Source organism: Streptococcus panodentis (assembly GCF_017884005.1).
GTDB lineage: Bacteria > Bacillota > Bacilli > Lactobacillales > Streptococcaceae > Streptococcus > Streptococcus panodentis.
This window is the reverse complement of sequence record NZ_QFAY01000002.1, coordinates 57,672-163,124: the sequence shown is the minus strand read 5'-3', so window position 1 is coordinate 163,124 and position 105,453 is coordinate 57,672. Positions and strand designations below refer to the sequence as shown.

Genomic DNA, 105,453 nt, shown 5'->3' with positions numbered 1-105,453 from the left:
AGACTATCTCTTTAAAGCAAAAGGCAACGGCTGTTTTCTAGTCGTTGCTTTTTTTGAAGCCTTTTTGTCCCAGCCTCTATAATCTGTGTTACAGTCAAAAGCTGCCCTCCCTTTATTCCCAATCACCAACGGTCCTCCAGACTTAGCCAAGGTTCGCTTTGATGTTTGAAGAGCCTCAGCTGGCAATAAATAGGAAAGCCTAGTCTCCCTTGGTCTCGTCATCCAAGGCCAAAGTCCGCCGGTAGGCCTGAATCTGCCGGTCCAGCTCTTCTTTGATGGCTCTTTCCGGTGCATAGTTTTCTTCCCAGTCATCTGGCTTGAGAATCTTGTGGGTAACGGGGTCAAAGTGCGCCTTGCCGTCGGGGAAGATTTTGCCCATATTGGCCCGATGGACAATATCAAAAATCTGCTCAGGATCTACCCCCATGAGCACAAAGCTGCCATAGGTAAAGTAGAGAGTGTCAATGAGAGCATCAGCCTGACCGACCAGCGATACCTCAGCCGGACTCTTGGAGCGAACCTTAGCTGCTGCCTGATCCAGCGCCTCATGAAGATAAGCCATTGAGTGCTCAAACTCTTCTTCCGACGGACTGGCTGCGCGGAGAAATTCCACCAATTCTTCCAGCTTAAAGCCAGCCCGGTGGCGGGCATCTTCCGGCGACCAGACAATTGGCTCCTCCTGGGTCCCATTGTCCATAACGCTGTGAAATTCCTTGACTTTGTTGAAATGATGATCGCTGCTGGTAAAGACTTTTTCACTGGCCAGAATACCGAAGTGCTCCAAAGCCTTGTGAATGCCGTCCTGACTGTTGCTGCTGGTCGTGTGCTTGGCCACCTCTTTGACCGAGCTGGTCCCATTCCCCATAGCAATGGACAGGCCGACACCGGACAGCATTTCCAAATCATTGTCCGAGTCTCCGAAAGCCATGACCTGGCCGATATCAAAGCCGTATTCCCTGCCGACCCGGCGAATCCCCTCCAGTTTAGACATGTTCTTGTTGATAATATCCACTGCATAGGGGCTGCTGCGGGTAAATTTCAAATCCGGAAACTCCCTTTCAATCTTATGGCTTTCTTCCGGACTGGCCAAAATCAAGGCCTGATAAATGGGTTCCTGAATCAGCTGCAGGAGCTCTTTTTCATGCTGGGGCAGGGCTTTGCTGATAATTTTGTTAAAACTGTGACTGACGGTGCGGGCCATTTTCTTGGGAATGAACTGGCTGGTCCACTGGGAGAAAGGACTCATGCCAAAGGACATAATCTTGGACCCCAGCATGGCATCTGCTGTCCCCAGAGAAATCTCTTTTCTGTGTTTTTGGGCATAAGCAATCAAGTCCCGCAGACTCTGCTTGTCAATGGGGCTGGCGGAAATCACCCTGTCCTTTGAAAAGATATACTGACCGTTGTAGGTCACGGCAAAGTCCAAATCCAGCTGCTCCATAAAAGGTTTGACAAAGAAAGGACCGCGGCCGGTTGCCAGACCGACTAATATCCCCTGCTCTTTTAAGCTTTTAATGGCTGTTTCTGTAGATTTCAAAACCGTTCGACTGTCATTCACCAGCGTTCCATCAATATCGAAAAAGACGGCTTTTACTTCCATTGATTTTCTCATTCTTTCCTTTTATGATACAATAAATTATAACACAAAAATGACATACTATCACACGAATTGTAAAAAAGATAAACCCGGGTAATCCCAGTGACATACGAATGAAAAAGAAAGCAATAACCAAGGAAAATACTTAGCAGATTTCCTGCTTCAGAACGTAGACAAATTCCATTTTCTTTGAAAAAGCTCATTGCTATAATTTAAACAAAGATCAACCAAGTCTTTCCGCTGTGAGAAAAGCGCCTGAAACTCTTTAGTTTCAGGCGCTCGGAAGATTTGAGACTTTAGGCTCAAATCTTAGGTATGGAATTCCGAAGGAAGTCGCTACCGTCCGCACTCACTTAAGGAAAGACTTTGGATAACTTTGTCTTCAGTCTCTAGCAGATTTCCTGCTTTTTTCCTTTCGTGGTGATAGAGGGCTAAAGGAGAAAAAATGGTAAAAAACATCTTGGTCCTGCACACCGGAGGGACCATTTCCATGCAGGCAGACGGTTCAGGAGCCGTCGTAACCAACAAGGACAATCCAATGAACCATGTGCGGGTGCCGCTGGAGGGGATTGAGGTTGAGGCGGTGGATTTTTTCAACATTCCCAGCCCCCACATCACCCCCCAGCACATGCTGACCTTGTACCAAGCCATTAAGGAGCGGGCCCGGTACTTTGACGGTGTGGTCATTACCCACGGAACGGATACCTTGGAGGAAACAGCCTACTTTCTGGATACTATGGAACTGCCGGATATTCCGGTGGTCCTGACCGGAGCTATGCGCAGCTCCAATGAACTGGGCAGCGACGGCGTTTACAACTACCTGTCAGCTCTCAGAGTGGCCAGCGACGACAAGGCCAAAGGCAAGGGTGTCTTGGTCGTTATGAATGACGAAGCACATGCAGCCAAGTATGTGACCAAAACCCACACGACCAATGTCAGCACCTTCCAGACACCGACTCACGGACCGCTGGGGCTGGTGATGAAGCAGGAAATTCTTTATTTTAAAACAGCAGAACCGCGTGTGCGCTTTGATCTGGACAAGATCTCAGGGCTGGTGCCCATCATTCCAGCTTATGCGGGGATGAAGACAGAGTTGCTGGATATGCTGGATTTGAGCAAGATTGACGGTCTGATTATCGAAGCTTTCGGAGCCGGCAATCTGCCACAAGAAACATCCGACAGACTGGGCCAGATGGCAGCAGCCGGGCTCCCCATCGCTTTGGTGTCCCGCTGCTTCAACGGCATTGCCGAGCCAGTCTATGCTTACGAAGGCGGCGGTGTCAAACTGCATCAGGCCGGCATTATGTTTGTCAAGGAGCTCAATGCCCCAAAAGCCCGACTCAAGCTCCTCATCGCTCTCAACGCCGGTCTGCAAGACCAGGAACTGCAGAACTATATGGAAGGATGATTGGTCAGGCTGGCGATGAGAATTCGAAAAGGGCAGCCAGACTATTTCACTACTATAGTCTTTTAGACTCCAAAAAGTTCCTACATTGAGGAAAACGCTGTTTTCCTCATCCCCAACCTCTCACAGTCCTCCGGGCTGGGACTGAAAAGGTTTGGGGAACCTTTTCAGTCTGAGCTTAGAAACAAAAGAGCGAAGGGAACTAAATTTTTAAAAATTTAGTTCTGTCCCACCGCCAGAGCCGACATCCTTCATCACATCGAAAACCTCAAAAGGTTGAGCTTGAAACACATATCGTATTAGCAGCGAATCCCGAGTATCAGCTCTTCAGCATCGAAAATGAAGAACCTGTGTTTATAGATGGCAAAGTCATCTATAAACACAGGTTCTAATATTCTTGAAAATAAGAAGGAATAGGAAAGGCGGTGGGGGCCTCACTTCTGTTAGGGAAAGAACTGAACATCTTTGATTTTTCCTTTCCTAAAACAGGGATTGAAGGAAAGCTTCCAGCATTTTGAATAGATAATCACCGACCATAGCTCACCTCCGCTTTCCCGCCTTTTTTAAAAAAGGTTTTCTGATAGCTTACTTTAATAGTGACTGTCATCTGCACTGCCTCCTTAGGGTTGATAGGATTATCATAAGCTGCCAAACTTAAGGCAGACTTACAGATAGCTTGCAGAAAGCTAAAAGTCAGACTTTTTCTAATCCAGATAATCCTGTCGGTCCAGATGCAGAGAAAGCAAATGCCAGTCGGCTTGCTGCCGCCAGTTGGGATCAGCTGTAATCTGACTGGCAACCCTTCTGGCTTCTTCTAAAATCGGATAATCCTCAACGATGTCCGCCACCCGAAATTCTGGAAGGCCGGATTGGCGGCTGCCAAAAATTTCACCGGAGCCCCGCATTTTCAGATCTTCCTCGGCCAAAACAAAGCCATCGGTCGTCTCCGTCATGATTTTCATGCGCTGCTTGCCGGACTCAGTCTTAGGATTAGCCACCAAAACTGCATAGGACTGCTTCTGTCCCCGGCCGACCCGGCCCCGCAGCTGGTGAAGCTGGCTCAGCCCGAAGCGGTCCGCATCCATAATAACCATAATCGTTGCATTGGGAACATTGACTCCGACTTCGATGACCGTTGTGGATACCAAAATATCCGTCTTGCCGTCCTTAAACCCCTGCATCACAGACTCTTTGTCATCGCTCTTCATTTTGCCGTGCAGCAGAGCCACTTGAGCAGACCGACCGAAATAAGCCTTCAGCTCTTCTTCCAGGGCAAGGGCATTTTTCAAATCCAGAGCCTCTGACTCCTCAATCAGGGGAGAAATAAAGTAGACCTGAGCCCCTTTTTGCAGCTCCTTGGCCATCCAGTCCAGCACCACTGGCAGCTGCTCATGCTGGACCCAGCGGGTGATAATAGGCTTGCGCCCAGCCGGCAGCTGATCGATAATGGACACATCCATATCACCAAAAGCGGTGATAGCCAGCGTTCTGGGAATGGGAGTTGCTGTCATCATCAGCACATCGGGATTCAGCCCCTTCTCCCGCAGAAGCCGGCGCTGCCCAACTCCAAAGCGATGCTGCTCGTCAATAATCACCAGCCCCAAACGATGATAGGACACCCCTTCCTGAATCAGGGCATGGGTCCCGACAATCAGGTCGACCTGTCCGGTCTCAATAGCAGCCAGTGCTGCTCTGCGCTCAGCCGTTTTCATACTGCCGGTCAAAAGGACCAGTTTCAGCTCTGGAAAAAGCTGAGACAGGCTGGCAACATGCTGCTCAGCCAGAATTTCAGTCGGCACCATAAGGGCAGACTGCAGGCCGGCAGCGGCAGCGGCATACATAGCCAGACCGGCAACGACGGTCTTGCCGCTTCCCACATCTCCCTGCAGCAGGCGGTTCATATGAGCCGGCGACTGCAAGTCCTGCAGAATCTCTCTCAGACTGCGCTCCTGTGCTTCTGTCAGTTCAAAAGGCAGGCTGGCTTTCTTGGCAGTCAGGACCTCTTGATCCCAGTTCATTGCAAGACCATTCCTGACATTTTTCTGTTCCGTTTTGAGGACCTGCAGCTGCATTTGAAAATAAAAGAGCTCTTCAAACTTGACCCGCCGCAGAGCCTGCCGGTAGTCAGCCAAATCTTGAGGAAAGTGCATGGCCCGTACAGCCTGTGCCCGTCCCGCCAGCTGGTAGCGGTCCAGCAGTACCTGGGGCAGATTTTCTTCCAGCAGCAGGTCAAGCCCTTGGTCAAAGGCTGTCTTAATCAGCTTGACCAGACTAGCCTGACTGACTCCCTGAGTCAGCCGGTAAACCGGCTGCAGATCGTCCTCCGTTTGGGCCAAAATTTTCAGGCCGGTCAGACTGGCCTTGGTCTTATCCCATTTGCCAAAGACTGCCAGAGCAGCTCCCAGCTCGATTTTGTCTGCCAGATAGGGCTGATTGAAAAAGTTAACCGCCAGAGCCACCTCTCCCTGCTTGAGAGTAAAGCGCAGGCGGTTGCGTTTATAACCATAGTAGCTGACATTGGCTGGAGTAACCACCCTGCCGGAAATCACCGCTTTTTCGCCGTCTTCCAGCTCCAGAACATTCTTGCTTTTGAAATCTTCATAGCGAAAGGGAAAATAAAGCAGTAAATCCTGCAGGCTTTCCAGTCCCAGCTGTTTGAATTTTTCTGCTGATTTCGGTCCTACACCGGGCAGAACCGTCAAGGGTTGATGTAAATTCATAATGCCTCTTTCAGTTCTGTTATCGTCATTCTCATTTCGTTTATCTTTTATCCCGTCGTTCGCGCAGTTTGCTCTCACAGTCTGGAAGACTGTGAGAGCCTCGCGGGCTGGGAGTGAAAAGGTCCCCCGGACCTTCCCTGCTTTTCAATTTCCAGGCAGGGGCTAAAAAGGTCCCCCGGACCTTCCCTGCTTCTCAATTTCCAGGCAGGGGCTAAAAAGGTCCCCCGGACCTTTTTACTCCCCCAGATTATTTCACTGCTAAAAGCAAACGAACAGTCTTTACCAACTGCTCTGGTGATTTTTTGTCAGAAACTGCAGTTTGGGTGCTCGCTGCGGCTACTCCCGATAAACCCTTGGCACACGGTCGCTGAGCAGACAGACCACCTCATAGTTAATGGTGCCGCGCTGCACTGCTACATCTGTAGCTGTAATCATCTCTGCACCGCTCTGGCCAATCAGCACCACCGGCGTACCGAGGGGATAAGAGCGAGGCAGGCGCACGGTTAGCTGATCCATAGAAACCCGGCCGACAATGGGACAGCGCTGCCCGTCAATCAGCACATCAAATCCCTGCATATCCCGAGTCCAGCCATCAGCATAGCCCAGAGGAATGGTACCAATAAACTGCCGGCTGGCACTGGTGTAAGTCGCACCATAGCCGACATCTGCTCCCGCTTCCAGCTCCTTGACATGGGCCAGCTGAGAGTGCAGGGACAAAGCCGGTTTGATGTCATAGGGCAGCTCCAGAACGGTCCCGCTGGGATTAAGACCATAGATGATGTCTCCCAGACGGACTGCATTCATAACGGTCTGGCTGTGCCAGAGAACCGTAGCCGAATTGCTGGCATGGACCAGTGGCGGCACTGTCTCCAGCTGCTGCAGGATGGCCTCAAAGCGAGCCAGCTGGCGGTCAAATTTGCTGTCATCCGCTTCATCAGCTGTAGCAAAGTGGGTGAAAATCCCTTCTACAAGAGCTCCAGCTGCCTGCAGACGGCGGATAGCTTCCTCTGCTTCCTGACCTGAGCGAAAACCAATGCGCCCCATCCCAGAATCAATTTTGATATGGAAGCTTAAGCCAGTCAGGTCGGCCTGTCTGGCTAAAAGCAAGTCCAGCCATTCCAGACTGGCCACGGTCAGGCTGATTTCATTTCCAAGAGCCAGCGAAACAGCATCCGTTTCAGAAATGCCTAGAATCAGGATTTTCTTCGTCAAGCCAGCTGTGCGCAGCTCCAGAGCTTCATCGATATTGGAGACACAAAAGCCGTCCACAAGCGGCTCTATATGGCGAGATACGGCAACTGCACCGTGACCGTAGGCATCGGCTTTGACGACAGCCCATTTTTCTGCCGAATCCGGCAAATGAGCTGCAACTTGCTGTATATTAAAAGCAATGGCCGACAGATCAACGACGGCTTTGCTGGGTCTGTGCAGACTAGCTTTCATCTTCTTCCTCCAAAATCACACTGGCTATGACCATATTCCCGGTGTGACTGAGCGAAACCCAGATCCGGCCGGCAAAGGGGGACTGACTGAAATAGGGTGCCCCCTTGGAATCATTTAAAATCTCCAAATCCTGAAAAGACACTGGCCCAATGCCGGTCCCCCAAGCCTTGGAAAAGGCCTCTTTGGCCGACCAGCGGCCGGCCAGATATTCTAGCCTGCGCTTGCCTTTCAGCTCCTCAAAGCGCCTCAGCTCCGCCGGTGTCAGCACCTTGCGGGCAAAGCGGGGATTCTTCTGATAGGCCCGTTCAATCGATGACAGCTCCTCTGCATCGATTCCATGTCCTTTGATCATCTCTCTCATTGGGAATGCGGTAAAACTCAGCCGGACAGCCTGCTGACACTCAAAGAAAACTGAAGATAGCAAGGGATAAGAGTCAGGCCGATAGGCCATCAATCGTCTCATTGACTTACAGAGACTGAAGCACTTTTGTTCCGGCCTCCTTGCAGATAAAGCATCCGTTAGGATGCAGCAGCAGGTTCGTCTGTTAGACTCCAAAAAGCCCCTATACTGAGGAAAACTCGGTGTTCCTTATCTGCACCTTCAAACAGTCCCCCAGACTTAAGATAACGAAAGCCGGAAACTGCCTGCCCTTTATCTCCAGCCTCTAACAGTCCCGCGGCTGGGAGTAAAAAGGTCCGGGGGACCTTTTTAGCCCCTGCTCAGAAATGCAAAAGCTGGGAAGGTCCGGGGGACCTTTTTAGCCCCTGCCCAGAAATGCAAAAGCTGGGAAGGTCCGGGGGACCTTTTTAGTCCCTGCCTGGAAATAGAAAAGCTGGGAAGGTTCGGGGAAGCTTTTCAGCCCGAGCCTGGAAGCAAAAGAGTGAAGGGAACCAAACTCTTCAAGAATTGGTTCTTATGCACTATCTTCCAAAAAGTACATCCCTCTGTGGGTGAGGACACAGCCATCATGGGAGACTGTCCCACCACCATCTTCGATTTTCAAAAAGTATAAAGTTTAAAAGCTGTCTTCTTAGCATTCCCTGACAGTTGGGCTTCCGGAGGAAACACACTGTCCCTTTCTTTTTTTATTTCTTCAAGCTGGCATAGATTTCCTCGACCAGCTGCACCGTATTGTCCCAGCCCAGGCAGGGATCCGTAATGGACTTACCGAAAACCTCCGCTTCATCCTGACGGCCGTCTTCCAGATAAGACTCAATCATAAAGCCGCGGACGGCCTGCCGGATTCGCGGATTCCAGGCCCGGTTAATCAAGGTCTGGCGGACAATCCGCACCTGCTCCAGATACCGTTTGCCAGAATTGTCATGGTTGGTATCAATGATGACAAAGGGATTGGCCAGCTTCATTGCTTCATAAGCATCCAGCAGCTCTAAGATGTTTTCATAGTAAAAATTAGGCTGATTCTTGCCATAGGCATCAACCGCCCCCCGCAGAATGATATGTGCCAAGGGATTGCCCGATGTTTCTGTTTCCAGACCGCGAAACAGGAAATGCTGAGGACTTTGAGCGGCATAAACAGCATTGAGCATGACTGACAGATTGCCGGAAGTCGGATTTTTCATGCCGACCGGTGCATCAATACCCGAAGCCGTGAAACGGTGCTCCTGATTTTCCACAGAACGGGCTCCGACAGCATGGTAGCTGACCAGATCGTCAACCAAAAAGAGATTGGAAGGATAAAGCATTTCATCAGCTGTTGTCAGTCCCGTCTCCGCAATGACCCGGTAATGCAGCTGGCGGACGGCCTGCAGGCCGTTGATAAGGCTGGGCTCCTTTGCCGTATCCGGCTGATGGACCAGCCCCTTGTAGCCGTCACCGTTGGTCCGCGGTTTGGCCGTATAGACCCGTATAACGATGAATAGCCTGTCAGCCACCCTTTCCTGAAGGGCAGACAGACGGCGGGCATATTCCAGCACCGCCTCTTCATGATCAGATGAGCAGGGGCCCATCACCAGCAGCAGGCGGTCATCCTGACCGCGGAAGATAGCCGCCAGCTCCTGATCCCGCTCTTTTTTGCGGGCCAGCGCCCCAGCAGAAAGCTGTGTCTTGGCCTTAATCAGACCAAGATCAATTTCCTGACTTTTTTCGATAAATGCCATTTTAGTTTCCTAATGTTTCATAAATTTCACGGACCAGCTGCTCTGTATTGTCCCAGCCCAGGCAAGGGTCGGTAATGGACTTGCCGAAAATCTCCGGCTCATCCTGCCGGCCGTCTTCCAGATAAGACTCAATCATAAAGCCGCGGACAGTTGACTTAATTTTCTCATTCCAGTCCCGGTTGATCAAGGTCTGACGGACAATACGGACCTGTTCTAAATATTGCTTGCCGGAATTGTCGTGGTTGGTATCAATGATAATGAAGGGATTTTCCAGCCCCATCTCCTCGTACTGCTGGATGGTATCCAGCAAATTGTCATAATAGTAGTTGGGGAGGTTTTTACCGTACTCATTGACTGCTCCGCGCAGAATGGCATGGGCCAAAGGATTGCCGGAAGTTTCTACTTCCTTGCCGGAAAAGAGAAAACTCTGCTTATTCTGGGCAGCATAAATCCCGTTGAACATCACATTGAGGTTGCCGGAAGTCGGATTTTTAAGGCCGGTCGGCAAATCCGCTCCGCTGGCCACAAAACGGTGCTGCTGGTCTTCAACAGAACGGGCACCGACAGCCATATAGGAAATCAAATCGTCTACCAGAGGCAGATTTTCCGGATAGAGCATCTCATCAGCCGTTGTCATGCCAGTTTCAGAAATGACCCGATAGTGCAGGTTGCGGACCGCTTTAATACCGTTAATCAGGCTGGGCGCCGCCGTGGCATTAGGCTGGTGAATCAGGCCCTTGTAGCCGTCGCCATTGGTCCGCGGCTTGGCTGTGTAGACCCGCATGACCATAAAGATGCGGTCTTTTACCTCTTCTTGGAGGGCAGACAGACGCTTGGCGTATTCCAGCACGGCTTCTTCATTATCAGACGAGCAGGGGCCGATGACCAAGAGAATACGGTCATCCTGGCCGCGCAGAATGGCTTCTAACTCGCGGTCGCGCTCTTTCTTATGAGCCAACATCTCTCCTTCCAGCTTAGCCAGCTGGCGGACTTCTGCTACATCAATAGGTTGGCTGCTTGCTTTAAAGGTCATCTGTTCTCCTTTGGTATCTTCGTTATCTGCGGCCGTGGCAGTTTTTGAACTTCTTGCCGGAGCCGCATGGACAAGGGTCATTGCGCTTAACAGAAGACAGGTCCACACCAGCAGGGATGTTCGGTGACTGAGCCGAAATATTGCGCGTAGCGCTGGTGCTGATATTGTGCTCAGCCCGCGGACGCTCCTGCTCGTGAATCTGCGCCTTCATCATGAGACGGGTCACGTCAAATTCAATAGCTCCGATCATATCGTTAAACATGCGGAAGCTTTCAGATTGGTATTCAACAACTGGATTGTTCTGAGCGTAGCCGCGCAGACCAACAGCATTACGCAGCTGATCCAGTGCATCAATATGGTCTGTCCATTTGCTGTCTACAACACGCAGAATCAGCACTTTTTGGAATTCGCGGACTGCTTCTTCATCACGCAGTTTGGCAATCTGACTGTCATAAACCTGAGAGGCCCGCTCAAAGAGATCGTCTTTGATTTCCTGATCAGACTTGCCTTCTAAATCGCTGGCTGAGATAGAGTCTTCGGCCACCAGATTGTACTTAGCAAAATTCAGAATTGCTTCGGTCTTTTCATCCTGCTCTGAATGGCTGCTGCCGTCCACGATGCGATTGATGGTCCGCTTGATCATGGCATGGATTTCAGGGCTGAGATCGCGGTCAGCCGTGATAACATCGTGGCGTTCCGCATAGATAATCTCCCGCTGCTCCCGCATGACATCATCGTACTGCAGGACCTGCTTCCGCGTATCGTAGTTGTTTCCTTCCACGCGCTTCTGCGCACTTTCGACCTGACGGGTCAGCATGCCGGACTTGATAACAGAGTCTTCCTCACTGAGATTCATGCGGTCCAGAATGGCCTTGATCCGCTCTGAGCCAAAGCGGCGCATGAGCTCGTCTTCCAGCGACAGGTAAAACTGGGATTCACCGGGATCGCCCTGACGGCCTGAACGTCCGCGGAGCTGATTGTCAATCCGGCGGCTTTCATGGCGCTCTGTACCGATAACACAGAGACCGCCCAGCTCACGGACACCTTCGCCCAGCTTGATGTCGGTTCCCCGTCCGGCCATATTGGTCGCGATGGTCACGGCTCCGCGCTGGCCGGCATTCATGATAATCTGCGCTTCCTTGTAGTGGTTTTTGGCATTGAGGACCTCATGGGGCACACCGGCTTCGACCAATTTTTTGGAAATAAAATCACTGGTTTCAACCGCAACTGTACCGACCAGCACGGGCTGGCCTTTTTCATGACGCTCTTTAACATCCTGAACGACGGCCTTAAACTTAGAATCAATACTTGGATAGAGCAGGTCTGAGTGGTCTACCCGGGCAATGGGACGGTTGGTCGGAATCGGAATGACCCGGATATTGTAAATCTCACGGAATTCCTCTTCCTCTGTCTTACCGGTACCGGTCATGCCGGCCAGTTTCTTGTACATACGGAAGAGATTCTGATAGGTGATGGAAGCAGACGTCTTGGTTTCATCCTGAATCGGCACACCTTCTTTGGCTTCAATGGCTTGGTGCAGGCCGTCTGAATAGCGGCGGCCTTCCATGGTCCGGCCGGTAAATTGATCGACAATCAGGATTTCCTGCTCCTGACTGACCACATAGTCAATGTCCAGCAGCATGATATAGTTGGCCCGCAAAGCATTGTCAATAAAGTGCGTCAGGGCAACGTTTTCGATATCATAGAGATTGTCCAGCTTGAAGTAGCTCTCTGCCTTGTCAATCCCAGAGTCAGACAGACCGATTGTCTTGGACTGCACATCGATGATATAGTCATCCTTGTCAAGGGATTTGACATAGTGGTCAGCCATATGATAGAGCTGGTTGGTGTCAGAAGAAGTCGGACCTGAGACAATCAGCGGCGTCCGGGCTTCGTCGATCAGAATGGAGTCTACCTCATCGACCAAGGCATAGTTGAGCGGGCGCTGAACCATATTTTCAGCGCGGACCACCATGTTGTCCCGCAGATAGTCAAAGCCGATTTCGGCATTGGTCGAGTAGGTGATGTCACAGGCATAGGCTTCTTTTTTCTCAGCCGGTGATTTTGCTGCCAGATTGATTCCGACAGACAGACCCAGCCAAGAGTAAAGCTCTCCCATTTCTGTTGCGTCACGCTCCGTCAGGTACTCATTGACCGTGACAACATGCACACCCTTTCCGGCTAAGGCATTGAGATAGACCGGCATGGTCGCAGTCAGGGTCTTGCCTTCTCCGGTACGCATCTCTGGAACGTCACCGTGGTGAAGGACAATCCCACCCATGACCTGAACCTTGTAAGGGAAGAGGCCCAGTACGCGCTTTGCTCCCTCGCGGACAACCGCAAAGGCCTCAAAGAGAAGCTGATCCAGGGTTTCGCCGTCTGCATAGCGTTTCTTAAACTCCTCTGTCTTTGCCTGCAGATCTTCATCGGATAGGGCTGCCATTGTGTCTTCGTAGGACAGCACCTTGTCCGCCATCTTTTCTAACTTTCTTAATTCACCTTTATCATTTTCAATGATTGTCTTTAAAATATTTGCCATTGTTTTCCTTACTATAATAATCCTTTTGATTTTTAGAATGTTCTTTTCATTATAGCATGTTTCCCGCTATCTTTCAAGAAAGAAAAGACCTGAAAAGCACAGTCCTTCTTGTCTGGACTGTGCTCTGTCAAGGGTCTTCTCTTTTCGTTTCAAACCCAGCTGTTTTAGCTTCTGCTCTGAAAAAAGCTGGCCGGGGTCATTCTTTCAAGTGATAGGAATAGCTGGAAATCACGACATTCTCCCGCCATTTGAGATAGTATTTCATTTTCAGGCTCATCTGATTGTGGAGGATATTCTGCCACTGATGATTGGGGATAAACTGCGGCACCAAGACCGTGACTGTATAGCCTTTCTTTTCAGCTTCGCGGGCAATACGGTCCACATAGCGCAGGGTTGGCCGGATAATATTGCGGTAGCTGGTTTCGATATTGGTAAACTGAATATCTGGAAAATACTCCTGAAATTCCCGAGCAACTTCTCGGTCCTTCTCCTGTGTCTCCTTGGTCGAAACATGCATGACAATGATGTCATTTCCGATGCTGCGGGCATAGTTCATCGCTCCGACACTGACACGGGTGACATTGCCGACCAGCACCAGCACGGTATTGCCTGCAAAGTCTATCCGCTCGATATCCTCGTCCAGCCGCAGCTGCAGAGCCACCTTGTTGTAATGATTCTTAATGGATAAAAAGAGCCACATCAGCGCTGCAATAATAGGGAAGAACGGCCAGATGGCCCCCAGACGGAAGAGCAGCAGAATACCGACAATCGTATAGCAGATGGCTGCTCCGAGAATATTGGCCAGAGAATGCTTGAGAAACTGCTTGCCATACTGCTTTTTCCAATGAATGACCATCCCCGTCTGAGAGAGGGCAAAGGGAACAAACACCCCAATCGTATAAAGGGGAATCAGACTTTCTGTGCTGCCTTCAAAGATCAGCAGCAGAACAATCGCTCCAAAAGCCAAGGTCAAAATCCCATTGGAGTAGCCCAGTCGGTCGCCTTTTTCCATATACATATGCGGCATGTACTTGTTTTTGGCCATATTATAAGACAGCATAGGGAAGGCAGAAAAGCCAGTATTGGCCGCAACTGCCAGAATAAGGGCAGTAGACAGCTGAAAAATGTAAAAAAGCAGACGGCCAATCGGTGACGAGCCCAGAATAGCCTGAGCCATCTGAGCCAGAGTCGTCATTCCCTTAACAGGGACAATCCCTGTCCAGTAGTTCAAAAAGGTAATTCCGGCAAACAGAAAGCCCAGAATAGCAGCCATAATGGCCAGCGTTTTAGCCGCATTTGCCGCCTTGGGCGCCTTAAAGAAAGGCACAGCATTGGAAATAGCCTCAACCCCTGTCAGAGATGCCGAACCGCTGGTAAAGGCCCGAAGGAGCAGCACCACCGTCACACCGGGGATTGTTTGACCGATATGGGAAGTGGCATGATAAGGGAGATGGCCGGTCAAAAGCTGAAAGAGGCCAAAACCGATCAGAAAAATTGTGCTGGCAATGAAGAGATAGACCGGAATCATCAGCGAAGTCGCAGACTCCCGCAGACCGCGCAGATTCATGAGCATCAGCCCCAAAACCAGAAAGACGGCAATGTGCAGATTGTAGGGGTGCAGGGCCGGAATCGCTGAGGTAATGGCATCGGCTCCTGAAGCGACCGATACGGCTACTGTCAGCATATAGTCAACCAAAAGGCTGCCGCCGGAAACCAGACCCAGATTGGGAGAGAGATTCTCCGTCGTCACCATATAAGCCCCGCCGCCCTGCGGATAAGCATGAATCACCTGCCGGTAGGAAATCGTCAGACTGGTCAGGAGAACCAGCACCACCAATCCAATAGGCAGGGACCACCAAATCGCTCCGGCTGAGACAGAGACCAGAACCAGCACCACCTGCTCAGGTCCATAGGCGATAGAGGACAGGGCGTCACTGGAAAGCATAGCCAAAGCCTGCAGCTTGCTCAGAAGATGGCCCTCATCGCCTTCATCACCAGACTTCAAGGGCTGGCCGATAAAGATTTTTTTCAATTTTGAAAACATATTTTTCTCCTAGAAAATCAATATGGGCCATTATACTCCTTTTCTGAACAGATGACAAGGATTTCTTCAAAAAAATGTCTGATGGAGCGCTTATGCTAAACTGATCGTAACTGATGCCGTTTCAATAGATTTGTTCGGAAACTGTATGCTGAGTCCCTTCGCCTTAAGCGGTCGGCCCGCAAGCAAACGACTCGGTCCTTTCCATACCAAAAGAGACTGAGACAGACTCCCATGATGGCTGTGTCCTCACCCGCAGAGGGATGGATCTTTGGGAAGATACCGTATAAGACTCCCATGATGGCTGCACTCTCACCCGCAGAGAGATTAATCTTTGGGAAGATACCGTATAAAAAGCGCTTCAGTCTCGCTTGGTTCTGCTAACAAACTTTTAATGCGGGAGCTGATGTAGTTTGAAGAGGTGTTCAAAGAGCATGGGATTCTGCCGTCTGCTATCATCATCCATTTCTTCGTCACCTGTTCATCATTAGACTTTTCCAGCAGTCTCTGAACATCACTTCTCTTTTTTCTTCTTTTTCAGAAGGAAACCGGCCCCGGAGAGGAGGACGGCTCCTCCCAAGCCCGCCAGGCCAAGCTGTGCCTTCTCACCTGTATTGGGCAGACTGCTGGCGATGCCGGAACTCTTGCGGCTGGTCCCTGTTTGACCTGAGGCAGCGGCTGCCTGAGCGGACTGCCTGCTGGCAGATTGGCGGGTATTGCTGCTGCCAACATCCAGCCTTTGAATTCTGGCAGGATCAGAACTGCCTTTTGCTGCAGAGCGGCGGTCCGCCCCGACTGAGTCCGTCTGGCTGCTGGCAGAAGCCTGCCCCTCAGCAGCTTCTGCTTCTATGCTTGGCAGAGCAGCACTGGCCGACAGAACTGCGCTTTGTGCTGCGGCATCCTGCTGAGGCAAATCTGCTGAATCCGCCAAGCCGGCAGCTGAGTGTTCCCCATCAGCCGCTGCTGTGTCATCCGGGTCAGTCACTGCAGCGCTTGCTGCCGCTGGCTGGACTTCTGTCGAAAGAGTTGACCCTGCTGGGCTGCTGGTACTGCCGCTGCCGGTCGGGTCAAAGCCGGTCATTCCGGCCGGAGGGGTCGGAGGGGTACCGCTGCCATCCCAATCCGGCGGTGTCGGCTGGCTGCCATCCGCATTGGTCAGCCCCGGAAAGCCCCCAAAACCACTCATATCGCCCATCGGTCCGCCCATGCCAAAACCGTTAGTTGTCCCTTCATCTGTAGCGGTTGCTGTAGCTGTGCTGCCGCTGGAAGTTGTAATGGTATAGCTTTCTCCTTCAGCCAAGGCTTCTGTACTGAAGACAACATTGCCGAAGGAAGCAGCTGCGACAGTTGTGGCAATCACATTGCTGCTGCTGTCCGTCACCGTAATCGTATCGCCGGCATTGCCGCTGACATTGGCTATAATATAGGATTGGCTAGACCCAGTAGTGAACGCCTGCGCCATCCCCTGATTTCCAATGGCCCAAACCGTTCCGCCGGAAATGATGCCGGTACCGTCATAGTCAATGGCCGCATTATCAGCACTGGTCTGGGTCACATAAAGGCTGCCGCTTTTAACGGTCACATTGCCGTTACTGTCAATCCCGTCACCGCCGGCAACGATTATGACATTGGCTCCGTCAATGTTAATCGCAATATCATTGTCCGCAGTCGCATTGGTCAGCTGACTGGTATCAGCGCTGGTCTTGGTCGTCCAATCAGTCGCATTAAGGCCGTCATCTCCAGCATTGACCGTGATGTCGCCGCCAGTCAGATTGATATAGCGGCCTTCAATCCCCTCGTCGCCGGCTGTAATATGAACCGTTGAGCTGCCGCTGACAGCGACCTCATCTGCAGCCGTAATTCCCTTGTCCGAGGCTGTAATACTGACTGCCGAGTCCTTAATTGTCACGTCACCGCTGTTGACATCTGTCTCATCCTCAGCCTGAATGCCATCGTCGCCAGCAGCAATGGTGACCGTCGCCTTATCAACCGTCACACTCTTGCCGGCATTGATACCGTCTTTAGCCTCTGAAGTCAGATCAAGAGTGACATTGCTGATCGTCACACTGTCGGCAGAAACTGCATGCTTTTCACTGCTGCTCAGGGTCAGACTGCTGCCAGTCGAGCTGGTGATTGTCAGGGCTCCGGCCGCCTCAACTGCAGTATCAGCAGTCGAGCTGACCGAGCTGTCAGACAGCACATTGATGGTCAAATCTGCGCTGGAAGCTGAGCTAATGGCCGAGTCCGTCAAGGTCAGGGCGTCCAGATTGAGCGTGACAGGTTCCGTCACGCTGGCATCCACTGTAATCGTATAGCTGCTGCCGTTGCCGGTCAGGGTATAGGTGCCGGCAGAGGTAATCGTAATGGTGCTGCCGTCAATCACCACTCCGCTGGCTGTGCTAGTCACGGTCGAACCGTCAAAGCTAATCGTTCCTTCACTGCTACTGCTGCTGGCAGTGCTGTCCGCTGCCGTGCTGGAAGCTGCAGCCGTTGACGAAGCATCGCTGGCAGTTCCGGTTTCCTCGCTGCCGCTATTGGCAGACTCTGTGTCAGCCGAGCTTACTTGGGAGCTGTCGGCCGCAGCTGCAGCTTCTGCAGAAGTCCCAAGCGCTGCCGCCGTTTCTGTACTTGCAGTCTCTGACTCTTGGAGTGCAGCTGCAGCTGTCTCTGCACCGTCTGCCGATGTGCTGTCAGTCGCACTGCTGTCGGCCGCCGCAGCCACTGCTGTATCGCTGCCGGTCTCATCTGCCGACACAGTGCTGCCGCCTGCTAAAACTGCGGCGCCCATAGCAATGGTTGCAAGCAGCACCGAACCTGCGGTTTTCCATTTTGATGATTTTTTAAGTCCATAGCGTTTCTGATCTTGATTTTTAGAGAAAAATAGTTTTTTCATATCTGTCTATTCCTTTCATGAATATACTGATATTAAAACTCACTTTTCCTTTACAAAACTTAAAAATAGCTTGCAGAAAACTTAAATAACATACTGCAGCCTTCCCTGCCTCGTTTTTGGATTTCTAGACTGTATCGTCATTTCGTTTATCTTTATATAGTCTTTTAGCAGTGAATCTGTCCGGGGGACAGTTTCAGCCTATCGCTTAAAATACAGGATGATAGGGCAACGAGCCCCTCAAAAGCTCGCAGCCTATCACTTTCTTATTTCAAGATGATAGGCTGATACTTTCCCTGCTTTTCATTTTCTGGGCAGGGGCTAAAAAAGGAAACAGCATCCACAGCCATCTGCCGGGCAAGCGTTTTTTGCCAAAATGCAGTAAGGAGGCTGGGACACTCTTGTCCCAGCCTCCTGTCAATTCTTTTCCAGCTGCTAAGGGTGGCTGGCAATGATTTCCAACCCCTGCCCCTGCAGCTTCCATGCCGCTGCATCGCTGGGCAGAATAAAGTGGTCCCCCTTGGCCAGCGGATAGCTTTCCCCGTCCAGCTCAAGAGCGCCCTGACCTGCCAGAATGCTGACCAGCAGGTAATCTGCTGTCTTCTCAAAAACGGCCTGACCTGTCAGTTCCCATTTATAAACGGCAAAGAAATCATTGGCAACCAGCAAAGTGGAGCGCAAGTCATCCACTTGCAGACTCACTGGCCGGCTGTTAGCTGGCTTTCCAATATTCAGGACATCAATTGATTTGTCCAAATGCAGTTCCCGCAGGCTGCCTTCTTCATCCTTCCGGTCGAAATCATAGACCCGATAGGTGGTATCGCTGGACTGCTGGGTTTCCAGTATTAAAATTCCTGAGCCAATCGCATGCATGGTGCCGCTGGGTACATAGAAAAAGTCTCCAGCTTTGACCTTCACTTTTGTCAGCAGCTGGTCCCAGTTTTGGGCTTCAATTTGCCGGCGCAGTTCTTCTTTTGACGAGGCATTGTGCCCATAGATAATCTCTGCTCCCGGCTCAGCCGCAATCACATACCAGCACTCTGTCTTGCCTAGCTCGCCTTCATGCTTGAGACCGTATGCATCATCCGGATGAACCTGCACACTGAGCCAGTCGTTGGCATCAAGAATTTTTGTCAAGAGCGGAAAGACTGGTAAGCTGCTGTTCCCAAACAGTTCACGATGGTCGGCATAGAGCCTATCCAGACCCAGACCGGCGAAACGTCCGTTCTTAATAGTGGAGACACCGTTTGGATGCGCTGAGATGGCCCAGTATTCCCCAACTTTGTCGCTGGGAATCTCATAGCCAAATTCATCGCGCAGCCTGGTCCCGCCCCAGATTTTTTCCTGCATAACGGATTGTAAAAAGAGTGGTTCTGCCATTGTTCACCTCCAAATATTCCTGCCTTTATTATACCAAAAAAGGAGCTTAATGACGGCTCCTTTCTATACTAAAATTTACAGTAAATTTAGGATTTTTTCTTCTGGTAAATCCAGATATTGTTCTAAGAAGATTTAGAAGCGTAAGACTGAGAATGTCAAGAAACTGCGGCCGTCCTTTAATAAAAGCGGTGGGACAGAACTCCCATGATAGCTGCGCCCTCATCCCCAGAGGAATCAATTTTTTTGGAAGATACCGTATAAAAAATCGGTCAGACGGCGCCTTCGATTTAAAAAAAAAAAAAAACGGCAATTTATTATAGTATAGTTGCTATGAAACACAAAGGAAAGCAAGCAGCCAGCAGTTCCTTGTCAGATCATCCTGACCGATTCGTTCTATCTCGCAAAATAATCAGATTTCCGCTATAATAAAAGCAATGAATATCAAAGAAGAAATTATCCGTTTAGCAAAAGAAATCGGAATCTCCAAGATTGGCTTCACAACAGCAGACGATTTTGATTATTTGGAAAAATCGCTGCGCCTAGCTGTGGAAGAGGGGCGAAATTCTGGTTTTGAGCATAAAAACATCGAAGAGCGGATCAAGCCCAAGCTGAGTCTGGCTTCAGCCAAGACCATCATCTCTATCGCAGTGGCCTATCCCCACAAGCTCAAGCAGCAGCCCCAGAAAACAGCCTACAAACGGGGAAAATTCACCCCTAACAGCTGGGGGCTGGACTACCACTATGTCCTGCAGGACAAGCTGGACCGGCTGGCACAGGGGATTGAGGAGCTGACAGCCGACTTTGAATACAAGGGTATGGTGGACACGGGCGCCCTGGTCGATACAGCAGTCGCCCAGCGGGCCGGGATTGGCTTTATCGGCAAGAATGGTCTGGTCATCTCCAAGGAATTTGGCTCCTATATGTTTTTGGGGGAGCTGATTACCAATCTGGATATCGAGCCGGATCAGCCGGTGGACTATGGCTGCGGCGACTGCAACCGCTGTGTCGCTGCCTGTCCAACCTCCTGCTTAATCGGCGACGGAACCATGAATGCCCGGCGCTGCCTATCCTTTCAGACTCAAGATAAGGGCATGATGGATTTGGAATTTCGCAAGAAAATCAAAACCGTCATCTATGGCTGCGACATCTGCCAAATCTGCTGCCCTTACAACAAGGGTCTGGACAATCCGCTGGCAACCGAGATTGATCCCGAGCTGGCCCAGCCCGAGCTGATTCCTTTTCTGGAGCTTTCTAACGGCCAGTTCAAGGAAAAATTCGGTCATGTGGCCGGCAGCTGGCGCGGCAAAAACATCCTGCAGCGCAATGCCATTATCGCTTTGGCCAATGCCCACGACCGCTCTGCTATTCCCAAAATCCTGCAAATCATCGACCAATCGCCCAATCAAATCCATGTGGCAACTGCCATCTGGGCCTTGGGAGAACTGGTCCGCGAACCCAATCCAGACATGATAGAGCTGGTCCTGAGCGTGAAAAACCCAACTCCGCAAATCCAAGAAGAGCAGAGCCGCTTTTTAGAAAAGTTTGGACTGCAGGAACAAATACTGATAGAAAACTAAACCGCTGAGTTGCAAGACCTCAGCGGTTTCTTTATTTTTCTTCTTGTTCACGGATTTGTTTGATGATGGAGCCCATCTTGACGGCTTCATCGCTGAAATAGCGATAGAGCCGGCCGTCTCCGTCTCCCATATAGCTGATAGGAGAAAAGCGGTCGCTTCTGAAAGCATCGTGCTCATCAATCAAAGTCTCATCTACCACGCGCCGCGTAACGCGGGCGATGACATTGGTCAGGGCACCGCATTCGACCATGTCCAGCACCTGACACTCGATAGATACGGGGCATTGGTCCACCAGCGGAGCATCCACGGTCTCGCCGACGGTGTAGCTGAGGCCAGTCAGGGCAAACTTGTCCTTGCGGCTGTTGAAGCCGGCGATTTCAGACTCCTTGGTCAAGTCCTTCTCTGGGACATTAACAGTAAACTGCCGATGCTTGCTGATTTCTGTGATAGCATTTCCCTTGGTGCGCATAGCCATGACCAGCATGCTGCCGAGGGAATAGACCGAGCTGGAGGTCGAAATGTTGTAGCCGTGCACATCGTCCTTGTAGCCTAAAAAGAAGACTGGAAAGCCAAAGTAGAGTTTACGCGTTTCAAAAGTACGTTTCATATATACTCCTTTATTTTATAGTTTTTTAGTTTGCTTTTAGCAGTGAGAGTGGGACAGACTCCCATGATGGCTGCGCTCTCACCCGCAGAGGGAACTATCATTTGGAAGATACTGTATAAAAGTCCTTCAGTCTCCTTATCCACAACCTTTCTATCTCACTATCTTGTTTCTAGGTTCGGGCTGTTTTGACACAAACTACGTTTGTTTTATCTCCAATCTCCAACAGTCCTTCTGGACTGTTGGAGCAAGGCGAGCTGACAAAGTAATAAAAGATCAACTAAATGACGGTAATTTAAAAAAATAGAATAGCTAGTCAGGATACTCGTCAGCCGAAATTTCCCTTATCGCCTATCAACATTTTTGTCGCGGGGTGGTGGGCCTGGAGAGGTCGTTCAAAATCCCTAATCTCATCAACGATTTCTCCGTTTGCCATGACCAAAATGCGATGGCAGATAGCATAGCTCAGCTTGAAATCATGAGAGATGAAAAGATAAGTCAGCTGGTATTTCTCCCGCAAACCATATAGGAGGCTTAAGAGCTTGCCTTGAACAATGGGATCCAGGCCGCTCAGAGCTTCATCAAAAATAAGAATAGCCGGCTTTAAGAGCAGCGCTCGAGCGATACAGACTCGCTGCAGCTGGCCGCCGCTAAGCTGGCGTGCCGGCCGATTCAGGTAACTTTTATCTAAGCCGACATCTTCCAGAATAGCTTCTATCTCTTCACTCGCGATATTTTTGGGCAGGGCTTCTGTCAAAACCTGCTCCACTGTGAAGCGGGGATTGACCGAATGAAGCGCGTCCTGAAAAACCAGCAGGATTCTCACCCCAGACTTTTTGACTGAGTAGGGCTGGCCATCCAGTAAGACCTGACCTTGACTAGGCTTTTCCAGACCGAGCAGCAATTTAGCCAGTGTGCTCTTACCACTGCCGCTCTCGCCCATCAAGCCGATTATGTCCCCTTTCTGGACGGCAAAGTTACAGTCTTTAATAACCGCTTTTCCATCGAATTTTTTAAAAACATGTCTACATTCCAGCATCGTGTTTCACCAACCGTTCGTATGGATTTCCTAAGAGAAGATCTTGGGTCTGATCATCAGCTCATGCGATTGTACTTGCTGTTCAGAGCGTCTCCGAACTTGGTAAAGAGGAGAATGGTCAAAATCAGTAAGATGCAAGGGAAGACCACAATCCAAGGGGCTTCCTGAATGTAAATCCGGCCGTCATTGATCATGGCCCCCCACTCCGGCGACGGCGCCTGAGCTCCCAGTCCGACAAAGCTGAGGCCAGCGATTTCCATGATAATGGTGCTGATGTCAAAGCTCATGGTCGTCAGAATCTGAGGAAAAAGACTGGGGAAATAATAGTTTTTCAGGCTTGTCCAAAAATGATTGCCATACATTTTTGAGGACTGGATATAGGGTTCATTTTTCAGCTGCAGGGTCATAGAGCGCATCAGATAAGCATACTTGGTCCAGGCTGTCAGGCAGATAGCGATAAGGGTCTGCTGGAGACCGATGCCCAATATACCGACGATGGCAATAACCAGAATGATAGATGGAAAAGACTGGAAAACCGTGATAAGCAGCAAGATAAACTGGTCGAATTTCCCGCCGATGAAGGCACTGGTCACTCCGACAAAAGACCCCACCGCCGCAATCAGCACCAAAATCATAAGGGCTGGCAAGACCGTCTCTGCACCCCCGCTGACTGCACGCGCAAAGACAGACCGTCCCAGCGCGTCTGTTCCGAACCACTCACTGCTGCTCGGTCCTTGCAAGGCTTGACCCAGATTGACCTTGGTCAGACTGTCCCCCAAGAGATGGGGAGCCAAGGACGATAGGGCCAAGGCCAGAACGATGAAAGCGCCCAAGAGCAAGAGTTTTCGATTGATTTTCTTATCCATACGTGCCCTCCTTGCTTGCTTTTAGTTTTTTCATGCGCGGCAGCAGTTTGGGATTTTCCTGAGCCAGACGGACTCGAGGATTGAGCCAAACCATGAGCAGCTGAAAGACTAGATTGACCGTCAGGACTCCCGCTGTGATAAAGAGAACCGCCCCCTGAATGAGGGGATAATCCCGTTTGGCAACTACTCCGATCAGCATCTTACCGATGCCCGGCCAGGAAAAAAGGTGCTCGATAATAGCCACCCCGCCTAGGAGCGACCCCAGAGAGAGACTGACTAGAGTCAGAAGAAAGGGCAGGACATTATAAACCACATCATGCAGCAGGATATGGCCCTCTCGAATCCCCCGGCCCCGCGCACCTTCGACTTCTGGCGAATGCAGCACTTCTATCAAAGCCGTTCTCAGCTGCGGAATATAACGAGTGGACATGATTATAGCCAGTGTCAGGACTGGCAGGACCAGGCCCAGCTCATTGGCCGTCGCCTGAATGGGAAACCAGTGCAGCTGAACGGAAAAGATCAGAATGAGGATAATCCCCATCACAAAGCTGGGAATAGCATTCAGGAAAGCCAAAGCAGCCATCAGAAAACGGTCGACCGGCCGACCGGAATGATAGGCTGTATAGAGAGCCGTCGGCAGGGAAATTCCCAGAGTCGCCAGCAAGGTATAAAAAGCCAGATAGACTGTATTGGGAAAATAGAAAACCAGCTGTTCCCAGACCGAAGCCCCGGAATTATAGGTCACTCCAAAGTCACCATGGACAATCCTGCTCAGCCAGGCCAAATACTGCTCCATAAAACTGCCATTCAGGCCCATTTCCATCCGCTTGATCTCCAGCAATTCCTTGGTATAAGGAATGCCCTGAGCATTGAGAATGCTCTCAGCCGGATCTCCCGGTGCCAGATAAACCAGCAAAAAGGAGAGAAAACTGACGCAGAGCAGGATGAGGATGAATTGCAGAATAGTTTTAATAAAGAATTTAATCATACGCCTCCCTTTCAGATGTCTGGTAGCTTTCAGGCTTCTTGCTGGCTACAGCCAGCAGCACTTCGCCCTGGCGGACGACCAAGGTCGCTTTCTGGTAGAGGACCAGGCCGTCTTGCTTGGCTGTCACCTTTTCTAAAATATTGCCGTAAATATCACAGATTTCGCCAATGACCTGACCAGCCTGGACTGTTTGATTGGGCCGGACAAAGCACATCCAGCAGCCCGACCTCTGGCAGGTCAGATAATAGCTGGTATCAAAGAGCAACGGAGTCTGCTTATAATAAGGCAGGACACCTTCAAAAAGATAGCGGGCGACTTGCTTAACCGACTCTTTCATAGCCAGAACATCCTCTGGCAGGCAGGTGCCGTTTTCTCCCTGCTCCAGCAGGATACTGGGCAGGCCATAGTCCACTGAGGCGGCATGATAAAGATTGCCACGATCCTGAGACTGATAGATAATCGGCGTCCCAGAAGCCTGCAGCATCTGATAGGACTTTTCAACCACTTCCGGATCCGCCAGAAGCGAGTAGTACCCATGCGGTGTCAGCAGTTCTTCCCGATTGCCGCTGTGCAGGTCAATCAGGAAATCACTGACAGGAAAGATCTGACTCTCTATCACAGCCTTGATCTGATAGCTGAGACTGGAAACCGGCTCTTGATTCTGAAAAATCCGGTTCAGATTGAGACCGTCCTCAGGCACAAGCGTCGTCTCCCGGGCCCAGAAGCCGCTGACATTGACCGCATGCAGGAGGAGGACAGAGCCCTGATAGCCAAAGTCCCACTCATGCGCCAAGTCCATCAGCGCCTTGACCCCGACATACTCGCAGCCGTGAACTGCCGCACTGATGGTCAGCAAGGGCTGGGAGGCCTGTCCTTTGAGCAGAGTATACTGGATTGCCAGCTCATCCCTGATAGGCAGACTGCCCTGATAGCTGCTGCAGGGAGGCAGAGAGGCTAGTTGCTGCTTAATGCTCATCTTTCTCCTCCCTGTACTGACTCAGCAGGAGCTTGGTATAGTCACTCTTGGCAGCAGAGACGACCTCTTGCATGCTGCCTTGCTCCTGGACGATTCCGTCCTTAAGGACGATCAAGTCTTCTGCAAAATTGCTGACCAGAGCAATGTCATGTGAAATGAAGAGAAAGGCGGTCTGGGAATGCTCCTTGATATTTGCCAGCAGCTGCATGACCTCGTACTGAACGGTCACATCCAAGGCACTGGTGATTTCATCGCAGATAAGCACATCGGGATGGATCAACAGGGCACGGGCAATGGCCGCCCGCTGGCATTCTCCGCCGCTCAGCTGATGCGGCAGCCGCTGGGCAAGCTCAGATGTCAGACCGACCGAGGTCAGCAAGTCATGGATGGCCTGCTTTCTATCCGACGGCTGCTGATAGAGAGAGAAGTTACGGCAGACCTCTTCTAGGCTCTGCTCAATGCTGCGCTTGGGATGAAAGGTCGACTGGGGCTGCTGGGCGATATACTGGACGCGGGCATAGTAGTCTCTGTCCTTGTAGTCAGAGACGGACTTGCCCAGCAAGGTCAGCTGGCCTTGATCTGGCTTTAAAAAGCGGCAGATAAGCTTGGCAATGGTACTCTTTCCAGAGCCGGACTCTCCAACCAGCCCCAGTGCCCGTCCCTTTTCCAAGCTAACATTTATGTCAAAGACGCCGACCTTCCGATCGCCAATCTGACCGTACTCGTAAGTCAGCTGCCGGCCGATTAAGACTTGATTCATCGCTGCCCTCCTTCTCTAAACTCTGCCAGTTTGGGCACAGCCCTCAGCAGTTTCTGGGTATAGGCTTGCTCAGGATGGTGGAGGACTTGATGGGCTGGTCCGCTTTCGACAATCCGTCCTTCCTTCATGACTGCTACTCTCTGAGCCAGATGCTCGGCTACGCTGATATCGTGGGTGACAAATAGAATGGCCATTTTTTCCTCCTGATGAAGCCTGCTTAAGAGACCAAGCAGCTTCCTTTTCGACAGGACATCCAGTGCGCTGGTCGGCTCATCAGCCAGCAGCAGCTTGGGTCTGCTCGCTAGAGCCAGCGCCACGCCAACCAGCTGCATCATACCGCCGCTGAGCTCCATAGGATACTTATTGACGATTTTTTCAGGCAGCAGTCCCACCATCTCCAGACATTCTTCCAAGGGACGGAGATTTACAGCTTGCTGACCCTGGTTTTTCACCAAGTCCTGATAATGCTTTTTAATCTTGCGGCGGTTGTTAAAACTGAGACTGGCATGTTGGCTAATCCAGGCCACTTCTCGGCCAACAAAAGGCAGATAAATGCGATGGTTTTGGGGCTGCAGTTCCTGCCCTTCAAAGACAATACTGCCCTCCGTCACTGTCAGCCCCCTGAGAGGGAGACCCAGCAGCAGCTTGAGCAGGGTGGACTTGCCGCTGCCGCTCTCACCTACAATCGAAAGGGCCTCCCCTTCTGCAAGAGAGAGGGAAACCCGATCAAGAATGACTTTATCTGCTGACTGCACCAGCAGATTTTTCATTTCCAGCATATTTTATTCCTTTGATAGTTTGTTGCTGACGTGATAGTAGTCTGTCGGATGGGATTCCAGACCAGAGACGGACTTGTCCATAACCAGAGCTACCTTGTAGAAGCCGATAATGGTAAAGCCGTAGTCCTTGTCCATGATTTCCTGGATTTCCTTGCTGAGCTGATTGCGCTTAGCCGGATCAGTTTCAGTTGCCAGCTCTTCAATTTTCTTGTCTGCTTCCGGATTGCTGTAGTGACCGATATTGGCTGTACCGTTTGTTTTGACAGCACTGTTAAAGAAGGCATAGGGATCACCGATAGGAGCTGCTACCACAGCGTAAGGTGTGAAGGCATAGTCTTTTTCACTGGCAACGGCGCTGACTTCAACTTTCTTAATGGTCGCTTCGATTCCGACTTCCTTGAGCTGCTGCTGAGTGGCTTCTACAGCCAGCGGCATTTCAGGCAGACGGGTAAAGGACAGCAGCTCAATGCTGACTTTTTGGCCGTCTTTTTCACGGTAGCCATCGCCGTCGGTATCCTTATAGCCCGCTTCGTCCAAGAGTTTCTTAGCCTTGTCAACATTGAACTCATGAACGCTCTTTTGCAGGGCAAAGGCAAAGCCTGTAGGGAACGGTCCAACAGCTGGCACAGCAGCTCCCTTAAAGAGGGATTCTGAATAGGTCTTCTTGTCTACCAAGGTATCTAACGCCTGACGGAATTTGTCATCTGCTACATAAGGATTGTCAAAGTTATAGTAGTAAGCTAGGTAGCGAGAGCCTTCTACCTCAGAAATTTTGTAGTTCTTATCAGAAGCGTAGGTAGCTAGATTTGCATAAGGCAGACCATAGACGGCATCCACTTCCTTGGACTGCAGGGCTGCAGAAATAGCTGTTGGATCAGAGAAATATTTAATCTTCAGATTGCTGACTTTAGGCTTGCCATCCCAGTAGTCATCATAAGCCTTGAGCTCTGCCCCGCTCTCAGGAGTGTACTTGGTCACCATGTAAGGTCCTGTTCCGACAGGAGCTTTTTCAGATGCGCTCTTGCCCGTCGTATCCACAATAGCTGAGTACGGTTCTGCCAGAAGATTGGCCATGATTGGCTGCACAGCCTTGGTCTTGATAGTCACAGTCTGGCCATCTGCAGAAATGCTGTCAATCCCCATATCTGATGCTGCCCGCTCACTTGTCTTCACCAAGCGATCCAGAGAGGCTTTGACCTTTTCACCGGTCATCTTTTCGCCATTTTGGAAGGTTACCTTATCCTTGAGCGTGATTTTCCACTCTAGGTCTGAGACAGCTTCGATTTTCTCAGCCAGCCAAGGTTTTACTTCGAGTTTGTCGTCCATCTTAAAGAGGGTTTCTCCCACTCCGTAACGAACCGTGAACCAGCCGTTGTATTCCGCTGCCGGATCGACATTTGCTGGAAACTGGGTATAGCCGATGGTCACAGTCTTGCTGTCACTATCTCCCGCAGACTCGCTGGTTTTGCTCGGGTTTACACAGGAGGCTAGGGCTAAGCCTGCCAAGGCTGCAACCATTATTTTTGTAAAATATTTCATAAACGATTCAAATTCCTTTTCTATTTTTGCAAACTGCTTGAAGACGGTCTGTCCTAGTCAAATCTAGATACGCTTTGCTCTCTGTCTAGGGTGGTTCAATGTCCTGCAGATGGGAGAGCAAAGGAGCGAAAAACAAGCGATTGCTCATTCTCTTTCCTCCTTGGGAATTTGCCTGTCTTAGTCTTTTCCTTCCAGATAGCTTCGAGCATCTTCGACAAAGGCCGCTGGCAGGGCCAAGTCAGCCTGCAGCTCATCGCGATAAGCTCGGATGACTGCCGCCTCCCGGCCGGAGACAACTTTTTCCGTCCAGTCTGGGTCTAAGAGCAGGGCCTTTCCGAGGGCAAAGAGCGGAATCCCCGCATCCAAAACACGCTGGGCATCCTGCTTGGTCTCAATCTGACCGACAGCAATCAGGGGCACTCTATCATTGATTTTTCTGATAATTTTCTGAATCACCGGCTCCGAGTCCTGAGAATCTCTGATAGACGGGCGCCAAATATCAGAGGTCGAAATATGCAGGTAATCTACCTGATGATAGATGAGCTGCTCCAACAACTGCAGGGTATCATAAAGCTGGATACCCGGTTCTTCAATCTCCTCCGGAGAAAAGCGGTAGCCGATCAGGAAGGGGCGGTCAGCCTCTTCTTTGACCAGCTGCTTGGCTCTTTTCAGCAAGGTCTTTGGGAAACGCAGGCGGTTATTGAGACTGCCGCCCCATTTGTCCTGACGGATATTTGAATGGGGAGAGACAAACTGCTGGATGAGGTAGGTATTGGCTCCGTGGAGCTCGACTCCGTCAAAGCCAGCCTCCATCGCCCGTCTGATAGCTGACAGAAAGTCCCCTATCACCTGCTCCACCTCAGCGTTTTTGAGCGCCCTCGGCTCTGCCAGATAGTCGCGCGGAGCCTTGACGGCACTTGGCGCTGCTGGCTGACCGTCAATCAAGTCCGGCAGAACCATACGGCCGCCATGATAAAGCTGCACAATAGCCAGAGCCCCTTGGTCTTTGATGGCCTTGGCCAGCCGGCTAAGCCCCTCTATCTTATCGTCTTCCGCTGCACTAAAGCTCTCCGCAAAGGCCTTGCCCAGAGGATGAACATAGGCGCTGCCCGTGATAACCATGCCAACCGACCTCGACCGGCGGGCAAAAAAGTCAATATCAGCCTGAGACACATAGCCACCGGGCTCACTGGCACAAATAGTCATGGGCGCCAAAACAACGCGATTGCGCATGGTCTGGCCATTTTTAAAAGCAAATGGATCCTGAATCTGTGTAGTCATCTGGTCACCTCTTTTCCAAGATAAATCATGTTGTCTGTTCTTAAATAAGAACCCTTAGAGCAGGGTTGCCTGCCAGGTCTGGTCCTGCTCTTCTAATAGCAGCACTCGTCCTTGGGGGACATCAATGTTCCAAAAAACAGCCTCTCGGTCAACCAAATGCTGGTAAATCAAGCGAAGCACTCCCAAATGAGCCACTAGCGCGATGGACTCCTCAGCATTATCCAGCAAGCGGTCCGTTGCTGCCCAGACTCTGGTCTGAAAGTCTGAGAAAACTTCTGCCTCAGGAGGCGTGACCTCAAAGGGGGCTTCCAGCCAAGCCTGCCAAACTTCTGGAAAAGCCACTTCAATCTCATCAGCTGTCAGGCCTTCCCATTGTCCAAAGTCCCGTTCATCAAAGTCAGCTATCGGCTGAAGGTGCCGGCTCGGAAAAGCCAGCCGGGCTGTTTCCTGAGTCCGCTTAAGCCGGCTGGTGTAGACGGCCTCGACTGCTCGCTCCTGCATCAGAAGGCGCAGCTGCTTAGCCTCTGCTTGACCCTGCTCATTGATAGAAACGTCTTGGCTGCCGTAGAAACAGCGCCTGCGGTTGTAGTCCGTCTGACCGTGCCGCATCAGATACCATCTTTTCATCCCAGCACCGCCAATCCTAAGAGATAGAGGAGCTGGGCGATTTCGACAGAGGCTCCCAGCGTATCGCCTGTATGGCCGTCAATTTTATCATAAACAAAACGGCGATAGCCGATTGCTCCCAGAAGGACCAAGCTGTAAGCCAAGAGACCTTTCCAGCCAAAGACCAGCAGGGACAGGGCCAAGGGAAGAAGCTGAGCCAGCAGGATGTGATGGGTCTTGCTGCCGCGGAAGAAATCTCCCGATCCGCCGCCTTCTCTGGCATAGACCATCCGGTAGAGCTGCAGGCTGAGACCGGCCTTGCCCACCATGGTCAGACTGGCCACGATAAACCAGCGGGGCTCCGGCAGATAGGGATAGAGGACCAGCATCAGCGCATAGTAGAGAATGAGGGCCAGCACGCCATTGCTGCCAATCCGGCTGTCCTTCATAATCTCCAGCATCCGCTCCTTCTTGCGTGAGGAAAAGAGACCGTCCGCTGTATCTGCCAGAGCATCCAGATGAAAGCCGCCTGTCAGCAGGACATCAAAAGCAAGGGTCAGGACCCAAGCGACCATTCCCGGCAAGACCAGACTGGCTAGGTAGTAAAAGGCGCCTGAGATGAGCCCCAGCAAGAGGCCAAAGAGGGTCAGAAAAGGCAGACCGCGGCGCAGATAGGACATATCCACTGCCTTTGGAATGACAATCCGGCTGAAAAATTGGGTGTAGATAATCAAAGCCTTTATCATTTTAACCGCTGAGCGAGGCCGCAGATAACCAGATAAACCTCACTCGCCTCCTTTGCAATCAGTTGGTTGATTCGGCCCTGTACATCGCGGAAGAAGCGGCCTAGTCTGGTATCTGGCACAATGCCCAGACCGACCTCATCCGTGACAATCCAGCACTCGGCATCTGTCTGACGGACAGCAGATAAGAGCTCCCGCCACTCCTCTTCCAGCAATTGCAGCAGAAAAGACTGCTCCTGCCGGCTGAGAAAGTGCTCTTCGGTCAGCTCCAGCTTGTCTGGAAAATGCTGGGCAATCAAATCAAAGAGGCGATTGCTGGTCAGAAGAGTAGCACAGTCCAGCAGATAAACTGGATGGGCCTGCTCTCGCAGCCAGTCCGCCAACCCAGCATACTGCTCCTGAGTCGTCCAGGAAGCGGGCCGCCGCTCTTGGTGCAGCCGAATCCGCTCCTGCCATTCTGGATCTTCTCCTCGGGGCAGGCCGGTCGCAATGTAGCAGACCTGCTCTCGGGCCTCCAGCCTCTCCTCCGCAAATGCTGACTTGCCGCTTCTGGCACCGCCTGTCACTAACACAATCTTAGCCATTTGCTTCTTCTTTCATTTTTTGAAATGCTTGCTCAAAGGCTGCCAAGGTCTGGTCTAGGTCTGCCTGAGTATGGGCACTGGACATAAAGTTGGTTTCATACTGAGACGGAGCCAGATAAATGCCCTGTTCCAGCAAGAGACCGTGCAGTCGTGCAAACTGAGCATGGTCAGCAGCCTTAGCATCCGCAAAGTTGCGAACTGGCTTCTGGCTGAAGAAGAAGCCAAACATGGTCCCCTTGGACACAACTTGCAGACTGATGCTGTATTTGCCTGCCAGATTTCGTAAGCCATCACAGAGATAGTCTGTTTTTTCTTCAATCTGGGCAAAGAGCTCAGCTGTCAGCTTTTTCAGCGTTTCATAACCGGCCGTCATAGCAACTGGATTGCCCGACAGGGTACCGGCCTGATAAATATCGCCAAGCGGCGCCACCTGATCCATATAAACGGCCCTGCCGCCAAAGGCTGCAACAGGAAAGCCGCCGCCGATAACCTTGCCCAGACAGACCAGATCCGGCTCTGTCTGGTAGAGGCCGACAGCCCCCTGATAATGCGCACGAAAGCCACTCATGACCTCATCCACGATGAAGAGAGCCCCATGTTCCCGAGTGAGGGAGCGAATGCTGCTGATAAAGTCTGCATCCGCAGGAATCAAGCCCATATTGCCCGCGACGGCTTCTAAAATGACACAGGCAATATCATCGCCATGCTTTTCAAAGCAAGCCCTGAAAGCCTCTGTGTCATTGTAAGGCAAAGCCAAGGTCTCCCCAGCTACCTGAGCAATGACTCCGGCCGAATCGGCAATCCCAAAGCTGGCCAGGCCTGAACCAGCCTGAACCAAAAAGGAATCGCTGTGGCCATGATAGCAGCCGATAAATTTGACAATTTTGGAGCGCTTGGTCACTCCGCGTGCCACCCGTATGGCGCTCATGGTCGCCTCCGTTCCTGAATTGACCATCCGCATTCTTTCCATGAAAGGCAGACGCTCCTGTACCAGCTGACCGAGAGCAATCTCTCTGGGACTAGGAGCACCAAAGCTGGTCCCTTCCCAAATGGCTTCCTCGACAGCCGGCAAAATAGCCTTTGGCGCATGCCCCAAAATCATCGGCCCCCAAGACAGGACATAGTCAATATAGCGGTTGCCATCCACATCGTAGAGATAGGCTCCGCTGGCTTTTTCGATAAAGAGGGGGTGGCCGCCCACGGCTTTAAAAGCCCGAACAGGACTGTTGACCCCACCGGGAAAGAGCTTCTGAGCCTCTTTAAAATATTGGTTGGAATGTTCTCTCTTCAAGTTCGTCCTCCTTCTGTAGAAAACTGTCGATTCTCTGCCGCCTCTATCCTTCTCTCAGATAGCCGGCTGCATCCTTGGCAAAGTAGCTGATAATCAAATCTGCTCCAGCCCGCTTCATAGCAGTCAACACTTCCATGACAATGGCTTTTTCATTGATCCAGCCCTGCTGCGCTGCTGCTTTAATCATGGCATATTCCCCACTGACATTATAGGTCACCAGCGGCAGCTTAGTCTCCTGACGCAGCTCTCTGAGAATATCCAGAAAGGCCAAAGCCGGCTTGACCATGAGAAAGTCTGCTCCCTGCTCCTCATCGCTCTTGGCCTCTCTCAGAGCCTCCAAGCGATTGGCCGGATCCATCTGATAGGTCTTGCGGTCGCCAAAGGCCGGCGCACTCTCACCAGCATCACGGAACGGCCCGTAAAAGCTCGAGGCAAACTTGATGGCATAGGACATAATCGGAATAGCTTCAAATCCGGCCGCATCCAGTCCCTGACGGATAGCTGCAACAAAACCATCCATGGCATTGGAAGGCGCAATGATATCCGCACCTGCTCGAGCCTGACTGACCGCAACCTCTGTCAGTCTGGTCAGAGACAGATCATTGTCCACTTCCTCTCCTCGCAAAATACCGCAGTGGCCATGACTGGTAAACTCACAGAGACAAGTGTCTGCAATGACGACCGTATCCGGAAAATGCTGCTTGATTAGGCGGATGGCTTCCTGCACAATGCCCTTCTCAGCGGAGGCCTGACTGCCTGTCTCATCCTTTTCTGACGGGATGCCAAAGACGATAAAAGCCCGAATGCCCAAGTCTGCACATTCCTGCACTTCTGGCAGCAGATCCCCAAGGGAGAACTGATAAACTCCCGGCATGGAGGCCACCTCCTGCTTTTCAGCCAACCCTTCCTTGATAAATAAGGGCTGGATAAAATCATCCACAGACAGCTGGGTTTCCCTGACCAGCTGCCGCAGAACGCTGCTTCTCCTCAGCCTGCGATGTCTATAAAATTCCATGCTTGTCCTCTTCTTTCTTGATTATTTCCTTGACCATCTCTTCAACAGAAGGACGCTGGGGCTGGCAGTCGACCCTATAGCCCGACTCCTTGACTGCCTGAGCCGTTGTCTGACCAATCACTGCAATCTGATGGCTGGATGGCAGCTGGGGCTTAAGGGCACAAAAACTCTGCCAAGCCGACGGACTGGCAAAGGTCCATATCACATCCTCTTGGGACAGATAGTTCTCCAGCTGTTTCTGGCCTGTGAGATTTGAGGTCGTTTGGTACATAGGCCAAGCCCAGACCTCATGGCCCGCTTCCTTTAATGCCTCAGCCAGACTGGGATTGGATAAGCTGCTCTGAGGCAGCAAAATCTTCTGAGCCGGCAGGGCCAAGGCCAGCCATTCCTGGACAAAGTCCGCACCATAGTGGCTGCTGGCCTGAAAATCACAGGCTCGGTCCAGCTCGTCCAATGCCCGACTGGTCCGAGGCCCAATTGTCGCAATTTGGCAGTCGGCTCTCAGATAGGGACTGAAAGCTTCTACTGCTACAGCGCTGGTAAAAAAGACCCAGTCAGCTGCCGGCAGCACCGCTTTGATGCTTTCTGGCAGGGCCAGCGTCTGGCAGCGAATGAGAGGGACATGGTACGTCTCAAACCCGGCCTGTTTGATCTTTTCTAGCCAGGCAGAGTCTGGCGCCTGCTCTCTGGTAAAGATTAGTTTTTTAACCATGGCATTCCTACTGCCCCCTTATCGGCTAACTGGCGCACAGCCTGCTCTGCTAATTGCTGACCATCCTGCCCCTGAAGACTGACAAAGATACATTGGCCGTCCTCCTTAGCCAGCATAGCCTCTAGCTGGAAGTCCTGACCTTTTTTCTGGGCCAAAGCAGCGATAGGGAAGCTGCAGTCTGCATTCATCTGAGCCAAAACAGCCCGCTCAACTGCCACTTCAGCAGCTGTCTTCTCATCCTCAACAGCTGCCAGCAGGCTCCGCAGCTCCTCATCCTCTGCCCGGCATTCCACCGCCAAAGCTCCTTGGGAAATAGCTGGCAGGCAAAGACGGGTCTCTAAAGGCTGAATGGGAAGATGGCTTTGGTCCAGCCAGCCCAAGCGTTTCAGGCCTGCCATAGCTAAGACAATCGCGTCGTATGCGCCTTCTTCCAGCTTCTTGATACGGGTATCAATGTTGCCCCTGAGCGGCTGGAAGACCAGATCCGGTCTCTGAGCCTGCAGCTGCACCTGACGGCGGATGCTGCTGGTCCCGACTATCGCCCCCGCAGGCAGGTCAGCCAGCGTCTGGTCAGCCTGACGGAAAATCAAGCAATCCCGCACATCCTCTCTCCGGCTGATAGCACCGAGCACGCAGCCGGCTGCCAGTTTAGCCGGCATATCCTTGAGACTGTGGACCGCCATATCAATCTCCCCAGCCAGCAAAGCCCGCTCGATTTCCTTGACAAAGACCCCCTTGCCGCCAATTTCCTGCAGGCTGACATGGGTCAGGCGGTCTCCCTTTGTGGTATAGGGCACGAGCTCAAAATTCCGCTCGGGATAGAGGGCCTTCAGCTGGCTGACGATCTGCTGGGTCTGGGTCATGGCCAGCTTACTCTTGCGCGTTCCTACCTTAATGACCTTCATCGTTTCCCCTTTCTCTATGCAGGCCGAAAATCTTGGCAATCAAAGCAATATCATACTCCGAATGCTCTCCGACCGACCGCTCCTTGAGCTGCAGGATTGGCTCCTTCAGCACTTGGTTGATAATGCTCTTCATATGCTTGGAAATCTGCTTTTGCTCCCGCTCTGTCAGATCCGGCAGCTTGCGCTTGAGGCTTTCCATAGCCGTAGCTTGCGCTTCCAAAGCCTTGTCCCTGATTTCTTGGATCAAGGGCACAATCCCCAGCTGCTGGCGCCAGTCCGCAAACTTGACCAGCTCCTCCTCAATCTCCAGCGCAATCTGACCGGCAATCTCCTGCCGCTCGGCCTGATACTGCTCCAGCTGATTGGTCAGATTTTCAATATTATAGAGTCTGTGCGGCACGCTCGGATGGCAGGAGCGAGGCAGGCAGAGGTCAAATACGACCGCATCTGCCTTGAGCATGGCCGGGTAGATAATATAGCCTTCTGTTTTGACGGCTGAGAAGACCACATCTGCCTCCGCCAGCACCGCTTCCAGCTCCGCCCAGGCATGGGCAGACACCCGCTCCTCTTCCAGAAAGGGCTGAGCCTTGCTGACCGTCCGATTGAGCAGCATGACAGAGTCAAAAGGCCGCTGCAGGACATACTTGGTCACCAGCTGGCCAATCTCACCCAAGCCGATAACGGCAGCTTTTTTTGAACTGTAGTCCAGACCCAGCCGGTCCAGCTCTTGGAGGGCTGTCAGGCCGATGGAGATGGGCCGGTCATTGATCCGGTAGGTATCGTGCATGCGCTTGGCAAAGGTCAGGGCCTGCTTAAAGGCTTGATTGAGCACAATGCCTGTCGTACCGGCATCTTGCGCTGCCAGGAAGGCCTGCTTGAGCTGGCCCAAGACCTGACTTTCCCCGACAATCTTTGACTCCAGGCCGATGGAGACCCGCAGCAGATGCCGCAAGGCCTCATCCCCCTCACGAAAGACCAGATAGTCTTCCAGCTCCTTGACAGGAATCTGAAACCAATCTGCCAAAAAATGCTTGGAATAGTAACGGCCAGTATGCAGCTGATCCACCACCAGATAAAGCTCTGTCCGATTGCAGGTTGACAGAATGAGATTTTCCAAGATACTTTTTTCTCTTTTCAGCAGATTCAGGGCCTTGGGTCCCTCCTGATCTGAAAAATGCGCTCTTTCCAAAATAGGCAGCGGTGTTTCCCGATGGGTCAAGCCCACATATAATAGGTGCATGTTTTTGTCCTTCTGTTAAAGTTGATCTAAAATCGCTTCGATCTTCCTGCGAATCTCCTTAGAACGGCTGGGCGAGAGACCGTTGGTTGAGATCATGACAGAGACATCCTTCTTTCGAGCAATGGCTACATTGTAGAAGTCAGAAAAGGTCTTGTCGCCCGTATTGTTTACCAGCTGACTGGGGGCCGCATCCTCCATAATCTGACGGTTGACTTCCGCCTGATCTGTACAGGCAAAGACTAGCTTTGCGCCTTCCAAATCGCCTGTCTGGTAGGGTCTAGCTAGCCATTGGATCTCCGCCTGCGGAATGTCAGCATGCAGAGTCGGACTGACCACTGTCACGGCCGCTGCCTCCGCCAGCAGGGTCTTGACTTTTCTGGCCGCGACCTTGCCGCCTCCCACTACCACGACTTTCTTCTCTCTGATATTGATCATGACTGGATACATGCTGCCTTCTCCTATTTCTTGTCCCGAAAGATCTTTGCGCTGCGCTTGTAGATGGTATCGGGCTCTTTCAGCCGATCATTGACCAGTCTAGCCAGCACAAAAAAGTAATCGGACAGGCGGTTGATATAGATCAGCCCTGTCTCATTGACGGCTTCTTCTGCCTCGATGACAGCCACCATCCGGCGCTCTAAGCGCCTGGTCATGGTGCGGGCCACATGCAGAAGACTCGCAATCCGATGCCCGCCCGGAATGATAAAGCGGTCAATCTTGGGCGGGATGTGCATATAAGCATCCATCCGCTCTTCCAGCCAGCTGACATTGGCCGGCTCCTGCTTGTAAGGGCGCAGCTCTCTCGGTGTGGCCAAGTCGCTGCCGCAGTCAAAGAGATGCTGCTGGATTTCCTCGCATTCCAAGCGCAGGTCATCTAAGATTGGATAGTCGCGCATCTCCGATACGACATAGCCCAGATGGGAGCAGAGCTCATCCATGGTCCCATAGGCTTCGACCCGAATATGGGTCTTGGATACTCGGTCTCCGCCGTAGAGGCGGGTAAAGCCCTTGTCTCCGTATTTGGTGTAAATTCTCATTTTTCTTCTCGATTCATGATCTGATAGATCTGCTCCATGTCCAAGGACTGGCGCAGCAAGTCAGCCAGCTTGTCATACTCTCTGTCTTTAAAGTCTTGGATGCTGATCGGCTCGTCCCTCAGTTCCTCTAAGCCCTTGGCCAGACGAAGCTCATTTAAGAACTGTCTGGTCCAGTCCGGATTGTCAAAGACACCATGGAGATAGGTGCCCTGCACCTGACCGCCGTAAGCCACTGCTCCATCAGGACGCTGGGTCGCTTCACCATTTTGCTCCTTGATGATAGAGAAGGGCTGAAGATGGCCGGCCAGCTGGGTCTCTCCCATATGGATCTCATAGCCTTCCAGCTCCTGGCCCTCATGCAGGGCGCGGACCTGAGTCGTCCGCTTGACTGACCGGAGCACCGTCTCGGTCTCTAAAATGCCCAAGCCGCGAATCTCCTCCCGGTCAGACTCTAAGTGCTGAGGATCGCTGATTTTCTGTCCCAGCAGCTGATAGCCGCCGCAGATACCAAAGATCCGCACACCTTGCTTCAGGCACTCCAAGATCTCAGCTTCAAGCCCAGACTCCCGCAGGTAGTCCATATCCTCGATGGTATTCTTGCTGCCCGGCAAGATCAGGAGGTCCGGCCGGCCGATGGCATCCCCCGGCTGGACATAGCGGACAGAGACGTCCGGCTGGATTTCCAAACTGTGAAAATCCGTAAAATTAGACAGGCGTTTGAGGCTGATGACAGCAATGTCCAGACTTTTTCTTGTATCAAAGCGCCGGCTCTTCTGCACCAGTGCGACACTGTCTTCGCTGTCTATATCCAGCTGGGCATAGGGCACTACTCCGATGACCGGCACCCGAGTCAGCTCCTCAATCATGTCAATGCCGGACTGGAGCAAAGCCACGTCGCCGCGGAATTTATTGATAATAACCCCCTTGATTCGCTGGCGGTCCTCAGGCGGCATAAGCTCAATCGTTCCATAAATAGAAGCAAATACTCCGCCCTTGTCAATATCGGCCACCAAAATCACCGGAGCATCCACCAGTTTGGCCATGCCCATATTGACAATGTCTCGGTCATTGAGATTGATTTCAGCGGGACTGCCAGCACCCTCGATGACAATGACATCATTCTCAGCCCCCAGCTCCTCATAGACTTCCTTGATCTTGGGCAGGAGCTGCTGCTTGTAGTCATGGTATTCGACAGCATCCATATCCCGCAGTACCCGGCCTAGAAAGACGACCTGGGATTTGCGGTCCGATGTGGGCTTGAGCAGGACGGGATTCATGCGGACATCTGGCTCCTTGCCGGCTGCCTCTGCCTGCACGACCTGAGCCCGGCCCATTTCATCTCCTTTTTTGGTGATAAAGGAATTCAGCGCCATATTCTGCGACTTAAAAGGGACTGTTTCTAGGCCATCCTGCTTGAAAATCCGGCAGAGCCCTGCCGCAATGATGCTCTTCCCCGCATCTGAGGCCGTTCCCTGTATCATCAGTGATTTGACCATCTTACACTTCCTCCTAGCTGCTCAAAGAAGGCAGCTTCATTTTCTGCCAGCGGCGTCTGGATAGTCTGATGGAGCTTGACGATCCAAGGCACAGACACGCCCGCTTCCGCCAAGAGCTCTCCCTGCTGAAAGAGCTCAAACTTGCTGCCCTGCGCAATCAAATTCCCCTTCTGCAGCAGATAGGCATAGTCACAGCAGTCATACATCAGATCCATGTCATGGCTGGATACGATGATGTTGGTTCCGGCCTGAACCAGCTTTTTCATGGTCTGGGCCATCTGATCCCGTCCTTTGGGATCCAGTCCTGCCGTGGGCTCATCCAGCAGCAGATACTTGGGCTGCAGGGCCAGCATCCCTGCGATGGCCACCCGCTTTTTCTGGCCGTAGCTCAGATACTGCAGCGGCCTGTCCTGCAGATGGGAGATGTCCATCATCTCCAAAGCCGCTGATACTCTGCTGGCAATTTGGTCTTCTTCATAGCCTAAGTTTTCCAAGGCCATGCCAATATCGTCCTTCACAATGGTATAAAAGAGCTGCTGCTCTGGATTCTGAAAGACCATATTGACATGCTGCCGATACTGATACAAGGCCTTCTTAGAATAGCTGACAGGCTGACCGTCATAGAGAAGGCTTCCTTCCTGCGGCTTGAGCAGGCAGGTCATGAGTTTCATGATGGTGGACTTGCCCGAGCCATTAGCCCCAAGAATGCCGGTAATCTGCCCTTCTGCAAAGTCCATGGAAATATCATGCAGGGTTTGCCTTTCATCATACGAAAAGGAAATATTTTTCATTTGTAACATCTGAGATTCCTACCTACCTTGCTATTATAATATAAAAACAATCTTCTTGTAAATGCTCCGAGTGCTACTCGCTGTGCTCCGCATCGAATTTCAAAGCCAGCACTTCATTTAATTTCTGGTTGTCATCCAGCAGCTTGGAAAAGAGAGTATTGGCCAGTCTGCCCCAAGCCTGGTGCTGCTTTCTCTTATTATAAAAAGAAAATTTCAAATCCAGAGTATCCCGAATGGTCACAAACTCATAGAAAACCAGAAAAATGAAACGGTACATCAGGACAATCAAGTCCAGCAGCACCCTTGGGATGTGCAGGATTTTAAACAGCCGCAGCATCTGAGCAAAAGGCACGGTCAGGACAAAGAAATAGGTCGACACCAAGGAGGAATAGATGCGCAAGAGGATAAAAACGCTCTGCTGGCCGGCAGCTTGGCTGATCCCCAGATAGCCCCGCCCTAAAGGCAAGGCCAGCAAGAGCTGGTCCGGAGCATCCTGATAGGTCAAGACAAAGGTCAGGAGGCTGATCAGAATAAAGATACTGGCATGCAGATACCACTTGAGATAAGGCCCCCAGGACAGACGAGCCACATAGCAGGTCAGAGGTGCCACCAAGGCGATGAGAGCCAGCTGTAGTCCCCTGACACCAGAAAAACTGACAGCCAGCAGCAGCAGGTAAATGAACAATTTATAGCCAGCCGGCAGATCTTTCCAGCGGTTTTGATAGGCGTATTGATCAATCGCAAACAAGAGGAGGCCCTCCTTTCTAACTATGTATTCATTCCCTTCTCTATGCAAGAGCAGCTTTCCTTCGTCTGGGACCAAGCCCAAGACTCAGGCTGCTCCGATGATCGGAAATCTTGCTTCTCTATTCATGAGGCCTGAATATGGACAGGCCTCATGAATACTAATGCTCACTCTGCTCAGAAATTTCCTTTTGCTGCCCTTGCTTTTTGCCCTTATAATAGCCGATGACATAGAAGATGATGCCTGCTCCGATACTGCCTTGCAGGGTGAAGAGCAGGCTTTCGACCTCGGGTCCTGCCGGCTCAAAAATAGGCGAGAACCAAGGCTCGTAGTCTTTTTGGATTGAGCTGATAGCCTGCTCGGCCGCATCATCCGTTCCGCTGTATTCGACACCCTTAGGGGCAAAGACAAAGGCAGCAAGCGTGATGGCTACTGCAGCCAAGATCAAGATGATATTCTTATATTTTTTCATTTGAACAGACCTACTCTTTCTTTGATATTTTCTGAGATTAAGTTATAGAGGACGACTGTCAGCAGCCCTTCTACGATGGCAATCGGAATTTGAGTCATCAAGAAGACACCCATGAACTTCATTGCAGAACCGACAAAGCCGCTGTTGGCATCTGGGAAGACCAAACCGAGCTGGATGGAAGTTGTCGCATAAGTCGCCAAGTCGGCTATCACAGCACAGATAAAGATAGAGACTGCAGTAGACAGCTTGATGGATTTAGCAAACTTGTAGACGAAATACCCCACAAACGGACCAACCACCGCCATGGAGAAGGCATTGGCACCCAGAGTCGTCAAGCCGCCATGCGCCAAGAGGAGGGCTTGAAAAAGCAGGCAGATAGTTCCCAAAACACTGATGACAGACGGGCCAAACATGGCCGTCCCCAGACCAACCCCTGTCGGATGCGAGCTAGATCCTGTAACAGAAGGAATCTTCAGCGAAGACAGGATAAAGATAAAGGCTCCGGACAAGGCCAGCATGGTCTTAGAGTTGGGATCCTCTGCGACGATTTTCTTGATACGCAGCAAGCCTGCTACAAAGAAAGGCAGGAAAACGACGAACCAAAAGATACACCAAAAGAGCGGAAGATAGCCTTCCATGATATGCATAGCTGACACAGACTGAGTACTCAGCAGCGCCAAAACAGCCAGCAAGGCAACAAAAGTTACTTTTTTATTTTTCAATAGTTTCATGTTTATTTCCTTTACTAAGAACCTGATGTCTTAAGGCGGCGGGACAGCCTCTTAAACATAGGCTCTGATCTTAAAAAATCTTCTTTTTAACGAGGAAAGTAGTAAAATAAGGCAGCTTGGTTTCTGGCGTGATTCCTGCTAGGCCCAGCAGAGTTTGTTGCTTGTCAGTCGACGAATGGCTAACCATGAACGTCTGCTGTAAGAGGCCAAGTTTTTCCAGCAGAGGCAGGACTGTATCCAGATGATTGGCCACCTTCATCAGCACAATCGAGTCATGCAGCTCAAGCGCCGCCTCAATCTTGTCAGCAGGAGCCGTAGCCGGCAGGACTGCCAGAGACTCCTCATCCATGGTCAGCGGCTGACCCAGCTCAGAAGCCATACTTGAGAAGGAGGTGATACCGGGAATGGTCTGACAGTCAATGTCCTTTTCCAGCAGGGCCAGCAAATAACTGTAAGTGCTGTAGACCATGGGATCTCCCAGTGTGATAAAGCCCACATTCTTGCCAGACCGGACATCTGCTGCGATTTCAGCAGAGATGGCCTGCCATTGGGCTTCTTTGGCCGAATTGGAACGAACCATAGGGAAATGCCGCTGCTTGATTTCCAGCTGCTCCTTCAGGTAAGGCTCTGCGATACCTAATGCAAAGCTCTTGCTCCCCTTCTTTGCCTCAGGTGTATAGAGAATATCTAGATTTTCCAAAAGCCGACTGGCCTTGACAGTGACCAGCTCGCTATCGCCTGGTCCCACACCAATTCCGTAAAATTTTGCCATTCCTTCCTCCTATTCGATGATTTCTTCTAAATGCTGAATGTAGAGCTGCTGAATCTCAGGGTATTCGCCCAGGCCAATCAGATGAGCATTGACCTCATAGCCCTGTTCCTTAAAGAAGCGGTACCAAGAACCTTCCTCGTCTGAGCTCATGTCATTGGTCGCATGGTCGCCTGCTACCAGCATGAAAGGAGCCAGATGCACCTCCCGGATGCCCCGCTCTCTCAGCGCCTGCTCGATCAGCTCCACCGGAGGGTAGCTCTCCACACAGCCGACATAGACCGGACTGGCCCGCATCATGTGGTCCAAGGCCGCATAGGCTGTAAAAGCATAATGCTGGCTGCCGTGGCCCATCAGAACCGTTGCTGCATCTGACGGCAGCTGCCCATAGCGGTCCAGCAGGATAGAGCCGACAGCCTCATAATCCTCCTGACTGTGCAGCAGAGGCTTAGACACGACCAGCTTCTTAAAGGCGTCCTGAAAATCGCTGGCCTGCGCTAGGATCTTTTCGTACTCACTGCCCAGAATAACGTGGAGCGGCTGGAGATAGACCTCTTCTGTCCCCTGCTCTGCGAGCTGCTCCAAGACTGCTCTGACTGTCGGAATGTCCAGTCCCTCCTGCTGCTTGATCCGCCGTCTGACGACATTCGAAGTGAAGGCTCGGTAGACCGGATAGTCTGAAAATCGCTGCTGAATGGCCTGCTCACAGGCCTCGATGGTTTTGCGTCTGGTTTCTGGATAGGTCGTTCCGAAACTGACAACTACTATAGCTTTACTCATGACCTGCATCCTTTCAGAGAATTTCCCGGCATTTGTCGATGATAGAGGCAATGGTGGCTTCATCCGTCTCCACAATCCTGTCAAAGCCTGCTGCATCCAGTACCGCTCGTGTGCTGGCTCCCATGACGACGAGGGGCTGTTCTTTCCAGTCATAGCCTGCTGCCTGGCTGGCTGCTACAAAGTTCATGGCCGCGGCAGAGTTGGGCAGGCAAACCGCCTCGATCTCCGGCCATTTGTCCCTCTCTATCGGGCTGTCAAAGGCCAATCTGTGACTGGCTATGACCGGCAGGGAATAAAGCTCTTCCAGACTCGCCTGCTTATGCTCAGCCGTCAGGATATACCAGCTGCCGCCTTCTTTTTCAAGAGCGGCCGCAAAGGCTGCATCCGACTGCTGGGCTGTCATCCGATCCAGCAAGACGCCGCTCGCTTCGATAGACTTGGCCGTGTGGCGGCCGATAGCCGCAAAGCGGATGTGAGACAAGCTGCGCAAGTCTCTGCCTTGGCTGCGCAGGGCTTTCAGAAAGAGCGGCCAGCTCTGCATATCAGCAAAGACCAGACCGTCTGCCCTCTCCAAGTCCGGCAGCGGCAGGACCAATTCCTCCACTCGGGTCCGGGCAGGGAAGGTGGTCAGCGCAGCTCCAGCATCCTTGAGCAGGCGAGGGAGCTTTCCTGTGTCTGACTGCTGGATGAGGATATTCCGGCCGAAGAGCGGCCGCTGCTCATGGAAATTCAGCTGCTGGCGAAAGGCAACGACTTCCCCGACCACGATGACACTGGGCGCCTGAAAGGCGGCCGCTTCTGCTAGGTCTGCGATGCTGGCCAAGGTCCCGTCTACCGAGCGCTGCTGGGGATGGGTTCCCCACTCAATGACAGCGGCAGGCTTGCTCTCATCATACCCTCTGGCTGTCAGCTCCTGCACGATGGAGCGCAGATTTTTCATGCCCATGAGAAAGACCAGGGTCCCCTTGAGCTGGGCAATCGCTTCCCAGTTGAGCCTCTCTGTCTCATCCTTGAGATGGGCGGTAAAGACATGAAAACTGGTCGCCACGTCCCGATAGGTCATAGGAATCCCAGCATAGGTCAGACCAGCCACAGCCGAGGTAATGCCCGGCACCACCTCAAAGTCCACGCCGGCTTCCGCCAAGCGAACTCCTTCTTCTCCGCCTCGGCCAAAGATATAGGGATCGCCGCTCTTGAGGCGGACTACCCGCTTGCCCTGACGGGCTTTTTCGATGAGAATTTCCTCGATAGCTTCCTGTCGGATACAGGGCTGGCCGGGCTTTTTACCAACATCTATCTTCTCGCAGTCAGCCTTTATATGCTGAAAGAGCTCTTGGTTAATCAAGCGGTCAAAGACCAGCACATCTGCCTCCTGGAGCCGACGCTTGCCTTTGAGGGTCAGCAGCTCCGCATCACCCGGACCTGCGCCCAATAACGTTACTAAACCGGACATTTTTTCTCCTTTTGTTTGACTCAATGAAAATCAAATAGCAAACTAGACAGAGCAGACATGATGGAAGCTAGCTGCGCATCCTGTTACGAGAAATCCTAGAGGACTTTCTCAAACTCCTGCACAAATCCAGTCGCATGAAAAGAATCGTTTCAATGCAGCCCATGTCGGAGCTAGCCTTAGGCTATACTGGCACAGTTTGAAGAGATTTTCGAAGAGCATTAGCTATTTTGTCAGATAAGCCTCCAGCTCTTCCAAGCTTGAAACCATCTGCGGATAGGCCACCATTGGCCGGGAGATGATAATGCAGTCTATCCCCAGCTCCTGGCAGCCATCAATCTTTTCACGAATCCCGCCGACCGTGCCGCTCTCCTTGGAGACAAAGACATCTGCTCCCGAGCGCAGCAGCAGCTCTTTATTGCACTCCTTGGAAAAAGGAGCCTTGATCGCATCAATCTGGTCTGCGACCAGCCCCAGCTGCTCACAGGCCAAGAGCACCTCTGACGTCGGCAGCACGCGGACGACAATCCGCCGGCCCGGTAAGCCTTCCACAAAGAGCGGCAGGGTCTTGCTGCCGGTCCCCAGATAGACCGTCTGGTAGCCACGCTTGGCGATCTCTGCGATGGCTTCCTGGGTCGAATGCACTACGATGGCTCCGCTCAAATCCAGCGTCGCCTGCCGCTCAAAGCGCAGGTAAGACACACCAGCCAACTCTGCCGCCCGAATGGCTTCCTTGGAAACAATGTCCGCAAAAGGATGGGTGGCATCAATAATCTCGTCTACATCATGCTCTTTGATGAAAGCCGCCATATCCTCAGCAGTCAGCCGGCCCTGAATGACCGGCTGGCCAAACTGAGAAGCCAAGTGCCGGCCGTAGTCTGTGACAACAGAGCTGGTTACATCAATTTTCTTGCGATCCAGCAGTTCTAAAATAGCAGTGCTGTCGGATGTGCCTCCCAGCAGTAATTTCATCATACAGTATACCCTCGAGGTGTAATCATGCGGCCGTTTTTGATATAAGTTTCTTTATTGCCAACGATGACGATGGTGGTCATATCTACCAAAGTCTCATCCAAGTCCTTGATGGTGGTCAGGATGATTTCCTCATCCTTGCGGCCAATGTCTTTTCCGATACCGACAATGGTATCGGCTGACTTGTACTCAGACATGATAGCGAGCGCCTTGGCCAGATGGTCTGGACGGCCCTTGCTCCGAGGATTGTAAAGGCAGACGACAAAGTCCCCTTGAGCGGCCGCATGCAGACGCTTCTCAATCATGTCCCAAGGTGTCATCAAGTCGCTCAGGCTGATATGGCAGAAATCATTCATGAGAGGAGCTCCCATAGCTGCAGCGGCACCCAGACTGGCTGTAATACCTGGAACCACCTTAACTTCTACATCACTAGCATCGCCCAGCAGCTCCAAGATCAAGCCTGCCATTCCATAGACACCGGCATCTCCGCTGGAGACGACTCCGACATTTTTGCCCGTTTCCCTAGCCAAGTCGATGGCCTTTTGGCAGCGGTCAATCTCCTGGCGCATCCCTGTCGCTACGTGCTCCTTGTCCTTGACCAAATCGCGAATCAGTCGCATATAGGTCGAGTAGCCGACAATAATCTCACAGTCGGCTAAAGCAGCCAGCGCTTCCTGCGACATCAATTCTTCCTTACCTGGGCCTAATCCGATAACGTATAGCATATATATTTCTCCTTATATGATAAGATTCTATAATGGCAGTTGGTCCATCAGACCGCCTGCTCTTTTTTGATTTACTTTTTTATTACCGCTTTTGCAAGCGCATAGGTACAGCCGTTTTTGGCAAAGCGCTCGGTCAGGACCTGACCCTGACTGGCCAGATCTGCGCTGGCCAAGGCGACACTGCCGACTCCGACTGCCTGTTTGACAAAGGCAGACTGAGGATAGCGGTCTGCTACGGCAGCCAGCTCTTCCTTGCTGAAGGTCTCAAAGGGACAGCCCAATTCCTGAGCCAAGGCCACAATGGCTGCTTCATCCTTCTTGACATCAATACTGACGATTTTGGCAATCTCATTAGCCGAAATCCCCTGCTGCAAACAGAAGTCCTCAAAGCCTGCACGAAAGACAGCCGGTGCCACATCTTTTCGAGCCCCAACGCCCAAGACATAGGGCCGAGGATAGATGACTGCCAGATTTTCTCTTTGAATAGCTTTTTTATCAGCTGTCAGCAGAATCAGCGGCTCCCTTCCCTTGAGAACAGCCGCCAGCTCTTCCTCATCCACAGGAGTCAGACCGCGAAGGTCGCTGACCCAGTCCTTCTCCTGATAGAAATAGACCGTGCGGCCGCTGCCTAGATAGCTGTTAAAGGGCTTGATGAGCGGCCTCAAATCCGGCCGCCAGCCATTGACCGATTGGGCCAGATTGTCCAGCGCTGTCACATTCTGCACATCCGTTGCTGTCGTAATGACGGGATTGGCACCGAGCAAATCTGCGATTTCGCGCGTCACCTGATTGGCGCCGCCCAGATGACCGCTTAAGAGGCTGATGACATGGGTGGCTTTCTCATCCATGACAATCACGGCCGGGTCACTGGTCTTGTCCTGCAGGACAGGAGCGATGGCCCGCACCACAGCTCCGGCCGCCATGATGCAAATGAGGACATCTACCTGCTGAAAAAGCTGGGCTATCGCCTCCACTGCGCGGCCTTCAATGGCCTTGACCTGATCATCTGCCAGCCGAGGCGTCGTATAGACGGGGACTGCCTTGCCCAGCTTGTCCCGCAGGGTCAGGGCCAGCTCTTTGCCGACAGCTGTCACCGTCACGATAGCATATCTAGCCTGAGAATCACTTGGCATGGCGGCTCTTCCCCCGTCTAAACTCATGCTGAAAATCTGCATGGTAGAGCTTGGAATAGTAAAATTCCTCACCCAAGAAGTCACCGACTAGGATCAGGGCTGTCTTTCTAATCTTAGCTTCCTTGACCTTGTCAGCAATGTTTGTCAAATCGCCAAAGACCTTCTTCTCATCCGGCCAGGTAGCCTTGTAAATAACAGCCACAGGCGTTTCTGGAGGATAGCCGCCCTCTATCAGCTCGCTGACCACCTTTTCGATTCCCTGAACCGACAGGAAGATCGCCATAGAGGTCCGGTGCTGGGCATAGCTCCGCAAAGCCTCCCGATCCGGCACAGGTGTCCGGCCAGCCATCCGAGTGATGATGAGGCTTTGAGAGACTTCGGGCACCGTGTACTCTGTCCCGATACTGGAGGCTGCCCCCAGAAAAGAGCTGACACCCGGCGTACAGTCAAAGTCAATGCCGCGTTTCTTCATCTCCTCGGTCTGCTCCCGAATGGAGCCGTAGATGGAGAAATCTCCTGTCTGCAGGCGAACCACCTCTTTCCCAGCCTGGACTCCGGCCTCCATGACATCGATGATTTCCATCAAATGCATGCTGGCGCTGTCATGAATCTCAGCCCCTTCCTTGCAGTAGCTCAGCAGGTCCGGATTGACCAGAGAGCCTGCATAAATGACCACATCAGCCTGAGACAGCTGCCTATAGCCCTTGAGCGTGATCAGCTCCACATCCCCCGGTCCAGCTCCAACAAAGTGTACTTTGGCCATCAGTCACCCTCCCTTTCTTTTTTCTTACAGGATACAATGATGGTTGGATTTTGAGGCTTGAAATAGTGCCCCTTGCCCAGTCCCGTCCAGCGGCTGGCCTGAACCGAGACAATCTCAAGCTCCTCCCAGTCCATCTGCTCGGCGATTTGGGCTGCTTCCAGAGCATTCTCCAGCAGGATAAAATTCAAAACCAGCCGGCCGCCAGGCTCCATGATCCGAGCGCACCAGTCGAAGATCTCCTGCATATTGCCCCCGGTTCCGCCGACAAAGACTGCATCGAAACTGCCCTCCAGCTCAATCGGCGCCAGTCCTGGATAGAGACGGACATTGCTGCAGCCAAAATGCTGGATATTTTCCCGCGTCAGGGCCAGCGCCTCTTCATTGCGCTCCACGGCTGCTACTTCCAGTTCTGGATAGGTTCGGGCTGCCTGAATTGTGACACTGCCGGTGCCAGAGCCGACATCCAGCATGCGCTTGGCCCGATGCAGCTCCAACTTATCCAAACTGATGGCCCTGACTTCTTCCTTAGTCATAGGGACTTTAGCCCTGATAAATTCCGAATCCTTCATCTAGCACCACCACCACATTCATCTCATAGTCTCTGTCTTCTACCTCACTTGCAGGCAGAATGCTAATGCGCTCATCATCATAGCTCAGCTGCTCACCGATGACCAGCAGCTTATCCAAGCCTCTTTTTATCGCCTCCTGAGCAATCTCATAGGGACCGACTTTCTGGTCCGTCACCATAAAGACCTTTGGCAAACTCATAATCAGGTCAAAGTTAGGTGTCTTGGCATGGCTGCTGGTCAGATAGGCATCGTTCATCGGCAGGGCAATCCTGCTGGCCAGATACTGCATGGCACTGATACCCGGCGAGATAACCACGCGCCCTTTGAATTTCTCTGACAGCCACTTGCCCAAACCATAGATCAGCGGATCACCCGATGCCAGATAGAGGATCTGTTCCTCCTCCCCAAAGCTTTCCAGCAATTCCGCCAGCGCAGCTAATTTTTTAGGAGGGACCAGGCCCTTATCCCGATAAGCCGGCGGCAGGATTTCCAGATGCCGCTCACTGCCTAAAATACGGTCTGCCTTCTCAAAATAGGCTTCCTGACCCAGAAGACCATAGCTCGGATCTCCCGGACCGATTCCGATGACATAAATCATGTCCATTCCTCCTTTATCTGCTCTAGGGGCTGGGTTGAGGCCAGATAGCCTGCCTCGGTCCCAAAGACCACCACTTCAATGCTGACTTCCGGCTTACGATAACGGAGCAGCCGCTCACTTCTAGCCTTGATTTTATCCGCCAAGATCTGATAGACGCCTTCGTAGGAAAAAGCTTCAATAGCTGTTCCAGCTGCCTCGGTCGTCAAGCACTTATCAACTTTTTCCAGCAGCTCCATGGGCGCCCCCATCAGGGCTAGATTAGCCACCAGCGTTTCCATACGGGCATCCGAGTCCTTGCTGTGGGTAGAGAAAATCCCAGCTGCCACCTTCACAAACTTGCCCATGTGCCCCACCATCAAAACCTTGGTAAAGCCGATGCGCTGGACTTCCTTGAGGACATGCCCGACAAAGTTGCTCATATTAACGATGCGCCCGACCGGAATCCCCAAGGTCTTGGTCGCAAAGTCTTCCCCGTAGTTCCCCGGCACCAGAACGACCGAGCGATGCCCTTGATTGTAGAGCATGGTCAGCTCAATAGTGATAGCCGCCTTCCAGCTGTCCTCAGACATGGGATTGACAATCCCAGTCGTTCCGAGGATAGAGATGCCGCCGACAATGCCCAGCCGGGAATTATAGGTCAGCTTGGCCGTCTCCTCCCCTCCAGGTACGGAAATGATAACCCGCGCCCCGCAGTTGGGACCGATAATCTCGCGGACATGCTGCTCAATCATTCGCCGAGGAGTCGGATTGATGGCCGCCATGCCGACATCGCAGGCCAGGCCCTTCTCTGTCACGCGCCCGACTCCCTGACCGCCGTCGATTTCAATCTCTGTCTGATCCGGCAGGAGGGTCACCGTCGAGTAGATCAAGAGTCCATGCGTCGCATCCGCATCATCGCCGCCGTCTTTTTCAATAGCAGCGGTTGCCTCCTCTGCTCCAAAAGAAGACTTGTGAACCTCCATGGTCACTTCCACGCCCGAAGCCGTGTGTACAGTGACCTTTTCTTCTGTTTCCTGGTTTAAAATCATGCTCAGAGCAGCGACGGTTGCTGCCGTTGCACAGGTGCCGGTCGTAAAGCCTTTTTTTAGTTTCTTTCCGTTGACATAAGCGTATTCGTCCATGGTCAGCCCCCTCTCTTTTCTGAAGCCTGCTCAGGTCTGGCAACCCTGAAGCGCTCATAGTCGCTGGTCCCCAGCTCGAGCTGATAGAGGATGGCATTGACCACCGCTGCCGCAATGGTGCTGCCGCCCTTTTGGCCCAGGGCTGCAATTGATGGCACCGCGCTTTCATGCAGCTTGAGCTTGGACTCTGCTGCTCCGACAAAGCCGACCGGCACACCGATGACCGCGTCCGGCTGCAGGCTCCCCTCTTCCACCATGTCCAGTACCTTAAAGATAGAGGTTGGAGCATTGCCAAAGACAAAGAGCTTAGGACCGGCCACCTTAGCCGCATATTCCACCGCAGCCATAGAGCGGGTAATCCCCTTTTCCTTGGCCTCCCGAAAAACTTCCGGCTCATTGACCAGACAGCGATAGGCCACACCCAAGCCATCCAGCAGTTTCTTATTAAAACCGCCCAGCACCATGGTCGTATCGGTAAAAATCGTGCCCCGATGTCGGAGGACATAGAGGATCCTGTCCATGACCTGATTGGAAAACTTGATATTGTAGAGGTAGTCAAAGTCCGCACTGGCAAAGACGACCCGCTTGAGCACCGCTTCCTCGAAAGGATCTGAAAACCGAATATCCGGATGCTCTTGGTCAATGATTTCCTGAATCTTGCTAAAACTCGCTTCTTCTATCTGATGTCCTGCTTTTAGATAAGCCATCTAGCCTTCTCCTTCCTTTTGACTGGACGGTGTAGAGTAGCGGACATAATCGTCCGTCACGACTGCTCTCAGCTGATAGATGACGGCATTGAGGATGCCTACCACAATGGTGCTGCCGCCCTTTCTGCCTAGATTGACAATGGCCGGAAGACCCGACTGGAGCAGCTCTTCCTTGGATTCTTCGACATGGATAAAGCCAACTGGGACACCAATCACCGCGTCGGCTTTGATCCGTCCCTGCTCAGCCAGCTCGATCAGATAGGACAGAGCCGTCGGAGCACCGCCAAAGGCAAAAATCTTGGGCCCTTCAATCCCAGCCGCTACCTCAACAGCCGCCATGGCTCTGGTAATCTGCTTCTCCTTGGCCAGCTGCACCACTTCCTCATCACTGATCAAACAGCGGTAGCTTACACCTAGCTGGTCAAGAACTCGCTTATTAATCCCATTGAGAGAGATGGTCGAGTCCAGCAGGATGGTGCCCTTGGCTCTGAGAACCTCCTCTATCTTTTCCAGAACGCCGTGCTCAAAGCGCATGGTGTAGAGATAGTCAAAATCCCCCGTCGTATGGATGGCCCGCTTGATGATGGATTCTTCCATTTCCGAGCGAAAGACATAATCAGGGTCTTTTTCAGCAATCATAGACTGAATAATTTGAAAGCTCTTTTCCTCGATGGAGGAAGGATTTTGTATATATGCCATAGCTTGCTCCTAGAAATATACTTGCTTTAGTAGGTAAAAAACAGAAAAGAGAATCAGCCCCGTCATGGTGGCGGTATAGAGCAGGGAGACGGCCGTCTGAATATCCTCAGCCTCTACCTGTCTCGCCGCCTGTCCAATGGTCGGCTTGTCCACCAGCTCTCCGTGATAGACATGCGGCCCGCCCAGCTGAATGCCCAAAGCGCCTGCCACAACGGCTTCTGAAAAAGCACTGTTGGGACTGGCATGCTGGTAGCGGTCTCGCCAGCCAATCCGCAGGGCCCCTTTGACATCCAGCAGCAAGATCTGACTGCTGAGAATCAAGAAAAGCCAGGTCAGCCGTGCTGGAATCAGGTTGGCCAGATCATCCATTCTGGCAGATACTAAGCCAATCTTCCGGTATTTGGCCGTCTGATAGCCCACCATCGAATCCAGTGTATTGATGGCCTTGTAGGTCATGGCGAAAACCGGCCCGCCCAGAAAAAGGCAGAGCAGAGGACCAATGACCCCGTCGCTGGTATTTTCAGCGACCGTCTCAATCGTCGCCTTGCTGATTTCCTCTGCTGTCAGCTGAGCCGTCTCCCGACCGACAATCATGCCCACTTGCTTTCTGGCCTCTTCCAAGCTGCCAAACTTGAGCGTCTGATAGACCTTACGAGCCTCAAAGGCCAGACTTTTCGCTGCCAGACTGGCATAAGCCAGGTAGATCCAGACAGCCCAGTAGAGGGCAGGATGGACCAGGCCAGCCAGCCAGAGCAGCCCATAGGTCAGCCCCAGAGACAGACCGACTGTCGTCAGCCAGAGAAAAAGTCCAAACAGATAAGGCGGGAGCGGCCGTTTATTCTGCAAGCGCATACATAAATAAATATAGGAACCCATCCACTTAACAGGATGAGGCCAGCTGTAGGGATCGCCAAGCAGCCAGTCCAGCAAGACAGCCAGAAAAATTGCAATGAGTACCATATCACTTCGCCTCTTTGATGTAGTCCAGCCAGCTGGCCAGCAGCTGCTCGTCCTGATAGAAATGAACATGCAGGTAGCTGGCAAAAGTCCGCCCTTTCTGATAGCCGCCTGTCCAGGCAGCTACGACCTGACCGTCCCTGATCTTCTCCAGCTTGAGGACTGTCTCTTCCTCCGTCTCAAAGACCGAATGGTGAAATTCATGTCCTCTGACCGCTGTCCCTTTGGGACCAAACAGACTGACTGCCTGCGTCTCCGCCTGACAGTAGCCAAAGCTTTTCAAACCGGGAGTCATCAGGCTCTTGCCCTTGAAAATACCGACCATTTCATAGACCTTGCCCTCTGTCTCCAGCCGTTCTCCCAGATACATGAGACCGCCGCATTCTGCGTAGATGGGCCGTCCCTGCTCATGAGCCCTCCGGACCGAAGCCCGAAAGCCGGCATTATCCATCAGTTTCTGCGCATAAACTTCCGGAAAGCCGCCTCCAAAATAATAAGCATCCGCAGCTGGCAATTCCCTGTCTCGCAAGGGACTGAAGGGCAGCAGCTGAACCTTGAGCTCTCTTAGAAAGTCCAGATTGTCTTCGTAGTAAAAGTGGAAGGCATCATCCAAAGCATAGGCCAGAGTCAGCGGCTCATCGTTGCGGATATGAAAAGGATTGGCCATCTGCTTATCCGGCAGTTCTGCCTTTTCCAGCAGCCTGTCTAGGTCAATATGCTCCGCAGCAGCGGCTCCCAGCTCCTCAAAGCGATGGTCCAGATCGTCCATTTCTACATCTGGAATCAAGCCCAGATGCCGCGAAGGAAGCTCTGCTGCCGCATTCTTGGGCAGATAGCCCAGCACTTCTACATCCGTATAGCGCTCAATGGCCCCCTTGATCAGTTCATAGTGGGTCTGTGAAGCCGCCCGATTGATGATGACACCGGCAATGTCCAGATCCGGATCAAAAGTCGCAAAACCGTGCACCATAGCCGCTGCCGAGGTAGAGGTTGCCTTGCCATCGATAATGAGTACAACCGGAATCCCCAGCTTCTTGGCAACAGAAGCCGAAGATGCGCAGTCCTTGTCCGTTCCCAGACCATCAAAGAGCCCCATGACGCCCTCAACCACTGCCACATCCGCATCTCCATGCCATTTATAGTAGGACCAAGCCAGACTCTGATCGTCTGCTATCATAAAACTGTCCACATTCCGTGACGGCCGCTTGGTAATCCGGCTATGATAAGCTGTATCAATATAATCCGGTCCGACCTTATAAGGCTGAACCTGATAACCTCTGTCTGCCAGAGCTTTCAAAATACCTAGGGTAACTGTGGTCTTTCCGACACCGCTGGAAACACCGGCCAGCATCAATTGCTTCATCACTTTACTCCAGATTCGCTGATAAAAAAAGTGCTGCAAAAAATAAAGAAGTTTTATTTTTTGCAGCACCGTTGCTCACATAGATATAGAACAAACACTCCGTTGTGTTCGCTTTCAGTTCTTATATTAAATTTATTTTAATATAAACAACAAAAGCTGTCAAGTTTTTCCTGGAGCACCAGCGAAAAAAGTTAGGTATTTAGGACGTGCTCACTGAAAACTGAGCATTTCTTACAATTCTGTTAAATTAAAAAAACATCAGGAAAAGGAACATTCCTGATGTTTTATTTGAGCATTAGCCCGCATCTTCCTCCACAAACTGACTGTTGTAGAGGTCGGCATAGAAGCCGCGCTGAGCCATCAGTTCATCATGATTGCCCTGCTCGATGATATTGCCGTCCCGCATGACCAAAATCAGGTCGGCATTGCGGATAGTGGACAGGCGGTGGGCAATGACAAAGGAAGTCCGGCCTTCCATGAGCTTGTCCATCGCCTTCTGGATCAGCTCTTCTGTCCGCGTATCGACGGACGAAGTCGCCTCATCCAGAATCAAGAGCGGCGCATCTTTCAGCAGAGCACGAGCGATCGTTAGCAGCTGCTTCTGACCGACAGACAGGCTGACCGTGTCATCCAGGACTGTATCATAGCCCTGCGGCAGGGTCTTGATAAAGTGGTGGACGCCGACAGCCTTGGCAGCCGCAATGACGGCTTGGTCCGGCACATTCTTTTGATTGTAAACCAGATTGTCCTTGATGCTGCCCTCAAAGAGCCATGTATCCTGCAGAACCATGGAAAAGGCATCGTGAACTTCTGAGCGCCTCATCTGCCTAATGTCTACACCGTCAATGGTGATGCGGCCCTTGTCAATCTCATAGAATTTCATGAGCAGGTTGACAATGGTCGTCTTACCAGCACCCGTTGGGCCGACAATGGCAATCTTCTGTCCGGCTTTGGCCTGGGCTGAGAAATCATGAATAATCGTCTGGTCTGGCTTGTAACCGAAGAAGACATCTTCAAAGGCAACATCTCCCTTGACAGCAGCAAGCTGCTGCTCTTTATGCTGGTCATCTTCCATCTCAGGCTCAGCCAGAAATTCAAGGACACGAACCAGTGCTGCACCAGCCTGCTGCAAGACAGTGATACCTTGGGCAATCTGTGACAAAGGCTGAGAGAAGGTCCGCACATAAACCATAAAGGCGACAATAATTCCGATGCTAATAGAGCCATTAATTGCCAGAGCAGCACCAACCAAAATAACCAGCACATAGGCAAAATTCCCCGTAAAGAACATGAGCGGCATCATCATGCCAGAGATAAATTGAGATTTCCAAATACTATTATAGAGATTGTGATTGAGAACTGCAAAGCGCTCCTTAGACTGCTCAATGGCATTATAGCTGGTAACGACATTATGGCCGGAGTACATCTCCTCCACGTAACCGTTGACAGCTGCCAGATCGTTTTGCTGGGCGGTGAAATAACCCTGGGACTTGCCCATAATGAGACCAACAAAGACAAAGCCGACGAGCGTCGAGAGAATGGTTACCAAGGCCAAAATCCAATTCATAAAGAACATGGTGATGGCCACTGCAATCAGCAGTAAACTAGATGACATCACCGTGCCTAGACTTTGGTTCAGCGACTGCCCTACTGTATCCACGTCATTGGTCACTCGTGAAAGTGTGTCTCCCTGCGAATGACTGTCAAAATAGCGCAGAGGCAGCTTGTTAATCTTCTCAGCGATGGCAGTCCGCAGGCGTTTGGAAAAATGCTGGATGACCGTGCTGATAATAAAGGACTGAATGTAGTTGAGAAGGGTCCCGGCCACATAGAGAGCCGCCAAGAAGAAGGAGATTGTTGAGACAGCCTGCAAGTCAATCGTGCTGCCCAATCCCTCTGAAATGAGATTGGTGATTTCTTTCAGCCTTTCCGGTCCATAAACAGTAATGATATTGGAAAGGACCGCTCCTGCAACCGCCAAGACGAGAGGAAGCCGGAAGCCTTTGAGATAGGGCTTCATCTGGCTAAATAATGAAGTTTTCTTATTTTCCATTTTCTAATTCCTCCTTGGATAGCTGTGAGTAGGCGATTTCTTGGTAAACCTCGTTGGCAGCCAAGAGTTCTTTGTGCGTTCCCTGTCCGACCACCTTTCCAGCATCTAATACCAGGATCTGATCGGCATCCATAATGGTCGAAATCCGCTGGGCCACAATCAGCTTGGTCATATCCTGTGTCTGCTCAGCCAGCTCACTGCGCAGAATGCGGTCAGTCTTATAGTCCAGAGCGGAGAAGGAGTCATCAAAGATGAGAATTTCTGGCTTGCGGGCCAGGGCTCGGGCGATGGCCAAACGCTGCCGCTGACCGCCGGAGAAATTCGTACCGCCTTGAGCAACTTCAGCCTGGAGGCCATTTTCTTTTTCTTCTACAAAAGGCTTGGCCTGCGCCAGCTCAAGAGCCTGCCACATTTTGTCATCATCCAGCGGACTTTCTGCACTGTAGCCAAAGTCCATATTGCCGGCAATATCACCAGAGAAAAGCACCGCTTTTTGCGGGATGTAGCCGACCTTATTGCGCAGGTCTTCCAGCTGGTAATCCTGAACATTGACACCATCCACCAGGATCTCTCCTTCGGTCACATCATAGAAGCGGGGAATGAGGTTGACCAGCGTAGATTTCCCTGATCCTGTCGAGCCGATAAAGGCCACCGTCTCACCGGCTTTTGCTGTAAAATTCACATGCTCAATGACAGCCTCAGAATTTTTGGCATAGCGGAAAGAAACATCCTGAAATACAACCTCACCCTTCACGCCTTCTGCTGCTGTCTTGGGATGGGCAGGCGATTCGATAGATGAATGCAGGGCCAGCACTTCATTAATCCGGCCGGCTGACACAATGGTCCGCGGCAGAACAATGAAGAGCACTCCCATGAGCAGGAAGCCCATAACGACCTGCATGGCATAGGACATGAAGACGACCATATCACTGAAAAGCGGCAGGCGGTCCTGCAGGCTGGCAGCCTGAATCAAGTAGGCCCCGATCCAGTAAATGGCCAAAGTCAGACCGCTGGAAATCCCCATCATAATGGGATTCATCATGGCCATGAGCCGATTGACAAAGAGGTTGAGACGGGTCACTTCATCATTGGCCGCTGCAAACTTATTATCCTGATAGTCCTCAGCATTATAAGCCCGAACAACCCGAATCCCAGTCAGGCTCTCACGGGTAACACTGTTAAGCTTATCCGTCAGTTTCTGGATAATCGTCTGCTTGGGAAAGGCCAGAGTCAGGAGGATAACAGACATCAAAACATTGACCGCAACGGCTGCCACAACTGCCAACAGCCAATTTTCTGACTTGCCGATAATCTTGGTCATGGCCCAAATCGCCATAATCGGTCCCCTGGTCACCACCTGCAGTCCCATGGTAATTAAAGTTTGCACCTGAGTAATGTCATTCGTTGTCCGAGTTAGCAAACTAGGAATCGAAAATTTCTTAATCTCCGTCTGCGAATAGTCTAGCACACGGTTGAAAATATCGCTCCGCAAACTCTGGGTAAAGCTAGCTGCTGTACGAGCGGCAAAAAAGCCAACCATGATAGCTGACAGCAAACTAGTAAAGGATAAGCCAAGCATTTTCAATCCCGGTTCCCACAAATCTGCCAAAGTTGTTCCCGACGTCTGCAGTAGTTCTGTAATCGTCGAAATATAGGTCGGAACTTCTAATTCCAAATATACCGTCAGGAAGGTGAAGAGCACACTGAGAACAATCATGCTCACTTCCCTTACCGTCAGCCGTTTAAATAACTTAAACATCTTTCCCTCCATTTTCTAAACTTTCGATATTCTGATAAAACTTGGCCATGACTTGAGAAAAAATCAGCAGTTCCTGCTCAGAAACACCATTCAAAATAGAAAGGTTCATTTCATCAAAAAAGTCACGGATTTTTTTCATTCTTTCCTGCGACTGCGGAGTGAGACGGATATATTTAGCCCGCTTGTCTGTCTTGCCCATTTCCAGCTTGATAAAGCCATTCTTCTCCATCCTTTTCATTAAGTTAGAGGCCACCGATTTGGAAATATCCAACTCCTGCTCAATATCCTTGATAAGGGTATCCTTCCCCTCTTCCATACGACAGGCGACAATATGCAAGACCTGCCCCTGAGGCCCAGCCATGGACTCAATCCCTTGCTCCTTGGCAAGCTTTTCCGCTATGAGATGAATCTTTCGTCCAAAACGCTTCAATTCCAGTAAAGGCTTATCCATACCTGTATCCTTTGTAAAAATAGTTTTCGTGAGAACTATTTTAACACAAGAAAAAAGAAAGTCAAGAAAAAAGTTTCCATGAGAACTATTTTTTCAACAAGAAAAAAAGCGAAGAAAATTTCTTCACCCTTCCTTTCAAACTGACAAACAGCCTAAAAATTGATTGGTCCCGCATTAAAATTTTGAAGAAGAAGCGAGGAATAGAGCCCCTCCAATGATAAGGAGAATGCCTGCAATCCAGCCTATAAATGGAATGGGCGCGATGTTGCTGCTTCCGACGATAAGGAGGACGCCCGCTGCGACACTGAAACGCATTTGACCTTTGTAATAAGCCAAGGAAGTAATTCCCAAGCCCAGAGCTGCCAATTTAATCACCGCTCCCAGTAAATTCAGGCCAGAATCACCTAGTAAGGCTGAAAAAGGAACAAAAAAGATATTCGAGAGCAGCAAAATAGTCCCTCCAATCAAACCAACCAGACCGCTTATCAGTGCTAAAGTTTTTGTTTTCATTTACATCTTGCCTCCTTCAATATTATTCTGCTAATTATCTCTAATTTTAGACGTTTTTTGCAATTTTGTCAAATTTTTCTAAATGATAATCCCTTCCAAATGATCCAATTCATGCTGGCAGATTTGGGCAGGCAGGCCTTTCAAGGTCATGGTCTGCTGCTGCCAATGTTTATCCAGATAATCGACTGTGATTTCCTGATAACGTTGAGTGGGACGGCTTCCAACCAAGGACAGGCAGCCCTCTTCTGTCTTATAAGGGCCTGACTTAGAGAGCAGCACCGGATTAAACATGACTACCGGCACCAAGCCATATAGAAAGATAATGACCCGCTTACGGACACCAATCATATTTGCTGCGAGCCCTATACAGTTTTCTCGATTGGCCTGCAGAGTATCCTGCAAGTCTTGAGCCAGATAAAGGTCTTCTCTGCTAGCCCGCTCAGACAGCTGCTGCAGAAAGAAAATATCTTTGACAATTGCTTTTTCCATTGCTTTCCCTCATAGAGAAGAGCCTGATAAATCAGACCCTATAAGCTTATTTTGCGTGGCGTTCACTAACTTCTTTAGCCAGTACAAAGTTGCCCAGCGTTGCGGAGCCATTTCCAGCCACAGCCGGTGTCACGATATAGTCACGAACATCAGGAACTGGCAGATAGCCATTCAGAAGTACCGTGAATTTCTCACGGACTCGGTCCAGCATATGCTGCTGGGCCATGACACCGCCGCCAAAGACGATGACATCCGGCCGGAAAGTCACCGTAGCCTGGATAGCCGCCTGAGCGATATAGTAGGCCTGAATATCCCAGACCGAGCTGTTGAGCTTGATGTTTTCGCCGCGGATGCCAGTCCGGGCCTCTAAACTGGGACCAGCTGCCAATCCTTCCAAGCAGCCATTATGAAACGGACAGACGCCGTTGAACTCTTTTTCAACATCCATGGGATGCTTGGCCACATAGTAATGGCCCATCTCCGGATGACCGGTGCCGCCGGCAAATTCCCCTCGCTGAATCGCTCCGGCACCGATACCCGTACCAATCGTATAGTAGACTAGGTTTTCGATGCGCCCGCCGGCATTATTGCGGGCGACCACTTCACCGTATGCTGAGCTGTTCACATCCGTTGTAAAGTAAATCGGCACATTGAGGGCTCGGCGCAGAGCTCCCACAATATCTACATTCGCCCAGTGGGGCTTAGGGGTTGTTGTAATGTAGCCATAGGTGGGCGAGTTCTTGTCAATGTCAATAGGACCGAAAGAACCGATGGCCAAGCCAGACAGACCGTCAAAACGGGAGAAAAATTCAATCGTTTTGTCCAGCGTTTCAATAGGAGTGGTCGTCGGAAACTGTGTTTTTTCCACCACTTCAAAATGTTCATTGCCAACAGCACAGACAAATTTGGTGCCGCCGGCTTCTAAACTTCCGTATAATTTCGTCATTATTACAGAACCTCTTTTACAATTTGATTTATACTCTATCCATTATAGCATATCTCGAACAGACTTCCTGTCAAAAATCATTCTTTTTATGACTTTTTTCAGCAGAACTGCCTGATGATAAAAAAACGAACAAAAACTGATTTGTCCGTTTTTCATTTCATTAAGCCTTCAGCTCGATAGCTGCATCGCCCTTAGCAACCGCCCCTTCTGCTGTCGGAGTAACCGAAGCGTAGTCAGCAGTGTTGGTGACGATAACCATCGTTGTGTCATCCAAATTGGCAGCAGCGATTTTCGCAGCATCAAAAGTTCCCAGTACATCGCCGGCTTTGACCTTATCGCCCTGAGCAACCTTTTGGTCAAATCCGTCACCATTGAGGGAGACCGTGTCAATTCCGACATGAATCAGGATTTCAGCGCCATTAGATGTTTTCAGACCGTAGGCATGACCGGTTTCAAAAGCGATGGTCACTTCTGCATCAGCCGGTGCATAAACCACACCTTCGCTAGGCTTGATGGCAATCCCCTGTCCCATTGCTCCGCTGGAGAAGACCGGATCATTGACATCACTGAGCGCTACCGCCTGACCAACGATTGGAGAAAGGATGGTTTCATCCTGAAGGGCTGCTGGAACCTTGCCGGTTTCAGCTTCTTCAACAAGTTTTTCAGTTTCAGCAGCTTCTGCTGCAGTTTCTTCGTCTTTGTAGCCGAACATATAGGTCAGAACAAAACTCAAACCAGTTGTCAAAACAACCATAAAGATATATTGCAACAATTGACCATTCAGGTATAGGAGAGTACCTGGAATAATTGTGATACCGAAACTTGTACCTGCAAGCCCCATAATAGAAGCCAACCAACCACCAACAGCACCGGCACCGAGTCCAATTACAAACGGTTTAACATAACGCAAGTTAACCCCGAAGATAGCTGGCTCAGTAATACCCAATCCTGCAGAAAGTGCTGCTGGGAATGCAAGAGCCTTGAGTTTTTTAGATTTTGTCTTCACAGCTACAGCCAAAGTCGCACCAGCCTGAGCTGTCATAGCAGCAGTGATAATGGCATTAAATGGATCTTTCCCAGTTTGAGATACCAACTGAGATTCCAGTAAGTTGAAGATGTGATGAACACCAGTTACGACAATCAGTTGATGAACTGCACCGATAATCAGACCGGCAAGACCAAACGGAAGGCTAAGAAGGAACTCTGTACCATTCAAAACAAATGACTCGACAACGTGGAAGACTGGGCCAATCACAAATAGTCCCAAAATAGACATTACAAGGAAAGTAAGGAATGGAACAAGAAGAAGATCCAAAACATCTGGAATTTTCTTGTGCAGCCATTTTTCAAATTTCGCACCAAACAATCCTACAAAGAAAGCTGGAAGTACAGAGTTTTGATAGCCAACTACTGGAATAAAACCAAAGAAGTATATTGGATGGGCTTTTGTTGCTGTAACTTCGCCAGTAAATTTCAGACTTCCTAGAACATCCATATTAGCAATTTTGTCTAAAATATCCTTAGAAGGATCAACAGCAAATTTAGTAGCCTGACCAGCCACATCCCAAGCATTTGGAAGTGCTGAGTTTACCATCATTAAGCCAAGAACCAAACCAATGATTGGGTTTCCGCCAAAAACTCTAAAAGCTGACCAGCAAATCAAAGCCGGGAAGAAAGCGAAGGCGGTATCAGTTAAGACTACTGTATAGGTATAGAAGTCAGTTGCTTTGAAAGCATCCGCAGTAGTGCCAAACAAAGCTAAAACCTGATCCTGAGCAATTGCTCCACGAACTCCCATGAAAAGTCCTGTCGCAACAATAGCTGGAAGAATCGGTACAAAGACATCCCCAAAGGTACGGATGGCCCGTTGGAACCAGTTGCCTTGCTTCGCCGCTTCTGCTTTCATGTCGTCTTTTGAAGAAGTCGGCAGTCCAAGCGCCACTACTTCGTCGTAAATTTTATTGACCGTACCGGTCCCAAAGATGATTTGGTATTGGCCTGAGTTGAAGAAAGCCCCCTGAACTTTATCTAAGTTTTCAACAGCATCTTTGTTGATTTTTTCTTCATCTTTGACCATCACGCGCAGACGGGTCGCACAGTGAGCCACACTGTTGACATTTTCACGTCCGCCCAAGGCATCAATGACCTTTTTTGCAATTTCAGTATTATTCATTTGCAAAAATCTCCTTATATATAAAATAATATAAAACTTTTGAAAGCGATTTATCACTTTTACGAATATTATTTTAACACGTTTTCAAAATATGTCAAGCGTTTTGCAGAAATTTTATTTTTTTCATGCTAAAAGTTGATTTTTCAGGAGAAAACGTTTACTATAGTAATAAGAAATAATATGATTCGGAGGGCAAACGATTGGCTTGGACAACTGAACAACGCTATAGACGCTATGAAGACTGGACGGCAGAAGAGGTGCAGCACATCAAGGAAAACATCGCCAAGTCCCCTTGGCGGGCCAGCTACCATGTAGAGCCCCAGACAGGTCTGCTCAACGACCCCAACGGCTTCTCCTATTTTGACGGCAAGTGGGTCCTGTTTTATCAGAACTTCCCTTTCGGAGCTGCCCACGGTCTCAAGTGCTGGGTACAGCTGGAAAGCGATGACCTGGTCCACTTCACAGAGACCGGCCTGCGGGTGCTGCCAGATACGGCGCTGGACAGACACGGCGCTTACTCTGGCTCTGCCATGCAGTTTGATGACCAGCTCTTTCTCTTCTATACTGGCAATGTCCGTGATGAAAACTGGGTCCGTCATCCCTACCAGATCGGCGCCCTGCTGGATAAAGCAGGCAATCTCGAAAAAATTGACCGCATCTTGATCGAGCAGCCTGAGGAAGCGACCGATCATTTCCGCGATCCGCAGATTTTTAATTACAAGGGGCAGTTCTACGCCATCGTTGGCAGCCAAAACCTAGACAGACAAGGCTATATCAAGCTCTACAAGGCTGTGGACAATGACTATACCAACTGGGAAGCCGTCGGCAATCTGGACTTCGCTAACGACAAGACCGCTTATATGATGGAGTGCCCTAATCTGGTCTTCATCCATGACCAGCCAGTCCTGCTCTACTGCCCTCAGGGGCTGTCCAAGGAAGTGCTGGACTACGACAACATTTACCCAAACATGTATAAAATAGGTCAATCGTTTGACATAAATCAGGCAAAAATCGTTGACCCAAGTCCGCTTCAAAATCTGGACTACGGCTTCGAGTGCTATGCGACGCAGGCTTTCAACGCGCCGGACGGCCGGGCTCTGGCGGTCAGCTGGCTGGGATTGCCAGACGTGGCCTACCCATCTGACCGTTTTGACCATCAGGGAGTCTTCTCTCTGGTCAAGGAGCTGACCCTGCAGGAAGGCAGACTCTATCAGTATCCCGTAGCCGCCATGCAGGACCTGCGAGGCCCTGCACAGGTCTTGACCAATCAGACCCATACCGAAAACAGCTATGAGCTGGAGCTGGACCTTGCAGCAGACACGCAGAGCGAAATCGTCCTGTTTGCCGATGCAGACGGCAAGGGCCTGCGCATCCGCTTCGATACCCAAGCAGGTCAGGTAACCGTTGACCGCAAGGAAGCAGGGGAGCCGTTCGCTCTGGATTTCGGCAGCAGCCGCTCCTGCAGCATTGACAGGAAAGCTGCTAAAGCCAATATTTTTATTGACAAATCTGTCTTTGAAATTTTCATCAATAAAGGAGAAAAAGTATTTTCCGGCCGGGTCTTCCCGCAGGAGGACCAAAAGGGGATTTTCATCGCCCAGGGCAGTCCGACCGGCACTTACTATGAATTAGATTATGGTCGCAAAGCTCACTGATGTCGCCAAATTAGCCGGGGTCAGCCCCACTACTGTCTCCCGCGTCATCAATAAAAAAGGCTATTTATCAGGCAAAACCATTTCCCGAGTGGAGGAAGCCATGCGGGAGCTGGGATACAAGCCCAACAATCTGGCCCGCAGCCTGCAGGGCAAATCCGCCCAGCTGATCGGGCTCATCTTTCCCAACATCAGCCATATCTTTTATGCGGAACTGATTGATAAGCTGGAGCACGAACTCTTTAAACAAGGCTATAAAACCATTATCTGCAACAGCGAGCACAATTCTGCCAAGGAGCGCGAGTATCTTGAAATGCTGGAAGCCAATCAGGTGGACGGCATCATCTCGGGCAGCCACAATCTGGGAATTGAAGACTACAATCGGGTGACGGCGCCCATCATTTCCTTCGACCGCAACCTGTCACCGGATATTCCTGTCGTTTCCTCAGATAATTACGCTGGCGGGGTTCTGGCAGCCGAGACGCTGGTCAAGTCCGGCGCAGGTCAGATTATCATGATTACCGGCAATGACAACTCCAACTCCCCGACCGGTCTCCGCCATGCCGGCTTTGCTTCTGTCCTGCCAGACGCTCCCATCATCAATGTCTCCAGTGATTTTTCACCAGTCAGAAAGGAAATGGAAATCAAGCAGATCCTGACCCAGACCAAGCCTGATGCTATCTTTGCTTCAGATGACCTGACAGCCATCTTGGTGATGAAAGTCGCTCAGGAGCTGGGGATTGCTATTCCGCAAGAGCTGAAAATTATCGGCTACGACGGCACCTACTTCGTCGAAAACTACTACCCGCAGCTGGCCACTGTCAAACAGCCGCTCAAGGATATTGCCTGTCTGTCTGTAGACTTGCTGCTCAAGCGAATTGCCGGTCAGGAGGTCAAAGCCACCGGCTATTTCCTGCCGGTCAGTCTCCTGCCGGGCAAGAGTGTCTAAACAGATATAATAAAAAAGCCCGACAGGCTTTTTTATTATATCAAATGCATTCTATACTGCTCATCTAACAAATTCTACAATATGGCCGCCGCAGGCCTTAATCAGCTCATAGTCATGGGTCACAATAATCAGAAGCCTGCCCTGCTCTGCCATCTGCTGCAGGTCCTCTATCATGCGCTCCATTTGGCCTTTGCACAGACCGCTGGTCGGCTCATCCAAAATGACAATGGGCTTGTCTGATACCTTGGCCATGGCCAGCAGCAGACGCTGCTTTTCTCCGCCCGACAGGGTCTGCGGATGGCGCTCTTTCTTGTCCAAGAGACCGACCTGGGCCAGAGCTGCTTCCTTGGCAGCTTCGTCCTCACTGACAATCGAAATCTCTGACCAAACCGACTCTGTAAAGAGCTGATAGTTGACATCCTGCATAATCATACTGAGCCAAGGGTAGCTGGGTTTGAGCAGGCGGCCGCGATAGAAAGCTCGGCCCTTGAACCGCTTATTCAAACCGCTCAGACAGCGCAGAAAAGTGCTTTTGCCGACACCATTCTGACCGATGAGAAAGTTTATCCCCGGCTCCAGGGAAAGATTCATATCAAAGACCGGCTGCCGCTCATAGCTGTAGCTGTAATCCTGAGCCAGAAGGGAGGCTGAAGCCTCAAACCCCTTATCTGTCATGGACTTGGCTCGGTAGTCCAAAGTCTGCAAATCAGACTTTTGGATCTTGGTCAGGCTGCGCAGCTTGTGCTGCCTCAGGAAATCTTCGTCCAATTCCTGCGGCTGGTAAGATGCAGCTGTCGCATCTTCCAGCAAAATAAACTGATCCATGATGTCCTGCAGATAATAGAGCCGGTGCTCAGCGACAATCAGAGTCTTGCCCAGCTTTTTTAATGTGAGCAGAACTTCTTTCAGCCGCTCGATAGCTTCTCGATCCAGCGAGGATGAAGGTTCATCAAACATATAAATATCGTTGTTCATGCAGGCCACACTGGTAATCGCCAAAAGCTGCTTTTCTCCGCCTGACAGGGTAAAGATGTCCCGGTCCAGCAGCCTTTCCACGCCCAACAGCCGGGTATAGCTGTCGATGCGCTCGATAATCTCCTGCCGGGGCAGATTGCGGTTTTCTAAGGCAAAGGCCATTTCATCGGTCGAATTGGTCGCATAAAACTGAGTCTTGGGATTTTGAAAAACGGTGGAAATAAAACGGCTGCGCTCAGCCATATCCAGAGCCAGCAAATCCTGACCCTGATAGGTCAGGCTGCCGGACAGCTCTGCCGGCTGAAAATAGGGAATGACGCCGTTGATTGTGCGCAGCAGACTGCTCTTGCCGCTGCCGGAAGCACCGCTGACAACCGTAATCTGTCCCGGCTGAAACTTCAGATTGAGAGCTTTCAGGACAGGCTTCTCATAGGAAATAGTGAAATCTTTAAATTCAAGCATAGCGACTCCAAATATCTAAGGCCAGGACTGCCAGCAGGAGGCCCAGCAGGAGATAGTCCAAAAGGCCCAGCCTGGTCTGAGACAGACTGGAGCGGCGGCCGCCCACCACTAAGCCTCTCGTCATAGCTGAGATGGCCACGTCGTCTGCCGTTCGGGTCAGGCATACCAAGAGGGGCACATAGCGGTATTCCAGCATGCGGGCTGGATTTTTGAAAAACTCCCTGCCGGTCAGCCCATGCAGATACATAGCATCCCGAATCTGGCGATAGTCTTCCTTGACCGTGTAGAAAAAGCGAAACATGACCGATATGGGGATAATCAAACTGTCGGGCAGCTTCATTCTCTGCAGCGAAGCCACCAAATCGCTCATAGAGGTGGTCAAAAGGCTGTAACGACCCATCATCACGCCCGGCGACATGCGCAGCACGACCATAGTCATAAAGAGAAAGACCGCCTGCAGGATGGACGATGACAGATGGTAGCGCAGCAGAATATACTGCATGACAACAGCCAGCCCAATCAGCAGCAGCCCCTTGACTGCCTCTGCAATTTTCCCTGCCAGCAAGAGAAAAAGATAGGGCAGGGCTGCCAAGCAGACGACCAGCGGAAAATAACGGTGGTGGAGATTGCCCAAGAGCAGAATATAGGAGATCACAACGGTCAGGGCCAGCTTGGTGCGAAAGTCCAGTTTCATAAGGAGCCTCTATCTAAGCCATGCCAGCCTGCTTGAAGTGCTTTTTCAGCATCTTGATGCCGATGGTGCAGCCCAGATAAGCCCCCACCATCCCCAATACGACAATAGGAAGAAAGGACCAGTCAGGCAGGACACTCATCATTTGGTCCGCAAAATCCTGACCATAGCCTTGTTCCAGCATATGCTGCACATAGTCTGCCCGTGTCAGATAGATCGGCAGCAGGTTAAAGCAGGAAGACAGGCTGTAGGCCACATAGGCCCAGCGGGCATGCTTGATGCTTTGATAACCGCCTTTTTTTAAAATATACTCTCCAGCCAGAGCCGCCAAAACAGTCCCCAGCAGGATCAGAGCTGTATGGCCGGTCGCGATAAAGACCAAGGCAGAAACCAAGCCCATAATCAGCATCATGCCAAAACGATGGATTCTGGCGCTGTAGAGCATGAAGAGCGGACCTGAAATCAGGGCGCCAAAGAAAGGAACGATGGGCATGGTGATAGGCACAAAGCCAATCATGCCCGATACAAAAGACACGGCCACAATCAAGAGAGAAAAAAGACCAGCATTGACCAGATCTGTAACAGAGAAAGCAGTTTTTTTCATAGGGAATACTTCCTTTCTTATTTATTGTACTTAAATGCTTCAATCAGCCGAGAAGTCTCCACCAGTTCCTGATAGACCGCCGAAGTCTGCAGGAGCTCCCTGTGCCGGCCGATGCCATCCACCCGGCCGTCCTTGAGAACCACGATTTTATCAGCATTTTCAATCGATTTCAGGCGGTGGGAAATGATGATGACCGTCTTGTCCCTGAGCAGCAGACTGAGACTCTCCTGAATCAGCTTTTCATTTTCAATATCCAGCGATGAGGTGATTTCATCTAAAATGACAATCGGCGCCTGCTTGAGCAGGGCACGGGCAATCGAAATCCGCTGGCGCTCGCCGCCCGACAGCTTGGCGCCATTCTCACCGACCAGACTGTCATAGCCATCCGGCAAAGCCTCGACAAAGGCCTGACAGTTGGCCTGACGGGCTGCTGCCAGCACTTCTTCGTCAGAAGCGTCCGGCCGGCCCAGACGGATATTTTCCAAGACAGAGGCATTAAAGAGACTGACATCCTGAAAAACAATCGAAATCGAATCAAAGAGCGAGTTGGTGCTGATCTCTTTCAGCTCCTGTCCGTCAATCCTGATCTGGCCTTCTTGGTAGTCATAGAGCCGGGAAATGAGGCGCAGCAGGCTGGTCTTGCCGCAGCCGGACGGGCCGACCAAGGCAGTGATTTCCTTTTGCTTGGCAGTAAAGCTGACATCCTGCAGGACTGGCTGCCCCTCTTTATAGGCAAAGCCGACGCCGTCCAGCTCAATATCAAAGTGCCGGAGGAAAACATCCTGCCCCTGCTGCTTGGGTGCTTCCCGCAGCTCCTTTATCCGCCTGACCGCAGCATTGATATAGAGAATCTCGGCGACATTCATATAGAGCCCCTCCATGCCGTCAATAATTTTGACCGTGGCCAGCAGGTAGCCCAGAAAGTAGAGCAAGGGCAGCTGACCCTGAGCTAAAAGCCAGGAGCCGACCAAAACGACCAGACCCAGAGTCAGACGCAGCCCCACTCCTGCCGCCAACACCGGCAGCCCCTGCAGGATTTCTGTCTTCAGGTGCAGTTTTTCGCTTGCTTCCATTTGGCGGTAAAGTTTCTGGCTCAGCTGAGCGCCCAGGTTATAGGCCTTGATCTCCTCCTGCAGCTCAATGGCCTCCTGAAAGCTTTCTGAATTAGCCCGCAGCTGCTGCCAGTAGGCAGCTGAAGCCCATTTGGGCAGTTCTTTGGACAGCCAGATCAGTCCGGCAATCAGCAGCAAGGGCAGCACAATGCAGAGTCCCAGAAGCAGATTGCCCATCAGCATCAGGGCACTGACTAAAAAGAAGAAAAGGACAAAACCCAGCGTTTTAGAAATGGCATGGCTGAGGGCATGCTCCAGCCGCTCCACATCGCTCATGATGGTCTGAGACAGATCGGACAGATCGTGGCTGGAAAAGTAGGACAAGGGCAGGGTCTGCAGGATTTCTGCAATGTCCGTCCGTATATTGGCGCTCTCCTTATAAGTCGTGGTATAGGTCGCGTTGTAGTCCATATTGATACCCGCATAAAGCAGGATGACCGTTACCAGAGTCGCCAGAAGAAAAAGCAGCGGGGAAGCCAGCTGCCCGCTCAGAAGCCCCTGCAGATAAAGCATCACAATCATCATGGGCAGCATTTGCAGACAGAAGCCCAGAAAGGAGACCAGACAGGCCCGGAAAAGGTTTTTAGCGCCGGTCTGCGTCAGACCAAACCTGTTTTTCAGTTCATCTATCATGATACCCTCCATTCATCTGCACTGGCATAGAGCTCTTTCAGACGCCGATAGAGACCGGACTTTTCAGACAGGTCCTGATCTCTGCCCCGCTCCACGATTCTGCCCTGGTCAATGACCAGAATTTCATCAACTCCCCTGATAGAGCTCAGGCGGTGGGCAATGATGATGACGGTCTTATTCTCCATCAAGCGGGCAAAGGCCTGCTGAATTTGGTATTCATTGTTGACATCCGTCGAAGCTGATGCCTCATCCAAAATAAGCAGCCGGGCATCTTTTAAAATCGCTCGGGCAATCGCCAGCCGCTGCATCTCGCCGCCCGACAGGTGGACTCCCTCGGCCCCGATTTGGGTCTCTTCCCGGTCGGGAAATTTATCCAGAATATCCTGACAGCAGGCCAAATCCAGCGCCCGCATCACTTCCTCACGGCTGGCCTCCGGCCGGCCCAGCCGGACATTGTCATAAATCGACAGCTTAAAGAGCTTGGACTGCTGAAAGACAAAGGCAATCTGCCGCATGGCAGCTTCTTGACTGTAGGATTCAATGGGCTTTTGCCCCAAGAGAATCTGTCCGCTCCCCGCCTTATAAAAACCGGCCATGAGCTTGGCAATCGTCGACTTACCGCTGCCGCTGGCTCCGACCAGAGCATAGACTTTATTGGCCTCTAAGCGGAAGGACAGGCGATCTAGGATCAGCTGGTCTTCCTCATAGCCAAAAGACACCTCCTGAAAGGCAAGGCTGCCGTCTATCAGCTCTTCCTCGGAACCTTGATACACCTTGTTCTCAGTCATCTGCTGATAGAGCTGTTCGATTTTATCAATGACCTCAACAGCCTTGTACTGGTACATGCCCAGATACATGACCCGCATAAAGCAGGTAAAGAGAAGTCCGATGACCGAAAAGAGGTAGAGAAACTGCGGCAGCAGGTGCAGCTGCTCTCTTTCAGGCAGCAGAAAGGCAAAAGCCGAAATCAGCAGCAAAATATAGCTCGCAAACAAAACCTGAAAGCTGACATAGGCCCGGCGGCAGGTAAAGGAATACTGCAGAGCAGTCTCTGAATAAGCCTGAATAGCCTGCGACAGTGCCTTAAAGGAAGCGACCGAAGTCTTAAAAATCTTGATGACCTGCATCCCGCGGACATATTCCACCGTAGCGCTGTTGAGATTTTCCAGCGTCGCCGCATAAAGACTCATCAGCTCAGGCTTGCCGACCATGCCCTTGACCTGCCAGGCACCGATTGCAATCAGAAGCAGGAGCAAGAAGCCCATCAGCGGCTGAATGACAAAGGCCAGACCTACAATCATGAGCGGCGTCACCACTACCCCGACATTGTCCGGTATCAGATGGGCCACAATCGTATGGGTCTCTGCAGCATTGTCATCGATAATCTTCCGAATCTTGCCCGAACTGGAGGTCCCGAAAAAGGCAAAATTAGAAGCCATCAGGCCGTCAATCCCTCTTTTTCTCAGATTGGTCTCCAAGCGGAAGGCCACCATGTGCGCCAAGACCCCGGAAGTCATATAAAGCAGGGAGCCAGCCAGCATCATGGAAACAATGACAAGCGCATAGGCCGCAGCCGAGGCGGTATTGCCAGAAAGCAGAAGGCCCCGCAAGAACTCATATAAATAATAAAGAGCTCCCGCCATCAGCATGGCAGACAGGGCAGAAAAGAAAATAGCAAGATAAGCCAAGCCTTTTCGGTCAGGTATATATGAAAAAAGCTTTTTATAGACAGAAAACATAAAATATCCTCTTTCGTACTTGTAAAAGCAGCTGCAAATCGTTATAATAATGCTATTCATATTTTACCACTCTTAAAAATGAACAACAATCATTATTAAATTTTATGACGAATTGTAGTATTTGGCTAATCGTGTTATAGGAGTCTCTTATGAATGTAGATTTTGATGGGTTTTTAAACAGCCAACAGTACAGCCTGCTGGAGAACTGCCAGCGTTTTTCCAGCCACGGCAAGACCTATTTTACCAGCAATGATGAAGCAGAAGGCTTTTACTGGAATTACGAAACGGATTATTTCCGGATTAACATCCATGATTCTTTTATCAAAAAGGACAGTTTTTTGACGATGGATCTGCGCCAGCACAAAGACTTCCTTGCCTTTTCATCTTATTTCAAATCTGCCAACGGCGAGTGCCTGTCCCCCTACAAAGCTCTCCGAAGCAAGTCCAGCTTTATCGTGCTCAACCAAGGGCAGCAGCTGCGTTTTTTGCTCAACGGCCAATCTTATTTTCAAACAGTGGAAATTGATTTTAAAGAAAGTATGATTGAAGACTATCTGATGGGACAGTTTCAGCTCAACCAAGGTGAAATTAACCGGATTTTTACAGAATCCCACAAGTTTAATGCCGAAAAACTGGGCAAGATTGCAGAGGAAATCCTGCATTATCATGTCAGTTCCATCGGCAGTGAGCTCTTTTATGAAATCAAAGCCAAGGAATGGCTGAGCGTCATCATCAACGACTACTACAATCACCAAGAGGGCAGCAGCACACTCAATGCAGCCGATGATCTGGCCCTCAGCAATGTCAGCAGCTACATTGACGACCACTATGCTTCTGATATTCCTCAGGAACTGCTGAGCAAGATTGCCATGATGAGCAAGACCAAGCTGAAAAACACCTTCAAACTCAAATACAAAATGACCATGACCGAGTACACCCAGCGCCGGCGCATGGCCGCAGCTGAACAGCTTTTGGGCAGCACCCATCTGGAAATCAAGGACGTTGCCATGTCAGTCGGCTACCAGTCCCACAGCCGCTTTTCCGCCCTCTTTAAAAAGTACACGGGTATCTATCCCCACGAAGTCAAACGGCACCACAACCACACCGGCCGCAGCAAATGCGATAAATGCCAGCAACTAAAAAAACCTAGCCAAAACGGCTAGGAATTTTTTATACTATCGAAGACGACTGGGGTAAACCACTTTGATGAAAACAAGCGATACAAACTGCGTTTGCTTAGATGGAAGACAAAGCCTTCTTTAAGACTTTCCCTTAGGTGGGGACGGACGCCAGCGGCTTCCTTCGGAATTCCGTAGCTAAGTTTTGAGCCTCCTCGCCTTTGGGTTTCTAGGCTCAGGCTAAGGCGGCGAGACAGTCTTCTCGCTTCTGCCGCTGCTGCCTCAAGACAGCCAGCCTCAGAAAACTTCCCTTCCGAAGCGGTCTACTCTTCTGTTACAAACTGGCTGAGAATCCCATTGATAAACTTGCTGGATTTCTCATCAGAGAACTGCTTGGACAGCTCAATAGCCTCATTCACGGCTACCAGCTGCGGGGTATCAAATTCTGTGATTTCAAAAATCCCCAAGCGCAGGATATTCTTTTCTACCAAGGTCAGACGGTCCACTGTCCAGCCCGCTTTGAGGTGCTGAGCGATTTTTTGGTCTAGCTCCTCTTTGGATTTGTCAACGCCGGTGACCAGATTGAGGAGAAAAACCGGAAGTTCAGGTTCTGCCCCCTCTTCCTCCTTGTCATAGGAATAAGCAAAGCGGCAGGCTTCCAGAACATCGCCCTCGTATTCTAGGCTCATCAAAGCCTGAAAAGCGCGCTGGCGCAGATCTCTTCTGGATTCCAAAAAAACATCAGTCATTGAGGAAATCCTCGTCAAACAGGTCTTTCAGGTCTGGTTTTGGCGCTTTTTCCGGAACGATACCAGCCACATGAATATTGACAGCAGACAGCTCCACCTCAGCCATATCATAGACGGCACTCTTGACTGCTTTTTGGATTGCAACAGCCACCGTCGGAACGCTGACTCCGTACTCCAGGTAGAGATAGATGTCTACTGTCACATCGCCGGTTTCATCCGTATGCAGGGCAACACCGCGGCCCAGCGAACGCATCGACAGGCTGTCAGACATACTCTTATTTGCGAAAGAGTAAACTCCTTCTACCTTTGCCGTTGCAATGGCAATAATCTTCTCCAAAACACGCGGTGCAATGACGATTTCACCTAATTGTTCAGTTGCCATAGTTCATTACCTCTTCTAAATTATGCGCGGGAAACATAGGTTCCTTCAGCGGTATTGATAATCAATTTCTGTCCGACTTCGATGAAGTCCGGCACATTGACAACCAGACCAGTCTCCAGAGTCGCTGGCTTACCGGAGCCCGTCACGGTGGCACCCTTGATGGATGGCTGGGTATCGGTCACCACCAATTCTACCGTTGTCGGTACCGTCACACCAATTACCTCTGTTCCATAGAACTGGATTTTTACTTCTGAGTTTTCCAGAATAAACTTCAGTTCTTCAGCAACGCTGGCCACTGGAATTTCATACTGGTCAAAGGACTCCGTATCCATGAAGTAGGCGGTGCCGTCCATTTGGTACAGGTATTGGGCTGGGCGGGTTTCGATAATGGCCTGCTCAAATTTTTCTTCTGGGCGGTAGCTGGTGTCAAAGGTAGAGCCTGTACGGACATCGCGCAGCTTCATCCGCATAATGGTATTTCCCTTACCTGGCTTGTGGTGGCTGGCCTCCAAAACGCGGATCAACTTGCCATCAGCTGTCTCAAAGGTCATGCCAGCTTTCAGCTTGCTTGCTTCAATCATTCTATATTACCTCTTTTTAAAATTATATTCTCTTTATTCTATCATAAAGCCTGATAATTCTCAAATAACAATCAACTCTTTGGGAGCCAGCGTCAGGACCTCGCAGCCGCTCTCAGTGATGAGGAGATCGTCCTCAATCCGGACACCGTATTTGCCGTCCAGATAAATGCCCGGCTCATCTGTCAGAACCATGCCGGCCTCAATCGGCTCCTCTGACTTGCCGAAGTAAGGAATCTCATGGATGTCCAGACCGATACCGTGGCCGATGCCGTGGCTAAAGTAAGGACCGTAGCCAGCATCGTTGATGACCTGACGCGGAATGCGGTCAAAGTCAATGCAGCTGAGACCGGCCTTGGCTGCTTCTATCAGGGCTTGATTGCTGCGCAGAACCATATCATAAATCTCCCGCTCCTCATCTGTCGTCTGGCCGATATGAATGGTCCGGGTCATATCGCTGACATAGTGATTGTAGTAGCAGCCAAAGTCCAGCGTCAGCGTTTCTCCGCTCTGGATCACCTTGTCACTGGCCACGCCATGCGGCATGGCTGAGCGGCAGCCTGAAGCGATGATAAAGTCAAAAGAGGCACCTGAAGCACCCAGCTGGCGCATACGGGCATCTAAAAAGTTCATCACAGCCAGCTCTGTCGTCTGACCGGGCTTGATAAAGTCCAGTACATCCAGAAAGGCTTGGTCAGAAATCTGACAGGCCTTGCGAATGGTTGCGATTTCCTGCTCATCTTTAATCATGCGCAGCTTTTCAATAAAACCCGTCATCGGTACCAGCTCGTAGGAGGAGAAGACACTTTCCAGCATCTTGAAATAAGCATAGGAAACTTCATCGTCAAAGCCGACTTTCTCCAGCTTGTCGTCCGCAATGATTTTGACAATCTCCCCAATCGCGTCGCGCGTTTCCACAATGTCAAAACCGCGGACCGCTCCCTTGGCAATCAGTGTATAGCGCGCATCCGTCAGGAAAATCCGGCGGTTTTTGCTGATAAAAACTGTCGCTTCTGTCCCGCTGAAACCAGTCAGGTAGTAGATATTTTTCAGATTAGTGACCAGCACTCCGTCGCAGTCTGACTGGGCCAGGGCTGCTTCAAACTTCTCAATTCTTGATAACATGAGGTACCTCCGTAGAATGATTAGCCTTATTATAGCAAAAAATCAGGCAAATGACGATAGACTAAAACAAAAAGGCCCGCCAAAACGGACAAGGCCTCCTTGCAGAATCGTCATGTGGGTGTCCTGCTCTTTGAAAATCGAAGATGACACTTCTTTGCAGAAATGTTATCTGCAACCACAATGCCGTGCTTTGCGCTGGCGGCATCGGTTTTCCTTGTTGTTTTTGATTCTCTTTGAGTATCAGGAGTTTATTTTTCCAGCTTGCCTTTCAAATACTGGCCGGTATAGCTGGCGGGATTGGCCGCAACTTCCTCCGGTGTGCCGGAAGCGATAATGGTACCGCCGCCGACTCCGCCTTCCGGCCCTAGATCAATGATATGGTCCGCTGTCTTGATGACATCCAGATTGTGCTCGATGACCAGCACCGTATTGCCATCGTCCACAAAGCGTTCCAGAACATGCAGAAGCTTGGCAATGTCCTCTGTATGCAGGCCTGTCGTCGGCTCATCCAGAATGTAAAAGGACTTGCCAGTAGAGCGCTTATGGAGCTCAGAAGCCAGCTTCATCCGCTGGGCTTCCCCGCCTGAGAGAGTCGTCGCCGGCTGTCCCAATGTCACATAGCCCAGCCCCACGTCCTTGATAGTCTGTAGCTTGCGAGCAATCTTAGGAATGTGCTGGAAGAAGTCCACCGCATCATTGACGGTCATATCCAGCACCTGGGCGATATTCTTTTCCTTGTAGTGGACTTCCAGCGTTTCGCTGTTGTAGCGCGTGCCGTGGCAGACCTCACAGGCCACATAGACATCGGGCAGGAAGTGCATCTCAATCTTGATAATTCCATCGCCCGAGCAGGCTTCGCAGCGGCCGCCCTTGACATTAAAGCTGAAGCGGCCTTTCTTGTAGCCGCGAATCTTGGCTTCATTGGTTTTGGCAAAGAGGTCGCGGATGTCGTCAAAAACACCGGTATAGGTGGCTGGATTAGATCGCGGTGTCCGGCCGATCGGGCTTTGGTCAATGTCAATCAGCCGGTCCACATGCTCAATGCCGGTCATTTTCTTAAACTTGCCGGGCTTGTCCGAGTTGCGGTTGAGCTTCTGGGCAATGGCCTTTTTGAGAATGGAATTGACCAGCGTGGACTTGCCGGAGCCGGAAACCCCGGTCACAGCGATGAATTTGCCCAAGGGGAAACGCGCTGTGATATTCTGCAGATTGTGCTCCTGAGCGCCTGCAATTTCAATGAAACGGCCGTTGCCGGCCCGGCGGTCCAGCGGCACCGGAATGGCCCGCTTGCCGGACAGATACTGACCGGTGATGGATTTTTTGATCTTCGCTACCTGACTCGGTGTGCCGGCAGCGACAATCTCACCGCCAAAGACACCGGCACCCGGCCCTACATCAATCAGCCAGTCGGCCTCCCGCATGGTGTCTTCATCGTGTTCAACCACAATCAGGGTATTGCCCAGATCCCGCATCTTTTTCAGGCTGGCAATGAGGCGGTCATTATCCCGCTGGTGGAGGCCAATGGATGGCTCGTCCAGAATATAGAGAACGCCGGACAGATTGGAGCCGATCTGAGTTGCCAGGCGGATCCGCTGGCTTTCCCCGCCAGAGAGGGTGCCCGCTGAGCGCGACAGGGTCAGGTAGTTGAGGCCGACGTTGTTGAGGAAGGTCAGACGGTCGTGAATTTCCTTGACAATAGGCTTAGCAATAATCGCTTCATTGTCTGTCAAGGTCAGGCGGTCCAGCTCCTCCAAATGATCCGCAATGGACAAATCGGAAATCTGACCGATATGGAGCCCCTTCTCTCCGCCAATCTTAACAGACAGGGCCTGGTCATTGAGCCGGTAGCCCTGACAGGCTGCACAGGTCAGCTCATTCATGTAGAGCCGCATCTGATTGCGGGTAAAGTCACTGTTTGTCTCATGATAGCGGCGGTTGATATTAGCCACCACTCCCTCAAAAGGAATGTCAATATCCCGCACACCGCCGAATTCATTTTCATAATGAAAATGGAACTCTCGGCCCTCAGAGCCAAAGAGAATCAGCTGCCGCTCTGCCTCGGTCAGCTCCTCAAAAGGCCTATCCATATCAATCCCGAACTCCTGCATGGCCTGCTCCAGCATCTGCGGATAGTAGTTAGAGGAAATGGGATTCCAAGGAGCTAAAGCCCCTTCTCTCAGAGTCTTGCCGGCATCCGGCACCACCACATCCAAGTCTACCTCCAGCTTGACTCCCAGACCGTCACAGTCCGGACAGGAGCCAAAAGGAGCATTAAAGGAGAAGAGCCGCGGCTCCAGCTCAGGCACTGTAAAGCCGCAGACCGGGCAGGCATAGTGCTCGGAAAAGAGCAGCTCCTCGCCGTCCATGGTGTCGATGACCACATAGCCCTCCGCAATCCTGAGAGCCGCCTCGACCGAGTCAAAGAGCCGGCTGCGGACCCCTTCCTTGATGACAATCCGGTCCACCACGACCTCGATATCGTGCTGCTTGCTCTTGGACAGCTCAGAAACCTCGGTCACATCGTAAATCTCGCCGTCCACGCGCACCCGGACATAGCCGTCTTTCTGAATCTTGTCAAAAACCGTCTTGTGCTGGCCCTTTTTCTTGCGGATGACCGGCGCCAGGATTTGCAGCCGCTGACGCTCCGGCAGCTCCAAGACCTTGTCGACAATCTGCTCGACGGAGGAAGCTGTGATGGCACCGTGACCATTGATACAGTAAGGCGTTCCGACACGCGCGTAGAGCAGACGCAGATAGTCGTTAATCTCCGTCGCCGTCCCCACCGTCGAGCGGGGATTTTTGCTGGTGGTCTTTTGGTCGATGGAAATAGCAGGGCTGAGACCGTCAATCGAGTCCACATCCGGCTTTTCCATATTGCCCAAAAACTGCCGGGCATAGGCCGACAGGCTCTCTACATAGCGCCGCTGCCCCTCTGCATAGAGGGTGTCAAAGGCCAGGCTGGACTTGCCCGAGCCGGACAGACCGGTCACCACGACCAGCTTGTCACGGGGAATTTCTACATCAATATTTTTTAGATTATGAGCTCGCGCTCCATGAATCACAATCTTATCTTGCATCTTGACCTCGTTTCACTTTTAAACCTTCTCTATTATAACAAAATTTTCTGCAATCTTTTGCCCCAAAAGTCCGAATTTGTAGTATAATGGTACGGTATGTAAAATAGCTCTGGAAAGGAAAGGCATCATGAAACAAGTATTTCTGTCAACCACAACTGAATTTAAAGAAATTGATAGTCTTGAATCGGGTACTTGGATCAATCTCGTCAATCCTTCTCAGAGTGAGTCCCTTGAGATCGCCAATGCTTTCAATATTGATATTGCCGATTTGCGGGCACCGCTCGATGCGGAAGAAATGTCCCGGGTCACCATCGAGGACGACTACACGCTGATTATCGTGGATGTCCCCATCACCGAGGAGCGGAATAATAAGATCTATTACGTCACCATTCCGCTGGGGATTATCATCACGGAAGAAGCCATCATCACCACCTGTCTGGAAAAGCTGCCCCTGCTGGATATTTTCATCCAGCGCCGCCTGCGCAATTTCTATACCTTTATGCGATCCCGCTTTATCTTTCAGATCCTCTACCGCAATGCCGAGCTCTATCTGACGGCTCTGCGTTCCATTGACCGCAAGAGCGAGCAGATTGAAAGCCAGCTGCATCAGTCCACCCGCAATGAAGAGCTGATCGAACTCATGGAGCTGGAAAAGACCATTGTCTATTTCAAAGCCTCCCTCAAGACCAATGAGCGGGTGATTAAAAAGCTGACCAGCGCTACCAGCAATATCAAGAAATATCTGGAAGACGAGGACCTGCTGGAAGACACCCTGATTGAGACCCAGCAGGCTATCGAGATGGCGGATATTTACGGTAACATCCTGCGCGGCATGACCGATACTTTTGCTTCGATTATCTCCAATAATCAAAATAATATCATGAAGACACTGGCTCTGGTGACGGTCGTCATGTCCATCCCGACCATGATCTTCTCGGCCTATGGCATGAACTTCAAGACCAATGACCTGCCGCTCAACGGCGAGCCGCATGCCTTTTGGATTATCATGTTTATCGCCTTTGCTATGAGCGGCTCCCTGACCCTCTACCTTATCCACAAAAAGCTATTTTAACCATTAGAAAGAACGATTATGTCCTCAGTATCATTAGACAAACTCAGCAAAAAAAATAAAGAATTTATCCACATCGCGACCCACCAGCTCCTCCTAGACGGCAAGACGGATCAGGAAATCCAGAAAATCCTGGAAGACATCCTGCCCGAAATATTGGAAAACCAGAGCAAGGGAATCACTGCCCGCGGCCTCTACGGGGCGCCGACTGCCTGGGCCGCTTCCTTCGCAGCTAAAGAGCGTTACGATGCCGAGCACCCCAAGGAAAATGACGATCCCAAATGGATGATGCTGGACTCTGTCCTCTTTATCTTTGGCTTCTTCGCCGTCCTGAGTTCCATTGTCAATCTCTCCTCCTCCCAGCCCTCTGTCTATGGCTTGACGACCTTGATCTTGGGCAGCGTAGTCGGAGGCTTAGTTTTCTATGCTAATCACCATTTCATCTACCGCTTCTATGGACCTGACACAGACCGCAGCCAAAGACCGCCGCTTTGGAGATCCGCCCTTATCATGATCGGCGCTGTCCTGCTCTGGCTTATCTCTATCATGGCCACCAGCTTTCTGCCGGAAGTGATGAACCCCCGCCTTTCAAACATCATTATCGTCATTATCGGCGGACTGGCCCTGGCCCTGCGCTTCTATCTCAAAAAGCGCTTCAACATCAAAAGCGCCGCTATGGGACCGACGAGATATTAATCAGCATATAAAAAAGAGGTTGCGCAACCTCTTTTATTTATGCCTGAAATATTTCCAATAAAGAGAGTAGGGGATGGGCAAACTGAGAATCAACCAAAAGCGATTGACAATAATGTCCGCCTTTCCTGTGCTGTTAAAATGAACCGGGACCTGATTGGGCAGAAAGAAGATAAGCAGAACCACGAGAGCAGCCATCACCACTAAAACAAATATATCTTTCCTTTTCATCAATCATCAACCTCCTTGAAATAAATTTGTTTGCTTAAATAACTATAGAGAATCAGACTGACAGCTGCAAGCAAACCGGTAGTCAGCCATAGGGAAGCCGTCAGCTGCCATTGACAGAAGAAATGGAGGGCCAGCGGCAGCAGGACCGACAGCATGCCCACCAAGCCAGATAAAACAACGGACAAACTCTGCTTGATGACTACTATTTCATTGTCCCAAATCCATTTTGGATAATGAAAATTAATAAAGATTCCCTGAAGAGCTGTGAAAAATGAATAGGCTAAGGATAGGCAGACAAGAGTCAGCAGCTGCGGAATGGTCGGCGAAAAGCGCCAAAAGAGAATCGGCAGACTGACCGCCAAACCAATCAAATGCAGGGATATTGTCAGCCCCATCTTGGCCCACAGAATCTCTTTCATTGAGACCGGCAGGGTCTGCAAAAGCCAGATCCGGCCTCCCTCCAGTGAAATTGCCGCTGCAGCTGGATTCGAAATACTAAATAGACTGGCCAAGAAGAGAGGGAGAAAATCCTGACTCACTCCCAAGGGCAGATAGGAAATCAGGTCTTGAGGCTTTACAAAACAAAGCAGCAAGGAAAATACCAACAGAAGAATGACACCTAAACCGCTATTCAGCAGATAGAGATAGGAAGACAGAAAATTATCCAGCTCCCTGCAATAAAGAGCCAGAAAAGGCGATTTCCGTCTTCTTTTGCGGATTTTTACCGGAGTCGCTGATTTTTCCAGCAGAAAATGCAATCTTAAATAGCTAGAGGACAGGATTTTCAGAAAAATTCCCGCCACAACTAAAGAAAATCCTGCAAGCTGTAAACTGGATCTCCAGAAGGCCTGTCCGTTCAGGAAAAGATTAGCAGGCGGATAGAGCTGGCTTAGCTGTCCAGTCAGCAGCTGATAAACATCTCGCCCTTGTCCTCCCCTCATAGTCCAGATACTGCCAGCCAGCAAGACCAAAAGCAGAACAAGAGATGCTAGGAAAGAAAAGAGATTCTGGTGAACAAGTCTAGCTGACAAATAGCTGATGAGAAAAGAAAACAGGGAGGCCAGACAAAGAGGCAAGAGGGGGATAAAGAGCAGGAGGCAGCTGTACAGCAAGACATCCACTAGCTGCCCTCCTGAAAGCAGCCAAATCATACCAGCTGGCAGCATAAAAATCAGAGCCAGCAAAAAATTTAGCAAGTAAAGAAAAGCAAATTTGCCGCAGACTATTTCCCAAGTTCTCACCGGCAAAACCAGGAGCCTATCCAGCTCTTTAGCGTTAAATAGGATGCCATTGACCTGCAACAGGCTGAAAAAGAAAATAAGCAAACTGACTACAGCAATCATATAGGCCGGAATCAGATTAGCCTGGCCCATCTGAACAAGACTGAGAGCCGTCAAAAAATTATAGGCTGCGGTCAGGAAAACAAGGAGAAGTATCAAGCCAAGCTGATAGATTGTTCTCCTGCCCCTGCGCTGACGCAGACGATTGATTGAGAAAACATTGTATACTTGCAGTTTTAAAAGTAAAAGAATATTAGTCATAATCTTGCAGCTCCATAAATACTTCTTCTAGGCTAGAGGAACCTTTTACCTCAGCAGTCTTGCCATTGGCCACCAAGTGTCCCTTTTGTAAAATAGCAATCTTAGTACAGAGCTCTTCTGCAACCTCCAATACATGCGTTGAAAAGAAAATCGCACATCCCTTCCCTGCCAGCTCTTTCATGATTTGCTTGAAATAAAAAGCCCCCTTGGGATCTAAACCAACAAAGGGTTCATCCAAAATCAAGAGCTTCGGTTCATGCAGGAGGGCTGCAATCAGTGCCAAGCGCTGCTTCATGCCGTGAGAATAAGCCGCAATCAATTTATTCAAAGAATCCTTGAGCTCAAAGATGTCTGCATATTTATCAATATACTGCAGCCGCTTCTCCATGGAAATACGGTAAATATCTGCTATAAAATCTAAAAACTGAAACCCTGTCAAATTTTCATATAAGTCAGGATTATCCGGCAAGTAGGCCATGCTCCTCTTACAGGCCAGCGGCTCATCCTTGATAGAGTGACCACAGATATAAATCTCCCCGCTGTTAAAATCGTGGATACCGACAATCGACTTAATTGTAGAAGTCTTCCCCGCGCCATTGGCCCCGATGAAACCATAGATATCCCCTGCTTCAACTCGCAGACTAAGATTATCCACGGCCTTTTTACCACCCTTATAAGTTTTAGTCAAATGCTGAATGTCTAACATAACTCCTCCTTTTACTAACTTTTTGTCAGTCTTGCCGTAAATTTTTTTTGCTACTGAAACTGATAAAGAAAACACCACTGACATTTTGTCAGTTATCTTTCTAAAGAAAAGGCAGAAACTGCCCTGTCTAAAAAATCAATCCGTCCAGCCCCAATGTCTTCTCCAAAATCGCCTGAAAACTGGATAAGTAATCCTGCAAGTTGGCTGATTTTGAAGTCATTTTTGCATCATTGGAGACAAAAACATAGGCTGTCATCAGAAATGACGCTGTCTGCTGCGGATAGTCCAGCTGAAAATCTCTAGCAGCCTGTCCTTCTTCTAAAATATGAGCGAAAAAAACAGTCATCTGCTCGGTTAGCCTATGGTAAAAGCGATCCAATACATAGCGATTCCTTTCCAGATTAACCGTCTCCTGCAGGACCAGATTTTCCTGAGTGATTTGCTCATCCGAAATAAGAGTGGCTTCCATAAAACTCTTAATCTTCTCTTTGACAGGCAAATCCGCTTGATAACTGATCTTTTCCAGCCGCCTCAGCAGGGGCTCAGAGTTTTTTTCGATGAGACAGTAAAGAATGTCTTCCTTATCTTTAAAATGATAATAAAGCAGGCCCCGGGAAATCCCAACCTTATCAATAATATCCTGAGTTCGAGTCTTGAGATAGCCTTTCTGGGCAAATAGCTGCAGGGCTGCATCCATAATCTCCGCCCGTCGTACCTCTGGATCCTTGACATCACGCATGGTTTCTGCCTCCTTGTGGTTAGTATAGCACTTAACTGACATTTTGTCAATGACAAAATAAAAAAACAGCAAGCCAGAGCCTGCTGTTAATCTAATTAGTCTTCATTTACGAAAGGCATCAGAGCCATTACGCGAGCGCGTTTGATAGCTGTTGTGACTTTGCGTTGGTTTTTAGCTGAAGTTCCGGTTACACGGCGAGGAAGGATTTTCCCGCGCTCTGAAACGAAACGGCTAAGAAGCTCAGTATCTTTGTAATCAACATATTCAATTTTGTTCGCTGCGATGTAATCAACTTTTTTACGGCGTTTGAATCCGCCACGACGTTGTTGAGCCATGTGTTTTCTCCTTTATATTATAGTTGTTGGTCCTTAGAATGGCAGGTCGTCATCCGAGATATCCATTGGATTGGTATTGCCAAATGGGCTCTCGTCACGAGAAAAGTTCGGTACTTGGCTGGACGAATCTGCATTGCCATAGCTTGGCGCTGAACTGCCTCCAAAGCTATTGCCGCCATAACCGCCTGAAGACTGACCTTCACGGGCAGAACGGCTTTCCAGCATTTGGAAATTATCCGCCACGACTTCTGTCACGTAAACACGCTGACCTTGCTGGTTTTCGTAGTTACGGGTCTGAATGCGGCCGGTAATGCCAATCAGGGCTCCTTTTTTAGCCCAGTTTGCCAGATTTTCTGCCTGCTGACGCCAGATGACAACATTGATGAAGTCTGCTTCCCGCTCTCCATTGTGATTCTTGAAGTTGCGGTTGACAGCCAGAGTAAATGTTGCGACCGCTTGATTCTGCGGTGTATAGCGCAATTCGGCATCGCGGGTCATGCGACCCACCAGTACAACGTTATTAATCATGATGCTACCTTCTTAAGCGTCAAGTTTGACGATCATGTGACGAAGAATGTCGGCGTTGATTTTTGACAGACGGTCAAACTCTTTCAGAGCTGCATCGTCGTTTGCTTCAACGTTTACGATATGGTAGAGTCCTTCACGGAAATCTTGGATTTCGTAGGCAAGACGGCGTTTTTCCCAGTCTTTTGATTCAACAACAGTTGCACCGTTGTCCGTCAAGATAGAGTCAAAGCGTGCTACCAAAGCGTTTTTAGCTTCTTCTTCAATGTTTGGACGAATAATATAAAGAATTTCGTATTTAGCCATTGATGTTTCCTCCTTTTGGTCTAATGACCCCAAGACGCTGCAAGGGGTAAGTGAGGTTTGCTCACAAATAACTATTATAACAGAGATGGGCGGGAAAGGCAAGGGAAAAATTTTTGCCATTCTAGCTGTATTTACCTCTAACAGCCGTCATTCTCTGCCCTTATCTCCATCAGGATAAGTCACCGACACTTTGGTCTTAGTTTTTCCTTTTCGATTTTTCAGAAAAGCCCTTCCTTCGTCAGTCTGACTGCCTTGGTCATTTTCTTTCTGACTGCTGCTGTAGCCCAAGTCATAGTCCATTTCCTGATTATCAGAAAATCGAAGATTCACATGGCAAGAAAGGCCGTCTGGAGCATGATAATGAGGACTGGTCAGCTGAATTTCTTCAATATCCTTATAAGTGTTCTTAAGAACCTTAACCAGGCCAGTTTCAAGCTCTCGCCTGTTCACCTGTCTCGGCTTACCATTGAGCACACCATAGAAGAATACTGCCGCCAGAATGACAATCAGCACTGCAAGCAGATAAAACCATTTGTAATATTTGAAAAAAATTGATTTTAGCATGACGCTCTCCTTTACGGCATTTGGCTAATCTCCCTGTAAATCACTCATATATTATAACATAAAATTTTCATTTAAAAAACTCCCCCTGTCGCCAGAGAGAGCTAGAGCCTGTCTTCATAGATAAATCATTCATCTAAAAGCCTCTTTCCCCGCCACTCGTCGTTCAAAATTTTAGAAATACGCCCAGTATTCCTTCGAATTTTCGCCTAAACGAACGGGAAAATTATCTCTTATCTGAAAGATCTACCTTGTATGAAGACAGGCTCTTGAAAAATACGATTCGTTTTTGATAAATCCTAGACTAGCCTGCCTTGATCGACAACTAGCTTGCCGGCCTTGTAGACCTGATGGGTCAGGTTGGTGGCAAAGAAATAAAGCGGGTAGTCGATGTTTTGGGCATCAAGGATGGTGATATCGGCCTGCTTGCCGCTGTCAAAGCTGCCAATCTTATCTTGACGGTTGACAGAGTAGGCGGCATTGATAGTCACAGCATTGAGGACCTCGACTGGGGTCAGCCGCATCATAAAGCAGCCTAGCTGCATGACAAACTGCAGGTTGGCGGTCGGGCAGGAGCCTGGATTGCTGTCAGTAGTCAGGGTGATGGCCATACCAGCTTCCAGCATCTTGCGGGCCGGGGCATAAGTGTCCTCCATCAGGCTGAAGGTGGTGGCAGGCAGGAGATTGCCGATAACCTTGGCTGCGGCCATCTTGCGGATGCCTTCATCGGTCGCCATCATCAGGTGCTCGGCACTGGTCGCTCCCAGCTCAGCTGCTACATCGACCCCGCCGATAGACTCGATTTCATCGGCATGGATGCGGAGCTTGAAGCCCAGTTCCTTAGCCTTGGAGAGCAGGTAGCGGGATTCCTCAGCTGTAAAGACACCTTTTTCACAGAAAATATCGCAGAATTCAGCCAGGTTTTCCGCCTTGACCCGCGGCAGCATTTCCTCCACGATCAAGTCCAGATAGTCCTGAGAACGGCCCTTGTATTCAGGCGGAACGGCGTGGGCCGCCATGAAGGTGGAAACCAAATCAATCTCGTGGTCACGGTCCAGCGCCCCAACGACATCCAGCTGGCGCTTTTCTGTCTCCCAGTCCAGACCATAGCCGCTCTTGGCCTCCACCGTGGTCACCCCGTGCAGCAGCATATAGTCCAGCAGTTTCTTGGACTTGTCGTAGAGAGTGTCAAAAGAAGCTGCGCGAGTCGCCCGGACCGTGCTGAGAATACCGCCGCCCTGAGCGAGAATCTCCAGATAAGGAACACCGGCCAGCTTCTTGGCAAACTCATGCTCTCGGCTGCCGCCGTAGACCAAGTGTGTGTGGCAGTCGATCAAGCCAGGAGCAGCAATCTTGCCCTCATAGGACTGGATCTGGGTGTCGGGTCCAATCAGGTCAGCCGCAGGATGGCCGCTGCCGACCGCCAAAATTTTCCCGTCCTTGACCGCGATATAGCCGTCTTCCAGCACCTGCGCTTCCTTCATCTCTGCGCCAAAGAGGGGATGTCCTAGGTCCTTGGGGCAGAAGACTTGATTGAAATGAGTTAATAGTAAATCAGCCGTCATACTTCTTCCTCCGTTTCATCTTCCAATATTCTTGCTCCTCATCATAATACACTATCGTCAAATTATAGTCAAAAGCTTGCAAAAGATAGGAGGGCTGCATTTTTTGCAGATTTTTTCTTTTTCTTGACTCTTTGTGGACGGCTTTCTTATAAAATAAGGATGAAATCTATTTATACTCAACGAAAATCAAAAAACCGAGCAGGAAGCCAGCCTCGAAAGGATGGCGCTTTGGCACAAACTTCGTTTGTTTTATCCGCAGGCTCCCTGCCTTGCTTTCAGCTCTCTAGGCTCAGGCCGTTCTAGCTGACGCGGTTTGAAAAGATTTTCAAAGAGGATGATACTGGACTTTTAAGGAGGAGTTTTCATGTCATACTTTACTGAAAATGAAATTGCAGCCGCTATGACTGTTAAGCTGGACGATGTGCTTCCCGAAAAGACTGTCTTTCAGGAAGGCATCCGCCGAGCACCAGACCGGGGCTTCCGCCTGACACAGGCTCAGACAGAGATTGCCCTGAAAAATGCGCTCCGCTATATTCCTAAAAAATTCCACGAGGAAGTCATTCCGGAGTTTTTGGAAGAGCTGAAAACCCGCGGCCGGATTTACGGCTACCGCTGGCGGCCAAAAGAACGCATCTATGGCAAGCCCATTGACCAATACAAGGGCAACTGCACGGCAGCCAAGGCCATGCAGGTCATGATTGACAACAACCTCAGCTTTGAAATCGCCCTCTACCCCTACGAGCTGGTCACTTACGGGGAAACCGGCTCCGTCTGCGCCAACTGGATGCAGTACAATCTGATCAAGAAATATCTGGAAGTGATGACCGATCAGCAAACGCTGGTGGTCGAATCCGGACACCCGGTCGGTCTCTTCAAGTCCAAACCGGAAGCACCTCGGGTCATCATTACCAACGGCCTTTTGGTCGGCGAATACGACAATATGAGAGACTGGGAAATTGCCGAAGAGATGGGCGTGACCAACTACGGTCAAATGACAGCCGGCGGCTGGATGTATATCGGTCCGCAGGGCATCGTTCACGGTACCTTCAACACCCTGCTCAACGCCGGCCGCCTGAAACTGGGCGTGGCTGACGACGGCGACCTGACCGGTAAGCTCTTTATCTCCTCCGGTCTGGGCGGCATGAGCGGGGCTCAGGGCAAGGCTGCAGAAATTGCCAAGGCAGTCGCCATCGTGGCCGAAGTGGACCAATCCCGGATCGAAACCCGCCACTCACAGGGCTGGGTCAGCCAGATTGCCGAAAGTCCGGAGGAAGCGATTGAGCTGGCTCAGAAAGCTCTGGAAGCCGGTGCATCCACCTCTATCGCCTATCATGGCAACATCGTTGACCTCTTGGAATATGTCAATGAGAACAAGATCCATGTCGACCTGCTCTCCGACCAAACCTCCTGCCACAATGTCTATGACGGCGGCTACTGCCCTGCCGGCATCAGCTTTGAAGAGCGGACCCGGCTTTTGGCTGAAGACAAGGAAACCTTCCACAAACTGGTCGATGAAACCCTGGCCCGCCACTTTGCCGCTATCAAGGAACTGACCAACCATGGCACCTACTTCTTTGACTATGGCAATTCCTTTATGAAAGCCATCTATGACTCTGGCATCAAGGAAATTTCCAAGAATGGCTTGGACGACAAGGACGGCTTCATCTGGCCTTCCTATGTGGAAGACATCATGGGACCCATGCTCTTTGACTACGGCTACGGTCCTTTCCGCTGGGTCTGCCTGAGCGGCAGGCATGAAGATCTGGTAGCAACCGACCATGCAGCTATGGAAGTCATCGACCCGAACCGCCGCTACCAAGACCGCGACAACTACAACTGGATTCGCGATGCAGAAAAGAACCAGCTGGTCGTTGGAACTCAGGCTCGGATTCTCTACCAAGACTGCATGGGCCGGGTCAATATCGCCCTCAAGTTCAATGAATTAGTCCGCGAAGGCAAGATTGGCCCTGTCATGATTGGCCGCGACCACCACGACGTGTCCGGTACGGACTCTCCATTCCGTGAAACTTCGAATATCAAGGACGGATCAAACGTAACCTGCGACATGGCCGTGCAATGCTACGCTGGCAACGCAGCCCGCGGCATGAGTCTGGTAGCTCTCCACAACGGCGGCGGCACCGGTATCGGCAAAGCCATCAACGGCGGCTTTGGCCTGGTGCTGGACGGCAGCGAGCGCATCGATGAAATCATCAAGTCTGCTATCGCCTGGGATACCATCGGCGGAGTAGCCCGCCGCAACTGGGCCCGCAATGAGCACGCTATCGAAACCGCTATTGAATACAACCGTCTGCATGCAGGAACGGACCACATCACCATCCCTTATCTGAGCGATGAGGATTTGGTCAAAGAATCTGTCAAGAAATTGTTTGAATAATCACGGAGCGGGGCTGCAGCTGAATGGCTGTCCAGTCCTGCGCTTCCGTCAAAATGTAAGCGCTATCGAATCCACACTCAAAACAGGAGAAAAAACTTATGGCAAAAATTGTTGAATGTATTCCCAACTTTTCTGAAGGCCGCAATCAGGCGGTCATTGACGGCTTGGTAGAAACAGCTAAGAGCGTGCCGGGCGTGACTCTTTTGGACCACTCCTCTGATGCCAGCCACAATCGCAGTGTTTTCACTCTGGTCGGCGATGACCAGAACATTCAGGAAGCCGCTTTCCGCTTGGTCAAATATGCAGCCGAAAACATTGACCTGACCAAGCATCAGGGCGAACATCCCCGCATGGGGGCAACCGACGTGCTGCCTTTTGTGCCTATTAAGGACATCAGCAGCGAGGAATGTGTCGAAATCGCCAAAACCGTGTCTGAGCGCATCAACCGCGAGCTGGGCATTCCTATCTTCCTCTATGAAGATGCAGCCACCCGGCCGGAGCGCAAGAATCTGGCCAAGGTTCGTAAAGGCCAGTTTGAAGGCATGCCGGAAAAACTCTTGGAACCTGACTGGGCTCCGGACTATGGTGACAGGAAAATTCACCCCACTGCCGGTGTAACAGCTGTCGGTGCCAGAATGCCGCTCATCGCCTACAATATCAATCTGGATACGGACGATTTGGATATTGCCAATAAGATTGCTAAAATCATCCGCGGCTCCAGCGGTGGCTACAAGTACTGCAAGGCCATCGGCGTCATGCTGGAAGACCGCAATATCGCTCAGGTCTCCATCAACATGGTCAATCTGGAAAAATTCCCGCTCTACCGCGTCTTTGAGACGGTCCGCTTTGAAGCCAAACGCTACGGAGTTGGAATCCTCGGCTCAGAAGTCATCGGTCTGGCTCCGGCCAAGGCTTTGATTGACGCAGCCGAATACTATCTGCAAATCGAAGACTTTGACTACGGCAAGCAGGTTCTGGAAAATCATTTGCTGGGCTAGGAGGATGCAGCGGATATGAAATTAGTTGATTTAAGCTTAGAAGAATTTGCCCGGGTGCTGGGCTCCGATGCACCGGCTCCCGGAGGCGGCTCTGCTGCTGCTCTGTCGGCAGCCAATGGCATTTCCCTGACCAAGATGGTCTGTGAGCTGACGCTGGGCAAGAAAAAGTATGCCGACTTTGAGCAGGAAATCGCTCAGGTCCATCAGGAAAGTGCCCGCCTGCAGGACAGGCTGCTGGCTGCCATTGACAAGGACACCGAAGCCTTTAATCTGGTCTCAGCGGTCTTTGATATGCCAAAAGAGACAGAAGATGACAAGGCCGCCCGGCGGGAAGCCATGCAGCAGGCTCTCAAGGAGGCCACCAAGTCTCCCTATGCCATGATGGAAGACATCTGGGCCGCTCTGCAAGTGACCAAGCAGGCTGTCGGCAAGTCCAACACCAACGCTGCCAGCGATCTGGGCGTTGCCGCCCTCAATCTCAAGGCCGGCCTCCAAGGCGCCTGGCTCAATGTTCTCATCAACCTGTCAGGTGTCAGGGACCAGGCTTTTGTGTCCGACTACCGCTCCAAGGGAGAGGAGCTGCTCCGCAAGGGCAGTGCTCTGGCAGATGAGATTTATCAAGAAATTTTGAAAGTTGTCTAATTCAGCAGAAGAGAAGCACAGCCTTTCTCTTCTCCAAGAGGTAACACAATGGTTTTATCAGATATTGAAATTGCAAATGCTGTCCCAATGGAGAAAATCGATCGGGTCGCCCAAAGACTGGGGGTGGACAAAAACGCTCTCTCCCTCTATGGCAGCTACAAGGCCAAGATTGACGCCGGGCAGCTGGAAAAATTAAAAGACCAAACAGACGGCAAGCTCATCTTGGTGACGGCCATCTCACCGACACCCGCTGGGGAAGGCAAGACCACGACTTCGGTCGGTCTGGTCGATGCGCTGGCTGCCATTGGCAAAAAAGCGGTGATTGCCCTGCGGGAGCCTTCGCTGGGACCTGTCTTTGGGATTAAGGGCGGGGCAGCCGGCGGCGGCCATGCTCAGGTGGTGCCGATGGAAGACATCAACCTGCACTTTACCGGTGATTTTCATGCCATCGGGGTAGCCAATAACCTTCTGGCTGCTCTCATTGACAATCATATCCATCATGGCAATGCTCTGGGCATTGACGCCCGCCGCATCACCTGGAAGCGGGTGGTGGACATGAATGACCGGCAGCTGCGCCACATCGTGGACGGCCTGCAGGGCAAGGTCAACGGCGTTCCCAGAGAAGACGGCTTTGACATCACGGTAGCCTCCGAGGTCATGGCCATCCTCTGCCTGTCAGAGAATATGACCGACCTCAAAAACCGGCTCAATCAGATTATTATCGGCTACAACTATGCCGGACAGCCAGTGACGGCTCAGGATCTGAAAGCCGGAGGCGCTATGGCAGCCGTTCTTAAAGACGCTATCCATCCAAACCTGGTACAGACCTTGGAGCATACACCGGCCCTGATCCACGGCGGACCTTTCGCCAATATCGCCCACGGCTGCAACAGTGTGCTGGCTACCAAGCTGGCCCTCAAATACGCCGACTATGCGGTCACTGAAGCCGGATTTGGAGCAGATCTGGGAGCTGAAAAATTCATCGACATCAAGTGCCGGATGTCTGGCCTGCGGCCTGCGGCTGTCGTGCTGGTAGCCACCATTCGGGCCCTTAAGATGCACGGCGGCGTAGCCAAGAGCGACCTGGCCGCAGAGAATGTGCAGGCTGTTGCAGATGGTCTGCCCAATCTGGACAAGCATCTGGAAAATATCCAGGATGTCTACGGTCTGCCCGCAGTCGTGGCAATCAATAAATTCCCGCTGGATACCGAGGCCGAACTGCAGGCTGTCTATGACGCCTGCCAAAAACGCGGCGTTGATGTCGTCATCTCCGACGTCTGGGCCAAGGGCGGGGAAGGCGGCCGAGAGCTGGCGGAAAAGGTGGTCCAGCTGGCCGAGGAAGACAATCATTTCCAATTTGTATATAATGAAGAAGACTCCATTGAGGAAAAACTGAGAAAGATAGCCACTAAGGTTTACGGTGCCAAGGGCATTTCCCTGACACCGGCAGCCAAGAAAGAGCTGAAAGAGCTGGAAGAACTGGGCTTTACACAGTACCCTATCTGCATGGCCAAAACCCAATATTCCTTCTCTGATGACCCAAAGAAACTGGGAGCCCCTAAAGACTTCACTATCAAGATCAGCAAACTCAAGGTATCAGCCGGAGCAGGCTTCATTGTCGCCCTGACCGGAGCTATCATGACCATGCCTGGCCTGCCTAAAGTGCCGGCCAGCGAGAAGATTGATATTGACCAAGACGGCCAGATTACCGGTCTGTTCTGATAAATGTAAAACAGGATGAAAGCAACCCTTTTAAGAGCAAGCGATTTCCAAGTTTCCGATTGGCCGGGAGGAAAGACGAGACAACTCTTCCTTTCCCCGCCAGACGGCCACTGCGGCAGTCGGAACTTTGACTATCGGCTCTCAACAGCAACTGTAGAAGCAGCAGAAAGTTCATTTTCTGATTTCAGCGGTTTTCACCGCATTCTCATGAGTCTGGACCGCCCTCTCTCCCTCCAGAATGCCAGCCGGCAGGAGGAAACGGTGCTGGCTCCCTTTACCCCCTATGTCTTTGAAGGGAGTGATTCTATCACAAGTCGCGGGACTTGTACTGATTTTAACTTGATATACAGCGACCATTATCAGGGGCAGATGATTGCCCTTTCGGACGGGCAGGAGCTCAGCCGGAATGAGAGCATTCAATGCATCTACGCTTTGGATAATTTGACGGTGACTCTGGGAGAGCAGCCGCCGCGAAACATAGAGGCACAAGAACTCCTGATAATGGAAAAAGAGACTCAGGAAACTGAGCTGCAAATAATGTTTTCAAGCAAACAGCCTAAGGGCGCCTGCTGCGCTGTTTGGGCTGGTTTGACCCACATCCCTACTAAGTAAAGATACCCTGATGCCTTGTCAGCATTCTATCTTTACTTGGAAAGGATCCCATATCTCTAAAGGAGAAACATTATTATGGATGCAACTAAACTCACTGCACAAGAACAGGAAAAAGCCAAATTCGGCTTTGCCGGTGCAACTCTCTATGGTATCAATGCCGTTATCGGTTCGGGGATTTTCCTCCTGCCTAAATCAATCTACAAAGGCTTAGGACCGGCCTCTCTGGCTATCATGTTCGGCGTGGCTGTTCTGGTCATGCTCCTGTCTGTCTGCCTGGCGGAAACCGCGGGCTACTTTGGCAAAAACGGCGGAGCCATGCAGTATGCCAAGGAAGCCTTCGGAGACTTTATCGGCTTTGATGTCGGTATTTTGGGCTGGGCCGTTACCATTATCGCCTGGGCAGCCATGCTAGCCGGATTTGCCGAAGTGTTTATCCAGACCTTCCCAGCCTTTAAAGGCTATAATCTGGCTATCAGCATCACCTTCGTTGTCCTCTTATGCCTGATGAATATCGCCGGAATCAAAACTTCCAAGATGTTCACCCTGACCGCAACCGTTGCCAAGCTGATTCCTATCGTGCTCTTTTCAGCCTTTGCCATCTTCTATATCAAGGGCGGTGTTGACGCGGGCAACTTTACGCCTTTCCTGCAGCTGGAAGGCGGCTCCAATATTTTCAATGCCATCGGCAGCACAGCCGTTTATATCTTCTACGGCTTTATCGGCTTTGAAACCATGTCTATCGTTGCCGGCGAGATGCGCAACCCTGAAAAGAATGTACCCAAGGCCATCCTGGGCTCTATCAGCATCGTCTCTGTACTCTACATGCTGATTATCGCTGGGACGATTGCCATGCTGGGCGGCCGCATTATGCAGAGCGGCGCACCAGTGCAGGATGCCTTTATGGAAATGATCGGTCCTGTCGGCGGCCCGCTGGTCTCCTATGGTGCTCTTATCTCCATCGCCGGGCTCAATATCGGTGAGTCCATCATGGTGCCGCGCTTTGGTGCTGCCATCGCAGACGAAGGGCTCCTGCCAGAGGGACTGGGCAAGACCAACTCCAAGAACGCTCCGGTAACTGCCATTCTGATTTCCGGTGCTCTTGCTATTTTACTCTTGCTATCTGGCTCCTTTGAGCAGTTAGCGACCTACAGCGTGGTCTTCCGCTTCTTCCAATACATCCCAACGGCCTTGGCTGTATTGAAACTCAGAAAAATGTACCCAGACAAGGAAGTCACTTTCCGTGTACCGTTTGGACCGGTTATCCCTGTCCTGGCCGTTGCAGTCAGTCTGCTGATGATTGCCGGTGACAACATGATGAATTTCGTCTGGGGAGCTGTCGGTGCCGCAGTCGCAAGCCTGCTCTATTATTTCTTGCACGGCAGAAAAGGCACTCTGGCTAAAGAATGAGCCAGTCTGAATTCTATATCCTATAATGGAGGAGTTTATATGTCAACATTGATTCATTTAGATGGAAATAGTCTAACATTAGAAGATGTCATCGCAGTTGCCCGTCAGGGAGCAGTCTGTGAAATCGATCAAGAGGCCAAAAAGGCTGTGCAGGCCTCCCGCAAAATCGTGGACGACATCGTCCGGGAAAAGCGGGTAGTCTACGGTGTCACCACAGGCTTTGGCTCCCTCTGCAATGTCAGCATTTCACCAGAAGATACGACCCAGCTGCAGGAAAACCTCATCCGCACCCATGCATCCGGCTATGGCGATCCGCTGCCGGAAGACGCAGTCCGTGCTATCATGCTGATTCGGATCAATTCTCTGGTCAAGGGCTACTCCGGTATCCGCCTGTCCACGGTGGAAAAACTGCTGGAGCTGCTCAATAAAGGCGTCCTGCCTTTCATTCCGGAAAAAGGCTCCTTGGGAGCTTCCGGTGACCTAGCACCGCTGGCCCATATGGTTCTGCCGATGCTGGGACTGGGCCGTGCTTACTACCAAGGCGAGCTGCTGTCTGGACAGGAAGCCCTGGACAAGGCTGGCATTGAGAAAATCTCCTTGGCTGCCAAGGAAGGGCTGGCATTGATCAACGGCACTACTGTCCTGACAGCTATCGGGGCGCTGGCGACCTACGATGCTATCCAGCTGCTCAAACTCTCCGATATTGCCGGTGCCCTTTCTCTGGAAGTTCATAACGGCATCACCAGTCCTTTCGAAGAAGACCTGCACACTATCCGGCCTCAGAGCGGCCAGCTGGCGACGGCCCGCAATATCCGCAACCTTCTGGAAGGCAGCCAAAATACCACTGTGGCGACCCAGCAGCGGGTGCAGGACCCTTATACCCTGCGCTGCATTCCGCAGATTCACGGATCCAGCAAGGACTCTATCGCCTATGTAAAAACCAAGGTTGAGATTGAGATTAACTCCGTTACAGACAACCCTATCATCACCAAGGAAGGGCATGTCATCTCAGGCGGTAACTTCCATGGGGAACCCATGGCTCAGCCATTTGACTTCCTCGGTATTGCCATTTCTGAAATCGGAAATGTATCTGAACGCCGGGTGGAACGGCTGGTCAACAGCCAGCTGAGCAAGCTCCCATCCTTTCTGGTCAAACACCCAGGCCTCAACTCTGGCTTTATGATTACCCAGTATGCCTGCGCTTCGCTGGCTTCTGAAAATAAGATTCTGGCTCACCCAGCCAGTGTGGACTCCATCCCATCCTGTGAAAATCAGGAAGACTTTGTCAGCATGGGAACCACCGCAGCCCGCAAAGCAGGAGAGATCCTCAAAAACTCCCGCCGCATCGTGGCAACGGAAATCATGGCTGCCTGTCAGGCACTGGATCTGAAAGCAGAACATCACGAACTGGGCAAGGGCACCAAACCAGCCTACGACCTCTTCCGCCAGCATGTCCGCTTTATCGAATTTGACAAGGATATCGAAATCTACGAAGAACTCAACAAAGCCTCAGCGGTGATTGAAAGCCCAGAATTTCTGGCTGCTGTTGAAAAGGCTGTGGATTTGAGCATCCAGTTCTAAAACGGATACTCAATGACAAGCAAACTCGAAGTATGAAAAGCTAGCAAAAGAAGCCCGCTCTCCTTCAGCTGGGCTTCTTTGACAGTCAAAACTCTATTGACAGGCTTGACGGAAACTCTTATAATAAAGTCGCAAGTACTATGATGGAAAAGGACAAAATCATGTTAGAAGATTACTACCAGCTAGACAACAGCTACTATCATAAGAGACTAGACGATGATTTATATGCTGCCAAATGGGGGATGCTTATTGAGTTTTTGGACTTAAACGACCCCAACTTAAAGCCTTTTGAGGGCGTCAACTTTGCCTTGATTGGCTTTAAGAGCGACAAGGGGGTCTATATCAACCACGGCCGCGTCGGTGCAGTCGAAGGTCCCCAGGCTGTCCGGACCCAGCTGGCTAAGCTGCCTTGGCATCTGGGCAGAAATGTCCGAGTCTTTGATGCCGGCGATATTGACGGACCTAACCGCTCGCTGGACCAGCTGCAGCACAGTCTGGCTCGGGCCGTCAGGCGCCTGCGGGAGCTCAACCTCCGGCCTATCGTCTTGGGCGGCGGCCACGAAACAGCCTATGGCCACTATCTAGGGCTCAAGTCGTCACTAAATCCTGACCAAGATTTGGCCGTCATCAATATGGATGCCCATTTCGACCTGCGGCCTTATGAGCAGACCGGCCCCAACTCCGGCACCGGCTTTCGCCAGATGTTTGACGACAGCCTAGCGGCCAAAGAGACCTTTAACTACCTGATTCTGGGCATTCAGGAGCACAATAACAATCTCTTTCTCTTTGACTTTGTCGCCAAATCCAAGGCCATTCAGTTTCTGACAGGGCTGGATATCTACCAGATGGGCCACAAGGAAGTCTGCAAGGCCGTCGATGCCTTTCTGGCTGATAAGGAGCAGGTTTACCTGACCATTGATATTGACTGCTTTGCAGCTGGTGCCGCACCCGGTGTCAGTGCCATCCAGTCGCTGGGAGTGGACCCTAATCTGGCCGTGCTGGTCTTCCAGCATATCGCTGCCTCCGGCAAGCTGATCGGCTTTGACATCGTCGAAGTCTCCCCGCCCCACGATATTGACAACCATACGGCTAACCTAGCTGCCAGCTTCATTTTTTACCTGACTCAAGTCTGGGCACAGGAGCATGACTGATAGTACCCGTCAGCTAATCTTCTATCTGCAGTCTGAGAAACCGCTGAACAACCGACCATCGTCATGGAGAGTCTTTTCCTTTGCTTTTTGATTTTCATTGAGTGTGACAGTCTATCCAAAAACATGTTAAAAGAGGCTGAGACAGACGCCCATGATGGCTGCGCCCTCACCCGCAAAGGGGAGGATCTTTGATAAGATACCGTATAAAAAGTCCTTCAGTCTCGCTTTGTTTTGGAAAAAAACTCTTGACGCGGTAGCTGATTGCTCAAAAGCTCCAGTGGAGGTTTTGAGGTTATAGATAAAGCTTCCGAGAGGAAGCAACAAAAGCACTGCTTTGAGGTTGCGGATAGGACTTGCGAAGCAAGTCTCAACTTTGTTCGTCTTTTAGACTCCAAAAAGCTCCTACATTGAGGAAAACTCTGTTTTCCTTATCCCCAACCTCTCACAGTCCCCCGGACTGTTTTGACACAAACTGCGTTTGTTTTATCCCCAACCTCTCCCAGTCCCCCGGACTGGGAGAGCCTCGCGGGCTGGGAGTGAAAAGGTCTGGGAGACCTTTTCAGCCTGAGCTTAGAAACAAAAGAGTGAAGGGAACTAAATTTTTTCAAAATTTCTGTCCCACTGCCTTTCTTTTGCTTCTTATTTTTACGGCAATTGCAGACGCAGGTTTTCCAAGTCTTCCAGCTGGTGACGGTCCCGGTAGGGATTGAGATGGGCCTTGGCTATGTCATAGTAGCTGTCAAAATGCTGCGGCAGCAGATCTTCAAAGTCCGCCTGCTCAATACTGCCCATCAGCTGCCGGTGCTTGAGCAGAGCCATCAGATAGTAAATCATGCCCTTGTCCCGCGGATTGGCATAGCGGGCTATCAGCTGCTCTTTCTTATGCAGCAGGTCCAGCACCGGCTGGTAATCCTCCTTGGCGCAGTCGATTAGAGCCAAGTAAACTTCCAGCTGGGCTTCCTTCCAAGGAAAAGACAGGGAGGCCAGCTCTTTTTTGGCCCGGAGGAAAATCTGCTCTGCCTGCTCATAATCCCCCAAAAAATAATAGCTAATCCCCAGCCCGATGTAAAAGACAATCAGCGAGGGTTCGGCCGTTTTATTTTCCGTCAGCCCAATAGCCTCCTTCTGATGGGCCAGAGCCGCCTGAAAATCCCCTCTGACCTGCTCGATTTCCGCCAGATAGTCCAAGGCTGCCGCAATCTGAATGGAATACTTGGAGCGCAGCGACGGTGTCAGGCTGAAACAGTCAATGGACTGGCAGAGGTGGTGAGCCGCCTTCTCCTCCTCCCCCACCATGAGATGATAGAGTCCCTTCAGCCGAAGATTGACAGCAATCGCCTCATGGTTATTGGCCTGCACGGAAGCATCCAGAGCCAGCTCGGTATAGTAGCGCATCTCCGGGATATTTTCCGTCTGGATACAGTAGTAAATGACCTGCCGGTAGCCCTCCAGGAGAAATTCCAGCTGGTTCAGCTCCTTGGCTGCCGAAATAACCCGCTGGATATTGTCCATTCCCTGCCGGTAGTGGCCCCGCCGGATGGAATAACGGCCCTCCAAATAGAGAAAACGCAGGACCAGCAGCTGAAAATCCCGGTGCTGCTGGTGTTTGCCCTCCAAGTCTCCAATCCTCCGGCGGATGCGGTCAAACTGCTCCAAGACCGCCGACTGATTGGCATCGTCCATCTTTTCAATAAAGCCGAATTCCCGTGAATAAATCGGAAAAAGCTCATGATGGAACTGCAGGGTCGCATCCAGATAATGGAGCTCATATTCCAGCGACTTGATAGCCTGCTTGGACATTTTATAATGATAGGCAATTTCACGAAAGAGCTGGGCATGGTAAAGCGAGCCCTCCAGCAGGGCTTCCATGCCCTGAGCGATTTGGTTGTGCAGGATGCGCCTTTTGGCCAGAGACAGCCGATCATAAGCATAGAGCTGCAAAATTTGCTGGCTGAACTGCAGGACCAGCTCCTCCCCGTCATAGTCCTCCCGCAAAAGGTGCTTCTGCTCCAGCTCCTCCGTAATTTCCACCATTTCCTCCAAGGGCAGGGCCATGAGCTTGGTCAGGACTGACAGGGCTGCAGACCCTCTGAAGCAGGCCAGATAATGGAGCAGCTCCTCCTCCCGGCTGCTGATCTGATCCATTTTCAAGGACAGCTTGGCCTTAATCGCTGGGGTCAGAGGGTGAAACTTCTCTCCGTCAAGCAGCTCCTGAGCATACTCGGACAGAAAGAAAGGAATCCCCTGACTAATCTGATAGATCTGGTCTGCCTCCTGCTCAGAAACGGTCAGCGTCCCAAGCTGGGCCTGCAGATACGCTGCACTCTCTGTCTGACTCAGAGGCTGCAGGTCGATAAAGTCCAGCTTGCCGCGAACCAGCAGATGATTGAGAAAATGCTCCAAGTAAGGAGGAGTATTCAAATGCTTGGTCAGAACAAAGGCTACCGGATAGTCACTCAGATGATTGATGACCTGCTCCAAAACCGCCACACTGGCACTGTCCAGCCAATGACAGTCCTCTATCAGCACAACCAGGGCCTTTTTCTTGGAAATCTTCTGCAGAATATCCACCACAAACTGGGCCAGCCGGCTGCTGTCAATAGCCTCACCCGCAAGCTGCTCTTCTAAGATGGGAAAATAGGTTTCCAAAATGACCTGCCACTGGCTGATAGAAAGGATCTGGTGCTGAATGACCAGGTCTCCCAGACCGTCCAAGAGACCGCGCCAGGGCTGCAGTTCTGCCGTCATTTCCTCCCTGAAACACTCTGCCATGACAATCTGAAAATACTTGGTCTGATTGGCCAGCACCTGCCGGGTCACCGTCCGCTTGCCGATACCGGTCCCGCCGACCAGCACCAGAGCACGCGCCTCCTGCCCCTCCAAAATCTTAGAAAAATACGATTCCAGCCGCTTGATCTCATCCACCCGGCCAAAGAAATGGTCGGTATTGCGCAGAAACTGCTTGGTCTTGCGCTCATTGCGGTCCTTGGCTACTACTTCATGGTAAATCTGCTGGATATGCTCATTGGGACTGATGCCCAGCTCCTTGTCCAAGAGATTGACCAGCTTATAGTAAGTCTCGATGACCTTGCCCGGCCGGTTGTTGTCCTGATAGAGCTTCATCAGCAGCTGGTAGTTTTTTTCGTCAAATTCATCGATACGGATGAGGCGGTGCAGATTGCTTTCGGCCTCTTCCAGATCCAGCCGGTCCTTCTCCTCCTCCAGTCTTTGATAGCAGGCCTTGATATAGAGCTGCTCAAACTCCGTCCGCATCTTGGACACCCAGAAATCAAAAGCTTCGCTGTCCTTGAGATAAAAGCCCTGCAGAAAATCTCCTCCATAAAGCGACAGATGCTCCGCCGGCTGCTGAGAAAATAAGGCCGCGTCGCTCTCCAGAGAAAACTTGGGATTAAGGGAGAGCACCGTCCGATTGGGCGCAATAATCCAGTCCCCACCCAGCAGCTTATTGGCCTGATAGATGGTATTGCGCAGGTTCTTTTTCGCCGTCTGGTTGTCCTTATTTTCCCAAAGGATTCCGGCGATTTCCTCCCGATTGACCGTCCCTTTGATATGCAGATAGTAGAGCAGAGCATTGATTTTGGCAAAGGGGAAAAAAATTTCTTCCTGATTGAGAAAGACACTGGGACTTCCCAATAATTTTAATGTGAGCAGGTTCTTCGTCATGCAAACGCCTCCAAGAAAGCTTATAAAACTAATATAAACAAAAAAAGACATTTTAGCAAGTAAAATATTTGACTACCCCAACATTCCGGTCCCCAGATTAGCTTCTTTTAGGCTTTTTCTGCTATACTAAGATAAAAATAAATTTTAGAAAGTGATTTATGAAGAAACAGATTATCCTTTTACTCTTTCTCGTTCTGGCCGCTGTCGGCCTAGACTATGAAACGCAGGCCTATACTTACGGCAGCATGTCCGGGACTTCCTACGGCATCGTCGGTCTGGCCGCTCTTTTGGCCCTGCTCTATATCATCCCGGCTCTCTTGACCATCCGCTATCTGGGCAGGAAATGGCAGACACCGCCGCAGAGTCTGGCGATTGCCCTGCTGGGCGGGCTCTTTATCGCTGGCTGGACCTCTGGCTTGGCCAATACCTATATCCATGAGTGGGTCAGCGCAAACTTCCCCAACACTCTGATCAGCGACCTGGAAAATGCACTTGCGGCTCCGCTGGTCGAAGAACCGCTCAAGCTGCTAGCAGTGGGCTTCGCCCTCTATCTGGCGCCGGTCAAGCAGTTCAAATCCATCCTGCTTGTCGGTATCACAGCAGGCATGGGCTTTCAGATCAGCGAGGACTTCTCCTATATCCTCTCCGATCTGCCCCAAGGTTTTTCCTATACCATATCGGGTATTCTGGGCCGCATCACTGGCGGCATCGCCTCTCACTGGCTCTACACCGGCCTGACTGCTCTGGGCCTGGCCCTCATGCTGCGCTATGCCAAGACCCAGAAAACCTACTTCCGAGCTGGTCTCTTCTACTTCCTAGCGGCCTTCGTCCTCCACTTCCTCTGGAACTCTCCGCTGACCGCTATCGAAACGGATATCCCCATCATCACACCTGCCATGACCGCTCTGGCTGTCTACCTCTTTTACCAAGCCTGCCGGACAATTCGTAAGATGGAGCGGGACGAATGGGAAGGGGAACACTAAAAAACGACCGCGAGGGTCGTTTTTTTAATCTGAATGGCTGTCTGATTAGATATATGGTTATGCTGAGATTTATTTATAATGCTCGCTTTCATACCATGAGGCATAAAGAGGATTAATTTTTTGCAGCAGCTCCTTTCCCTATCTGCACCTCTTCTCCTGTGTCTCCCCAACTAATCGACTAACTTTATCAAATTCGTTTCTTTCGATTCATCTTTCTATTGCATCCGCATTTTTTCATCAATCGCTTGTGAAGAAACAATCTCAATGATAATTTTTAAAATTTGATAAGCCGCTTCGTCATCAGTTAGATTAGAAATCTCTGATGTCATTTTACCTCTTTCTGTAAAAATAGATTCTATTTTTCATTTCTATTTTCTATTATATTGGTTCCTTCTGGAAAGTAGGGCGGTTTGTTTGAAAAATAGATTCCAAATTCTTCTAATTATATATTTCCAATTTCGGAAATTAGGTCTTCAATTTTATTTCTTAATACTGTTAACAAAACATCATTCCCTTTTTATTTTACGTAAGTAGCCGCCTTTTTCTAATTCAGCAATTGGTAAATCTGTCATTAATTGAATCCCCATACCAGGTTCATCAAACCAAGGCGCAACCAATCCTTCTTTGATTGGTATTTTCTTTAGTGCAATATAATCTGAAGTCGGTTGTAGTTTCATAAAAGGAGGCAAAGCCTTTTCACCAAATGTTGCTCCTGCAGGAGAGAAATCCCTTCCTGTTGGATTAGAACCAATCCTATTTATTCTGGTTCCTGGCAATATAACTGATTCTTTGTATTCACCATTCAAAAATCCATCTTTATGTATACTTCCATCAACCTTGCCCAAAGCACTTTCGGAAGTTCCTGGATAAATGGTGCCGCCTGTTAACTGATTAGTGTAATCTGGATTATCGTAAACTTTTTTATTTGATAGATAATGCTCAGCTTCTGGCAGTTGATACCACTGGGTTAACTTGGCTCTATCAGCCGGCTCTATTCCTGCATTTGCTAAACGATGCCATAGATTAACACGATTTATATCAATCCGCTTTTCATTGCCGATATGAGCATAAAATTTGGAAGCTCTTCGGCCTTCTGCGCTAGCTGCAAGATTACTTAAAACATTATTTTCTACCTTTATTTCCGAAGATTATAATATATTTGGTACAAAGTTATAGTTTTTTAATAAAAAGTTAGGCTAATTTCATTTTTATTTTGCTATTTTTTAAGACTATTTTAAGCCGCCTGTGCTTGGCACTCAGTCTGCCCAAAACCTCCTCCATCTCTTCTGTTTCAACCTTTTCAGCCCATCCTGCCGCCGCTCTTTCCTTAAAAAACTATTAACATTTTCTTAAACCTAACTTATATCAGCTAGCTTTAAGCCGAGGTCTGTATACTGTCTACAGAATATCTGAGAAAGAGGTACTGATATGGACTACTTAGTCATTCCTGCTTACGAACCGGATCACAATCTGCTTCGTTTAATCAGAAAAGTTAAAAATAAGCATCATTTTCATGTGATTGTCATCAATGACGGCAGTTCTGCCAAGTGCGATCATATTTTCAAAGAGGCTGAACACTATGCAACGGTGCTGCATCACAAGACCAATCAAGGCAAGGGGCAGGCTTTAAAAACGGCCTTCACCTTCATTGAAGCTCTGAAAGTCTACGGTACGGTCGTGACAGCCGATGCAGACGGCCAGCACAAGGTCTGGGATATTTTCCGCGTAGCAGCCAAGGCCGCTGAAAATCCCAATCAGCTGGTGCTGGGGGCACGCGCCTTTACGGGCAAGGTGCCCCTGCGCAGCCGCTTCGGCAACAGCCTGACCCGCACTCTCTTTAAGCTTCAGACAGGGGTCGCCGTTTCAGATACCCAGACTGGGCTGCGGGCCTTTACGACCAATATGATTCCCTTCATGATGCAGGTAGAAGGTCAGCGTTATGAATATGAGATGAACATGCTCCTTGAAGCTTCCAAGGAATACCCGATTTTGGAAGTGCCCATTAAGACGGTTTATATCAATGACAATGAGGGCTCGCACTTTAGACCCGTTCGGGATGGACTCATGATTTACAAAAATATCTTCAAATTCGCGCTGACTTCTCTCAGCAGCTTTGTCGTAGACTACATCGTCTATGCTCTGGCACTGCTCTTCTTGGCAGCCGTGCCCATTAGCCTGAGGATTCTGCTGGCCAACGGCATTGCCCGCGTCACCAGCTCCATTTTCAACTATTCAACTAACAAAAAGCTGGTCTTTAAAAACCAAGACAGCATCCTCAAAACCGGCACCGGCTATTTCAGCCTAGCTCTGGGGCTCTTTATCCTTGACACCCTCCTGATTCGGCTCTTTTACGCCGTCTTCGGCCTCAATCTCCTCCTTGTGAAAATCATCGTGGGGATGCTGCTCTTTGCCCTTTCCTGGCTGGTGCAAAAAAAGTTTATTTTCAAAGAAAGGACACATACCGCATCATGAAATTCCTAAAAAAACGCTATGTCTACGCCTCGATTCTGGGGCTGCTGCTGACCGGCTCTTTCAGCTACTCCATGCTCAAGACCTTTGTCATCGCTGAGACCATTTCAACGGTTTCTACCACGGCATCAGCTTCCAATACAGAAGCAGCCAGCAAGGCCGCCGAGACAGCGACGACGACCGATAGCAGCTATCAGGATGACAATATCTCCGTTTCCATCACAGAGAAAACTGTCAGCAACACGCAGGTCTACATTGCCGACGTAACGGTCAGCTCTTCAGAATATCTGAAAACGGCCTTCGCCCAAAACACCTATGGGACCAATGTCACGGCCAAGACTTCTGAAACAGCAGCCAACAACAACGCCATTCTGGCTGTTAACGGAGACTACTACGGGGCCAACTCCACCGGCTATGTCATCCGCAACGGCGTGGTCTACCGGGATACTGTCCGAGAGGATGCCAGCAATGGAGACCTGGCCATTTACAAAGACGGCTCCTTTAAAATCGTCTATGAAAATGAAACCTCTGCCGACCAGCTGGTCGCAGACGGGGTGGTCAACCTTCTGGCCTTCGGCCCATCTCTGGTAGAAAACGGGGAAATCACCGTCTCTACCAATTCCGAAGTCGGCCAGTCCATGTCTTCGAATCCGCGGACAGCTATCGGCATCATTGATGAAAACCATTATATCATCGTGGTATCCGACGGCCGGACCTCTGAAAGCGAGGGCCTGTCGCTCTATCAGCTGGCCGAAGTCATGAAAT

Annotated in this window: 94 protein-coding genes (1 of these 94 cut by a window edge); 18 read left to right on the top strand and 76 right to left on the bottom strand. The window is 50.8% G+C overall.

Annotation, left to right across the window (positions count from 1 at the left end):
• Positions 1–199: 199 nt before the first annotated feature.
• A complete protein-coding gene (locus tag DHL47_RS01750) occupies positions 200–1,600 on the bottom strand; it encodes a Cof-type HAD-IIB family hydrolase (protein WP_338060074.1) in 1,401 nt (466 codons plus the stop codon).
• 442 nt (positions 1,601–2,042) lie between these two features.
• On the opposite strand from DHL47_RS01750, the gene DHL47_RS01745 reads away from it, so the two are divergent.
• Positions 2,043–3,005, top strand: coding sequence for an asparaginase (locus tag DHL47_RS01745; protein ID WP_209550696.1), 963 nt, complete (start codon positions 2,043–2,045; stop codon positions 3,003–3,005).
• 701 nt (positions 3,006–3,706) lie between these two features.
• Here DHL47_RS01745 and recG read toward each other — a convergent pair.
• The 9 genes from recG to manA form a co-directional block, all read right to left on the bottom strand.
• Positions 3,707–5,722 (bottom strand): ATP-dependent DNA helicase RecG, encoded by a 2,016-nt coding sequence (gene recG, locus DHL47_RS01740; protein ID WP_209550695.1) that lies wholly within the window; start codon positions 5,720–5,722, stop codon positions 3,707–3,709.
• Between the two features lie 336 nt (positions 5,723–6,058).
• A complete protein-coding gene (gene alr / locus DHL47_RS01735) occupies positions 6,059–7,165 on the bottom strand; it encodes an alanine racemase (RefSeq protein ID WP_209550694.1) in 1,107 nt (368 codons plus the stop codon).
• The gene (acpS, locus tag DHL47_RS01730; RefSeq protein ID WP_128834330.1) at positions 7,155–7,517 is read right to left on the bottom strand and encodes a holo-ACP synthase; all 363 of its coding nucleotides are present in this window, start codon (positions 7,515–7,517) and stop codon (positions 7,155–7,157) included. The genes alr and acpS overlap by 11 nt, the downstream gene beginning before the upstream one ends.
• Positions 7,518–8,251: 734 nt before the next feature.
• On the bottom strand, positions 8,252–9,283 hold the full coding sequence (locus DHL47_RS01725; RefSeq protein ID WP_209550693.1) for a 3-deoxy-7-phosphoheptulonate synthase: 1,032 nt from the start codon (positions 9,281–9,283) through the stop codon (positions 8,252–8,254).
• 1 nt (position 9,284) lies between these two features.
• On the bottom strand, positions 9,285–10,397 hold the full coding sequence (locus tag DHL47_RS01720) for a 3-deoxy-7-phosphoheptulonate synthase (protein ID WP_275945954.1): 1,113 nt from the start codon (positions 10,395–10,397) through the stop codon (positions 9,285–9,287).
• On the bottom strand, positions 10,339–12,855 hold the full coding sequence (gene secA, locus DHL47_RS01715; RefSeq protein WP_128834335.1) for a preprotein translocase subunit SecA: 2,517 nt from the start codon (positions 12,853–12,855) through the stop codon (positions 10,339–10,341). The genes DHL47_RS01720 and secA overlap by 59 nt, the downstream gene beginning before the upstream one ends.
• 196 nt (positions 12,856–13,051) lie before the next feature.
• The gene (locus tag DHL47_RS01710; protein WP_209550692.1) at positions 13,052–14,899 is read right to left on the bottom strand and encodes an APC family permease; all 1,848 of its coding nucleotides are present in this window, start codon (positions 14,897–14,899) and stop codon (positions 13,052–13,054) included.
• A gap of 511 nt (positions 14,900–15,410) precedes the next feature.
• Positions 15,411–17,789 (bottom strand): carbohydrate-binding domain-containing protein, encoded by a 2,379-nt coding sequence (locus DHL47_RS01705; RefSeq protein ID WP_209550691.1) that lies wholly within the window; start codon positions 17,787–17,789, stop codon positions 15,411–15,413.
• A 432-nt stretch (positions 17,790–18,221) separates the two neighbouring features.
• The gene (manA, locus tag DHL47_RS01700) at positions 18,222–19,166 is read right to left on the bottom strand and encodes a mannose-6-phosphate isomerase, class I (RefSeq protein WP_209550690.1); all 945 of its coding nucleotides are present in this window, start codon (positions 19,164–19,166) and stop codon (positions 18,222–18,224) included.
• Between the two features lie 434 nt (positions 19,167–19,600).
• Between manA and queG the strand changes: the two genes are divergently transcribed.
• Entirely contained in the window at positions 19,601–20,743 is a 1,143-nt protein-coding gene (gene queG / locus DHL47_RS01695; RefSeq protein WP_209550689.1) for a tRNA epoxyqueuosine(34) reductase QueG, read from the top strand.
• A gap of 31 nt (positions 20,744–20,774) precedes the next feature.
• On the opposite strand, the gene DHL47_RS01690 is transcribed toward queG, so the two are convergent.
• From DHL47_RS01690 to DHL47_RS01470, 45 genes are all read right to left on the bottom strand, one after another.
• Positions 20,775–21,350, bottom strand: a complete 576-nt coding sequence (locus tag DHL47_RS01690; RefSeq protein WP_209550688.1) for a flavin reductase family protein — start codon at positions 21,348–21,350, stop codon at positions 20,775–20,777.
• Positions 21,351–21,675: 325 nt separating this feature from the next.
• Entirely contained in the window at positions 21,676–22,386 is a 711-nt protein-coding gene (locus tag DHL47_RS01685; RefSeq protein ID WP_209550687.1) for an ABC transporter ATP-binding protein, read from the bottom strand.
• Positions 22,387–22,442: 56 nt separating this feature from the next.
• Positions 22,443–23,252: an ABC transporter permease gene (locus DHL47_RS01680; RefSeq protein ID WP_209550686.1), complete on the bottom strand. Its 810-nt coding sequence runs from the start codon at positions 23,250–23,252 to the stop codon at positions 22,443–22,445.
• The gene (locus DHL47_RS01675; RefSeq protein WP_209550685.1) at positions 23,245–24,240 is read right to left on the bottom strand and encodes an ABC transporter permease; all 996 of its coding nucleotides are present in this window, start codon (positions 24,238–24,240) and stop codon (positions 23,245–23,247) included. The genes DHL47_RS01680 and DHL47_RS01675 overlap by 8 nt, the downstream gene beginning before the upstream one ends.
• Complete coding sequence (locus DHL47_RS01670; RefSeq protein WP_128834352.1) at positions 24,233–25,216, bottom strand: M14 family metallopeptidase; 984 nt, start codon at positions 25,214–25,216, stop codon at positions 24,233–24,235. The genes DHL47_RS01675 and DHL47_RS01670 overlap by 8 nt, the downstream gene beginning before the upstream one ends.
• Positions 25,206–25,976 carry an ABC transporter ATP-binding protein gene (locus DHL47_RS01665; protein WP_128834354.1) on the bottom strand — a complete coding sequence of 257 codons (771 nt, stop codon included), beginning with the start codon at positions 25,974–25,976 and terminating at the stop codon, positions 25,206–25,208. The genes DHL47_RS01670 and DHL47_RS01665 overlap by 11 nt, the downstream gene beginning before the upstream one ends.
• Positions 25,973–26,755: an ATP-binding cassette domain-containing protein gene (locus DHL47_RS01660; RefSeq protein WP_209550684.1), complete on the bottom strand. Its 783-nt coding sequence runs from the start codon at positions 26,753–26,755 to the stop codon at positions 25,973–25,975. The genes DHL47_RS01665 and DHL47_RS01660 overlap by 4 nt, the downstream gene beginning before the upstream one ends.
• 3 nt (positions 26,756–26,758) lie before the next feature.
• Entirely contained in the window at positions 26,759–28,294 is a 1,536-nt protein-coding gene (locus tag DHL47_RS01655; RefSeq protein ID WP_209550683.1) for an ABC transporter substrate-binding protein, read from the bottom strand.
• 177 nt (positions 28,295–28,471) lie between these two features.
• Positions 28,472–29,575, bottom strand: coding sequence for an NADH-dependent flavin oxidoreductase (locus DHL47_RS01650; protein ID WP_128834362.1), 1,104 nt, complete (start codon positions 29,573–29,575; stop codon positions 28,472–28,474).
• Between the two features lie 54 nt (positions 29,576–29,629).
• A complete protein-coding gene (locus tag DHL47_RS01645) occupies positions 29,630–30,202 on the bottom strand; it encodes a histidine phosphatase family protein (RefSeq protein WP_209550682.1) in 573 nt (190 codons plus the stop codon).
• Positions 30,199–30,927, bottom strand: coding sequence for an adenosylcobinamide-GDP ribazoletransferase (gene cobS, locus DHL47_RS01640; protein ID WP_128834367.1), 729 nt, complete (start codon positions 30,925–30,927; stop codon positions 30,199–30,201). Before cobS ends, DHL47_RS01645 begins: the two co-directional genes overlap by 4 nt.
• Positions 30,924–31,508, bottom strand: a complete 585-nt coding sequence (cobU, locus tag DHL47_RS01635; protein WP_209550681.1) for a bifunctional adenosylcobinamide kinase/adenosylcobinamide-phosphate guanylyltransferase — start codon at positions 31,506–31,508, stop codon at positions 30,924–30,926. Before cobU ends, cobS begins: the two co-directional genes overlap by 4 nt.
• Positions 31,501–32,799 carry a glutamate-1-semialdehyde 2,1-aminomutase gene (hemL, locus tag DHL47_RS01630; RefSeq protein ID WP_209550680.1) on the bottom strand — a complete coding sequence of 433 codons (1,299 nt, stop codon included), beginning with the start codon at positions 32,797–32,799 and terminating at the stop codon, positions 31,501–31,503. Before hemL ends, cobU begins: the two co-directional genes overlap by 8 nt.
• Positions 32,800–32,842: 43 nt before the next feature.
• Positions 32,843–33,814: a porphobilinogen synthase gene (gene hemB / locus DHL47_RS01625; RefSeq protein WP_209550679.1), complete on the bottom strand. Its 972-nt coding sequence runs from the start codon at positions 33,812–33,814 to the stop codon at positions 32,843–32,845.
• Positions 33,801–34,526 (bottom strand): uroporphyrinogen-III synthase, encoded by a 726-nt coding sequence (locus tag DHL47_RS01620; RefSeq protein WP_209550678.1) that lies wholly within the window; start codon positions 34,524–34,526, stop codon positions 33,801–33,803. Before DHL47_RS01620 ends, hemB begins: the two co-directional genes overlap by 14 nt.
• Positions 34,511–35,431, bottom strand: coding sequence for a hydroxymethylbilane synthase (gene hemC, locus DHL47_RS01615; protein WP_209550677.1), 921 nt, complete (start codon positions 35,429–35,431; stop codon positions 34,511–34,513). The genes DHL47_RS01620 and hemC overlap by 16 nt, the downstream gene beginning before the upstream one ends.
• Positions 35,418–36,671 carry a glutamyl-tRNA reductase gene (hemA, locus tag DHL47_RS01610; protein WP_209550676.1) on the bottom strand — a complete coding sequence of 418 codons (1,254 nt, stop codon included), beginning with the start codon at positions 36,669–36,671 and terminating at the stop codon, positions 35,418–35,420. Before hemA ends, hemC begins: the two co-directional genes overlap by 14 nt.
• Before the next feature lie 15 nt (positions 36,672–36,686).
• Positions 36,687–37,118: a precorrin-2 dehydrogenase/sirohydrochlorin ferrochelatase family protein gene (locus DHL47_RS01605; protein ID WP_209550675.1), complete on the bottom strand. Its 432-nt coding sequence runs from the start codon at positions 37,116–37,118 to the stop codon at positions 36,687–36,689.
• 11 nt (positions 37,119–37,129) lie between these two features.
• Positions 37,130–37,705 (bottom strand): cob(I)yrinic acid a,c-diamide adenosyltransferase, encoded by a 576-nt coding sequence (locus DHL47_RS01600; protein WP_209550674.1) that lies wholly within the window; start codon positions 37,703–37,705, stop codon positions 37,130–37,132.
• The gene (locus DHL47_RS01595; RefSeq protein WP_209550673.1) at positions 37,702–39,201 is read right to left on the bottom strand and encodes a cobyric acid synthase; all 1,500 of its coding nucleotides are present in this window, start codon (positions 39,199–39,201) and stop codon (positions 37,702–37,704) included. Before DHL47_RS01595 ends, DHL47_RS01600 begins: the two co-directional genes overlap by 4 nt.
• On the bottom strand, positions 39,186–40,001 hold the full coding sequence (locus DHL47_RS01590) for an energy-coupling factor ABC transporter ATP-binding protein (RefSeq protein WP_128834387.1): 816 nt from the start codon (positions 39,999–40,001) through the stop codon (positions 39,186–39,188). The genes DHL47_RS01595 and DHL47_RS01590 overlap by 16 nt, the downstream gene beginning before the upstream one ends.
• A 64-nt stretch (positions 40,002–40,065) precedes the next feature.
• Complete coding sequence (locus DHL47_RS01585) at positions 40,066–40,740, bottom strand: CbiQ family ECF transporter T component (RefSeq protein WP_209550672.1); 675 nt, start codon at positions 40,738–40,740, stop codon at positions 40,066–40,068.
• 157 nt (positions 40,741–40,897) lie between these two features.
• Positions 40,898–41,209 (bottom strand): energy-coupling factor ABC transporter substrate-binding protein, encoded by a 312-nt coding sequence (locus DHL47_RS01580; protein ID WP_128834391.1) that lies wholly within the window; start codon positions 41,207–41,209, stop codon positions 40,898–40,900.
• The gene (locus tag DHL47_RS01575; protein ID WP_209550671.1) at positions 41,206–41,940 is read right to left on the bottom strand and encodes an energy-coupling factor ABC transporter permease; all 735 of its coding nucleotides are present in this window, start codon (positions 41,938–41,940) and stop codon (positions 41,206–41,208) included. Before DHL47_RS01575 ends, DHL47_RS01580 begins: the two co-directional genes overlap by 4 nt.
• A 70-nt stretch (positions 41,941–42,010) precedes the next feature.
• The gene (locus DHL47_RS01570; RefSeq protein ID WP_209550670.1) at positions 42,011–42,712 is read right to left on the bottom strand and encodes a cobalt-factor II C(20)-methyltransferase; all 702 of its coding nucleotides are present in this window, start codon (positions 42,710–42,712) and stop codon (positions 42,011–42,013) included.
• Between the two features lie 9 nt (positions 42,713–42,721).
• On the bottom strand, positions 42,722–43,489 hold the full coding sequence (locus DHL47_RS01565) for a sirohydrochlorin cobaltochelatase (RefSeq protein WP_209550669.1): 768 nt from the start codon (positions 43,487–43,489) through the stop codon (positions 42,722–42,724).
• A gap of 13 nt (positions 43,490–43,502) precedes the next feature.
• Complete coding sequence (gene cobA, locus DHL47_RS01560) at positions 43,503–44,942, bottom strand: uroporphyrinogen-III C-methyltransferase (protein WP_209550668.1); 1,440 nt, start codon at positions 44,940–44,942, stop codon at positions 43,503–43,505.
• Positions 44,943–45,164: 222 nt separating this feature from the next.
• Complete coding sequence (gene cobK, locus DHL47_RS01555; protein ID WP_209550667.1) at positions 45,165–45,914, bottom strand: precorrin-6A reductase; 750 nt, start codon at positions 45,912–45,914, stop codon at positions 45,165–45,167.
• Complete coding sequence (gene cobJ, locus DHL47_RS01550; protein ID WP_128834403.1) at positions 45,911–46,636, bottom strand: precorrin-3B C(17)-methyltransferase; 726 nt, start codon at positions 46,634–46,636, stop codon at positions 45,911–45,913. Before cobJ ends, cobK begins: the two co-directional genes overlap by 4 nt.
• A gap of 71 nt (positions 46,637–46,707) precedes the next feature.
• Positions 46,708–47,769, bottom strand: a complete 1,062-nt coding sequence (cbiG, locus tag DHL47_RS01545) for a cobalt-precorrin 5A hydrolase (RefSeq protein WP_209550666.1) — start codon at positions 47,767–47,769, stop codon at positions 46,708–46,710.
• Complete coding sequence (locus DHL47_RS01540) at positions 47,759–48,532, bottom strand: cobalt-precorrin-4 methyltransferase (protein ID WP_209550665.1); 774 nt, start codon at positions 48,530–48,532, stop codon at positions 47,759–47,761. Before DHL47_RS01540 ends, cbiG begins: the two co-directional genes overlap by 11 nt.
• On the bottom strand, positions 48,532–49,101 hold the full coding sequence (locus DHL47_RS01535) for a decarboxylating cobalt-precorrin-6B (C(15))-methyltransferase (protein WP_209550664.1): 570 nt from the start codon (positions 49,099–49,101) through the stop codon (positions 48,532–48,534). Before DHL47_RS01535 ends, DHL47_RS01540 begins: the two co-directional genes overlap by 1 nt.
• A complete protein-coding gene (locus DHL47_RS01530; protein WP_209550663.1) occupies positions 49,073–49,705 on the bottom strand; it encodes a cobalt-precorrin-7 (C(5))-methyltransferase in 633 nt (210 codons plus the stop codon). Before DHL47_RS01530 ends, DHL47_RS01535 begins: the two co-directional genes overlap by 29 nt.
• Positions 49,696–50,820 (bottom strand): cobalt-precorrin-5B (C(1))-methyltransferase CbiD, encoded by a 1,125-nt coding sequence (gene cbiD / locus DHL47_RS01525; protein ID WP_209550662.1) that lies wholly within the window; start codon positions 50,818–50,820, stop codon positions 49,696–49,698. Before cbiD ends, DHL47_RS01530 begins: the two co-directional genes overlap by 10 nt.
• 2 nt (positions 50,821–50,822) lie before the next feature.
• Positions 50,823–51,527, bottom strand: coding sequence for a cobalt-precorrin-8 methylmutase (locus DHL47_RS01520; RefSeq protein ID WP_209550661.1), 705 nt, complete (start codon positions 51,525–51,527; stop codon positions 50,823–50,825).
• Entirely contained in the window at positions 51,528–52,226 is a 699-nt protein-coding gene (locus tag DHL47_RS01515; protein WP_209550660.1) for a cobalt-precorrin-8 methylmutase, read from the bottom strand.
• A gap of 9 nt (positions 52,227–52,235) precedes the next feature.
• On the bottom strand, positions 52,236–53,186 hold the full coding sequence (gene cbiB / locus DHL47_RS01510) for an adenosylcobinamide-phosphate synthase CbiB (protein WP_128834410.1): 951 nt from the start codon (positions 53,184–53,186) through the stop codon (positions 52,236–52,238).
• 1 nt (position 53,187) lies between these two features.
• Entirely contained in the window at positions 53,188–54,546 is a 1,359-nt protein-coding gene (locus DHL47_RS01505; protein ID WP_209550659.1) for a cobyrinic acid a,c-diamide synthase CobB, read from the bottom strand.
• A gap of 295 nt (positions 54,547–54,841) precedes the next feature.
• Complete coding sequence (locus DHL47_RS01500; RefSeq protein ID WP_209550658.1) at positions 54,842–56,599, bottom strand: ABC transporter ATP-binding protein; 1,758 nt, start codon at positions 56,597–56,599, stop codon at positions 54,842–54,844.
• The gene (locus DHL47_RS01495; protein ID WP_209550657.1) at positions 56,589–58,358 is read right to left on the bottom strand and encodes an ABC transporter ATP-binding protein; all 1,770 of its coding nucleotides are present in this window, start codon (positions 58,356–58,358) and stop codon (positions 56,589–56,591) included. Before DHL47_RS01495 ends, DHL47_RS01500 begins: the two co-directional genes overlap by 11 nt.
• Positions 58,351–58,809, bottom strand: coding sequence for a MarR family winged helix-turn-helix transcriptional regulator (locus tag DHL47_RS01490; protein ID WP_002913878.1), 459 nt, complete (start codon positions 58,807–58,809; stop codon positions 58,351–58,353). The genes DHL47_RS01495 and DHL47_RS01490 overlap by 8 nt, the downstream gene beginning before the upstream one ends.
• Before the next feature lie 174 nt (positions 58,810–58,983).
• The gene (locus tag DHL47_RS01485) at positions 58,984–59,319 is read right to left on the bottom strand and encodes a hypothetical protein (RefSeq protein ID WP_002903845.1); all 336 of its coding nucleotides are present in this window, start codon (positions 59,317–59,319) and stop codon (positions 58,984–58,986) included.
• A gap of 78 nt (positions 59,320–59,397) precedes the next feature.
• Positions 59,398–59,808 (bottom strand): peptide deformylase, encoded by a 411-nt coding sequence (locus DHL47_RS01480; RefSeq protein WP_002910562.1) that lies wholly within the window; start codon positions 59,806–59,808, stop codon positions 59,398–59,400.
• 46 nt (positions 59,809–59,854) lie between these two features.
• Positions 59,855–60,754, bottom strand: coding sequence for a fructokinase ScrK (gene scrK / locus DHL47_RS01475; RefSeq protein WP_128834422.1), 900 nt, complete (start codon positions 60,752–60,754; stop codon positions 59,855–59,857).
• Positions 60,755–60,914: 160 nt separating this feature from the next.
• Positions 60,915–62,927, bottom strand: a complete 2,013-nt coding sequence (locus tag DHL47_RS01470; protein ID WP_128834425.1) for a sucrose-specific PTS transporter subunit IIBC — start codon at positions 62,925–62,927, stop codon at positions 60,915–60,917.
• A gap of 200 nt (positions 62,928–63,127) precedes the next feature.
• Between DHL47_RS01470 and DHL47_RS01465 the strand changes: the two genes are divergently transcribed.
• Positions 63,128–64,582, top strand: a complete 1,455-nt coding sequence (locus tag DHL47_RS01465; protein WP_209550656.1) for a sucrose-6-phosphate hydrolase — start codon at positions 63,128–63,130, stop codon at positions 64,580–64,582.
• Entirely contained in the window at positions 64,563–65,528 is a 966-nt protein-coding gene (locus DHL47_RS01460; RefSeq protein ID WP_209550655.1) for a LacI family DNA-binding transcriptional regulator, read from the top strand. The genes DHL47_RS01465 and DHL47_RS01460 overlap by 20 nt, the downstream gene beginning before the upstream one ends.
• A gap of 60 nt (positions 65,529–65,588) precedes the next feature.
• Here the strand turns inward: DHL47_RS01460 and DHL47_RS01455 are convergent, their stop codons facing one another.
• From DHL47_RS01455 to DHL47_RS01435, 5 genes are read right to left on the bottom strand one after another with little or no spacing between them, the layout of a single operon-like run.
• Complete coding sequence (locus DHL47_RS01455; RefSeq protein ID WP_209550654.1) at positions 65,589–66,965, bottom strand: ABC transporter ATP-binding protein; 1,377 nt, start codon at positions 66,963–66,965, stop codon at positions 65,589–65,591.
• Positions 66,958–67,659, bottom strand: a complete 702-nt coding sequence (locus DHL47_RS01450) for an energy-coupling factor transporter transmembrane component T (protein WP_209550653.1) — start codon at positions 67,657–67,659, stop codon at positions 66,958–66,960. The genes DHL47_RS01455 and DHL47_RS01450 overlap by 8 nt, the downstream gene beginning before the upstream one ends.
• 13 nt (positions 67,660–67,672) lie before the next feature.
• Complete coding sequence (locus tag DHL47_RS01445) at positions 67,673–68,260, bottom strand: MptD family putative ECF transporter S component (RefSeq protein ID WP_209550652.1); 588 nt, start codon at positions 68,258–68,260, stop codon at positions 67,673–67,675.
• Positions 68,261–68,277: 17 nt separating this feature from the next.
• Positions 68,278–70,005: an ABC transporter ATP-binding protein gene (locus DHL47_RS01440; protein WP_209550651.1), complete on the bottom strand. Its 1,728-nt coding sequence runs from the start codon at positions 70,003–70,005 to the stop codon at positions 68,278–68,280.
• On the bottom strand, positions 70,002–71,744 hold the full coding sequence (locus tag DHL47_RS01435; protein WP_209550650.1) for an ABC transporter ATP-binding protein: 1,743 nt from the start codon (positions 71,742–71,744) through the stop codon (positions 70,002–70,004). The genes DHL47_RS01440 and DHL47_RS01435 overlap by 4 nt, the downstream gene beginning before the upstream one ends.
• Before the next feature lie 149 nt (positions 71,745–71,893).
• On the opposite strand from DHL47_RS01435, the gene DHL47_RS01430 reads away from it, so the two are divergent.
• Positions 71,894–72,907, top strand: coding sequence for a helix-turn-helix domain-containing protein (locus tag DHL47_RS01430; RefSeq protein ID WP_128834438.1), 1,014 nt, complete (start codon positions 71,894–71,896; stop codon positions 72,905–72,907).
• Between the two features lie 278 nt (positions 72,908–73,185).
• Here the strand turns inward: DHL47_RS01430 and nusB are convergent, their stop codons facing one another.
• The 5 genes from nusB to uvrA form a co-directional block, all read right to left on the bottom strand.
• Entirely contained in the window at positions 73,186–73,611 is a 426-nt protein-coding gene (nusB, locus tag DHL47_RS01425) for a transcription antitermination factor NusB (protein ID WP_128834441.1), read from the bottom strand.
• Positions 73,604–73,993 carry an Asp23/Gls24 family envelope stress response protein gene (locus DHL47_RS01420; protein ID WP_128834444.1) on the bottom strand — a complete coding sequence of 130 codons (390 nt, stop codon included), beginning with the start codon at positions 73,991–73,993 and terminating at the stop codon, positions 73,604–73,606. The genes nusB and DHL47_RS01420 overlap by 8 nt, the downstream gene beginning before the upstream one ends.
• A 20-nt stretch (positions 73,994–74,013) precedes the next feature.
• Positions 74,014–74,574 carry an elongation factor P gene (gene efp, locus DHL47_RS01415; protein WP_128834446.1) on the bottom strand — a complete coding sequence of 187 codons (561 nt, stop codon included), beginning with the start codon at positions 74,572–74,574 and terminating at the stop codon, positions 74,014–74,016.
• Positions 74,575–74,634: 60 nt separating this feature from the next.
• The gene (locus DHL47_RS01410; protein ID WP_209550649.1) at positions 74,635–75,696 is read right to left on the bottom strand and encodes a M24 family metallopeptidase; all 1,062 of its coding nucleotides are present in this window, start codon (positions 75,694–75,696) and stop codon (positions 74,635–74,637) included.
• 248 nt (positions 75,697–75,944) lie between these two features.
• The gene (gene uvrA, locus DHL47_RS01405) at positions 75,945–78,773 is read right to left on the bottom strand and encodes an excinuclease ABC subunit UvrA (RefSeq protein ID WP_209550648.1); all 2,829 of its coding nucleotides are present in this window, start codon (positions 78,771–78,773) and stop codon (positions 75,945–75,947) included.
• A 127-nt stretch (positions 78,774–78,900) separates the two neighbouring features.
• Here uvrA and DHL47_RS01400 point away from each other — a divergent pair, with 127 nt between their 5' ends.
• Both DHL47_RS01400 and DHL47_RS01395 read left to right on the top strand, forming a co-directional pair.
• Positions 78,901–79,845, top strand: a complete 945-nt coding sequence (locus tag DHL47_RS01400; RefSeq protein ID WP_128834450.1) for a magnesium transporter CorA family protein — start codon at positions 78,901–78,903, stop codon at positions 79,843–79,845.
• Between the two features lie 18 nt (positions 79,846–79,863).
• The gene (locus DHL47_RS01395; protein ID WP_209550647.1) at positions 79,864–80,538 is read left to right on the top strand and encodes a DUF1129 domain-containing protein; all 675 of its coding nucleotides are present in this window, start codon (positions 79,864–79,866) and stop codon (positions 80,536–80,538) included.
• Between the two features lie 33 nt (positions 80,539–80,571).
• On the opposite strand, the gene DHL47_RS01390 is transcribed toward DHL47_RS01395, so the two are convergent.
• The 9 genes from DHL47_RS01390 to hutI all read right to left on the bottom strand — a co-directional run bounded on the left by DHL47_RS01390 (position 80,572) and on the right by hutI (position 87,044).
• The gene (locus DHL47_RS01390) at positions 80,572–80,766 is read right to left on the bottom strand and encodes a DUF1648 domain-containing protein (protein ID WP_209550646.1); all 195 of its coding nucleotides are present in this window, start codon (positions 80,764–80,766) and stop codon (positions 80,572–80,574) included.
• A complete protein-coding gene (locus DHL47_RS01385) occupies positions 80,766–82,307 on the bottom strand; it encodes an ABC transporter permease (protein ID WP_245335510.1) in 1,542 nt (513 codons plus the stop codon). The genes DHL47_RS01390 and DHL47_RS01385 overlap by 1 nt, the downstream gene beginning before the upstream one ends.
• Positions 82,300–83,013, bottom strand: a complete 714-nt coding sequence (locus DHL47_RS01380; protein WP_128834457.1) for an ABC transporter ATP-binding protein — start codon at positions 83,011–83,013, stop codon at positions 82,300–82,302. Before DHL47_RS01380 ends, DHL47_RS01385 begins: the two co-directional genes overlap by 8 nt.
• A gap of 127 nt (positions 83,014–83,140) precedes the next feature.
• The gene (locus tag DHL47_RS01375; RefSeq protein WP_209550701.1) at positions 83,141–83,794 is read right to left on the bottom strand and encodes a TetR/AcrR family transcriptional regulator; all 654 of its coding nucleotides are present in this window, start codon (positions 83,792–83,794) and stop codon (positions 83,141–83,143) included.
• 53 nt (positions 83,795–83,847) lie between these two features.
• On the bottom strand, positions 83,848–84,087 hold the full coding sequence (rpsR, locus tag DHL47_RS01370) for a 30S ribosomal protein S18 (RefSeq protein WP_000068664.1): 240 nt from the start codon (positions 84,085–84,087) through the stop codon (positions 83,848–83,850).
• 33 nt (positions 84,088–84,120) lie between these two features.
• Complete coding sequence (locus DHL47_RS01365; protein WP_128834462.1) at positions 84,121–84,615, bottom strand: single-stranded DNA-binding protein; 495 nt, start codon at positions 84,613–84,615, stop codon at positions 84,121–84,123.
• A gap of 12 nt (positions 84,616–84,627) precedes the next feature.
• Positions 84,628–84,918: a 30S ribosomal protein S6 gene (gene rpsF / locus DHL47_RS01360; protein ID WP_002896497.1), complete on the bottom strand. Its 291-nt coding sequence runs from the start codon at positions 84,916–84,918 to the stop codon at positions 84,628–84,630.
• Positions 84,919–85,065: 147 nt separating this feature from the next.
• A complete protein-coding gene (locus tag DHL47_RS01355; protein ID WP_128834465.1) occupies positions 85,066–85,482 on the bottom strand; it encodes a hypothetical protein in 417 nt (138 codons plus the stop codon).
• A 296-nt stretch (positions 85,483–85,778) separates the two neighbouring features.
• Complete coding sequence (gene hutI / locus DHL47_RS01350) at positions 85,779–87,044, bottom strand: imidazolonepropionase (RefSeq protein WP_209550645.1); 1,266 nt, start codon at positions 87,042–87,044, stop codon at positions 85,779–85,781.
• A 364-nt stretch (positions 87,045–87,408) separates the two neighbouring features.
• On the opposite strand from hutI, the gene DHL47_RS01345 reads away from it, so the two are divergent.
• From DHL47_RS01345 to DHL47_RS01310, 8 genes are all read left to right on the top strand, one after another.
• Positions 87,409–89,439, top strand: coding sequence for a urocanate hydratase (locus DHL47_RS01345; RefSeq protein WP_128834470.1), 2,031 nt, complete (start codon positions 87,409–87,411; stop codon positions 89,437–89,439).
• A gap of 98 nt (positions 89,440–89,537) precedes the next feature.
• Complete coding sequence (gene ftcD / locus DHL47_RS01340; protein ID WP_209550644.1) at positions 89,538–90,437, top strand: glutamate formimidoyltransferase; 900 nt, start codon at positions 89,538–89,540, stop codon at positions 90,435–90,437.
• A gap of 15 nt (positions 90,438–90,452) precedes the next feature.
• The gene (locus tag DHL47_RS01335) at positions 90,453–91,079 is read left to right on the top strand and encodes a cyclodeaminase/cyclohydrolase family protein (RefSeq protein ID WP_128834476.1); all 627 of its coding nucleotides are present in this window, start codon (positions 90,453–90,455) and stop codon (positions 91,077–91,079) included.
• Positions 91,080–91,127: 48 nt separating this feature from the next.
• A complete protein-coding gene (locus DHL47_RS01330; protein WP_209550643.1) occupies positions 91,128–92,801 on the top strand; it encodes a formate--tetrahydrofolate ligase in 1,674 nt (557 codons plus the stop codon).
• A gap of 15 nt (positions 92,802–92,816) precedes the next feature.
• On the top strand, positions 92,817–93,413 hold the full coding sequence (locus DHL47_RS01325; protein ID WP_209550642.1) for a HutD/Ves family protein: 597 nt from the start codon (positions 92,817–92,819) through the stop codon (positions 93,411–93,413).
• 75 nt (positions 93,414–93,488) lie between these two features.
• The gene (locus DHL47_RS01320) at positions 93,489–94,820 is read left to right on the top strand and encodes an APC family permease (protein ID WP_128834480.1); all 1,332 of its coding nucleotides are present in this window, start codon (positions 93,489–93,491) and stop codon (positions 94,818–94,820) included.
• 39 nt (positions 94,821–94,859) lie between these two features.
• Positions 94,860–96,401: a histidine ammonia-lyase gene (hutH, locus tag DHL47_RS01315; RefSeq protein ID WP_209550641.1), complete on the top strand. Its 1,542-nt coding sequence runs from the start codon at positions 94,860–94,862 to the stop codon at positions 96,399–96,401.
• Between the two features lie 161 nt (positions 96,402–96,562).
• Positions 96,563–97,552: an arginase family protein gene (locus DHL47_RS01310; protein WP_128834482.1), complete on the top strand. Its 990-nt coding sequence runs from the start codon at positions 96,563–96,565 to the stop codon at positions 97,550–97,552.
• 645 nt (positions 97,553–98,197) lie between these two features.
• On the opposite strand, the gene DHL47_RS01305 is transcribed toward DHL47_RS01310, so the two are convergent.
• Complete coding sequence (locus DHL47_RS01305; RefSeq protein WP_209550640.1) at positions 98,198–101,236, bottom strand: AAA family ATPase; 3,039 nt, start codon at positions 101,234–101,236, stop codon at positions 98,198–98,200.
• Positions 101,237–101,394: 158 nt separating this feature from the next.
• Here DHL47_RS01305 and DHL47_RS01300 point away from each other — a divergent pair, with 158 nt between their 5' ends.
• Positions 101,395–102,219: a PrsW family intramembrane metalloprotease gene (locus tag DHL47_RS01300; RefSeq protein WP_128834485.1), complete on the top strand. Its 825-nt coding sequence runs from the start codon at positions 101,395–101,397 to the stop codon at positions 102,217–102,219.
• Between the two features lie 506 nt (positions 102,220–102,725).
• On the opposite strand, the gene DHL47_RS13290 is transcribed toward DHL47_RS01300, so the two are convergent.
• The gene (locus DHL47_RS13290; RefSeq protein ID WP_245335509.1) at positions 102,726–103,064 is read right to left on the bottom strand and encodes a TNT domain-containing protein; all 339 of its coding nucleotides are present in this window, start codon (positions 103,062–103,064) and stop codon (positions 102,726–102,728) included.
• A 583-nt stretch (positions 103,065–103,647) separates the two neighbouring features.
• Between DHL47_RS13290 and DHL47_RS01285 the strand changes: the two genes are divergently transcribed.
• Positions 103,648–104,691 (top strand): bifunctional glycosyltransferase family 2/GtrA family protein, encoded by a 1,044-nt coding sequence (locus tag DHL47_RS01285; protein WP_209550639.1) that lies wholly within the window; start codon positions 103,648–103,650, stop codon positions 104,689–104,691.
• Positions 104,688–105,453: the 5' portion of a phosphodiester glycosidase family protein gene (locus tag DHL47_RS01280; RefSeq protein WP_128834490.1), read on the top strand. The gene runs 146 nt beyond the window's last position; the window shows 766 of its 912 coding nt (coding positions 1–766); its start codon is at positions 104,688–104,690; its stop codon lies off the right edge, out of view. Before DHL47_RS01285 ends, DHL47_RS01280 begins: the two co-directional genes overlap by 4 nt.

Bases quoted from the DNA above. Each gene is read 5' to 3' on its own strand.
- cobU (WP_209550681.1), bottom strand. From the start codon at position 31,508: ATGGCTAAGATTGTGTTAGTGACAGGCGGTGCCAGAAGCGGCAAGTCA.
- DHL47_RS01380 (WP_128834457.1), bottom strand. From the start codon at position 83,013: ATGTTAGACATTCAGCATTTGACTAAAACTTATAAGGGTGGTAAAAAG.
- ftcD (WP_209550644.1), top strand. From the start codon at position 89,538: ATGGCAAAAATTGTTGAATGTATTCCCAACTTTTCTGAAGGCCGCAAT.
- DHL47_RS01375 (WP_209550701.1), bottom strand. From the start codon at position 83,794: ATGTCAGTTAAGTGCTATACTAACCACAAGGAGGCAGAAACCATGCGT.
- DHL47_RS01310 (WP_128834482.1), top strand. From the start codon at position 96,563: ATGTTAGAAGATTACTACCAGCTAGACAACAGCTACTATCATAAGAGA.
- DHL47_RS01490 (WP_002913878.1), bottom strand. From the start codon at position 58,809: ATGGATAAGCCTTTACTGGAATTGAAGCGTTTTGGACGAAAGATTCAT.
- DHL47_RS01435 (WP_209550650.1), bottom strand. From the start codon at position 71,744: ATGTTTTCTGTCTATAAAAAGCTTTTTTCATATATACCTGACCGAAAA.
- DHL47_RS01285 (WP_209550639.1), top strand. From the start codon at position 103,648: ATGGACTACTTAGTCATTCCTGCTTACGAACCGGATCACAATCTGCTT.
- DHL47_RS01690 (WP_209550688.1), bottom strand. From the start codon at position 21,350: ATGAAACGTACTTTTGAAACGCGTAAACTCTACTTTGGCTTTCCAGTC.
- DHL47_RS01750 (WP_338060074.1), bottom strand. From the start codon at position 1,600: ATGGAAGTAAAAGCCGTCTTTTTCGATATTGATGGAACGCTGGTGAAT.
- DHL47_RS01655 (WP_209550683.1), bottom strand. From the start codon at position 28,294: ATGAAATATTTTACAAAAATAATGGTTGCAGCCTTGGCAGGCTTAGCC.
- cobK (WP_209550667.1), bottom strand. From the start codon at position 45,914: ATGATGAAATTACTGCTGGGAGGCACATCCGACAGCACTGCTATTTTA.
- DHL47_RS01495 (WP_209550657.1), bottom strand. From the start codon at position 58,358: ATGTTTAAGTTATTTAAACGGCTGACGGTAAGGGAAGTGAGCATGATT.
- DHL47_RS01365 (WP_128834462.1), bottom strand. From the start codon at position 84,615: ATGATTAATAACGTTGTACTGGTGGGTCGCATGACCCGCGATGCCGAA.
- DHL47_RS01450 (WP_209550653.1), bottom strand. From the start codon at position 67,659: ATGAAACTGGACTTTCGCACCAAGCTGGCCCTGACCGTTGTGATCTCC.
- DHL47_RS01570 (WP_209550670.1), bottom strand. From the start codon at position 42,712: ATGGCAAAATTTTACGGAATTGGTGTGGGACCAGGCGATAGCGAGCTG.
- cobJ (WP_128834403.1), bottom strand. From the start codon at position 46,636: ATGCTATACGTTATCGGATTAGGCCCAGGTAAGGAAGAATTGATGTCG.
- DHL47_RS01355 (WP_128834465.1), bottom strand. From the start codon at position 85,482: ATGCTAAAATCAATTTTTTTCAAATATTACAAATGGTTTTATCTGCTT.
- DHL47_RS01745 (WP_209550696.1), top strand. From the start codon at position 2,043: ATGGTAAAAAACATCTTGGTCCTGCACACCGGAGGGACCATTTCCATG.
- DHL47_RS01645 (WP_209550682.1), bottom strand. From the start codon at position 30,202: ATGAAAAGATGGTATCTGATGCGGCACGGTCAGACGGACTACAACCGC.
- DHL47_RS01385 (WP_245335510.1), bottom strand. From the start codon at position 82,307: ATGACTAATATTCTTTTACTTTTAAAACTGCAAGTATACAATGTTTTC.
- DHL47_RS01600 (WP_209550674.1), bottom strand. From the start codon at position 37,705: ATGAGAATTTACACCAAATACGGAGACAAGGGCTTTACCCGCCTCTAC.
- DHL47_RS01530 (WP_209550663.1), bottom strand. From the start codon at position 49,705: ATGGACATGATTTATGTCATCGGAATCGGTCCGGGAGATCCGAGCTAT.
- cbiG (WP_209550666.1), bottom strand. From the start codon at position 47,769: ATGCCAAGTGATTCTCAGGCTAGATATGCTATCGTGACGGTGACAGCT.
- DHL47_RS01685 (WP_209550687.1), bottom strand. From the start codon at position 22,386: ATGCTGGAATGTAGACATGTTTTTAAAAAATTCGATGGAAAAGCGGTT.
- DHL47_RS01605 (WP_209550675.1), bottom strand. From the start codon at position 37,118: ATGTATCCAGTCATGATCAATATCAGAGAGAAGAAAGTCGTGGTAGTG.
- DHL47_RS01485 (WP_002903845.1), bottom strand. From the start codon at position 59,319: ATGAAAACAAAAACTTTAGCACTGATAAGCGGTCTGGTTGGTTTGATT.
- DHL47_RS01705 (WP_209550691.1), bottom strand. From the start codon at position 17,789: ATGAAAAAACTATTTTTCTCTAAAAATCAAGATCAGAAACGCTATGGA.
- DHL47_RS01400 (WP_128834450.1), top strand. From the start codon at position 78,901: ATGAAACAAGTATTTCTGTCAACCACAACTGAATTTAAAGAAATTGAT.
- DHL47_RS01395 (WP_209550647.1), top strand. From the start codon at position 79,864: ATGTCCTCAGTATCATTAGACAAACTCAGCAAAAAAAATAAAGAATTT.
- DHL47_RS01725 (WP_209550693.1), bottom strand. From the start codon at position 9,283: ATGGCATTTATCGAAAAAAGTCAGGAAATTGATCTTGGTCTGATTAAG.
- queG (WP_209550689.1), top strand. From the start codon at position 19,601: ATGAATATCAAAGAAGAAATTATCCGTTTAGCAAAAGAAATCGGAATC.
- DHL47_RS01720 (WP_275945954.1), bottom strand. From the start codon at position 10,397: ATGACCCTTGTCCATGCGGCTCCGGCAAGAAGTTCAAAAACTGCCACG.
- cbiD (WP_209550662.1), bottom strand. From the start codon at position 50,820: ATGGACGAATACGCTTATGTCAACGGAAAGAAACTAAAAAAAGGCTTT.
- DHL47_RS01650 (WP_128834362.1), bottom strand. From the start codon at position 29,575: ATGACTACACAGATTCAGGATCCATTTGCTTTTAAAAATGGCCAGACC.
- hutI (WP_209550645.1), bottom strand. From the start codon at position 87,044: ATGACGGCTGATTTACTATTAACTCATTTCAATCAAGTCTTCTGCCCC.
- DHL47_RS01460 (WP_209550655.1), top strand. From the start codon at position 64,563: ATGGTCGCAAAGCTCACTGATGTCGCCAAATTAGCCGGGGTCAGCCCC.
- DHL47_RS01345 (WP_128834470.1), top strand. From the start codon at position 87,409: ATGTCATACTTTACTGAAAATGAAATTGCAGCCGCTATGACTGTTAAG.
- DHL47_RS01445 (WP_209550652.1), bottom strand. From the start codon at position 68,260: ATGAAAAAAACTGCTTTCTCTGTTACAGATCTGGTCAATGCTGGTCTT.
- scrK (WP_128834422.1), bottom strand. From the start codon at position 60,754: ATGACGAAATTATACGGAAGTTTAGAAGCCGGCGGCACCAAATTTGTC.
- efp (WP_128834446.1), bottom strand. From the start codon at position 74,574: ATGATTGAAGCAAGCAAGCTGAAAGCTGGCATGACCTTTGAGACAGCT.
- DHL47_RS01675 (WP_209550685.1), bottom strand. From the start codon at position 24,240: ATGATTAAATTCTTTATTAAAACTATTCTGCAATTCATCCTCATCCTG.
- uvrA (WP_209550648.1), bottom strand. From the start codon at position 78,773: ATGCAAGATAAGATTGTGATTCATGGAGCGCGAGCTCATAATCTAAAA.
- alr (WP_209550694.1), bottom strand. From the start codon at position 7,165: ATGAAAGCTAGTCTGCACAGACCCAGCAAAGCCGTCGTTGATCTGTCG.
- DHL47_RS01335 (WP_128834476.1), top strand. From the start codon at position 90,453: ATGAAATTAGTTGATTTAAGCTTAGAAGAATTTGCCCGGGTGCTGGGC.
- hemB (WP_209550679.1), bottom strand. From the start codon at position 33,814: ATGGAATTTTATAGACATCGCAGGCTGAGGAGAAGCAGCGTTCTGCGG.
- DHL47_RS01680 (WP_209550686.1), bottom strand. From the start codon at position 23,252: ATGGATAAGAAAATCAATCGAAAACTCTTGCTCTTGGGCGCTTTCATC.
- DHL47_RS01590 (WP_128834387.1), bottom strand. From the start codon at position 40,001: ATGTTACAAATGAAAAATATTTCCTTTTCGTATGATGAAAGGCAAACC.
- cbiB (WP_128834410.1), bottom strand. From the start codon at position 53,186: ATGGTACTCATTGCAATTTTTCTGGCTGTCTTGCTGGACTGGCTGCTT.
- cobA (WP_209550668.1), bottom strand. From the start codon at position 44,942: ATGTCCGGTTTAGTAACGTTATTGGGCGCAGGTCCGGGTGATGCGGAG.
- DHL47_RS01520 (WP_209550661.1), bottom strand. From the start codon at position 51,527: ATGGCTTATCTAAAAGCAGGACATCAGATAGAAGAAGCGAGTTTTAGC.
- DHL47_RS01470 (WP_128834425.1), bottom strand. From the start codon at position 62,927: ATGAATAATACTGAAATTGCAAAAAAGGTCATTGATGCCTTGGGCGGA.
- DHL47_RS01565 (WP_209550669.1), bottom strand. From the start codon at position 43,489: ATGAGTAAAGCTATAGTAGTTGTCAGTTTCGGAACGACCTATCCAGAA.
- DHL47_RS01580 (WP_128834391.1), bottom strand. From the start codon at position 41,209: ATGAAAAAATATAAGAATATCATCTTGATCTTGGCTGCAGTAGCCATC.
- DHL47_RS01660 (WP_209550684.1), bottom strand. From the start codon at position 26,755: ATGCTGGAAATGAAAAATCTGCTGGTGCAGTCAGCAGATAAAGTCATT.
- DHL47_RS01620 (WP_209550678.1), bottom strand. From the start codon at position 34,526: ATGGTTAAAAAACTAATCTTTACCAGAGAGCAGGCGCCAGACTCTGCC.
- DHL47_RS01430 (WP_128834438.1), top strand. From the start codon at position 71,894: ATGAATGTAGATTTTGATGGGTTTTTAAACAGCCAACAGTACAGCCTG.
- DHL47_RS01330 (WP_209550643.1), top strand. From the start codon at position 91,128: ATGGTTTTATCAGATATTGAAATTGCAAATGCTGTCCCAATGGAGAAA.
- DHL47_RS01325 (WP_209550642.1), top strand. From the start codon at position 92,817: ATGAAAGCAACCCTTTTAAGAGCAAGCGATTTCCAAGTTTCCGATTGG.
- DHL47_RS01410 (WP_209550649.1), bottom strand. From the start codon at position 75,696: ATGTTATCAAGAATTGAGAAGTTTGAAGCAGCCCTGGCCCAGTCAGAC.
- cobS (WP_128834367.1), bottom strand. From the start codon at position 30,927: ATGATAAAGGCTTTGATTATCTACACCCAATTTTTCAGCCGGATTGTC.
- DHL47_RS01390 (WP_209550646.1), bottom strand. From the start codon at position 80,766: ATGAAAAGGAAAGATATATTTGTTTTAGTGGTGATGGCTGCTCTCGTG.
- DHL47_RS01455 (WP_209550654.1), bottom strand. From the start codon at position 66,965: ATGCTTGAATTTAAAGATTTCACTATTTCCTATGAGAAGCCTGTCCTG.
- DHL47_RS01575 (WP_209550671.1), bottom strand. From the start codon at position 41,940: ATGAAACTATTGAAAAATAAAAAAGTAACTTTTGTTGCCTTGCTGGCT.
- DHL47_RS01665 (WP_128834354.1), bottom strand. From the start codon at position 25,976: ATGAATCAAGTCTTAATCGGCCGGCAGCTGACTTACGAGTACGGTCAG.
- DHL47_RS01305 (WP_209550640.1), bottom strand. From the start codon at position 101,236: ATGACGAAGAACCTGCTCACATTAAAATTATTGGGAAGTCCCAGTGTC.
- rpsR (WP_000068664.1), bottom strand. From the start codon at position 84,087: ATGGCTCAACAACGTCGTGGCGGATTCAAACGCCGTAAAAAAGTTGAT.
- rpsF (WP_002896497.1), bottom strand. From the start codon at position 84,918: ATGGCTAAATACGAAATTCTTTATATTATTCGTCCAAACATTGAAGAA.
- recG (WP_209550695.1), bottom strand. From the start codon at position 5,722: ATGAATTTACATCAACCCTTGACGGTTCTGCCCGGTGTAGGACCGAAA.
- acpS (WP_128834330.1), bottom strand. From the start codon at position 7,517: ATGATCAAAGGACATGGAATCGATGCAGAGGAGCTGTCATCGATTGAA.
- secA (WP_128834335.1), bottom strand. From the start codon at position 12,855: ATGGCAAATATTTTAAAGACAATCATTGAAAATGATAAAGGTGAATTA.
- DHL47_RS01500 (WP_209550658.1), bottom strand. From the start codon at position 56,599: ATGGAAAATAAGAAAACTTCATTATTTAGCCAGATGAAGCCCTATCTC.
- DHL47_RS01440 (WP_209550651.1), bottom strand. From the start codon at position 70,005: ATGATAGATGAACTGAAAAACAGGTTTGGTCTGACGCAGACCGGCGCT.
- hemC (WP_209550677.1), bottom strand. From the start codon at position 35,431: ATGAAGGTCATTAAGGTAGGAACGCGCAAGAGTAAGCTGGCCATGACC.
- hemA (WP_209550676.1), bottom strand. From the start codon at position 36,671: ATGCACCTATTATATGTGGGCTTGACCCATCGGGAAACACCGCTGCCT.
- manA (WP_209550690.1), bottom strand. From the start codon at position 19,166: ATGGCAGAACCACTCTTTTTACAATCCGTTATGCAGGAAAAAATCTGG.
- DHL47_RS01535 (WP_209550664.1), bottom strand. From the start codon at position 49,101: ATGAAGGATTCGGAATTTATCAGGGCTAAAGTCCCTATGACTAAGGAA.
- DHL47_RS01480 (WP_002910562.1), bottom strand. From the start codon at position 59,808: ATGGAAAAAGCAATTGTCAAAGATATTTTCTTTCTGCAGCAGCTGTCT.
- nusB (WP_128834441.1), bottom strand. From the start codon at position 73,611: ATGACTGATGTTTTTTTGGAATCCAGAAGAGATCTGCGCCAGCGCGCT.
- hutH (WP_209550641.1), top strand. From the start codon at position 94,860: ATGTCAACATTGATTCATTTAGATGGAAATAGTCTAACATTAGAAGAT.
- DHL47_RS01595 (WP_209550673.1), bottom strand. From the start codon at position 39,201: ATGGTCAAATCACTGATGATACAGGGAACGGCCTCAGATGCGGGGAAG.
- DHL47_RS01420 (WP_128834444.1), bottom strand. From the start codon at position 73,993: ATGGCAACTGAACAATTAGGTGAAATCGTCATTGCACCGCGTGTTTTG.
- DHL47_RS01540 (WP_209550665.1), bottom strand. From the start codon at position 48,532: ATGGCCAAAGTACACTTTGTTGGAGCTGGACCGGGGGATGTGGAGCTG.
- DHL47_RS01300 (WP_128834485.1), top strand. From the start codon at position 101,395: ATGAAGAAACAGATTATCCTTTTACTCTTTCTCGTTCTGGCCGCTGTC.
- DHL47_RS01320 (WP_128834480.1), top strand. From the start codon at position 93,489: ATGGATGCAACTAAACTCACTGCACAAGAACAGGAAAAAGCCAAATTC.
- DHL47_RS01710 (WP_209550692.1), bottom strand. From the start codon at position 14,899: ATGTTTTCAAAATTGAAAAAAATCTTTATCGGCCAGCCCTTGAAGTCT.
- DHL47_RS01505 (WP_209550659.1), bottom strand. From the start codon at position 54,546: ATGAAGCAATTGATGCTGGCCGGTGTTTCCAGCGGTGTCGGAAAGACC.
- DHL47_RS01670 (WP_128834352.1), bottom strand. From the start codon at position 25,216: ATGAGCATTAAGCAGCAACTAGCCTCTCTGCCTCCCTGCAGCAGCTAT.
- DHL47_RS01515 (WP_209550660.1), bottom strand. From the start codon at position 52,226: ATGGCATATATACAAAATCCTTCCTCCATCGAGGAAAAGAGCTTTCAA.